Annotated in this window: 103 protein-coding genes, 1 pseudogene and 2 riboswitches (2 of these 106 cut by a window edge); of the genes and pseudogenes, 19 read left to right on the top strand and 85 right to left on the bottom strand. The window is 44.8% G+C overall.

Annotated features, from left to right (window positions below; translation table 11 throughout):
* From MHB46_RS01045 to MHB46_RS01015, 7 genes are all read right to left on the bottom strand, one after another.
* On the bottom strand, window positions 1-1,018 hold the 5' portion of the coding sequence (locus tag MHB46_RS01045) for a potassium/proton antiporter (RefSeq protein WP_023988873.1). Its footprint begins 449 nt before the window's first position; 1,018 of the gene's 1,467 nt are visible here — the first part of the coding sequence; it begins with the start codon at window positions 1,016-1,018; its stop codon lies off the left edge, out of view.
* Between the two features lie 199 nt (window positions 1,019-1,217).
* Window positions 1,218-2,606 carry a class II fumarate hydratase gene (fumC, locus tag MHB46_RS01040; protein ID WP_341161320.1) on the bottom strand — a complete coding sequence of 463 codons (1,389 nt, stop codon included), beginning with the start codon at window positions 2,604-2,606 and terminating at the stop codon, window positions 1,218-1,220.
* Between the two features lie 164 nt (window positions 2,607-2,770).
* Window positions 2,771-4,315, bottom strand: a complete 1,545-nt coding sequence (locus MHB46_RS01035; protein WP_254349604.1) for a 2-isopropylmalate synthase — start codon at window positions 4,313-4,315, stop codon at window positions 2,771-2,773.
* Between the two features lie 98 nt (window positions 4,316-4,413).
* A complete protein-coding gene (locus tag MHB46_RS01030) occupies window positions 4,414-5,115 on the bottom strand; it encodes a FadR/GntR family transcriptional regulator (protein ID WP_341161319.1) in 702 nt (233 codons plus the stop codon).
* A 154-nt stretch (window positions 5,116-5,269) separates the two neighbouring features.
* A complete protein-coding gene (locus MHB46_RS01025; protein WP_341161318.1) occupies window positions 5,270-6,289 on the bottom strand; it encodes an aldose 1-epimerase in 1,020 nt (339 codons plus the stop codon).
* A gap of 137 nt (window positions 6,290-6,426) precedes the next feature.
* On the bottom strand, window positions 6,427-7,230 hold the full coding sequence (locus tag MHB46_RS01020) for an MBL fold metallo-hydrolase (RefSeq protein WP_061828289.1): 804 nt from the start codon (window positions 7,228-7,230) through the stop codon (window positions 6,427-6,429).
* Window positions 7,231-7,356: 126 nt separating this feature from the next.
* Complete coding sequence (locus MHB46_RS01015) at window positions 7,357-7,653, bottom strand: hypothetical protein (RefSeq protein WP_061828288.1); 297 nt, start codon at window positions 7,651-7,653, stop codon at window positions 7,357-7,359.
* A gap of 162 nt (window positions 7,654-7,815) precedes the next feature.
* On the opposite strand from MHB46_RS01015, the gene MHB46_RS01010 reads away from it, so the two are divergent.
* A complete protein-coding gene (locus tag MHB46_RS01010) occupies window positions 7,816-9,048 on the top strand; it encodes an aminopeptidase (protein ID WP_341161317.1) in 1,233 nt (410 codons plus the stop codon).
* Window positions 9,049-9,487: 439 nt separating this feature from the next.
* On the opposite strand, the gene MHB46_RS01005 is transcribed toward MHB46_RS01010, so the two are convergent.
* The 10 genes from MHB46_RS01005 to MHB46_RS00960 form a co-directional block, all read right to left on the bottom strand.
* Entirely contained in the window at window positions 9,488-10,606 is a 1,119-nt protein-coding gene (locus MHB46_RS01005; RefSeq protein WP_061828286.1) for a glycerol dehydrogenase, read from the bottom strand.
* Between the two features lie 36 nt (window positions 10,607-10,642).
* A complete protein-coding gene (bioB, locus tag MHB46_RS01000; protein WP_341161316.1) occupies window positions 10,643-11,650 on the bottom strand; it encodes a biotin synthase BioB in 1,008 nt (335 codons plus the stop codon).
* 211 nt (window positions 11,651-11,861) lie between these two features.
* Window positions 11,862-13,163 (bottom strand): hemolysin family protein, encoded by a 1,302-nt coding sequence (locus MHB46_RS00995; RefSeq protein ID WP_341163672.1) that lies wholly within the window; start codon window positions 13,161-13,163, stop codon window positions 11,862-11,864.
* Between the two features lie 388 nt (window positions 13,164-13,551).
* Entirely contained in the window at window positions 13,552-14,004 is a 453-nt protein-coding gene (gene gerQ, locus MHB46_RS00990) for a spore coat protein GerQ (protein WP_341161315.1), read from the bottom strand.
* 56 nt (window positions 14,005-14,060) lie between these two features.
* Window positions 14,061-14,483 (bottom strand): cell wall hydrolase, encoded by a 423-nt coding sequence (locus MHB46_RS00985; protein ID WP_061828283.1) that lies wholly within the window; start codon window positions 14,481-14,483, stop codon window positions 14,061-14,063.
* A 120-nt stretch (window positions 14,484-14,603) separates the two neighbouring features.
* On the bottom strand, window positions 14,604-15,353 hold the full coding sequence (locus MHB46_RS00980; RefSeq protein ID WP_341161314.1) for an SDR family NAD(P)-dependent oxidoreductase: 750 nt from the start codon (window positions 15,351-15,353) through the stop codon (window positions 14,604-14,606).
* Between the two features lie 136 nt (window positions 15,354-15,489).
* The gene (locus MHB46_RS00975) at window positions 15,490-15,885 is read right to left on the bottom strand and encodes a DUF2500 domain-containing protein (RefSeq protein ID WP_013371386.1); all 396 of its coding nucleotides are present in this window, start codon (window positions 15,883-15,885) and stop codon (window positions 15,490-15,492) included.
* Window positions 15,886-16,074: 189 nt separating this feature from the next.
* The gene (locus MHB46_RS00970) at window positions 16,075-16,257 is read right to left on the bottom strand and encodes a hypothetical protein (protein WP_341161313.1); all 183 of its coding nucleotides are present in this window, start codon (window positions 16,255-16,257) and stop codon (window positions 16,075-16,077) included.
* A gap of 153 nt (window positions 16,258-16,410) precedes the next feature.
* Window positions 16,411-17,661 (bottom strand): WD40/YVTN/BNR-like repeat-containing protein, encoded by a 1,251-nt coding sequence (locus MHB46_RS00965; RefSeq protein WP_209942436.1) that lies wholly within the window; start codon window positions 17,659-17,661, stop codon window positions 16,411-16,413.
* Between the two features lie 163 nt (window positions 17,662-17,824).
* Entirely contained in the window at window positions 17,825-19,216 is a 1,392-nt protein-coding gene (locus tag MHB46_RS00960) for an amino acid permease (RefSeq protein ID WP_076295092.1), read from the bottom strand.
* A gap of 232 nt (window positions 19,217-19,448) precedes the next feature.
* Between MHB46_RS00960 and MHB46_RS00955 the strand changes: the two genes are divergently transcribed.
* Window positions 19,449-20,378 carry an L-lactate dehydrogenase gene (locus tag MHB46_RS00955; protein WP_029517496.1) on the top strand — a complete coding sequence of 310 codons (930 nt, stop codon included), beginning with the start codon at window positions 19,449-19,451 and terminating at the stop codon, window positions 20,376-20,378.
* A gap of 118 nt (window positions 20,379-20,496) precedes the next feature.
* Here MHB46_RS00955 and MHB46_RS00950 read toward each other — a convergent pair whose 3' ends face one another.
* On the bottom strand, window positions 20,497-21,600 hold the full coding sequence (locus MHB46_RS00950; protein ID WP_165176927.1) for a DUF3900 domain-containing protein: 1,104 nt from the start codon (window positions 21,598-21,600) through the stop codon (window positions 20,497-20,499).
* Window positions 21,601-21,986: 386 nt separating this feature from the next.
* On the opposite strand from MHB46_RS00950, the gene MHB46_RS00945 reads away from it, so the two are divergent.
* Window positions 21,987-23,204 carry an MFS transporter gene (locus MHB46_RS00945; RefSeq protein ID WP_341163671.1) on the top strand — a complete coding sequence of 406 codons (1,218 nt, stop codon included), beginning with the start codon at window positions 21,987-21,989 and terminating at the stop codon, window positions 23,202-23,204.
* A 164-nt stretch (window positions 23,205-23,368) separates the two neighbouring features.
* Here the strand turns inward: MHB46_RS00945 and MHB46_RS00940 are convergent.
* The 5 genes and pseudogenes from MHB46_RS00940 to MHB46_RS00920 all read right to left on the bottom strand — a co-directional run.
* Window positions 23,369-23,520, bottom strand: a pseudogene (locus MHB46_RS00940) (ABC transporter ATP-binding protein); the annotation flags it as partial.
* Window positions 23,521-23,798: 278 nt separating this feature from the next.
* Window positions 23,799-24,761 carry an alpha/beta fold hydrolase gene (locus MHB46_RS00935; protein ID WP_445667603.1) on the bottom strand — a complete coding sequence of 321 codons (963 nt, stop codon included), beginning with the start codon at window positions 24,759-24,761 and terminating at the stop codon, window positions 23,799-23,801.
* Window positions 24,762-24,990: 229 nt separating this feature from the next.
* Complete coding sequence (locus MHB46_RS00930; protein ID WP_341161311.1) at window positions 24,991-26,358, bottom strand: sensor histidine kinase; 1,368 nt, start codon at window positions 26,356-26,358, stop codon at window positions 24,991-24,993.
* Window positions 26,355-27,029: a response regulator transcription factor gene (locus MHB46_RS00925; protein WP_254325544.1), complete on the bottom strand. Its 675-nt coding sequence runs from the start codon at window positions 27,027-27,029 to the stop codon at window positions 26,355-26,357. Before MHB46_RS00925 ends, MHB46_RS00930 begins: the two co-directional genes overlap by 4 nt.
* An 89-nt stretch (window positions 27,030-27,118) precedes the next feature.
* Window positions 27,119-27,568: a hypothetical protein gene (locus MHB46_RS00920; RefSeq protein ID WP_341161310.1), complete on the bottom strand. Its 450-nt coding sequence runs from the start codon at window positions 27,566-27,568 to the stop codon at window positions 27,119-27,121.
* A gap of 766 nt (window positions 27,569-28,334) precedes the next feature.
* Between MHB46_RS00920 and MHB46_RS00915 the strand changes: the two genes are divergently transcribed.
* Entirely contained in the window at window positions 28,335-30,296 is a 1,962-nt protein-coding gene (locus tag MHB46_RS00915) for an endonuclease MutS2 (RefSeq protein WP_341161309.1), read from the top strand.
* 202 nt (window positions 30,297-30,498) lie between these two features.
* Here MHB46_RS00915 and MHB46_RS00910 read toward each other — a convergent pair whose 3' ends face one another.
* The 4 genes from MHB46_RS00910 to MHB46_RS00895 form a co-directional block, all read right to left on the bottom strand.
* Window positions 30,499-31,401, bottom strand: coding sequence for an ROK family protein (locus tag MHB46_RS00910; protein ID WP_341161308.1), 903 nt, complete (start codon window positions 31,399-31,401; stop codon window positions 30,499-30,501).
* A gap of 58 nt (window positions 31,402-31,459) precedes the next feature.
* The gene (locus MHB46_RS00905) at window positions 31,460-32,266 is read right to left on the bottom strand and encodes an HAD-IIB family hydrolase (RefSeq protein ID WP_341161307.1); all 807 of its coding nucleotides are present in this window, start codon (window positions 32,264-32,266) and stop codon (window positions 31,460-31,462) included.
* Window positions 32,267-32,533: 267 nt separating this feature from the next.
* Window positions 32,534-33,490 (bottom strand): tyrosine-type recombinase/integrase, encoded by a 957-nt coding sequence (locus MHB46_RS00900; protein ID WP_165176937.1) that lies wholly within the window; start codon window positions 33,488-33,490, stop codon window positions 32,534-32,536.
* A 316-nt stretch (window positions 33,491-33,806) separates the two neighbouring features.
* Complete coding sequence (locus MHB46_RS00895) at window positions 33,807-34,184, bottom strand: hypothetical protein (protein WP_341161306.1); 378 nt, start codon at window positions 34,182-34,184, stop codon at window positions 33,807-33,809.
* A gap of 200 nt (window positions 34,185-34,384) precedes the next feature.
* Here MHB46_RS00895 and aiiA point away from each other — a divergent pair, with 200 nt between their 5' ends.
* The 3 genes from aiiA (at window position 34,385) to MHB46_RS00880 (ending at window position 36,277) form a co-directional block, all read left to right on the top strand.
* The gene (gene aiiA / locus MHB46_RS00890) at window positions 34,385-35,140 is read left to right on the top strand and encodes a quorum-quenching N-acyl homoserine lactonase AiiA (protein ID WP_341161305.1); all 756 of its coding nucleotides are present in this window, start codon (window positions 34,385-34,387) and stop codon (window positions 35,138-35,140) included.
* 69 nt (window positions 35,141-35,209) lie between these two features.
* Window positions 35,210-35,344 (top strand): hypothetical protein, encoded by a 135-nt coding sequence (locus MHB46_RS00885; protein WP_341161304.1) that lies wholly within the window; start codon window positions 35,210-35,212, stop codon window positions 35,342-35,344.
* A gap of 765 nt (window positions 35,345-36,109) precedes the next feature.
* A complete protein-coding gene (locus MHB46_RS00880; protein ID WP_007432475.1) occupies window positions 36,110-36,277 on the top strand; it encodes a hypothetical protein in 168 nt (55 codons plus the stop codon).
* 116 nt (window positions 36,278-36,393) lie between these two features.
* Here MHB46_RS00880 and MHB46_RS00875 read toward each other — a convergent pair whose 3' ends face one another.
* The 11 genes from MHB46_RS00875 to MHB46_RS00825 form a co-directional block, all read right to left on the bottom strand.
* Window positions 36,394-37,440: a FecCD family ABC transporter permease gene (locus MHB46_RS00875; protein ID WP_061828269.1), complete on the bottom strand. Its 1,047-nt coding sequence runs from the start codon at window positions 37,438-37,440 to the stop codon at window positions 36,394-36,396.
* A gap of 1 nt (window position 37,441) precedes the next feature.
* Window positions 37,442-38,506 carry a FecCD family ABC transporter permease gene (locus tag MHB46_RS00870; protein WP_190299422.1) on the bottom strand — a complete coding sequence of 355 codons (1,065 nt, stop codon included), beginning with the start codon at window positions 38,504-38,506 and terminating at the stop codon, window positions 37,442-37,444.
* Between the two features lie 218 nt (window positions 38,507-38,724).
* Window positions 38,725-39,687 (bottom strand): ABC transporter substrate-binding protein, encoded by a 963-nt coding sequence (locus tag MHB46_RS00865; RefSeq protein WP_341163670.1) that lies wholly within the window; start codon window positions 39,685-39,687, stop codon window positions 38,725-38,727.
* A gap of 56 nt (window positions 39,688-39,743) precedes the next feature.
* Window positions 39,744-41,459, bottom strand: a complete 1,716-nt coding sequence (locus MHB46_RS00860) for an ABC transporter ATP-binding protein (RefSeq protein WP_025720642.1) — start codon at window positions 41,457-41,459, stop codon at window positions 39,744-39,746.
* Between the two features lie 37 nt (window positions 41,460-41,496).
* Window positions 41,497-42,504, bottom strand: a complete 1,008-nt coding sequence (locus tag MHB46_RS00855) for an ABC transporter substrate-binding protein (RefSeq protein WP_341161303.1) — start codon at window positions 42,502-42,504, stop codon at window positions 41,497-41,499.
* Between the two features lie 219 nt (window positions 42,505-42,723).
* Window positions 42,724-43,644, bottom strand: coding sequence for a ribose ABC transporter substrate-binding protein RbsB (gene rbsB / locus MHB46_RS00850; RefSeq protein WP_025720638.1), 921 nt, complete (start codon window positions 43,642-43,644; stop codon window positions 42,724-42,726).
* 34 nt (window positions 43,645-43,678) lie between these two features.
* Window positions 43,679-44,647 (bottom strand): ABC transporter permease subunit, encoded by a 969-nt coding sequence (locus MHB46_RS00845; RefSeq protein ID WP_341161302.1) that lies wholly within the window; start codon window positions 44,645-44,647, stop codon window positions 43,679-43,681.
* Between the two features lies 1 nt (window position 44,648).
* On the bottom strand, window positions 44,649-46,130 hold the full coding sequence (locus tag MHB46_RS00840; RefSeq protein ID WP_165176949.1) for a sugar ABC transporter ATP-binding protein: 1,482 nt from the start codon (window positions 46,128-46,130) through the stop codon (window positions 44,649-44,651).
* 30 nt (window positions 46,131-46,160) lie between these two features.
* A complete protein-coding gene (gene rbsD / locus MHB46_RS00835) occupies window positions 46,161-46,595 on the bottom strand; it encodes a D-ribose pyranase (protein ID WP_165176951.1) in 435 nt (144 codons plus the stop codon).
* Between the two features lies 1 nt (window position 46,596).
* Window positions 46,597-47,475 (bottom strand): ribokinase, encoded by an 879-nt coding sequence (gene rbsK, locus MHB46_RS00830; RefSeq protein ID WP_341163669.1) that lies wholly within the window; start codon window positions 47,473-47,475, stop codon window positions 46,597-46,599.
* Window positions 47,468-48,496 (bottom strand): LacI family DNA-binding transcriptional regulator, encoded by a 1,029-nt coding sequence (locus MHB46_RS00825; protein ID WP_165176955.1) that lies wholly within the window; start codon window positions 48,494-48,496, stop codon window positions 47,468-47,470. Before MHB46_RS00825 ends, rbsK begins: the two co-directional genes overlap by 8 nt.
* A 212-nt stretch (window positions 48,497-48,708) precedes the next feature.
* On the opposite strand from MHB46_RS00825, the gene MHB46_RS00820 reads away from it, so the two are divergent.
* Window positions 48,709-49,434, top strand: coding sequence for a DsbA family oxidoreductase (locus MHB46_RS00820; protein ID WP_341161301.1), 726 nt, complete (start codon window positions 48,709-48,711; stop codon window positions 49,432-49,434).
* 79 nt (window positions 49,435-49,513) lie between these two features.
* Here MHB46_RS00820 and MHB46_RS00815 read toward each other — a convergent pair whose 3' ends face one another.
* Together MHB46_RS00815 and MHB46_RS00810 are read right to left on the bottom strand one after the other, a co-directional pair.
* Window positions 49,514-50,302, bottom strand: coding sequence for an SDR family oxidoreductase (locus MHB46_RS00815; RefSeq protein ID WP_341161300.1), 789 nt, complete (start codon window positions 50,300-50,302; stop codon window positions 49,514-49,516).
* 238 nt (window positions 50,303-50,540) lie between these two features.
* Window positions 50,541-51,515 (bottom strand): copper amine oxidase N-terminal domain-containing protein, encoded by a 975-nt coding sequence (locus MHB46_RS00810; RefSeq protein ID WP_341161299.1) that lies wholly within the window; start codon window positions 51,513-51,515, stop codon window positions 50,541-50,543.
* Between the two features lie 250 nt (window positions 51,516-51,765).
* On the opposite strand from MHB46_RS00810, the gene MHB46_RS00805 reads away from it, so the two are divergent.
* On the top strand, window positions 51,766-52,683 hold the full coding sequence (locus MHB46_RS00805; RefSeq protein WP_025682690.1) for an AEC family transporter: 918 nt from the start codon (window positions 51,766-51,768) through the stop codon (window positions 52,681-52,683).
* A gap of 344 nt (window positions 52,684-53,027) precedes the next feature.
* Here the strand turns inward: MHB46_RS00805 and MHB46_RS00800 are convergent, their stop codons facing one another.
* The 7 genes from MHB46_RS00800 to MHB46_RS00770 all read right to left on the bottom strand — a co-directional run bounded on the left by MHB46_RS00800 (window position 53,028) and on the right by MHB46_RS00770 (window position 64,357).
* On the bottom strand, window positions 53,028-56,099 hold the full coding sequence (locus MHB46_RS00800; RefSeq protein ID WP_341161298.1) for a X2-like carbohydrate binding domain-containing protein: 3,072 nt from the start codon (window positions 56,097-56,099) through the stop codon (window positions 53,028-53,030).
* A 479-nt stretch (window positions 56,100-56,578) separates the two neighbouring features.
* Window positions 56,579-57,751: a M20 metallopeptidase family protein gene (locus tag MHB46_RS00795; RefSeq protein ID WP_341161297.1), complete on the bottom strand. Its 1,173-nt coding sequence runs from the start codon at window positions 57,749-57,751 to the stop codon at window positions 56,579-56,581.
* Window positions 57,752-57,865: 114 nt separating this feature from the next.
* The gene (locus tag MHB46_RS00790) at window positions 57,866-59,998 is read right to left on the bottom strand and encodes an ABC transporter ATP-binding protein (RefSeq protein WP_341161296.1); all 2,133 of its coding nucleotides are present in this window, start codon (window positions 59,996-59,998) and stop codon (window positions 57,866-57,868) included.
* A 45-nt stretch (window positions 59,999-60,043) separates the two neighbouring features.
* Window positions 60,044-60,940: an ABC transporter permease gene (locus MHB46_RS00785; RefSeq protein ID WP_341161295.1), complete on the bottom strand. Its 897-nt coding sequence runs from the start codon at window positions 60,938-60,940 to the stop codon at window positions 60,044-60,046.
* A 30-nt stretch (window positions 60,941-60,970) separates the two neighbouring features.
* Window positions 60,971-61,897 carry an ABC transporter permease gene (locus MHB46_RS00780; RefSeq protein ID WP_341161294.1) on the bottom strand — a complete coding sequence of 309 codons (927 nt, stop codon included), beginning with the start codon at window positions 61,895-61,897 and terminating at the stop codon, window positions 60,971-60,973.
* A 50-nt stretch (window positions 61,898-61,947) separates the two neighbouring features.
* Window positions 61,948-63,591 carry an ABC transporter substrate-binding protein gene (locus tag MHB46_RS00775; RefSeq protein ID WP_445667579.1) on the bottom strand — a complete coding sequence of 548 codons (1,644 nt, stop codon included), beginning with the start codon at window positions 63,589-63,591 and terminating at the stop codon, window positions 61,948-61,950.
* A gap of 256 nt (window positions 63,592-63,847) precedes the next feature.
* On the bottom strand, window positions 63,848-64,357 hold the full coding sequence (locus MHB46_RS00770) for a GNAT family N-acetyltransferase (RefSeq protein ID WP_341161293.1): 510 nt from the start codon (window positions 64,355-64,357) through the stop codon (window positions 63,848-63,850).
* A gap of 116 nt (window positions 64,358-64,473) precedes the next feature.
* Between MHB46_RS00770 and xerS the strand changes: the two genes are divergently transcribed.
* Complete coding sequence (gene xerS, locus MHB46_RS00765; RefSeq protein WP_069289662.1) at window positions 64,474-65,574, top strand: tyrosine recombinase XerS; 1,101 nt, start codon at window positions 64,474-64,476, stop codon at window positions 65,572-65,574.
* Window positions 65,575-65,578: 4 nt separating this feature from the next.
* Here xerS and mobB read toward each other — a convergent pair whose 3' ends face one another.
* The 11 genes from mobB to MHB46_RS00710 form a co-directional block, all read right to left on the bottom strand.
* Entirely contained in the window at window positions 65,579-66,127 is a 549-nt protein-coding gene (gene mobB / locus MHB46_RS00760) for a molybdopterin-guanine dinucleotide biosynthesis protein B (protein WP_341161292.1), read from the bottom strand.
* Window positions 66,124-67,401, bottom strand: coding sequence for a molybdopterin molybdotransferase MoeA (locus MHB46_RS00755; RefSeq protein WP_341161291.1), 1,278 nt, complete (start codon window positions 67,399-67,401; stop codon window positions 66,124-66,126). The genes mobB and MHB46_RS00755 overlap by 4 nt, the downstream gene beginning before the upstream one ends.
* A gap of 302 nt (window positions 67,402-67,703) precedes the next feature.
* Window positions 67,704-67,835, bottom strand: coding sequence for a hypothetical protein (locus MHB46_RS00750; protein WP_023988946.1), 132 nt, complete (start codon window positions 67,833-67,835; stop codon window positions 67,704-67,706).
* Complete coding sequence (locus tag MHB46_RS00745) at window positions 67,808-68,356, bottom strand: accessory gene regulator ArgB-like protein (protein ID WP_341161290.1); 549 nt, start codon at window positions 68,354-68,356, stop codon at window positions 67,808-67,810. The genes MHB46_RS00750 and MHB46_RS00745 overlap by 28 nt, the downstream gene beginning before the upstream one ends.
* Complete coding sequence (locus MHB46_RS00740; RefSeq protein WP_341161289.1) at window positions 68,307-69,020, bottom strand: hypothetical protein; 714 nt, start codon at window positions 69,018-69,020, stop codon at window positions 68,307-68,309. Before MHB46_RS00740 ends, MHB46_RS00745 begins: the two co-directional genes overlap by 50 nt.
* Window positions 69,021-69,114: 94 nt before the next feature.
* Window positions 69,115-69,522 (bottom strand): SRPBCC family protein, encoded by a 408-nt coding sequence (locus tag MHB46_RS00735; protein ID WP_341161288.1) that lies wholly within the window; start codon window positions 69,520-69,522, stop codon window positions 69,115-69,117.
* A 223-nt stretch (window positions 69,523-69,745) separates the two neighbouring features.
* Window positions 69,746-70,501: a DUF4247 domain-containing protein gene (locus MHB46_RS00730; RefSeq protein ID WP_341161287.1), complete on the bottom strand. Its 756-nt coding sequence runs from the start codon at window positions 70,499-70,501 to the stop codon at window positions 69,746-69,748.
* A gap of 13 nt (window positions 70,502-70,514) precedes the next feature.
* Complete coding sequence (locus tag MHB46_RS00725; protein ID WP_007432513.1) at window positions 70,515-71,021, bottom strand: DUF4178 domain-containing protein; 507 nt, start codon at window positions 71,019-71,021, stop codon at window positions 70,515-70,517.
* 24 nt (window positions 71,022-71,045) lie between these two features.
* Window positions 71,046-71,453: a DUF350 domain-containing protein gene (locus MHB46_RS00720; RefSeq protein WP_013310484.1), complete on the bottom strand. Its 408-nt coding sequence runs from the start codon at window positions 71,451-71,453 to the stop codon at window positions 71,046-71,048.
* Between the two features lie 130 nt (window positions 71,454-71,583).
* Window positions 71,584-72,252, bottom strand: coding sequence for a PspA/IM30 family protein (locus MHB46_RS00715; protein ID WP_013310486.1), 669 nt, complete (start codon window positions 72,250-72,252; stop codon window positions 71,584-71,586).
* A gap of 87 nt (window positions 72,253-72,339) precedes the next feature.
* Window positions 72,340-73,362: an NADH:flavin oxidoreductase/NADH oxidase gene (locus MHB46_RS00710; RefSeq protein ID WP_341161286.1), complete on the bottom strand. Its 1,023-nt coding sequence runs from the start codon at window positions 73,360-73,362 to the stop codon at window positions 72,340-72,342.
* Window positions 73,363-73,667: 305 nt separating this feature from the next.
* Between MHB46_RS00710 and MHB46_RS00705 the strand changes: the two genes are divergently transcribed.
* The gene (locus MHB46_RS00705) at window positions 73,668-74,477 is read left to right on the top strand and encodes a polysaccharide deacetylase family protein (RefSeq protein ID WP_341161285.1); all 810 of its coding nucleotides are present in this window, start codon (window positions 73,668-73,670) and stop codon (window positions 74,475-74,477) included.
* A gap of 198 nt (window positions 74,478-74,675) precedes the next feature.
* Here the strand turns inward: MHB46_RS00705 and MHB46_RS00700 are convergent, their stop codons facing one another.
* The 3 genes from MHB46_RS00700 to MHB46_RS00690 all read right to left on the bottom strand — a co-directional run bounded on the left by MHB46_RS00700 (window position 74,676) and on the right by MHB46_RS00690 (window position 77,927).
* Window positions 74,676-75,344 (bottom strand): 3D domain-containing protein, encoded by a 669-nt coding sequence (locus MHB46_RS00700; protein ID WP_341161284.1) that lies wholly within the window; start codon window positions 75,342-75,344, stop codon window positions 74,676-74,678.
* Between the two features lie 6 nt (window positions 75,345-75,350).
* A riboswitch (cyclic di-AMP (ydaO/yuaA leader) is annotated at window positions 75,351-75,519 on the bottom strand.
* 235 nt (window positions 75,520-75,754) lie between these two features.
* Window positions 75,755-76,477: an amino acid ABC transporter ATP-binding protein gene (locus MHB46_RS00695; RefSeq protein ID WP_061828246.1), complete on the bottom strand. Its 723-nt coding sequence runs from the start codon at window positions 76,475-76,477 to the stop codon at window positions 75,755-75,757.
* Window positions 76,464-77,927: an ABC transporter substrate-binding protein/permease gene (locus MHB46_RS00690; protein ID WP_341161283.1), complete on the bottom strand. Its 1,464-nt coding sequence runs from the start codon at window positions 77,925-77,927 to the stop codon at window positions 76,464-76,466. The genes MHB46_RS00695 and MHB46_RS00690 overlap by 14 nt, the downstream gene beginning before the upstream one ends.
* A gap of 148 nt (window positions 77,928-78,075) precedes the next feature.
* Here MHB46_RS00690 and MHB46_RS00685 point away from each other — a divergent pair, with 148 nt between their 5' ends.
* Together MHB46_RS00685 and MHB46_RS00680 are read left to right on the top strand one after the other, a co-directional pair.
* Entirely contained in the window at window positions 78,076-79,254 is a 1,179-nt protein-coding gene (locus tag MHB46_RS00685) for a M20 family metallopeptidase (protein ID WP_341161282.1), read from the top strand.
* Window positions 79,255-79,296: 42 nt separating this feature from the next.
* Window positions 79,297-80,367: a hypothetical protein gene (locus MHB46_RS00680; protein WP_341161281.1), complete on the top strand. Its 1,071-nt coding sequence runs from the start codon at window positions 79,297-79,299 to the stop codon at window positions 80,365-80,367.
* 87 nt (window positions 80,368-80,454) lie between these two features.
* Here MHB46_RS00680 and glgA read toward each other — a convergent pair whose 3' ends face one another.
* Both glgA and glgB read right to left on the bottom strand, forming a co-directional pair.
* A complete protein-coding gene (gene glgA / locus MHB46_RS00675; RefSeq protein WP_341161280.1) occupies window positions 80,455-81,897 on the bottom strand; it encodes a glycogen synthase GlgA in 1,443 nt (480 codons plus the stop codon).
* A 21-nt stretch (window positions 81,898-81,918) separates the two neighbouring features.
* The gene (glgB, locus tag MHB46_RS00670) at window positions 81,919-83,841 is read right to left on the bottom strand and encodes a 1,4-alpha-glucan branching protein GlgB (RefSeq protein ID WP_341161279.1); all 1,923 of its coding nucleotides are present in this window, start codon (window positions 83,839-83,841) and stop codon (window positions 81,919-81,921) included.
* Between the two features lie 236 nt (window positions 83,842-84,077).
* Here glgB and MHB46_RS00665 point away from each other — a divergent pair, with 236 nt between their 5' ends.
* The gene (locus tag MHB46_RS00665) at window positions 84,078-85,304 is read left to right on the top strand and encodes a glucose-1-phosphate adenylyltransferase (RefSeq protein ID WP_341161278.1); all 1,227 of its coding nucleotides are present in this window, start codon (window positions 84,078-84,080) and stop codon (window positions 85,302-85,304) included.
* An 84-nt stretch (window positions 85,305-85,388) separates the two neighbouring features.
* Here the strand turns inward: MHB46_RS00665 and MHB46_RS00660 are convergent, their stop codons facing one another.
* From MHB46_RS00660 to MHB46_RS00640, 5 genes are all read right to left on the bottom strand, one after another.
* Window positions 85,389-86,819 (bottom strand): sensor histidine kinase, encoded by a 1,431-nt coding sequence (locus tag MHB46_RS00660; protein ID WP_071641091.1) that lies wholly within the window; start codon window positions 86,817-86,819, stop codon window positions 85,389-85,391.
* Window positions 86,816-87,514, bottom strand: coding sequence for a response regulator transcription factor (locus tag MHB46_RS00655; RefSeq protein WP_007432526.1), 699 nt, complete (start codon window positions 87,512-87,514; stop codon window positions 86,816-86,818). The genes MHB46_RS00660 and MHB46_RS00655 overlap by 4 nt, the downstream gene beginning before the upstream one ends.
* Window position 87,515: 1 nt before the next feature.
* Window positions 87,516-88,850: a hypothetical protein gene (locus tag MHB46_RS00650; protein ID WP_165176996.1), complete on the bottom strand. Its 1,335-nt coding sequence runs from the start codon at window positions 88,848-88,850 to the stop codon at window positions 87,516-87,518.
* Window positions 88,847-89,572: a phosphonate ABC transporter ATP-binding protein gene (locus MHB46_RS00645; protein ID WP_341161277.1), complete on the bottom strand. Its 726-nt coding sequence runs from the start codon at window positions 89,570-89,572 to the stop codon at window positions 88,847-88,849. Before MHB46_RS00645 ends, MHB46_RS00650 begins: the two co-directional genes overlap by 4 nt.
* A gap of 82 nt (window positions 89,573-89,654) precedes the next feature.
* Window positions 89,655-90,812, bottom strand: a complete 1,158-nt coding sequence (locus tag MHB46_RS00640; protein WP_341161276.1) for an MFS transporter — start codon at window positions 90,810-90,812, stop codon at window positions 89,655-89,657.
* 437 nt (window positions 90,813-91,249) lie between these two features.
* On the opposite strand from MHB46_RS00640, the gene MHB46_RS00635 reads away from it, so the two are divergent.
* Both MHB46_RS00635 and MHB46_RS00630 read left to right on the top strand, forming a co-directional pair.
* Window positions 91,250-92,167: a hypothetical protein gene (locus tag MHB46_RS00635; RefSeq protein WP_023988964.1), complete on the top strand. Its 918-nt coding sequence runs from the start codon at window positions 91,250-91,252 to the stop codon at window positions 92,165-92,167.
* A 66-nt stretch (window positions 92,168-92,233) separates the two neighbouring features.
* Window positions 92,234-92,998: an HAD family hydrolase gene (locus MHB46_RS00630; protein WP_028541704.1), complete on the top strand. Its 765-nt coding sequence runs from the start codon at window positions 92,234-92,236 to the stop codon at window positions 92,996-92,998.
* Window positions 92,999-93,065: 67 nt separating this feature from the next.
* Here the strand turns inward: MHB46_RS00630 and MHB46_RS00625 are convergent, their stop codons facing one another.
* The 8 genes from MHB46_RS00625 to pdhA all read right to left on the bottom strand — a co-directional run bounded on the left by MHB46_RS00625 (window position 93,066) and on the right by pdhA (window position 104,457).
* Window positions 93,066-95,423: a type IA DNA topoisomerase gene (locus MHB46_RS00625; protein WP_338532472.1), complete on the bottom strand. Its 2,358-nt coding sequence runs from the start codon at window positions 95,421-95,423 to the stop codon at window positions 93,066-93,068.
* 528 nt (window positions 95,424-95,951) lie between these two features.
* Window positions 95,952-97,439: a glutamate synthase subunit beta gene (locus MHB46_RS00620; protein ID WP_341161275.1), complete on the bottom strand. Its 1,488-nt coding sequence runs from the start codon at window positions 97,437-97,439 to the stop codon at window positions 95,952-95,954.
* A gap of 237 nt (window positions 97,440-97,676) precedes the next feature.
* On the bottom strand, window positions 97,677-98,165 hold the full coding sequence (locus MHB46_RS00615; RefSeq protein ID WP_341161274.1) for a dihydrofolate reductase: 489 nt from the start codon (window positions 98,163-98,165) through the stop codon (window positions 97,677-97,679).
* Between the two features lie 17 nt (window positions 98,166-98,182).
* Window positions 98,183-98,977, bottom strand: a complete 795-nt coding sequence (gene thyA, locus MHB46_RS00610; RefSeq protein ID WP_341161273.1) for a thymidylate synthase — start codon at window positions 98,975-98,977, stop codon at window positions 98,183-98,185.
* 258 nt (window positions 98,978-99,235) lie between these two features.
* Complete coding sequence (gene lpdA / locus MHB46_RS00605) at window positions 99,236-100,657, bottom strand: dihydrolipoyl dehydrogenase (protein WP_061831492.1); 1,422 nt, start codon at window positions 100,655-100,657, stop codon at window positions 99,236-99,238.
* 3 nt (window positions 100,658-100,660) lie between these two features.
* Window positions 100,661-102,274, bottom strand: coding sequence for a 2-oxo acid dehydrogenase subunit E2 (locus MHB46_RS00600; protein ID WP_341161272.1), 1,614 nt, complete (start codon window positions 102,272-102,274; stop codon window positions 100,661-100,663).
* Window positions 102,275-102,308: 34 nt separating this feature from the next.
* Complete coding sequence (locus tag MHB46_RS00595) at window positions 102,309-103,289, bottom strand: alpha-ketoacid dehydrogenase subunit beta (protein ID WP_039271308.1); 981 nt, start codon at window positions 103,287-103,289, stop codon at window positions 102,309-102,311.
* 100 nt (window positions 103,290-103,389) lie between these two features.
* Window positions 103,390-104,457, bottom strand: a complete 1,068-nt coding sequence (gene pdhA, locus MHB46_RS00590) for a pyruvate dehydrogenase (acetyl-transferring) E1 component subunit alpha (protein WP_013310511.1) — start codon at window positions 104,455-104,457, stop codon at window positions 103,390-103,392.
* Between the two features lie 255 nt (window positions 104,458-104,712).
* Between pdhA and MHB46_RS00585 the strand changes: the two genes are divergently transcribed.
* On the top strand, window positions 104,713-105,447 hold the full coding sequence (locus tag MHB46_RS00585) for an alpha/beta hydrolase (protein ID WP_165177012.1): 735 nt from the start codon (window positions 104,713-104,715) through the stop codon (window positions 105,445-105,447).
* Between the two features lie 138 nt (window positions 105,448-105,585).
* Here the strand turns inward: MHB46_RS00585 and MHB46_RS00580 are convergent, their stop codons facing one another.
* Window positions 105,586-106,050 carry a low molecular weight protein-tyrosine-phosphatase gene (locus tag MHB46_RS00580; protein ID WP_341161271.1) on the bottom strand — a complete coding sequence of 155 codons (465 nt, stop codon included), beginning with the start codon at window positions 106,048-106,050 and terminating at the stop codon, window positions 105,586-105,588.
* Window positions 106,051-106,199: 149 nt separating this feature from the next.
* On the opposite strand from MHB46_RS00580, the gene MHB46_RS00575 reads away from it, so the two are divergent.
* Together MHB46_RS00575 and MHB46_RS00570 are read left to right on the top strand one after the other, a co-directional pair.
* A complete protein-coding gene (locus MHB46_RS00575) occupies window positions 106,200-106,841 on the top strand; it encodes a thiamine diphosphokinase (RefSeq protein ID WP_341161270.1) in 642 nt (213 codons plus the stop codon).
* 281 nt (window positions 106,842-107,122) lie between these two features.
* Window positions 107,123-107,620: a C40 family peptidase gene (locus MHB46_RS00570; RefSeq protein WP_069011717.1), complete on the top strand. Its 498-nt coding sequence runs from the start codon at window positions 107,123-107,125 to the stop codon at window positions 107,618-107,620.
* A gap of 66 nt (window positions 107,621-107,686) precedes the next feature.
* On the opposite strand, the gene MHB46_RS00565 is transcribed toward MHB46_RS00570, so the two are convergent.
* The 8 genes from MHB46_RS00565 to MHB46_RS00530 all read right to left on the bottom strand — a co-directional run.
* Window positions 107,687-108,379 (bottom strand): response regulator transcription factor, encoded by a 693-nt coding sequence (locus tag MHB46_RS00565; RefSeq protein ID WP_254328494.1) that lies wholly within the window; start codon window positions 108,377-108,379, stop codon window positions 107,687-107,689.
* Window positions 108,380-108,520: 141 nt separating this feature from the next.
* On the bottom strand, window positions 108,521-109,582 hold the full coding sequence (locus MHB46_RS00560) for a ThiF family adenylyltransferase (RefSeq protein ID WP_341161269.1): 1,062 nt from the start codon (window positions 109,580-109,582) through the stop codon (window positions 108,521-108,523).
* On the bottom strand, window positions 109,579-110,346 hold the full coding sequence (locus MHB46_RS00555; RefSeq protein WP_250261205.1) for a thiazole synthase: 768 nt from the start codon (window positions 110,344-110,346) through the stop codon (window positions 109,579-109,581). Before MHB46_RS00555 ends, MHB46_RS00560 begins: the two co-directional genes overlap by 4 nt.
* A 2-nt stretch (window positions 110,347-110,348) precedes the next feature.
* Window positions 110,349-110,552 carry a sulfur carrier protein ThiS gene (gene thiS / locus MHB46_RS00550; RefSeq protein ID WP_061831499.1) on the bottom strand — a complete coding sequence of 68 codons (204 nt, stop codon included), beginning with the start codon at window positions 110,550-110,552 and terminating at the stop codon, window positions 110,349-110,351.
* Window positions 110,549-111,697, bottom strand: coding sequence for a glycine oxidase ThiO (thiO, locus tag MHB46_RS00545; RefSeq protein ID WP_341161268.1), 1,149 nt, complete (start codon window positions 111,695-111,697; stop codon window positions 110,549-110,551). Before thiO ends, thiS begins: the two co-directional genes overlap by 4 nt.
* A 64-nt stretch (window positions 111,698-111,761) precedes the next feature.
* Window positions 111,762-112,355: a thiamine phosphate synthase gene (locus MHB46_RS00540; RefSeq protein ID WP_165177024.1), complete on the bottom strand. Its 594-nt coding sequence runs from the start codon at window positions 112,353-112,355 to the stop codon at window positions 111,762-111,764.
* 264 nt (window positions 112,356-112,619) lie between these two features.
* A riboswitch (TPP riboswitch) is annotated at window positions 112,620-112,728 on the bottom strand.
* A gap of 93 nt (window positions 112,729-112,821) precedes the next feature.
* A complete protein-coding gene (locus tag MHB46_RS00535; RefSeq protein ID WP_023988981.1) occupies window positions 112,822-114,375 on the bottom strand; it encodes an ABC-F family ATP-binding cassette domain-containing protein in 1,554 nt (517 codons plus the stop codon).
* Window positions 114,376-114,559: 184 nt separating this feature from the next.
* Window positions 114,560-115,343, bottom strand: partial view of a hypothetical protein gene (locus MHB46_RS00530; protein WP_341161267.1) — the 3' portion only. 206 nt of this gene lie beyond the right edge of the window; 784 of the gene's 990 nt are visible here — the last part of the coding sequence; the start codon falls outside the window, past its right edge; the stop codon is at window positions 114,560-114,562.

Genomic DNA, 115,343 nt, shown 5'->3' with positions numbered 1-115,343 from the left:
CCCCCCGCAGTCCTGCCCAGGATAACAGTGTCTTCTCGCGCACAGAGTACCTGGAAAAAAGCAAGCTTAGGAACACGCCTATTGGACGAGCCACGAGCATGAGGATGAAGGAGAGCGCCAAGCTTTGCCACGCAATGCCCAGCAATTGATCGGGAAAGACCAATAGGCCGAGCAGGACAAACATCATAATCTGCACCATCCAGGCGAAACCATTGTTAAAATGAATAATGGATCGCTTGTAGGTCAAGTCGGAATTTCCCAAGACAATGGCCATGACATAAACCGCCAGCAATCCGCTTGCCTCCAGTAACGATGCCGCCGCATACGTCAAGACTGCAAATGCCAGCGCCATTACAGGATACAAACCGGATGAATCAAAATTCATTTTATTAATCGCATATACACCTATACGTCCGAGTACAAAACCAACGACTAAACCAAAACCCATTTCCCATAAAAACAACAAGATATGTATCCAAATGGATTGCTCAGGGTGATGTATCAGCTCAATCAATGTTACCGTGAGAAATACAGCCATCGGGTCATTACTGCCGGATTCCGCTTCGAGCGTCGAGGTAATTCGTTTTTTGATGTTTTTACCTCCTAGAACGGAAAACACGGCTGCCGCATCGGTCGATCCGACAATAGCGCCAAACAGCATGGATTCCATCCAGCTTACGCCTAAAATAAACTTGGCGCATACGCCAATGACTACGGTCGTAATGATGACCCCTAACGTTGATAATGATAACGCAGGTCGAATAACTGGCTTAACGTCTGCAAACTTTGTCTGCATCCCGCCTTCAAACAAGATTACAATGAGCGCGAGAATGCCCACCAGCTGTGTGATAAAGGCATTATCAAAATAAATAAACTGACTGAGCACCATACCTACGGCAATAAACAAAACGAGCGCAGGCATACCGAAACGGCTGGAAAATTTGGTAGTCAGCACACCGACCAGCAGCAAGCTGGAAAGCAAAAGCACAATCAAATTTATAAGGGTTGTCTGTTCCATACGGCTTCTCCTATCTTGAAAATGGATGTTCAATTTTTCGCCTTCTATCTATATACCCTCAAATCACACAGAATACTAATCTTAAGTAAAAAAATATATGAGAAAACAAAAAATCCAGCTCATGGTCTGTGCTAAATCGCACTCGATGAGCTGGTTTGTATATTTTTTATAAGGCTTGAGCAGAGATAATCGTCGTGCTTTAGGCTTTAGGATGAATCATATGCGCAGGTACAACATATTGATCGAACTGTTCTTCAGTCAACAGTCCGCTGCGGAGTGCCGCTTCTTTTAAAGACAGTCCTTCTGCATGTGCAAGTTTGGCGATTTTAGCGGCATTTTCATATCCGATATGTGGATTCAATGCCGTCACCAGCATCAGCGAATTATTCAAATTGTGCTCAATTTTAACGAGATCAGGCTCGATGCCGATCGCACAGTTGTCATTAAAAGCAATCATGGAATCGGCCAGCAGATGAACAGATTGCAAAAAATTGTAGATGATTACTGGCTTAAACACGTTCAGTTCAAAATTACCCTGACTCGCAGCAAAGCCGATAGCTGCATCATTACCCATTACTTGCGTAACGACCATCGTCAGTGCTTCACTCTGAGTCGGATTCACCTTACCTGGCATGATGGAGCTACCTGGCTCGTTAGCAGGAATCGTGATTTCGCCCAAGCCGCTACGCGGACCACTTGCCAGCCAACGAACATCATTGGCGATTTTCATCAAATCGGCAGCGAGCGCTTTGATTGCTCCATGTACGGCCACCACTTCATCGTGGCTGGTCAGTGCATGAAATTTATTGGGTGCGGAAGTGAACGTTTTGCCAGTGAAACTGGAAATTTCCGCAGAGGTTCGGGAGCCGAACTCTGGATGAGCGTTAATTCCTGTCCCCACCGCGGTTCCGCCAATCGCCAGCTCCTTCATGTATTGCACCGTGTCGATGATAATTCGCTTGCTCTTGTCCAGCATGGCATACCAGCCGCTTATTTCCTGACCCAGCGTAAGCGGTGTCGCATCTTGTAAATGGGTTCGCCCAATTTTTATAATATCCTTGAATTGCTCTGACTTCTGTTGAAAAGTCTCTTTCAGCTTATCAATGGCAGGCAACAAACGGTCCTCCACTGCAATGACACCCGCTACATGAAGCGCCGTAGGAAACGTATCATTTGAGCTTTGCGACATGTTTACATCGTCATTGGGATGCAGCTTCGTATCTTTTCCCTGCTCTTGTAACCATTGGCTTCCCAGATGAGCAATCACTTCATTTACATTCATATTGGACTGCGTACCGCTTCCTGTCTGCCATACAACCAACGGGAAATGGTCATCAACCCGCCCTGCGAGAATTTCGTCCGCTGCATAAATAATGGCGTCCTGCTTCTCCTGTGATAGCTTACCCAGCTTATAGTTACTGATCGCCGCGCTTTTTTTAAGCACCGCAAACGCCTGTATGACCTCTAATGGCATTTTCTCCGAGCCAATCGGGAAATTTTCCTTGCTGCGCTGTGTTTGCGCTCCCCACAGACGGTCTGCCGGTACCTTGATTTCGCCCAACGTATCCTTTTCGATGCGGTAGTTCAACTCATTTCCTCCTCTTGGCCTATGTAATTCAGACAAAATATGGTGCTCTCTCTTGCCTATTATACATTAAATTTCAAATGTTATCATTTATTTTGCAAGCGCTTTTTTACGATGCGGCCAGAGGAGGCGAAAGGAAATTTCATTTACAAGCATGGCTACTAGGTTCAACTAATGGTGATATTGCTTTTGCCATGGACTTCTTTTCTGCCCAGTAGCTTGTTCAGCGCATCGATGTAAGCTTTGGCGCTAGCTTCCAAAATATCAGTACTTGTGCCTCTTCCCAGAGCTGTGTACTCACCTTGCCTCAAAATAGCGTGTACTTCCCCCAACGCATCTTTGCCATATGTTACAGATTGGATCGAATAATCCTCCAACTCCACCTCTTCACCACTGGCCTTGTCTATAGCATGGAAAATCGCATCTACAGAACCGTTACCCATTGCTACTTCATCAATTGCTGTCCCATCTTGTTTACTCAACCGAATGGATGCGACTGGAACCGACTGATTGCCATAAGACACCTGAATGGAATCCAGTGTGTACATTTGAGGTGAGGCATTGCGGCTTTCGTCCATCAGGACGTGCAAATCTTCATCTAGCACCTGTTTTTTCTTATCCGTCAAGGCCTTGAATTTGCGGAACGCCTCTTGCAGCTGTTCCTCCGTCAAAGCATCAAACCCCATGTCCGCCAGTTTTTCTTTAAATGCATGTCGACCCGAGTGCTTGCCCAACACAAGTTTACTCGTCTTCAGCCCAATACGCTCAGGGGACACGATCTCATACGTTGTACGCTCTTTAAGCATTCCGTCCTGGTGTATACCGGACTCGTGAGCAAACGCATTGGCTCCAACAATGGCCTTGTTTCCCGGTACCGACATCCCCGTACGTTTGCTCACCAGACGACTGGTGGCATACAGCTCCTCCAAAACCAGACTCGTTTGTGCACCATAAAGCTCGGTTCTGGTATCAAGGGCCAGTGCAACTTCCTCGATAGGTGTATTTCCGGCTCGCTCACCGATTCCATTGATGGTACCTTCAAATTGATCTACACCATTACGGATGGCCGCCAGCGTGTTAGCTGTTGCCATGCCAAGATCATCATGACAATGTGTACTAAGTTGTATTTTTTCGATACCGGGCACTTGTTGCTTTACAATTCTAAACATTTCACCGAACTGATCCGGCGAGGCATATCCCACCGTATCCGGTAAATTGACGACTGTCGCTCCAGCACGAATCGCCATATCCACGACTTCACAAATAAAGTCCAGCTCGGTACGACTGGCGTCCTCTGCTGAAAATTCTACCTTGCTGAAATACTTGCGTCCATAACGAATGGCAGCAGCAGCGGTCTCTAATACTTTCGCTTTATCCATTCGCAGCTTATGTTGGCGGTGAATGGGTGAGGTAGCCAGGAACAAATGAAGACAGGTATCCTCAGCTCCTCGTAGCGCCTCTCTGACTGCATCAATATCCTGTTCTTTCGAGCGTGCAAAACCAACCAGTGTTGCTTGTGTAACCTGTTTGGCAATCTCCTGCATGCTGATAATCTCACCAGGCGAGGTTGCTGGAAAGCCGGTCTCAATCCGATCTACGCCTAATTTTTGCAGCTGAAGAGCAATTTCCACCTTTTCTGTGCTGGTTAAGCTAACTCCTGGTGATTGCTCTCCATCTCTTAACGTTGTGTCCAACACCCATATTTTGCGCATACAGATACCACCTTTGGTTTGATTTTAGGAGATGCTCAAGTAAAAGGCTCAAAGATCATCATATTCATCTGATCATCTGATGTTTAAGGATAAAAAAATTATAAACTTCCCATATGCTTTTGCAGCTCCAGCTTGGTGCCGTCCAAATGTTGAATGCTATAAAGTTCGGCAGCCTTGCCATCCTGATCCCGGATTGCTTCATATATTTTTTCATGCTGCAGAGTAAAATGATTTTGCATCGCTGGATCGGTAATGAGATTGTTCAACGCCTTGCGGATGGCCTCTACAAAGCTGCCATATACGTCTGTAAGCACCTTATTGCGTGTAGCTCCGGCAACAGCCAAGTGAAAAGTGATATCCGCATCTAGGTACCCAGTCAAATCTCCAGCGGCCAAAGTTGCAGCACGACGGTCCAACGCCGCACGCATTAAGCGTAAATCCTCGTCATTACGACGTAATGCAGCCAATCTGGCAATCTCTAGTTCCAACACACTCCGCACTTCATAAACCTCAATAATTTCAGCACGGCTTAGACGGTAATCCAATGGCTCTTGAGAAGTCGTCGGTTGGCAGACAAAAGTTCCGTGTCCTTGCTTTTTCTCTAATAGACCGGCATGCACCAGAACGCTAACCGCTTCACGTACTGTAGATCGCCCGACTCCGAATAGCTTCATGAGCTCAGGCTCGGTTGGAATCTTAGTGCCCACATTCCATTCACCAGCAGCAATTTTTCGTTGCAGCTGTTCAGCCACTTCATCGGCGATTTGCTTGCGTTTGACGGCTTGAAAAGGAAAATTCATCTGATCATCTCCTGTTTCGTATCATACTACGACTGCTTGTCATTCTGCAACCTTTTTCGTCCTCCTTCCCCATTGGTCCTTACCTGTGCTTACATACCCAAATAAAGCCTGTACCGTTGGACACGATACAGGCCTATAAGGATAAATTTAAATGTTAGGATTTCGATTTATTAGGTGTAATACAATACAAACGGCTGGTTGCTTCAAAAATATGGCCTGGAGCCAGTGCAATCAATCCGATCTCCTCTGCTGGCAGGTCCAGACGATTCGGTGCATTGATCATGTTCATTTGCGGCTCAGGACAGATGAATTCCTTGTTCGCTTTGTTATTCCAGATCATCCAATGCTTATAAGCTGTGCCTACATCGTATACGAGGGTAGCACCTGTCTTACTGTGTGTCAGTTCCATGTAGTTGCGTCCATTTTGCGGAGCTGCCGTGTAATGATTATCCATAGAGGCAAAATAAGGACTAACTCCCGTCGTCTTCAGCAGTTCCTCTTCCGGAGATAAAGGCTGGAACTGACCTGTGGCCAACAACCGTTCCGTCAGCTCACGACGCTCACCGATTGTGACCTTAATCTTGTAATCCTCAGGCGAGCTATCGGGTACGAACGGAACGCGAATCGCTGTGTGAAAGGCAAATAAGTTGGGGATCGGTTGATCGCCCTCGTTATGGATCACATAACGCTGATGCAGACCAAATTCGTCCAGGCTGTACGTTAACTTCATGGTAAAGGTGAAGGGTAAATAGCGGAACATGGGATGTCCTTCCCTTACATGCTGATTCATTACCACATAGCTACCTTGCTCCCCAGAACCGTAGTCCTCAACCTCCCACCGAACAGTGTGTAAAAAGCCGTGCAGATGGTTGTGGGTCGCCTCTTCGTTTATCGGCAGCCCATATGTAACACCATTCCATAGGAATTTTCCATCCTCATACCGATTCGGAGGAAACAGGAAAGGAATTCCGTAAACGGACGGGCTTTGCTTAAAAGCCTCTATGCTCTCAGCATCTGGCTCACGCAGAAAAGAATATCCCGTTTCATTGTCACGAAAAGAAATCAGATTTGCGCCGTTTCCCGGCAGGGCAACTGCTTCATATCGTCCAAATTTAAGACGAATCGCCGGTATTCCATAATAAAGATCACCAATTGCAGCATGTTGTTGTGTCATCAAAAAATCCTCCTTGATGAAATGACGATGTTTAATGAAAGCGTTTAGCTTTTGGCTTGACTATACCATGCTGAGCAAAAAAATTCCACGTCCACACAAAAAACGATGCCCCGCAAGGCATCGTCCTTCACACATCACTACACATAACGGCCCTGTTTGGGTACAGCCATGTGCTCAAAATCTCCCGCCAGTCGCTCCAGCTGATCTGTCAGCTCAGCACCATGCATGTAATGACCATGTCCTGTGACTGCAATCTCAGGCTTTAACTTGGCCAGCATTTCCACCGATCGCTGCGCAGCTTGCCAATCTGTCGTAAAATACGCAGGAGGCCCATGTATTTCTTTTTCCTGTAAAATAACGGCCAGTGCCGATTCCTGTTTCACCGTAATAAAAGCGTCACCGGCCACCATTAACCTTCTTCGCTCATGAAAAAGCGATACATGACCAGGTGTATGTCCTGGCGTATGCAGCCACTTCCAACCAGGGGCACCGGGGACACTGCCATCTGGGGGCAGTGATGTGATGCGATCATCGAGATCTATAGCATCATTAGGGTATAAGAAGGAAATGCCCGACATTAAACCTCCCCCTACACTAGGGTCAGGTTTTTGATAATCCTTCATTCCCGTCAAATAAGGTAATTCCAAAGGATGTGCATAAACAGGTGTACCCCAATGCTGTACCAACTCAATAACCGATCCTACATGATCAAAATGACCATGTGTAAGCACAATAGCGATCGGAGGGCCAGTGAACCGTTCCTCTGCCAGGCGTATGATCGAGTCTGTAAATCCTGTCATCCCCGTATCCACCAGCACCCAGGAACGGCTTCCCGGCTCCCCAATAAAACACATATTTACAAACAGCGTCCGTAAGCTCAGGAGATCGGGAGCAGCCTCTTCATTTGCCGTCATTCCTTCGGTGAACAGATGATTTGCCAAAGCTTCACCCTCCTATTCACATGGAATTTCCTGTTAATATCGACCTTTAGGCTTCCCCCATGTCAGCAGATTATGCGGACACTGCTAAATATAATCCGCTTGTCACGAAAATAGACCATGTTTACATTACTCGGGTAATTTGCTCCATGCCGTATCTAGCAAATAGTCGAACAAATCATCGTTCTCTTCAATCCAGCTATCCATTTGCAGCATCTCTTCCTCCACCCGTGGCTCTCCCGCAAAATGGAGACTGTAATCCCATTCCTTTCCCCTTTTGCTGTGGAATGTAATTTCATATACAGAACTCTGTCCCTCTACTTTAAATACCACTTGGCCCAGATAAGCACCATTCTCATCTTTTGTCATTTGTGCCTGTTGAATATGTACTTCTTTCACTTCCTGAGGTGAATTTTGCTCTGTCATTCATCTATCCGCCCTTTCATTTTCACTAAATAGTACCAAAACTGATTTGTGAACCTTTTCGTTACATTGTACAATATATAAGCTATGTGTGGAATTTGCAAAAAAACTGTGCAAGTTACCCAAGCCTTGTTTAAGGCTTTTCGTGAAATGGAGGAAAGTTACATGTCAGATTTTCAACAAAAATTGCAAAAATATGCCGAGTTAGCCGTTCGGGTCGGCGCCAATGTCCATCCTGGGCAGACACTCATCGTTCATGCACCAATTTTGTCCGCCGAACTCGTGAGACTTATCGTCAAATCAGCGTATACTGCTGGGGCCAAGCTGGTTACAGTAAAATGGAGTGATGAGACTATTACTCGATTACAGTATGAACTAGCTCCTGATGAAGCTTTTAATATTGCTCCCAAATGGTACGCAGCCGAAATGACTGAAGAGGTCGAAAATGGCGCAGCTGTACTGCATGTCATTGCAGAAAATCCGGATTTGCTTCAGGGAATTCCGTCCAGCCGAATTACTGCTGCCCAGCGTGTGCGGTCACATGAATTACGTCAATATCGTGAGTATCAAATGGCCGACAAATTCAGTTGGTCTCTGATTGCTTATCCTTCAGCAGAGTGGGCTGCCAAAGTATTCCCTGATCTGCCAGCTTCAGAGCAAATGGATAAACTGTGGGATGCCATTTTCAGCACCGTGCGTGTGGATCTGGATAACCCTGTGGAGGCGTGGAAAGAGCATTTGAAAACCCTTTCCAGCAAAGCTGATATTTTAAATGCCAAACGCTATAAAAAGCTGCATTATCTGGCTCCAGGCACAGACCTCACCATCGAGTTGGCAAAAGATCATCTATGGGTAGCAGCCGAAAGCGTCAACCAACAGGGACATACTTTTGTAGCCAATATGCCTACCGAGGAAGTGTTTACAGCTCCGCTCAAAACGGGAGTGAACGGTAAGGTCAGCAGCACCAAGCCACTTAGCTACAGCGGAAATATCATCGACAACTTTTCATTGACTTTTGAAAATGGACGTATTGTCGATGTACAGGCAGAAACCGGTTTGGAAACTCTTCAGCATCTCGTAGAAATGGATGAAGGTTCACACTATCTGGGGGAGGTTGCTCTCGTACCTCACAAGTCACCTATCTCTGATAAAAATATTTTATTTTATAATACGTTGTTTGATGAAAATGCCTCTAACCACTTGGCCATCGGTAATGCTTATGCATTTAACCTTAAAGGCGGCAAGGATATGACTCAAGAGCAGTTGGCTGCCAACGGCCTGAATTCCAGCCTGACTCACGTCGACTTTATGATCGGTTCAGCTGAAATGGATATTAACGGCGTTACCGAGGACGGTACTGAGGAACCTATCTTCCGTAAAGGAAATTGGGCGATCTAACACGGCAAAAAAGGCTCCCACCGCTTTATGCGTGAGAGCCTTCTTGCTTCTTCCTATAGGCTATGTTAGATCTATTTTACAACGTGTTAATCCAAGAATTCGCTGCAATTCCAAAAACAATTTGTATCACGCTGATGATGAAAAAGATAATAAGGCAATTTACAACTCTTCGATTGGTGGTTTGATGCATGGATAAAGATGATTTCACGTAAAACATGCTGCCCAATATTCCTATACACACACCGAAAATCCCCGAAAATAGCAATCCTATAACCAAGCTGACCACGACAAAAGCCCAACTCCAGCCCGGAACTTTACTCACAGGAACATAAGGTTGATTGGACCCAAGATATACACCTTATAACATAAGTTGCAAGTTAAAAAATGGAAAAAAGGTCGCTGATCAGCGACCTTTGAATCTACTTTATTTCGTATGAAGTTAGCTTTTATGTCCAATTTTAGCCTTGTAGGCAAGTGAATATTGGTCAGCCGCTAAAATCGCATCAAGCACATCATCCGCTGTGACAGCAAATGGTAGATTGTGAGCAGTTTCGCCTTCTTTGGTAGCAGCCTGGGCTACCCTGTACAAATCCTCTCGGGAAGCTTCCTGTAGCTTAATGTCTTCCAGCGTGACAGGCAGATCGAGTTTTAGATAAAAGTCAATATACCGCTCCACCTCGGACAAAGGTCTTTTTTCCAAGGCAAGCTGGACTAAGGTGCCAAAAGCTACCTTCTGACCATGTGTCAGGTGATGAATGTCCCCTTCCAGAACGGTAAAACCATTGTGAATCGCATGTGCGCCTGCCAAACCGCCGCTTTCAAAGCCCAAACCGCTTAGCAACGTATTGGCTTCGACTACCGCTTCAAGCGCAGGTGTGACGACTTTGCGTTTTACGGATTCATAGGCCTGCAGACCATAATCGAAAAGAACTTCCTCACACTTGGACGCAATGGCTTCTGCCGCCAAGGTAGGCAAACCACCAGCCATTGTCGTTGCGCGAGCTTCAATGACCGCACGGACCTCAATCCACGTTGCCATGGCATCTGCAATGCCTGAGGAGAGGAACAAGGGCGGCGCTTGAGAAATGACTTTCGTGTCCACCAGGATCAGGCTCGGATTTTTACTGAAAAAGGTATACGTATCAAATGCACCCTCATCGGTGTACAAAACAGATAGTGCACTAGTAGGGGCATCTGTAGAAGCAGTCGTTGGAATAATCACAACTGAGGAACCGAGTAGTTCATTAACGGCTTTGGCCGTATCCAGCGTTTTACCACCACCTACACCAATGACAATATCGACCTGGGCGCTTCGTCCCTGATCCGCAATACGGTTGACTTCATTTTTCGATGCTTCCCCTTGAAACTCAATTTTAACCGCCGTAATATCAGCCTGTTCCAGACTTTTTACTACGCGGTCGGCTGCAATCTCCCAAACCAGCTTGTCCGCAATAACCAAGGCAGTATGACCTAATGGCTTAACATACTCACCTGTTTTATCAATCACATTTTTCCCTTGCACATATTTACCTGGACTAATAAATACTTTTTCGCTCATCGTTTAACTCTCCCTTCCAAGTTTGTACAATTTCTATTATACGGTTGAAAGGGCACACATCTCAATTTCGAAACCAAGATCTTCAATCATTTGATGATCAAATGTGACCTCTTGGCCTTCTGTCGTTAAATAATCTCCTACAAAAATTGAATTCGCTGCATACAGGCATAGCGGTTGTAACGAGCGTAAATTCAACTCTCTTCCACCTGCAACGCGTATTTCTTTGGATGGACAGATGAAGCGGAACAGTGCCAGCACCTTCAAAGCTTGGATAGGTGATATTCGCTTTGCTCCTTCCAACGGGGTTCCAGGGACTGGATTCAAAAAGTTAACCGGAATAGAGTCAGCATCTAACTCCCGTAAGGCATAAGCCATTTGTACGATTTCCACATTCGTTTCCCCCATCCCGATAATAACGCCAGAGCATGGAGACATTCCGTGAGATTGAGCCATTTTCACAGTTTCAACGCGTTGATCGTATGTATGTGTGGTTGTAATCGAAGGATAGTTGGCCTTACTTGTATTTAAATTATGATTGTATCGATGTACCCCAGCCTCTGCCAACCGCCGTGCCTGATCTCCCTTGAGAATCCCTAAGCAGGCGCAAATTTTGAGCGGCATCGTGCGATTAATTTCTTGTACTGCCTCAATCACCTGATCCAGCTCTCGATCTGTTGGACCTTTGCCGGAAGCTACGATGCAATACGTCCCTGCTCTCCGCGCTACTGCTTCCCTAGCTCCAGCCAACAGTGATTCCTTGTCCAGCATACTGTACTTGCTCACAGGCGCCGTGGATACGATAGATTGTGAGCAATAACCGCAATCCTCCGGGCACAGGCCACTTTTGGCATTGATGATCATGTTGAGCTTTACTTTTTTTTCATAAAAGTGATGTCGCACCTGAAATGCAGCTTGCATAATCGGTAATAATTCCTCATCGTCGGCTTCCAGTACCTCCATACCTTCTTCCAGCGATATACGGCTGCCTTGGATCGCTTTTTCAGCCAACAAGCCCCAATCTATAACCTCTTTTAGTAAATTCATACTTCTTGCCTCCCAAAATTTAATGATCATGTAAATGGATAAGATTTTCAACGTAGAGGAAGTTTCTTTGTTATTGTCAACCCATATGATTATAATTAGGTTGACAATAACACGAACATCATATCAATTCATGTCCTTTCTGTAAAGGAGGCAAATTAAAAAGCGACCCCACATCGTTCAAGGTCGCTCTCAAGATTTATTCCGTATTCCGTTATGAGACTCCTGCTTTTTCCACGATAATAGGCTGTTTTATCAGCCGAATACGTGAAATCCGCTTGTTTTCAACTTCTTCTACTGTGAACATACATCCCTCAAACAATACAGATTGGCCAGGCTGTGGGGGAATAACCTCGACATGTGAGTATAGCCAGCCCCCTACCGTATCATAATCCTCATGATCCAGATCCAGTCCAAAGCGATCGTTCACTTCATCAATTAATAACATGCCGTCAATGGAAAATTCCTCGTCATTAATCTGCTCACAACTCGGACGTTCCTGATCGAACTCATCCTGAATTTCACCAACGATTTCTTCCATAATATCTTCCAGTGTTACCATACCCGATGTACCGCCATATTCATCAATCAAAATGGCGATTTGCGTCTTGCTACGCTGCATGCGTTTGAGCAGATCACTAATTTGCGTAGATTCCGGGACAGCAAGAATCGGTCGAATCATCGTACGGGTATCCAGTGTGTTCGCCCGTAGAAGGTCCTTAATATGGATAAAGCCGATAATATGGTCCTTATCTTCGGCGCAGATTGGATAACGGGTTCTCATGCTTTCCGTCGCAATCGTGAGATTTTCTTCTGTGGACTCGTTACTGTATAAGCAGATCATCTCAGTTCGCGGAATCATGATTTCCCTGGCGGTCGTGTCGGTAAAATCAAATATATTATCAACAAGCGCCAATTCCGTATTATCAATTAGTCCGCTCTTATTGCTTTCTTTCATCAGAATGCGTATTTCATCTCCGGTATGCGCGGAATCGTCATTTTCAGATACCGGCTCCAGACGGAATAAACGCAGCAGGCTGTTCGCCATTCCATTTAACGCCCATATGAATGGATACATCAACTTGTAAAAACAAGTCATCAGCATGGCTGAATACAGCGTAATGGTCTCAGATTTACGAATAGCTATCGTTTTGGGCGCCAATTCACCCAACACAATATGCAGAATCGTAATAACAATAAATGCAATAACCACGGCAGTACCGTGCACATATACCGCTCCTAATCCAGCGGCTGTAAATACAGGTTCGATCAAATGTGCGATGGCCGGCTCTCCGATCCATCCTAGTCCCAACGATGCTAGTGTAATACCCAACTGGCAGGCAGACAAATAAGCGTCCAAGTTGTGTAACATATTGGCGGCGTACACGGCCTTTTTATTGCCCGCTTCCACCAATGTTTCAATACGGCTGCCTCTGACCTTCACCATGGCAAATTCCGCAGATACAAAAAAACCATTCAATAGTACTAATGCAAAAACAATAAATAAGTTAAACATACTCGGTAAAGGGTCACTCAATATGCTCCCCATCAGCCGTCATTACGGCAGACAGGCGCACCTCCTTCGGATAGTTTCATCATAGACAGAACGATAACACATCATAAGCAGCGTCAACTTCCCAACACATTCACTCCCTCCGGCTTCCAAAGCCATATTCCGCATAAATGATTAGATCATTCATCAGCTTATATTTAATTATATAACTATACTCTATACAGTCAAACCACAAGCAATGTCAGAAAAAACAGCTCCCCTATCATTTAGGTCATAAAGCTCTCGTTTTCGCTGCTTACCATCAAGAAAGCTACTATATTTGAGAAAGATTATAAACAAAATACATCCCCTGCCGTCTGGCAGAGGATGTAGACTCATATATATGAAGGCATCAGCGAACCGGGGCACCCGGATTCCCGATGACGCCGGGATATTGGTACAACAATGGCTCATCAAACGTTGCATAGTCCAGGTTTAGCATCAGCAGAATGGTCCGTTTGCCTGTCGCCGGATCACTAATAATAATGTGATCCCGACCTGCTGCTTCCAGAATGCCTTTGAATATTTTCGCATTCCATTCCCGGTTATTTTCATAGGTCATATAAAAGGTTCCCGTTTTGCCTAAGTTCAAGCGTAAAATATTTTCGATGTATGATTGCTCGTATTGCGGAGTCTGAACCTGCACTACGGTACCCGTTGGTGTCATAGGGCTGCCACTACTTACTTGAGGTGGAAAGCCAGTCATAGGCTGCATGGTTCCCATTGGAGCCATCCCTCTTGGCCATTCGGGATATCCGTTGCCGGAAGCATAAGATACGGGACGGTAAGCTTGCTGTGAAATCATGTAAATTCCTCCTAAAATGGTTTTAATTTAATTCTTCAAGCCATTCTGTAAAGTGTCTAATATACATTAGGACAATCCTGTACAGACGGGCTAAAAAAGCAGTGGGCTTTAAAACGTCCGGTATTGGTCTGGTCATACCAAGTGCCCGGACAGTTTCCTGCTGGTCTGAAAAACCATAATGCATTGGATGCCGGATGTAGCTTTTCTCCATTGATTACACGCTGGGCAAGTCGAATGTCCCGATCACGGGCTTTCTGATAAAAATACCCCTTCTGAGTGGCTTCAAAACCTCCGGGGCTTTGAAACACCATGTCATTCATGAGACGTATCCCCCGGAAATCTAGGCAATTGGATAAAATTCGGTTCACACCGACATTCCCAACCATGAGCATCCCCATCTCGCCTTCACCTTCAGCCTCAGCCCGCATCAGCCGGGCGAGGGTCCTTACATCTTCTGAGTTGGTCTTGATTACAGCCACCGCGTCCCCTCCTCGCTTCTCCATCACATACCCTATCGTATGGTACAAATGCCCAATGGGTGACAGTCCAGAAAAATAAAAAAATAGCCCCAAGACTGGGACTACTCATTCAGGCTTTTATTATGGCTCATAAATCATTTTACGCGTCATGCCACCATCTACTACCAGATTCGTGCCTGTTACAAAATCATTGCCGGGTTGTGTCAAATACAGACAGGCCCGTGCGATGTCCTTAGGGGTTCCTACTCGCCCAGACGGATGCTGTTGATGGTCTTCTGCACGCAGTTTCTCATAATCGCCGGTTTCAATCCACCCTGGACTGATGCAATTGACCTGAATCCCGTCCTTTCCTAGCGATATGGCCATCGCGTGTGTAAGGGCCCCAATCGCTCCTTTGGATGCCGCGTAGGCTTCTGTATCCGACTCTGACATGAAAGCTCGTGTAGAGGTCATATTGACCACAGAGCCACCTTCTACGTTTCGTTTCATCACCTTAGCTGCTTCCCTAGTGGCAATAAAACAGCTGCGTACGTTTGTATTCAGAATGTCATCCCATTCTGCTATCGTTAACTCATAAGGAAATTTCCATTTGGACACGCCAGCGTTGTTAATTAGCGTATGAATCGTACCGTATTCTTCTTCCGTGGCACGGATTAGCGCTACAATATCTTCTTCCTTCCGCACATCACAAGGAATAAAAATGGCCTGATAGCCCTCGTTCCGGGCCGCTGCAGCGGCTGCGGCACCTTCCTCCTCATTGTAGTCGGCAAATACAACATGGGCACCCTGAGCAGCGTAGGCAAAAGCGACCTCTCTCCCGATGCCATGCGCCGCTCCTGTTACAATAACAACTTGTCCCTCAAATGACACAAATCATTCCTCCTCTGAACTACACTGTTCTAGTATATATGTACCAAAATGTACTGTACAAGAAACATCTACAGCCCCCTACCCTGGCATCTCGCAGAAGGCTGTAAATGAATCCAAAAAATAATTAGACTGAATTCTACATTTTAACCTGTTCCAAGCTATAGCGATTAAGACGCTGAAACCCGATATACCTTGTACCCTGAAAAGTAAGCCGTCCCTCATCCCCTTCAGCGCATTGACCATATTCTTCCCCAGATACCTTAAACTCCATCCGGTCGCCACTTTCCACCTCGAAGGTTACGTAATAGAAAGTATAGGTACGAGTCCCTTGTTCCTCCTGCCGCCTCTGTTGGAGATGTGTCCTTCTGGCTGTAATTCGGGAACCGACCGTCAATACAGGCTGCCTTTTATTCCGACTCCATTCCATGACTTCCCTGCCTGCAGACAACACGACAATACCCAACACGACAACGAAAAATACGGGCAGTACCGTGCCCAGCCAATCGAACATCCATAATGACTCAAAACCCATGCACCGCACTCCTCTCCGCCAGGCATTTCACAGGGAAACTACCGGGCATCCTGACCTGACCTAAGCTTTCTATAACAGTATATGTATGTTCCTGCCCAAATTTGATAGCAACCCTTAAGAACGCCAAGAGCCCCCACGGAATTATCCGGGAGGGCTCAAGATATGGCGATATCAGAATGATGCATCGATTTACACATGTACAAGCTGGAGATAACGTTGTGTTTCATCCAGAACTTCATGATTTTCGTCTTCAGCGTAACGCTCTGCACACTGCTTGCAGTCCTCTTCAGTCGTGCAACCATAGGCATCCTGGCAAGTATAACAAAATTGAAGGTAGTATTGGGTTAACATTTGTTCCTGATTCGCTCTCATAATTATCACTCCTATCGTTGTTTACAGGTTTAGTATAACAGCGGCTTATTCGTTAGTTTGTGATTTTTTTCACATATAGTCGTATAAAATTTAAATTTTTTAAAAATAAAACGCCCTGGGAAAAACACCCCAGGGCAATCACCTTTATAGCGATTATAAAATTCTCCAGTTCGCACCGCCGTCCGTCGTTTTCAGCAGCAGTGACTTCTTGTCATCAAGGCGTTCCAAAAGAAGCCAACCCACCGAAGAAGAAGCGAAACGGAGCTTAACCGATCGTGGGTAGTCTTTTAGCTTCAAAGGTAGCACTTTGTTGCCTGTGAGACTTGTCCACGTCTTCCCCCCATCCATTGTACGGCTCATTCCGGTCTCGGTTATGATCCACCCTTCCTTTTCATTTAGAAACGTACGGCCAGGGATAATAGAATTAATGTTGCTACTCAGACCCAAAGGCACACCGTTCCATTGTGTCCCTGTATCGTTTGTAAACAGTCCGTTATATTTTATGGCCTTATCCCCATAGCAAAGAACCGGAATCCAGTACGAGGCACTGCTCCCTTTCAGAGACTGCTGGGCTTCTGCTTTGGCCTGAGGGCAGCCCTGTATTCTGTTAGCTACCGGAGTCCAGGTTTTCCCTTGATTCAAAGTCTTGTACAACTTAACACTGTTATCCAGATTGATCGCTACAAACCCCTGATTGTTGGAAGAAAAGCTCATCCCCGCCAGGCTGCCCCGATCGGGTAAACCTGAGCCTGATTTGTTGGATGTCATACCCGAACTTTGCGCAACTTTATTCCATGTGGCTCCTCCGTCAGTGGTGTGATACAACAGTTTTTGTTGATCCTGCTCATTCAGATTTACATATGCCATGATCCAGCCAGTAGTTGGATTTACATATTGAATCGAGCTCACATGGTCCCCGCTTGGAAGCGCTGAAACATCCCAGCTCTGTCCTCCATCTGCTGTTCTCAGAATGACGGTTGCTGTTTTGTCCAAATTTTGACGGACAACCCAACCGTGACGAGAATCAGTGAAACTGATGTCTTTTCCATATTCAAGCTTGTCTTGAAATTGGACGTTTTCGGAGGGGGAAATATTATTCCATGTCTTTCCGCCATCATGAGTATCATAAAGCCGGAGCTCATTATGGGTAACTCCCCAAACTAACCCTTTATTGTTATCAATTAAATGAAAATCCGCTATTCGCGTCTGTACTACATATTTGGCGTTAGGATCGCCCACCTTTGGAGTCACTGGTGGATTAATTGTAATCGTCTGACCCTGGTCATCAGGTTCCTCAATCGGAGGTTTAGTTAACGTATCTGGGGCTTCAGCAGAACAGGCAGTCAGTAGAATGCCCGTCAGCAGCAGTACTCCCCCCAAGAGCGCACGCCAGCGCAGTTTCATATAAAATCCTCCCTCGATGGCATGCTGTAATCACGTGCCAAAAGCTTATCTGAAACAGAATTATACCATAAACGCCTCTATGTGACACTTTTCGCGTAATGTCAAAAAAAACCGGACCCTTCACAAAAGTGCAGGATGCCGGCTTTTTTTATACTAGAATTTATTAAGATTTACGGTTCAACAAACTTTTGTGGTATCCATAGAAGAAATAGATCAACAATCCAAGCAGGAGCCACACAATGAATCCAATCCAGGTGCTAATATGAAGCTGAAGCATCAGACCGATGCAAACCAAAGCACTTAAAAGTGGGAGCAACGGAACCCACGGCACGGTAAAGCCTCTTTTCAAATCAGGGCGTTTCTTGCGCAGAACGATAACTCCTACCGATACCACAGCAAAAGCGAATAGGGTTCCAATACTCGTCAGATTGGTCAGTGCATGTAACGGGAACAATCCACTAGCCAATGCGATAATGCTGCCCACCAGCCAAGTGCTTCGAATTGGCGTTTGAGTTTTGGCATTTATTTTAGATAAAAAAACGGGTAAAAGGCCATCACGTGACATGGAGAAAATTAACCGCGTTTGACCATACAAGAGCACCAATAAAACGGTCGTCATCCCCGCAATCGCACCGACTGAAATCAATCCGGCTACGAAATCCTGATGAATAAAGCGGAGAGCAAACGCAACAGGATCACTTACCCCCAACTGCGTATAAGGTACCATTCCCGTTAGCACAACTGAAACCGCAATATACAGTACTGTGCAGATCGCTAGAGAAGAAATAATACCGATGGGCATATTCCGTTGCGGATTGCGAACCTCTTCGGCTGCAGTTGAGATGGCGTCGAAACCCAGATAAGCAAAAAATACGATTGCCGCAGCACTCAAAACACCAGAAAATCCATAAGGCAAAAATGGTGTCCAGTTGTCAGGCTTAACATAAAAGATACCGATCCCAATAAATAGCAATACAACTCCGACTTTAACACAAACCATTATTAAATTGAATCGGACCGTCTCCTTGGCTCCGAGACTCAGTAACAATGTGATGAGCATAATGATGCACACGGCTGGTAGATCAATAATGGTCCCCTTGGTCGAATCGAAGGCTGCGGTTAAAGCCAGCGGTAAATGTACATCAAATCCAGCCAGCAAGCCTTGAAAGTAAGCAGACCATCCACTACTCACAGAGGCGGCCGCCACTCCATATTCCAGAATTAGGTCCCACCCCAGTACCCAGGCCAAAATTTCTCCAAATACAATATAACTATACGCATAAGCGCTCCCAGCTGCGGGAACTGTAGATGAAAGCTCCGCATAGCACAGGGCAGCTAGTACGCAGGCAATACCTGCAATAACAAAGGAGAGCATCAATCCAGGACCTGCATTTTCTGCTGCTGCCTTGCCAGTAATAACAAAAATCCCGGTACCGATAATACATCCTACACCTAGCATGGTGAGATCAAAGGCACCCATTGTTCTCTTTAAGCGACCTGTAGATCCGCTTTCCTCATGCGGGAGCAGTCCTGTTTTTTTTCGAAATAAGTCCATATGCCGAATCCTCTTTCCATAATTTCATGCGTCAATATCGGTGCTGCAACGCTTTAGTGCATGTTCTTATCATTCGATTAATTATTAGCGAGCTCGCCTTTGAAGTCAAGGAAAAATGTCATATTTCTTTGCGGTGGGTTAGTATATAGGGTACACTGAGTTGGAAAGATAAATTTTTAAGTAATATCCCAAAATGAAAAGGTATACAACCCGAGAAGGAGATGAGGATTTTATGAGCTTAAAACCTTACAAACGAAGTAGAGTGGCTATTGTCGGCATGGGAGCGGTTGGCACAACAACCGGCTACACCCTGCTGCTGCGCCAACGCATGCAAGAACTTGTCTTTATTGATGTCAACGTCAAAAAGGCGAAGGGGGAAATGCTCGATATGAATCATGGGCTTCCTTTTCTCGGCGGTGTCAAAGTATGGGCGGGTGATTATGAAGACTGCCGTAATGCAGATATCATCATTGTTGCAGCGGGAGCTTCACAAAAGCCGGGAGAAACACGTATTGATCTTCTCAAGCGTAATGCCGAAATTTTTGAAAGTATTATTGATAATATCGTCAAGGTCAATACACATGGCATTTTGCTGATCGCAACCAATCCAGTGGACATTCTCTCCTACATCTCTTGGAAACGCAGTGGTTGGCCTTCAAGCAGAGTCATTGGATCAGGAACGTTGCTGGACAGCGCACGCTTCCGCTATTTGATCGGGAAGCAAAAGGGCATCGATCCACGAAGCATCCACGCCCACATTATTGGAGAACACGGTGACTCCGAGTTACCTGTATGGAGCACAGCCAACGTAGCTGGAACTCCGCTTGAACTGGGTGAAGAAACGAAAAATGAAATTTTTGAAAATACCAAGAATGCTGCCTATGAAATTATAGATGCTAAAGGCGCAACTTCTTATGCTATAGGGCTGGCTCTCGACCGAATCGTAGCCGCCATTCTCGGTGACGAGGGGTCGGTACTTAATGTGTCCACCTTGCTGGAAGATTATAACGGAGTATCTGACGTATATTTAGGTGTTCCAAGTATCGTAGATCACAATGGGGTACGTGAAATTTTGGATCTTCCGCTCAATGACGAGGAACGTGCCAGGTTGCTTCAATCTGCGGACAAGCTGAAAGATCAAATTAGCAAAGTTCATATGTAGATCAGGAACATAAAAGCTAAACAAAACTGGCCTCCACAGCGGTAATATCCGTTGAGAGGCCAGTTTTTTAGTCATTATAATGTAAAAGTTCAATTTGTCGTCTTGCTTTGCATTCGAATTACCAAGGTGGCGTATCGCCATCCACATCCTCATTTTCATGCTGGCGTTTCTCTTTTAGCCGCTCAGCCACCGTTTCAAACGATTCAGGTTGGAGCAGCTCAATCGGTGAAAATCCCTTTTCAAACGTAAATGCATCGCCTTCAATAATAAGTGCATATCTATCATGAAGTTTCGTGATATGCAGCTTGGCGCCAAAGTCGGACAGTAGCCCACGCACGGCCGTATCATCTAGTTTAAAACGAACTTCAATTTCTGGTTTCAGCTCGACAATATGCTGTGCAGCCTCTACGACCTGAAGGGGTTCCCATTTCCCTTGCAAATCCCGTTTTTCGCTAGCCGCCCACAATTCCAGATCACGCTCTTCCTGCTGTCTTTCCTCATTAGATGCATCCGGCCATTTGGTTTCTACATAGTTCTGAACGAAGCCCATGACATGCTCATTGACAATTTCGGGCATGGATTGCTCATAGGTCACAAATTTCAAAAAATCTTCAAAATACCGGGCATGCGAAGACTGGTGAATTTTAAGCTCCCACTCATCGTTCATCCCCTCCTCAAGCATGTAAGGATACATGATGGATTTCATATTACGGGCAGAAATAGCCATTTCGACCTCACTCACCAAACTGCTTTCAGTAATTCTGGCAATTTTAGGTTCAAAATCACATTTAAGCACAAAAATAAACGGATCATCCGAGTGTGTATTCAAGGTAGCCTGTACAATGATCAGCGCTCCGCCGCGTACTGCGCTTGTGTCCAGATACATCCGCACCAGATCGTCACAAGCATTTTTAAAATCTTCCTTATCCTCTGCTGCCCGCAGTCGGGCGAACATATTGAAATTCGGATTACTGCTCAATTCATGCTCCGGTTCGACGATAAAGCGGCCGATTTTGGTCGGTGCCTGCTCTGTGCTGGGATTTTTTTCAACCTTCCGTTTGCTAATACGAGTAAATTCCCCGTCCAGAAATTTTTTAACATCGCTTTCGTCATAATCGTAGTCGTCCATTGTAGCGTAATGCTTATAGGACTTACCACCCTGTCCTTCTTTTCCATCTACCTGAATTACAAAAAAAGATAAAAAATCCACTTGAAAGTTCATTTATGTTCCATTCGCTCCTTTTCAGGCATGTACGCGTAATTATATCACTATGATTTTAAAAGGTACATCGGATTCAGAGCCCTATTATTAGATAAGCAATTCAGTTAACATAATATATATTATGTTAATATTTTTTGATTAGATATTATTACCAACTCCCAAGTTTAAAGTGAGTACTTTTATCACTATTCTAATTCACGTCCTTAAGGATCATTGGCCTCTTTATTTCCATGCTCTACTTTCTTCTTGGTTTCAAAAAACATTTGACTAAACAATAGTTAATTTATTATATTATCTATTATTATATAGACAAAAATAAATTTTGTTTATATAAAAAGATATTGCAAGGGGTTCGCGCCTTGAAAACAGGAAAGGAGAGTTTGTTGTTGTTTAAAAATCCATATATAAGGACCATTATCGCCTCCAATGCGCTGCTAAATTTGGGCATTTGGGTGCGCAACTTTGCCATACTGTTGTATGTAACAGATTTGACTCATAATGATCCCGTCTACGTATCGCTCATTTCGGTTGCTGAATTCATGCCTATTTTTCTGTTCGCTATCATTGGAGGAACATTTGCGGACCGTTGGCGGCCCAAACGGACTATGATTAGTTGCGATTTGCTATCCGCGGCCTCTATTTTTATTGTCTTGTTGGCATTATGGTACGGGTCATGGCAAGTACTTTTGCTGTCTACTTTCTTTTCGGCCATTCTATCTCAATTTTCTCAGCCGTCTGCAATGAAGATATTTAAGCAGCATGTAGCACCAGACCAGCTTCAGGGAGTGATGGCCCTTTTTCAATCTCTCATGGCATTATTTATGGTTATAGGCCCTGTTATCGGTACATTTATTTATCAACACTTTGGAATTTTCATTTCAATGTCTATAACCGGAATATTGTTTCTCATCTCGGCGCTTGTCCTGACTCGTATTCCACAAGATGAACAAGCACTTGAGATAGATGATCAACCCACTCATTTCATTCAAGAGCTTAAAGAAGGAATACGTTATGTATGGAATAACCGCACACTTCGCACGCTTGGGGGAACATTTACCGTAATTGGGCTTGCGGTTGGACTTATTCAACCATTAATGGTTTTTGTCGCCATCGAGAACCTTGGACAAAACAAGGAATTCCTGCAATGGCCATTAATGGCGAACGGAGCGGCTATGCTGGTGGGAGGTGGCCTGATTATGGGGGTTGCCAAAAAAGTACAGCCGCAATTGCTGCTGGTGGCCGGACTTTTGGTCAGCACACTGACAACCTTTGGAGTCGGATGGTCGCACAATATTGTGCTGACAATGGCACTACAAGTTTTCAGCGGCTTATTTTATCCTTGCATTCATATCGGTATCAACACGATGATGATGAAAAATGCCGAAGCTGCTTTTATCGGCCGCGTCGGTGGTGCCCTCTCTCCCCTGTTCTCCGGGATGATGGTCGTCGGTATGAGTATCGGCGGAACACTCAAACACGAATCCTCCCTGAACACCGTATATACCGTGAGCGCCGGCTTATTTTTGGTCGGAGCGATGCTATTGTTACCATTGCTTCGTGACAGGCAGCCCGTACAAGCTGTCATAGCCGATGATTCTAAATAACAGCACAAGAAACCGCCCCTGGAGATATGATATGGCATCCTCCGGGGGCGGTTTCTTAATGTTTGTATCATGATTTCATACAGATTATGACTCTCTTCCTTCATGCTGTCTTTTCCACAATCGTGCATACAGGCCGTACTTTTTCCGCTACCCGAAGGCCCTACAACAAAATGCTCTCCGATTAGTTGGTAGGCTTTAATTACCCGAATACCATTTAAATACTCCTGTAGGCGATTCGCAGCATTGATTTTGGCAGCATATGATTGACGTCCAGCCGTCGCTGGATACGTGAAGTAAGCAATACCAACAAAGCAGCTTGTATGATTTAATTGAAAATTAAAAGAAATAGGGGGTTTGTGAACAAGAAAAAGACGAAAATTATCGTTAGGCGATGCCCCTGCCTGTTGTTGTCTCTACTTTTATAACTACGAGTGATTTCAGTCTTAACTCAAACAGCGCGCACCGATTCAGTACGGCACTCGCTGGCTGCATAGCTTTTTCATCTGTCTACTTGACAGGGATATGACCAAAGGACGTTTTTTTATATCACTTATACATTTGTAGAAAATAGTGAAGGTGCCTTTTTCAGTGCACTTATTTTATTTCTTTCATAAAGCTCCTGAAGTTTTCAGCGATTTCCTTTGATTTGGTATGGTGTAAATAATGTTCTCCTTCAAGTGTCATTACTTTTCCATGAACAGAATCTTTGACTTGCTCTTCATGTAGTGGTATCCATCTTTCCACATCTGTATTATTCGCTTGTATAAAGAAAATAAGGGGCAGATTTTTTGGGAATGTTAAATTTCTAGCTGCTTTAAAATTAGGATAAATATTTTCCATTTCGTTTGAGGTGCTGGAATTATACATGTTTTTGAGAGAAAGAATTCTCATTTGTTCTTTTGTTTCATCATCATAGGGTAGTCCAGCATATGGGTCACCAGTTAGTTTCATTACCAATCTGGCTAAACCTGATTTTTTGAGAAATTTAAACGTTTTTATTGGTAATTCAGCATCCATACCACCTTGCGTTGGAACACTGCTATCAATCCCGACAAAAGCACTCACTTCATTTTCATATTTGTTCACATAATCCAGTCCGTAAATGCCTGCAATGGAATGACCCATTAAAATATATCGATCAATTTTAAGACTCTGTAAAGCTTCATGAATTTCACTTACAATATTCTCTGTGTTTCGTTCCTTTTCGGTTAGATCACTTAATCCATAACCAAAAGGCTCAATAACGACGACTTTGTAAAATGGAGATAGCTCTTCTACTAGCGGCTTAAAATCAAGTGCTGGTGCTGCTGTTCCATAACCTGGTAGTAACACGACGGTCTCTTCGCCTTTTCCTTGAATCAAAACATTCATTTTTTTCCCATCTACAGTTACGAACTGACCATAGGATTGTATTTTTCCTTGCTCCGATTTGCTGCTGATAATATTAACTGTATAGACAACGGCTAGAAAAAGCACGATTGCTATAACTATTGTTCCTATTATTTTAAGCAAAATGCTTCGTACTTTATTTGTTCTCGTTCCATTCCTCATTTTCATTACCTCTCTTCGTTTCACGCTCAACTTCTCCTGTCCCCATTCTGTTTGTTGGGCTACCTTAACGAGCCGCTAATGAAAGCTTAACGAAAGAAGATGTACTCCCTATGACGACAATATGAACGGAGTATGAACAAGCAAAAAAATGCTACGTTGTCCAAGGAAGCTGCACATAATGCTGTATCATGGAAAATGCGGTTTAGATAATCCGAATGATACCCTATGAATCTAACTAATCTGGTGGCGTTGTGATTGGCAAGGTGACAATGACGGTCGTTCCTTGGCCGGGTTCACTTTCCACTCGAATGTCGCCTTGATGAAGCGATACGATCTGTTTAACGATGGCGAGTCCCATACCGCTACCGCCATATTTACGACTGTGGGAACGATCAGCTTTAAAAAACCGCTCGAATATACGCTTCTGGTCCTCAAGGGAAATACCAATGCCCGTATCGGATATTCGGACTGTTACGCTTTTGATATCTTGCTTGATGCTGACGTTAATAACGCTGCCATCCTTGGAAAATTTGATGCTATTACCGAGTATGTTCGTCCATACCTGGTTTAATTGATCTTGATCCGCCAATAGGCGAACGGTCTTCAAATTGAGCTCGAAACGGATGTTGCGAGCCGACCATTGCGGCTGGATCGCGACGATGACTCGTCTGATCTGTTCATCAAGGCTGAACGTGACCAGCCGCATCTGCTGTGACTGCGATTCAAGTAAACTCAGCTTTAGCAGGCTATCGCTCATCTTGGACATCCGATCTGCTTCCGAGATGATGATATCGAGATAACGGCTTCGCTCGTTATCTGCTATGTCTACTTGCTTGAGTGCTATAGCATAACCGGATATCGAGGTGAGCGGCGACTGAACTTCATGCGACACATTCGTGACGAACTCCCTACGCATCTGCTCAAGTTGCTGTAGATCATGCATCATTTCTTCAAAGCTGCGAGCCAAAGTACCTAGCTCACCCTTTTGCTTAATATTCAGCTTGACGTTGAAATCTCCAATTGCTATACGTCTGGTCGCTTTTGTCAGCTTTTTGATCGGTCTAACTAGGAATATAGAGGCAACCAAAATCAATAGGCTTCCTGTTACCAACGAATAGGTCAAAAAAGTAAATAACCATTTTTGGGCAAAAGAGGCGGAAGGATACATAAGCGGCTCCACAAACATCGCTTTCATTCCCATTTCCGTTTTCAACCTCAGTCCCAAGAGGTTCATTGAAACACTACTCGGATTAACTTGAACAACTTCTCCATCCAATACTTTCCTTACTTGATCCATCGTCACAGTAACAGGTTTTTGTCCGTTAAGCATTCCGTAAGACTGGAACTGCCCCGTTTCATCAAAAATTCGAATATAATAGGAATCGAGTTGTTTCATTCCACTTACGAATAAGTCCGCTTCACGTAACGGAATGGTTTCGTAAACCCGGACAATGTCCTGACCAAAGTTAAATAAGGTGGTTTGCAAATTTTCGTTCAAATTCTCTTCAAACACCCAAAATGTTACAAAAAAAGCAATGATCGTGCCCGCGAGGACGGAGACCAGAAATGTCAGGACAACACGTGTATATAAGGATCTGATCATTCGTAAACCTCAAGCCGGTAGCCAAGCCCACGCACCGTCTCGATACGAAAATCGGGTGTAGTCGCGAACCGTTCGCGCAGGCGTTTAATATGTACGTCTATCGTTCGATCATCTCCAGTATAATCGATCCCCCAAATTTGATCGATCAACTGCTCGCGCGTATACACTTGTCCAGGTGTTCCAGCGAGCTTATACAGCAATTCGAACTCCTTGAGCGGCAACGTCAGCGACTCCGTCCCTCTCATCACCTTATAGGTCTGCCGATCAAGGATGACGTTGCCGAACTGGATCGTCTGCGTGGTGCCAATCCGATAGCGTTTCAGCAGTGCTCTGACCCGAACTGTCAATTCCAGTGGATCAAACGGTTTCGTCAAATAATCATCTGTTCCAAGTTCGAAACCTTTCACTTTCTCCCATGTTTCGCCTCTCGCAGTCAGCATAAGTAAGGGAAGATCAGGATTGGCTCTTCTGAGCTCCTTGCATAACGTCCAACCATCCATTATCGGCATCATAATATCGAGCACGACAAGATCGACATGCGTTGTAGCGTAGACAGTCAGTGCTTCCTTGCCGTCTGCGGCTTCGGCTGTTGCGAATCCGTCGTTGCGTAGAAATAAACAGACGAGTTCGCGAATGTTCGCATCGTCGTCAGCAACCAGTATAGTAGGCATCCGTTTCCTCTTTCCCTGTTTTCCATTCCATATTGAAGTAACCATTATACTATAAATAAAATTGAATTACTCCTATTCTTCCTATAATTTTACAGTGTTATTCCTCCCGGTCTCTGCTGGCGAACAAAGCCAAATACCGTCGTGCCGAATAGCTCTTTAAAGCCATTTTTAAGCTTTTGTTCATTAACATGTACCATCTGTTGAGATGACAATTCCTGAGCAATAGCTCGCGTGTCAGGAGTAATCAACGCCTCCATACAAGCAAAAGATTGCTCCAGACGTATATCCAATTCCTGTAGCAATTCTCCCCATAGCAAAGGGTTAAAGCGCAGCTCCATGTGATTCATCGCCTTTCTTGCTGGCATCTCCGCGTGGATCTTCACATCATTCATGTAAATGAACTGTACATGTCTTCCATGTTCACGCTCTGAATGAAAGCCATCCACGGACCAAACGGCTGAATAGTCGATGTTCAGCGCTAGCTCTAAATAAGGCGTACCGAACCTTCTTGTAATCTGGACTGGATCATGAAATAGCATTTTACTGTGTGAAAGCTGAAGCCTTTACGTAAAAAATGTGTACGATGCACACCGCTTCCCCACTGTTCGGGTATATGATAAATATGCTCATGTTTCAATGGCGCTTGAGTGAGATCATTTTCATCATTTATAAGATTCGAATCGGCTATCTGGTTATAGTAATCATTAAATTAGACGGAGAATTTTGATATTAAGTATACATAATATATATTATGTAAATCTCATCCCCATTGCATCGAATTAAAGAAGTCGGCCTTGACTTCAACGCCTGTCCAATCGTATAGTATGGTTATATCTTCAATTAAGGGAGAGATTTTGATGTCGGTGAACGTTCTTAACTAAGCAATTGCATATTCAGGGAGTAACACCAGGCGCTTGAACCCTTCGGGTACAGGTTTGTTTGTTGCTGTGTTGTTATCCTGATATTAGTTAAGAACATGCGGATATCATAAATCGCCTTCGGGATTATCTTCATCCAGGCCTTATTCCGTGCTGTGTTCAGCGCGGTTTTTTGTTTTCAGATTTTGTAACTTCCCTTTTAACGTTTCCATTCGATCCAAATAGCTTAGCAAAGAGCTGTTGCGTAAATGAATTGGAAACACGGAACTCGGAACTACAAAAACTGTATAACAGGCTTATTTGTTGATAAATTCCCTCTTTCCTTAAGGGCGGAGAATGAACGTTTTGTTCATTCTCCGCCCTTTTTTATTTTAATAGCAAGTTTTCCAAAATCCTGACACTACACAACTAAAGGAGAGATTTATTCATGAACGAAACTACAATGCTGCGTTTGGAATATGATCAAATTAAAACAAGAGTTTCCGAATGTGCTTTTTCTTACCTAGGTAAGCATCACGCTGCTTCTATGTGCCCAATTACTGATATCCGTACCATTAAGATTCGTCTTGACGAAACCAACGAAGCGTTACAGATCATTCGCCACGGAGCAAGCGTCCCTGTTCCTTCGTTGGAAGGAATGGAGCATATTCTTCAACTGCTCGGAACCGGGTATATGTTCAGCGAGCGTGATTTTTCTCATATGGCTCAATTCATTCGAAGCTGCATTCAACTCATAAAATATATGCATTCCAAGGCGGACGCTGCTCCAACCGTCAGCGCTTATGCATCTTCCATGTATAGCATGGAGCCGCTTCTATCCGAAATCGAAAGATGTATTCATTCGGGACGTGTGACGGATATCGCCAGTAAAGAACTAGCTAAAATTCGCAAAAAAATTGCGGTTACTGAAGAACGTATCAAGAGAAAACTTGACTCTCTCACCAGCCGCCACCGATCCATTATGCAGGAAAATATGATTAGTCAGCGCAATGGCCGTTACGTGCTTCCAATCAAAAAAGAATTCCGTAAACAAGTGAAAGGCAATGTACTGGATGAATCGGGAAGTGGTCAGACGGTTTACGTTGAACCTGCCGAAATCACGAATCTGCAATTCGATCAGAGCGCAAACATGGCAGAAGAATCTAAAGAAGAAATGAAAGTGCTGGGAGACCTGACGGCAATGGCTGAGTCATACAACCGGGAACTAAGCATCAATACAGAGACTGTAGGTGTACTGGATTTTTTATTGGCAAAAGCCAAATACGCCATGACTCTGGATGCTGTCCCTGTCGAACTTAACCTTGACGGGATTATAGACATCCAAGGTGCACGTCACCCGTTGATGTCCAATACGATGGTGCCGCTTGATTTCTCAATTGGTGAAGGATATTCCTCACTCATCATCACCGGACCGAACACAGGCGGAAAAACGATGGCACTTAAAAGCGTCGGTCTATTAACACTAATGGTGCAATCTGGGCTACTGGTACCTGTTTTGCATGGCAGCCGAATGGCTGTATTCGAGGAAATTGTGGTAGACATTGGGGATGGACAAAGTATTGAACATGCTTTGAGCACCTTTTCTGCACACATCCGCAACATGATTAGCATTTTAGAAACAACAGGCAACTCTACTCTGATTCTGATTGATGAAATGGCATCCGGCACCGATCCGGGAGAAGGAGTAGGCCTCTCTATCGCGTTGCTAGAAGAATTCCATCGTCGCCGAGCGACAGTTGTGGCTACAACACACTTTAGCGAAATCAAGCATTTTGCTGAAAACACACCGGGATTTCAGAATGCTCGTATGGAGTTTGATACCGAAACACTACAACCTTTGTACCGACTTCGAATTGGTGAGGCTGGAGAAAGCTATGCATATGCAATTGCCTTGAAGCTGGGCATGTGGACACGTATTATCGAGCGTTCTGAGGCCATTTCTGCAGGCAGAGCGTCTCGGAATACACAGGAATCGTTTGTTATTCCCCCTTTTGTAGATGATGAAAAATCTGATGATGCAAATAAGCCTCTCCCTAAAAAAGCGGCTTTAGACGAGACAGTCACAAAACGGCGCAAACAAGAAATTCCTCTCAAAACCAAACCATTTGCCCTTGGCGATAGTGTTTATGTAGGCTACCTGGATCGAACTGGAATTGTATACAAAACCGAGGATGAACGGGGTAATGTCGGGATATTGATCCAAGGACAGAAGCTGAGCATTAACAAAAAGAGGCTCGTCCTTCACATCGCTGCTACTGAATTGTATCCTGACGACTATGATCTGGATATTGTTTTAGAAACCAAGGAAAACCGCAAAAAACGAAAACTGCTGGGACGCAAGCATGTCGAAGGAGTGATGATTGAATCTCCCCCGGAAAATGAAATATAGACGCATGCGTATATTCTCAATATAAAAAAAATAAGTTATTTTTATATTGTCAGTGAAACTTGAATCTGCAAGTGGACACTTGATAAGAGTGATTCACTTGCAGATTTCACCACACTAAAAACATAATATATATTATGTAAACTTTATGCTTCCCTATTAGACAGGACAAGATAAATCAGACATCGAAATATAACTTTTGTTATCATTCAAGATGATAGGTTTGTTTGTAGTTATATATAGCACCTAGCAAATTCGCTTCATTGCCTAATTTACTTTGCTCAATATCTGCACGCACAAAATTTAAGATCGAATCTAGATAAAGTTTCTCTAGTTCTTCTTTAATAGTAATAACCAGTAAAGGATTTGCAGATATGCCTCCCCCAATTACAAACTTTTCAGGATCAAGAATCGTTTGCAAATTAATAATTTGTGTTGCGATGTTCCTACAGTATTCTTGAAAAATCGCTTGGACCGTGTGATCTCCTTCTTCAATGAGCTTGAATACTTTTTCACCTGTTATAGAATCTGCAGGAAGCCCTTTAGCTTTGGCAACAGTTTTAGATAATACAGAACTACTCCCTTGCATACCAAGCAAATAATCAACATTGTCTGTATACTCATTGTTAGTTCTGATGAAGGAGAATTCCCCAGCCGATAAATGATGGCCTTTCAGCAATTTACCTTGAGAGATGATTCCACCGCCCATTCCGGTTCCAACTACCAGAACAACACCATCAGCGATTCCCTGTAATGAACCACACCATGCTTCTCCCAGAGCAGCGCATTTTCCATCATTTTCAATTGCTACGGGTAAATGAAACGCTTTCTTAAAAACTTCGATCATATTTATATCATTTATATATCTTAATGAACCGCCATGCACCATGTGACCGCTTTCCGAATCCACAATACCTGGCATGCTGACAGCTATACCTTCACATTCATCTATAAACTGATTATGAATTTGCTTCAAAGCTACAAGTAGATTCTCAAGTGAGTCCAATGGAGTTTTAACTTTCCCCTTACACATAAACTCACCTTGAAAATACAAACTAAATTTAATAAAAGAGCCACCAATATCAAAAACCAGTATTTTATTTTTCATGCTACGTATAGTCCTTTCATGATGCAATTTGGTGTCTTCTCAATAACGATAATTAACATTATTGCTTTTGTAAATCCATCATTTTTTTTATCGTTAATAAGACACCGTTTTCTTCGTTGGATTTAGTGATAAAACTGGCTGCATTTTTAGTGTTCTCACATGCGTTTTTCATAGCAAAACTATATTTTGCTATAATCATAAGTTCCACATCATTTTCACCATCTCCAAAAGAAAGGGTCTCATCCTCAGTAATCCCTAATATCTCTTGGAGTTTTCTTACCGTTTCCCCTTTATGGGTATGAAGTGCTGTAATATCCAGCCAATTTGCTTCAGAATCAACAATATAAATTTGATCCATTAGAGTCTTTTCAACATGTTTTCTTAATAAGGGACTTCTTCCAGCTGGATCATATACAGTTATTTTAAGAAAGCTACTGTTGATTTTATCAAATGAATCAATCTTAACCACTTCTTTATACGAGCCTTTCACAATTTTATAGTATTCGTCTTGAATATGAGAATGAACAAATGCTGCTTCCGTTGTACATGCTATGATAATAAAATCATTGGAAAAACTTTCGATATCTCTTATCGCTTGTAATGCTAGATTGTGTTCAATCGTAAACTCTTTGACGACGACTCCATCCTTTTTAATCCGCGTAGCACTGTCCCCTAAGATCCAGATCCCTTTTCCGTGCTCGCCAAACAATTCTTCTACTCGTTCACATTGTTTACCTGTACAGGCTACAAAAGAAATATTATTTTCTTGCATTTCTCCATACACCTGATTAAATAATTCGACATCGAAAGTGCCACTATTATTCAGAAAAGTACCATCCAGATCACTTACCACCAGTTTAAACATATATAAAATCCCCCAATATACACTAGAATCTGAGTTTAATTTCTAACAAGAGTGGATTAAAAGCTTATACATTTAACCTAGCTTATGAAACGCGTTCCAGGTCAAGTTCTAATGTGGGGTTCTCTCACAAGTTTACAACGTTCACAATATTGATGAGACAAAGTCGTTGATTCTATTTGCGAGTCGAGATATGACTCCTCATTAAAAGTTTACATAATAATTATTATGTAAACTCATTTTTATTTAATCTCAACTTTCATGCTATACTCACAATCCTGTTATTGGTATCTGAATATCCAGTTTATCCATTGCTTTTTCTTTTTCCCGATCAGTGACATGTGTATATACTGTGGTTGTCTGAATGGATGAATGCCCCAGTAGCTCCTGCACGGTACGCAGATCTGCTCCCTTACGTAATAGCATCGTCGCAAAGGTATGTCTTAGCTTATGGCTGGAATAAGCCTCCCGGCGTTCCATACTCTTATCTTGCTGGAATCGTTCGAACGTTTCTGTAGCGATCTGTTGAATGGTGCGCACTGCCAGACGGCGGCCTTTTTGGGATACGAACATCGCATCCTCTTTACCTCTCCACGGCGTCAATCTTTCCTCCAAAGCATGCTCTACAAAATCACACACGGCTTCCGGTACCGGGAGAGTACGCCACTTACGTCCTTTACCGAACACATCTAAGGTACGTCTTTCTCGGCTGTAATCCGAGACATTCAATGAATGAACCTCCCCCACCCGCAATCCCATGTAGACCATCAGCAGAAAAATCGCCATATTACGATTTGCATATTTCCCCTCCACCGCGAGCAAAAACGGATGAATATCCTTTTCATCCAGATAGACGGGCATACGATTCTTTTCAGTCTTTGCTTTTTTAATTCCCGCTGCCGGATTTGTGCTGCATAACTCAAATTCCTGTAGCGCTTTAAAAAAACTATTCACCGCTGCATGCTTCCGGTTCCGCGTACTATCTCCGGCGCCTCCCTCCCGCGCTTTGGACAAATACGACATAACATGAATCTTCTTCACCTGATCGAGTGGTTTTTCACGCAACGTCCGTAAAAACTGCTTCACATCCCCCATATAATTTTTTTGCGTATGTATCGTATATCCTGCATCCTTCATCCAGATCAAAAAAGCTTCCAGCTCCTCAGTATATATTTCATCAATTTCTTCAGTTGTATCGAGCTCCACATGTCTCATCTCTTTTTTCATCTCGCTTGCCTCCAATTCAGTTCATATTCCGAAATATACTGTAAAACGATCATTTTCGTCTGATTTTTATCGACAATCCAATCGACATCTTATGCAGGAGGGATTCTAAAAGTCGTTTTAAACCTAAACAGCGTATAATTTATATTATACGCTGTTTTTTTAGTGCTTTTCAAGGGCAAATAGAGCGTTTTTCCTCTTGTCCAGCCCGGTATCGCCTTCAAGCAGACATTTCAAAGCACTTAACGGGGTGGCATAGGGTCAGAGGGGATCGATCCCACAATGTAGACAAATTAAAACACGCTCAAGAAAAGTTCACCTAATGTAATTCATTCATATCTAAAACAAAACTAAATAGCCAATAGTCTTGCATGCGGCACCACTTCTCTACTTCATCCGCAAGCTGGGGGCGCTGCTCTCGATCGGTAGCAGTCAAAATCGCCATAGTGGCCAAAACATGAATATCATGTGCAGTTTCCAGCTTGCTATCCGGATCACCTTTCGGCGCGTGCACCATCTCCATTTGATAGCCTGCTAGCTGATTGTAATTTTCACCCACTTGCAGCAGTGGATCACCAAGAATTTCACCGATTTTCGAGATGATGACCGTGTGATCCAGCTTCTGGGCAAATTTCGAGCAGAGCGTAGAAACAGTCTTGTTCACAGGAAAAGCATGAACTGGCCTGCCTGACGGCAAATTTCTGCTGGACGTCTACATGCCTTATCATTTAAACTATTAAAAATTAATTTTCGAAAGAGTGAGATTACAACGACAGCATGAGGCTCCAGCACCTGGATCTTACAAACGAAAATACAAACATCACTTTCTGTCAGCCGAAACCCTGATTAATAACTACATAATAATTATTATGTAAACTAAGATTGGAGGATGATTGTATGATTAACAAATTGTACTGGTTACCGATCGGTCAGCTTGATATTGATCGCTCCTCACTCAACCATCATGCACAGCCCGGTGAACTGGTGCGCCTGCAAATCTGGTCGTATCTGCTGGAGACAGATCACGGTCCGATTCTCATTGATACCGGTATGCCGGATTCGTTTATCGACAATCCAAATTATTTTAAAAGTACACCGTTTGAAGGGCGCTTCATTCCCCATATGTCAGCCGATGATAGTATCGTGGCTGTACTGGATCGGATCGGCTATCAGCCGGACGATATCCATGCCATTGTAATCTCTCATATGCATATGGATCATGCCGGAGGCAATCCGCATTTTCCGAATACACCGATTTATGTGCAGCAGTCCGAAGCAGACGCTGCGATCGGTAATCTGGAATATGCGCCACCGGAATGCGTGCAGGCGGACTTGAATTACCAACTGCTTCAAGGGGATCATGAGCTGGTTCCAGGTTTGCAACTGTTCTATACTCCGGGTCATTCGCCGGGTCATCAGTCCGCGCTGGTCACAACAAAGGAATCGGGTCCGGTCATGCTGACGATTGATGTTGCCTACACGCAGGAGAATTACGCAAACGACGTGCCGTTTGACGGCTTTAACCGTGAACAGGCACGCCAGTCAATCGCCCGCATTCAGCAGATTGTGCAGGAGGTTAAGCCGAATCTGTTGTTCTTCGGTCATGATCCTGAGCAGGTAGCCGTTCAGCCGGTATATCCACAATACAAATAATGATGATAAAGCAGCTATTTCTCCACCACTGCGGATCTTTTCGGTCCTGGGGATAAAGAAATTGGTATTATGAATGCACACAAAATAGACGTATCCGGAGCCGTGCTTCATTCGGATCATGGCTTCCAGTATACGCCTACGGCGTACAACACACGACTTGAAAAGTTCGGCCTCAAAGGCAAGTGGTGCGGACTGGCAGAATAGTCGTAATTCGGCCAGATCCCCTCATGATCTCAATTTCTTCATCCGATTTTTAAATAATCATTATTGTATCTCCTCACTTCTAAAATGTTATATCCTCTTATTCTTTTCTTTTCATTAGGTAGTTGTAATGACTCCGACATTTAGAACTGCAAAATTTGGTTAACTGAGCTCGCTAATATGGAATAAACCAAAATGATTGCATTGAATACAACTTTGCAGTTCTAGTTGCTCCCCTCCATAGCTTTTAGCAAACTGATAAGTGATTCCATATACATTCGCTTTAACTGGTCGGGTTCATCTATAAATTCTGTATGTAAATGCTGATCTTCAGAACCTAGCTAACTTTTAAGCGCACAAATTGATTTTCTGCAAATACACAATTGATCCTTTGTATTAACTCGCTATTAAGCCCCTGCTTGTTCAGAACAGCCTGAGCAATATCCAATACGCTCCTTACTGACAAATATTTCAAATGGACTAATACACTTAATCCGTTTATATCAAAAAAACAATTATATACATGAAGTTAATTACGCCTAATCCCCTGTTATCGCTAGCATCAGGAAGTATATCTAAGAACTCATGGGGTGAGTCGCTGTCGACACAGCATGGATGATGAGAAAAAGCAATTTGCTGTCTCGCTCCGTTTTCCCTTGATCATCCAGCACGATATACTTAAAGAAGTCGAAAGGCAAACTTAAATTCAGCCTATGCTCATTTCAAAAATGTAGGTTTATTCATGACAAAGGGAGTGTTCATTTATTTATGAGTACCGAAATGCTGGAACGTCGAAGTGAAATTCTAAAACGAAACATCCATCAGTTGCTGGTTCAGGAAAATCAACACGGCGTGACACGTCAGGAAAATTACACGTTGCATAAAATGATCAGAGAGCTGCATCAAACCTCTCATGCCTTGAATACTTCCCGTTGAGATGAAAGGCTGCTAAATTAAATGAAACAAATAACCTTCAGCCCCACTTCCTTAGTGGTGTTGAAGGTTATTTGTTTGCGTAGCCTTTAATTGACAGGTGGTACTCTTTCGTGACGTTACCCTTTGGAGCGACTCAACAGGTATAAGAAGTATGGCGCACCAATGATGGCTACAATTAAACCTGTCGGGATTTCTTTCTGTAAAGGTAAGGATCGTGTGATCGTATCCGCTACAAGTACCAGGAGTGCTCCGACTAAAGCACAGGTTACCAGCAGCATTTTATGCTTCGGCCCCACCAGCTTTCTCGCCAAATGTGGAGCCACCAAACCGACAAAGCCGATACCGCCACTAACCGAAACACTAGAACTGGCCAATCCAACCGCAGCAGCGAGAAGGAGAATACGTTCCTTTTCGATAGCTGTACCCAACCCCGATGCCGTCTGATCTCCCAGATTAAGCACATTCATCACATTTGCTTTGTAGTATGCGAAAGGAAGCAATACAATCAGCCAAGGCAACAGAGCCATCACGAATTTCCAGTTTGAGCCCCAGATGCTTCCTGCTAACCAATTAGCTACAAACGTGTAACTTTCGGGTGTCAGCTTAAGAGTCATAATGATCATCGCAGCACTGATACCCGCCGCTACGCCAATTCCGCTCAGCAGTAGCCTTGTCGGAGAAATTCCTTCACCTTTCTTGTAAGAAAGCGCGTAGATGAGAATAGCAGCTGCTCCTGATCCAATCAGTGCAAGGGCGGGAAGTAAAAACAATGAATTCGTAGTTTGCATAGATGGAAAAAGCAATACAAACAGCATGACCATCAACCCGGCGCCTGCATTAATGCCTAGAATACCAGGGTCCGCTAGGCCGTTACGCGAAACCCCCTGCATGATGCAGCCAGAAACAGCGAGACCTGCACCGATAAGAAGGGAAATAACCATTCGTGGCAATCGGAATTCAAATAGGATTAATTCCTGCTGTGGAGTCCCTTGTCCAAACAAGGTTCTAAATAGCTCCATTGGCGAAAGCCGGATGGTTCCCGTATTCGCACTTATGGTGAACGCAGCAATGAGCAATACGAGCAGAATGACTACAACCATCCAATCATGTATTTTTTTACGATGACTAGCTTTGGCAATAGCCCCATTCGTAACGTTATTCATCTTACAGTGCCCTCCTTTCTTTACGTGCCAGATAAAGGAAGAACGGAACCCCAATTAAGGCAATAAGTACGCCCACCGGTGTTTCCTCAGGTGCGTTAATCATACGGGCTGCCAGATCGGCAAACACAATGAGTAAAGCTCCCATAATGGCCGAGCATGGAATAATCCAGCGATAATCGACGCCAACCAGCTTGCGGGTTATATGGGGAATAATCAATCCCACGAAACCTATAGAACCCACCAACGACACCGCTGCACCCGCCAAAATCAGAACAAGAATCATTCCGACTACCTTTACTACCCCAGTTCGCTGACCAAGGCTCAACGCAATTTCGTCTCCCAAACTGAGTAGCGTAATGGAGCGCGACAACATGAGAGCACCGATAAAAGCTGCCACAACCCAAGGCAAAACTATACCGAGCTGAACCCACTTGATTCCACTAAGCCCTCCGGCATACCAAAAGGCCAAATCCTGTCCAACATCAAAGTACAAACTGATCGCATCTCCTAAGGCAGACAGCAATGCCGTGACAGCTGCACCTGCCAATACAAGACGAACTGGCGTAAGACCTGATTTGGATATGGAGCTTGTACCATATACCATCACAACAGCCAGAGCTGCACCAACAAAGGAATACAACATTAACTGTAAAAAGGAAGAGCCAGGAAAAAGGGCAAAGCAAATCGCCATCGCCAAGCTGGCTCCCGAGTTCAGTCCAAGCAAGCCCGAGTCAGCAAGCGGATTTCGGGTCATTCCTTGCATAATTGCACCTGCAACAGCAAAGCAAACTCCGATTAAAACCCCACCCAGAATCCGAGGTAGACGGATTTCCCAAATAATCTGATGGTTTTGCAACTCGGGTTTAAAATGAAAAACGGCGTTCCATACCTCTTCCAGCCTAATTGAGGCTGCACCAAAAGATAGAGATAGCGCGATACCGAACGCTAAAAGTCCAAGCCCAACTGTCAGGATAAGCGAAGCCGCCCATGGTCGCGAGTGGAATTGAGTCGGCGACTGGTTATGATTACTTTGAGCGGGGCTATCCGATGATTCTGATAATTTCATAACTATTGTTCACCCTTACTGTTGAATAGTATGTAGCTATCACGAACTGTGTTGAAGATGATGTTGATAATGAGAATTATTATCATGCAATCTTTACTATTGTAAATTAATGTGGCAACGGCATCAATAGCAAATTTCGAGGAATGCCTAATGTTCTGCCCTATTGTGAACAAATAAAGCCCTTCGGCATAAATACCAAAGGGCTGCCAACGAAGCAATTACTTCTGTGTGGCGTTCTCTTTATTCCGCTGGACGATCATGTCTGCGATTTCTTCAGCTTGTCCTACAATGGCAATGGGATCGAAGTACCAATATTGATCCTCCTGGAGCTCAAAAACCTTACCTTGTCGGACCGCATTCAGTGATTTCCATATGCTGTCTCCTTCGTAACCTCTCAAATCCTTGTTAACCGTCAGAAAGATATAAGAGCCGGCATATTGATTAATGACTTCTTTTGACACCGATTTCCATTGAGTCTCACCTAATAACTCTTTTTGGACAAGCGGCGGAGGTGTCAAATTCAGACCTCTGTATACCGCCTGTCCTCCTCTGCCAAAATTATCACCATATACATAGTATTCTTTTTCCGAAGCTTCCATTACGGTGAACGTATCTTCAGGCTGAACAATTCCCTTTAGCTTGTCACGTGCGGCCTGCATCTGCTGATCGTATTGCGCAAGCCATGTTTTGGCTTCCTGTTCTTTTCCAAGCAGCTCACCAAAAGCTGTCAGTTCCTCATGCACATTCTTGTACGTTCCATAAGGAATGACTATGGTCGGAGCAACTTTACTATATTTTTCATATTCATGTGCATCTTTGGAACCAATCAGAATCATATCCGGCTGTAGAGCCAATACTTTTTCAATGGATACACTACCGCGGTCTCCAATGCTTGCAATGCCTTGTACAAGATCCTTTGAAAACGGATTATCCAGATAATATTTAACACTTCCCACAGGTTTAATTCCTAGTGCTAATAAATCATTCTGGTACATATCTACTACAATCCGCTGAGGGTGAACCGGTATTTTAATATCTCCATGAATCGTTTTGACTGTTTTCATTTCCTCTGACTTTTGTTCGCTAGATGTTTGATTCTGCTTTTCACCAGGTTGCTTTACATTTCCACCACAGGCGGTAAGAGCTAAAATGACTGACAGAAGCATCATTACAATCCACATTTTCTTTGTCAAACCTGTTCATTCCTCTCTCTATTTACGGTGTCATATTGGCCTATTTACGTTCCGTATTGAGCTTGGTGCAGGCGGCTATATGCCCCTTTTACTGCCAATAACTCTTCATGTCTGCCTTGCTCGGCAATCCCTTGATCTGCAACTACGATAATGCGGTCAGCATTTTTGATCGTTGCCAGACGATGCGCGATAACGAGTGTCGTACGGCCTTGGGATAGCTCTGTCAGCGCTTGCTGAATCGCGGCTTCTGTCTCTGTATCCAATGCTGAGGTTGCTTCATCTAAAATGAGAATTGGCGGATTTTTAAGGAACATCCGGGCAATAGACAAACGTTGCTTTTGACCACCGGAGAGCTTCACACCTCGCTCACCGATCATTGTATCCAGACCATCCGGATATGAGCGAACAAGGTCTTCAATCTGAGCTCGACGAGCAGCATCCCAGATTTCTTCTTCCGAAGCATCGAGCTTACCGTAAGCAATATTTTCACGAATCGTTCCATCAAAGAGGAATACATCCTGTTGTACGATACCAATCATGGATCGCAGCGATTCCAGCTTCATTTCACGGATATCCATTCCATCAATAGTAATGCTGCCTTCCTCGACATCGTAGAAGCGAGGCAACAAACTGCAAAGTGTCGTTTTACCTGCTCCTGAAGGACCCACAAGTGCTACGGTTTCACCCGCATGGATAGATAGGTCCACTTTGCGTAATACCTTATCTTTGTTTTCGTAACCAAACGTTACACCTGCAAATTGAATATCTCCATTAAGATGGCTAACCGCCTTGGCCCCAGGCAGATCTTCTACATCCGATTCACTTTCCAGCAAATCCAGGTATCGTCGGAAGCCGGCAATCCCTTTCGGATACGTTTCGATGACAGAATTAATTTGTTTAATCGGCCCCAGGAATACATTAGACAGCATTACAAATGCGATAAATTCCCCGTAGGTCATCTGTCCCTCGATAACAAACCATGTTCCACACACAAGTACAAACAATGAAACCAGCTTCATTAGTATAAAACTAATCGAGGAATTCCAGGCCATAATCCGGTACGCGATCAGCTTCGTTTTACGGAAACGCCCATTATTTTCAGCAAACCGTTCCATTTCATGTGCTTCGTTGGAGAACGCTTGAACAACACGAATCCCGCTTACATTATTTTCAATACGAGCGTTATAATCCGCAATATCAGAAAACATACGATGGAATGCAGCAGACATTTTACGGCTGAAATAAAGAGACAAGTAAATCATGAGGGGTACAATGATGAAAGTCAGTACAGCCAGCTTCCAGTTAATACCGAGCATGATACCAAAGGCTCCCCCCAGTGTCATCAACGCGATGAACAAATCTTCGGGTCCGTGGTGGGCAATTTCCCCAATATCCATCAGATCATTAGTCATACGTGAAACGAGATGCCCTGTTTTGTTATTGTCAAAAAACCGAAACGATTGCTTTTGTACCCGATCAAACAGCTTTTTACGCATGTCCGATTCGATGTTAATGCCCAGCTTGTGTCCCCAATAGGTGACCACGTAATTCAGTGCAGCACTTATGACATAAATACCGAGTAGAGCCAGACAGGCATATAAAATCCATTTCCAGTTCCCGCTGGGCAGCAAATCATCGACCACCCGGTTGACTGCAAGCGGAAAAGCCAACTCCAGCAGTGCAGCCAGCAAGGCACAAGAGAAATCAATGATGAACAAAGTCCGGTAAGGACGATAATATTCAAAAAATCGTCTAAGCATGGTTATGACTTCTCCTCTCTTATTTCAATTGAACTGATCACTTCGGATCAACGGAAAACATTTTAACAGCCTCATCGAGCGATTCGTCAACGGCTAGCGGTGAGTACGTAAACCACGGATCGGCTTTGATGAAATACACTTTGTGGTTTTTAACAGCCGGGAGATTTCTCCACAATGCACTTTGCTCAATTTGCTTAAGCATTCCGTCCTTGCTCGCTTCATCATAAACCAGCATAATAATTCGGTCTCCTGATAGTTCAGGTAACTTTTCCATTGAAATAACATCATAAACATAATTAAATCTCGGGTCCTTCGCCAGCTTCTGGCGTATGTACTCAGGGGGATTCAATTCCAGTGAACGGTAAATAACATGTCCTACATTCCGCGCTCCGTATACTCTTAACACATTCTTATCGTAGGCCATATAAATCGTAACCGTTTCATCTTTTTTGAATTTTCCAACCAGCTTCTTTCGACCTTCCTCAGCCTTTTTGTTGAAACTAGCGATCCACTGCTCGGCTTCCTTGTCCTTACCCAGCACGGCTGCGACATTCCGCAGTTGCTCAAATACATCGCCTTCTCCAAACGAAACGACTACGGTTGGAGCAATTTTCTCTAGCTGCTCCTTCACTTCGGGCGTGGTATATTCTGTTGTGATGATCAGGTCCGGTTGTAACTCCAGCACCTTTTCTACATTTGTCGGGTTCCCAATATCCGCCACTCCGTCAATCTTACCTTTTAAATAGTCGCCTTCTAACAAATGGGAAGCAGCACCTGCAGGCTTAACTCCCAAGGCCAGCATAGCATCCAAATATTGTGTCGTGACAACTCGCTGTGGATTTGCAGGGATACTGATCTTATTGCCAGTGGCATCAGTATATTCGCGCATAACAACCGTTTGGGACTGCCCGGAAGGATCATTAGTGCTGGTCTTGTCGTTTGTCTGGTTGTTGCTAGCTGCGTTTCCACATGCACTCAATACAACCATCAAAAGAACCACAAGACAAAGCGTGGATTCCCATTTTAATCTGTACCTTTGTTGCACAATATACGTCCTCCTTAGATATATACAATTCATAATATGATAGTGATTCTCATTATCATATAATTGTTATTCTATCTTTTACCGTCTCTTCTTACAATACAAAAATAAAAAACTTCCATTTATGTGTATGTATCGTCATCATAGAATAGCCAAAAAAAGAACTGATGCGCATTACAGCATCAGTCCGAATAGCTTAATATGTTGGGGCAAGCGCCCTTTTTATTTCGATTGATCCACTAACTCCAGCTTAGCGGGAATTGATGTTTTCACGGTTTTACCTTGAAGTACATCCTTGGCTGCCTGCACCGCCAATTGACCAATAAGCTCGGGTTGCTGAGCTACGGTGGCTGTCAGTTTCCCTTCCTTAATTGATTTAAGCGCATCCTCGTTACCGTCAAAACCGATGACTGGAATGTTTTTACCTGAGCTTTGGATTGCTTCGATCGCACCCAAAGCCATTTCATCATTGTGGGCAAATACTGCCTGAACGTCCGGGTTGCCTTGCAGCAGATTTTCCATCACGTTCAAACCTTTGGTCCGATCAAAATCGGCCGATTGTTTGGCAATGACTTTCAGATCCTTATCTGCTACTTCATGAAATCCTTTTCCGCGTTCACGGGTAGCGGATGCTCCTGGAACACCTTCCAGCTCAATCACCTTGGCACCTTTTCCAACTTGATCAATCACATATCTGGCAGCCATTCGTCCTCCCTCTACGTTGTCTGAAGCGACGAGTGCTTTTACATCGCCTTTGTCAGCAGAACGATCCAGTGTAATAACCGGAATGTTCAATGCATTCGCTGATTGTACCACAGTAGAGATGGCCGACGAATCTGTCGGATTAATAAGTAACGCGTTTACTCCCTGTTGAATCAGATCATCCACGTCATTACTTTGTTTCGCCGAATCATTTTGTGCATCCACAACAATGACCTGCATTCCTTGTTTTTTGGCCTCTGCCACAACTCCGTCTTTGAGAGATACGAAGAATGGATTATTCAGTGTTGAGATCGACAAGCCGATTTTGATGTCCTTCAGGTTCGCGGCCGCTTTAGGTTTCGCCCATTCGGGCGGTTCCAAGGAACACCCTGTCATGAGCAGGAGCAGCAATGCAGTCATGATTAATGTAAGCTTTTTCATATTTATGTGTCTCCTTCTACGCAGATTAGGTGTATTATGCGGATTTTTTACGGTCAATCAATACAGCAATAGCGATGACTATCCCTTTTACGACCATTTGATAAAATGAGTTAACCCCCAGCAAGTTCAAGCCATTGTTTAGTGTACCGATGATAAGCACACCAATTAACGTACCTACGATTCGTCCGCGTCCTCCCGAGAGACTTGTTCCACCTAATACGACAGCCGCAATGGCGTCCAATTCATAAGAAGTACCTGCTGTCGGTTGCGCCGAGTTCAAACGTGAAGTCAAGATAGCTCCCGCCAATGCAGAGAGCATTCCAGCCAGAGAGTAAATCCAAATTTTTACACGTGGTACTTTAATACCAGATACAATCGAAGCCTTCTCGTTACCACCAATGGCATACGTTTTACGTCCGAATGGTGTTTTATGCAAAATGATCCATAGGACAGCAAAGGTAATGAGCATCGTAATCGCTGGAACCGGAATACCGAACTGATAGCCACGACCGAACAATTGAAATACCAGACTGTCCCCGAGTCCTGTAATAGGGTTACCATTGGTATAAACGAGTGTCAATCCTCTGAAAATGGTCATGGTTGCTAGTGTAGCGATGAACGGAGCCATTTTACCCTTCGTAATCATCAAGCCGTTGACCATCCCCATCACGCCACCCAATGCACAGCCGATGATAATCGCCAAAATAGGATCGAACCCGGCCAGCATCATATTTGCGACAAACGCACTGGATAGTGCTAATATGGAGCCGACTGACAAATCTATTCCGCCTGTGAGAATAACGAAGGTCATACCGAACGCAATCAACGCATTAATGGATACCTGGCGCAATAAATTCAAAATATTAAGCGGTTCCAAAAAGCTGGGATTTAAGACCGATACGATAATCACCAAAATAATGAGTCCCAACAACGGGCCAAGCTTCTGTGTGATTTGTGACATTTGAAAGCCTTTGCTGCTTTTTGATCCATTCATAGTTGTCATATTACTGTCCTCCTGTAGCTAGCGTCATAATATTTTCTTGTGTGGCTTCTTCCCTGCTCAGCTCTCCGCTGATCTTTCCCTCGTGCACCACGACTATACGATCGCTCATGCCGAGTACCTCAGGGAGTTCCGAGGATACCATGATAATCGCGACTCCACGTTCGGTCAGCTCGTTCATCAACTGGTAGATTTCCCGCTTGGCTCCCACATCTACACCTCTCGTCGGTTCGTCAAGAATGAGTACATTTGGACCAATACCTACCCATTTGGCAATAACCACCTTTTGCTGATTACCACCTGACAAACTGCGAACCGTTGTTTCACCCGATTGGGTTTTAATTTGTAAGCGCTTAATTAAAGTGTTAACAAAATCCAACTCTTTTTTACCTGAAATAAATCCTTTTGAGGTAAAGCTGAAGAGATTTGGCAGCACCATATTTTCCCGAATGGAAAAATCCAGAACCAAGCCCTCATCTTTTCGGTCTTCTGTAATGAAGCCAATCCCTAGTTTCACCGCGTCATCCGGCTTGCGAATAGTCACCTTTTTTCCACGTACATGGATCTCACCACGATCCAAAGCATCCAGTCCAAATAACGCTCGCATGATCTCGGTCCGTCCCGAGCCCATCAAGCCTGAAAAACCTACAATTTCACCAGATCGTACAGTGAAATTCACATCTTCAAATAACCCTTTATGCGAAGCATTTTTGACCTCCAGCACCACTTCTCCCAAAGCTGGCGTTCTTACCGGATAGCGTTCAGTCAGCTCTCTACCTACCATTTTCCGTACAACTTCATCAAAATTTGTATCGGGAATCGCCTGAGTATCCACCGTTTTCCCGTCACGCATGATGGTAATCCGATCACAGATCGCGAATATCTCCTCCATCCGATGTGAAATATACACAATCGAAACACCATCTTTTTTCAAGGAAGTAATAACCTCGAACAGCTTCTGAATTTCCCGTTCGGTTAAGGCGGCTGTCGGCTCATCCATCACGATAACTTTAGCATCCGTCATGAGTGCTTTGGCTATTTCAATCATCTGCTGTTGACCCACTGAACACTCGCCTGCTTCACCGTTTAATGGAAGGTTTACCGAAAGCTTGCTGAATTGCTCATTTGCTAACGCTTTCATTTTAGAGCTGTCTAGTAAGCCCCACTTGGATGTCATTTCCTTGCCGATAAACAGATTTTCCAGCACGGTCATCTCCGGCCACACATTTAGTTCCTGGTGAATAAAAGCAATTCCTTTTTGCTCCGCTTCTTTGGGGTCGGCAAAATAGGTTTCCTGGCCGTCAATGATGATCGTTCCCTCATCTCGCCGATGCAGTCCGATTAAAATATTCATCAGCGTTGATTTTCCTGCACCATTTTCACCCATGAGGGCATGTACTTCTCCTTCACGAAGATCAAAGTCAACACCACTCAGTACCTGATTGGTTCCAAAGGCTTTGTGAATTCCTTTCATTTGAATCTGCATGCTGTACCCTCCTTTTTATTCAACATTGATTTATCCAAAATGAACTCCTGCCTGCAAAATACAATTGGCAAATGGCTTAGCCTCTCCTGTACGAATGACCGCCTTCGCATAACGGGTCAGCTCCTTGAATTGTTCATGAGAGCAAAACTCAATGACGGCAGCCTGCGTATTAATCTGTGGATGTTCTAATTGCTCCCCTGCAAAGTTGCGCATAATATACTGCAATGCTTGTTCATTTTCTTGTTTGATTTCTTCGGCCAGCGTTATTTTTTCGATCACCATATCTGCTGCAATGACATCAACGACGTCCTGAAAGGATGGAACACCCAGCTTAAGGGCCAAATCAATTTTGGTAACGCCTTCAGGAACAGGTAAGCCGGCATCAGCCACGACAATATAGTCTGTGTGGCCGAGATCCGACAGTATTTTGGATATATGACTGTTTAGGATTCCATGTTTCTTCATATTATATTTGCTCCTCCACTTCACGACGGGTTGGCATTCCACCTTGGGCTCCAAATTTGGTTACGGACAATGACGCAGCACGATTAGCAAATTTCACACTGTCTGCCAGCGAATTTCCTTCAGCCAATGCCACTGCAAAAGCAGCGTTAAACGTATCTCCTGCACCTGTTGTATCAACGGCCTCTACTTTATAAGTAGGAACCACGACTTCCTGTTCTCCGTCGAAGAATCGTACACCGTTGCTGCCCTCAGTCACAAACAGCTTGTTGGGATATTTACGCAACGCTTCTTGCAGGCTCATATCCTTAAACATAATGGCAGCTTCATGCTCGTTTGGCGTAATGTAGGTCGCATTCGCAATTACGCTTTCTTCCACTTCACGAGCCGGGGCTGGATTCAGCAACAAGGGTATCTGGTATTTCGCACAAATCTCGCTTACGTAAACAACCGTTTCTGTTGGTATTTCCTGTTGAATTAGCACAATATCCGAACTTCGGATGACGTCAAGCGCTTCTTCCACATAGGCGGGTGTCACTTCATTATTTGCTGCTTTTACCACGACAATACTGTTATCACCTTCAGCTAATACAATATGCGCTGTACCGCTTTCCATATGTGTAACCGGTTTCACATAACCAGTATGAACATGATTTTCTTCAAAATTTCGTAAAATCTGTTCTCCAAAATGGTCATCCCCTACACGTCCAATCATCGTAACGTCTGCTCCGAGTCGTGCTGCGGCTACTGCCTGATTGGCTCCTTTACCTCCAGGTAAGGTTGTAAAGCTTTCACCCAATACCGTTTCACCAGCACCGGGACGTTTGGACGAAGTAACTACGAGATCCATAGAACTGCTTCCGATAATCGAAATTTTAGCCATCATAATCCACCTTTCTCGTCGTTTCCCGTTCTATAAATTTGACGGGCAATTGTATGCTTGAATAGGTAAGTACTTTCGAATGAAGATTAGGTACGCTTGACTTCGTTACTTGCGACTGCTCAATCAACTGAATGAGTAGTCCTGCTGCTTCCCAGCCCATTTCATAAGCAGGTTGTCGGATCGTTGACAAAGGCGGGAATAACAAACTGCTTAATGGTATATCATCAAACCCGATAATTTGAACATCATCTGGGATTTTCTTTCCTAATCTATGTGCCTCATGCATCACCGCTGTAGCCACGATATCGTTACTTGCGATAACTCCGTCCGTATCCGGGTACTTGCTAAACAGCTCTTTGGCCCACGACTCGGCCTCCTTGAACGAAAAGGAAGTTGTCTCGACCACATGGTAAGCAATTCCGGATTGCTGAAGCTCTTCAACCGCCCCGCGAAAACGGTCTTGTGCTGGACGAATATGTGCAGGGCCCTGCATGACTGTAATTTGTTTGCTGCCGCGGGCAACCATTTCTTGAGCAGCCAAGCAACCGCCATGGGCTCCATCCGCATATACGGAGAGGCTATCACTGGAAGTTCGATCGAGAAAAACGACCGGGATCTTCAGTTTGGCGTAACAGTCGGCATCGGGATCATTGGTAGAAGAAATAACACCAACGACATTATTTTGAACAAAAGTATCCATGTAATCCAATTCTTTTTGGCGATCTTCATCACTATTACCGAAAATAATCCGAAAATCATTTTCCTGCATTCGATCCTCCACCCCACGAGCTAACAAGGGAAAGTAAGGGTTCGTAATATCCGGCAGCAGCAGGCCGATTAATCTGGATTTCTTTTTATACAAAGAACGTGCAACTTCATTGGGCTTGTAATTTAACTGCCTCACAGCAGCCTCTACCTTTCGCCGTGTATCCTCATGTACATATCCAGTTTCATTAATAACTCTGGATACGGTCGCTACGGAAACACCTGCAAAGCTGGCGACTTCTTTAATTGTTGTCATAGTGTAGGTTCAACTCCAATGTGTAACCGGTTACACATATAAAATATCATAGCATTAATTTTTTGACAAGCATTAATTATTTGCACGTTGAATGCTTTAGCTTTATAATTCTTATTGTAACTAATGAAGTTCCACCTTTATACACATTCTAAAGTGGGAAACACTACTCCCGGTTACTCAATAAAATACGTATACATGGAGGCTTTTTCCTGATGAATATTGAAGTATGGTCTGATTATATGTGCCCATTCTGTTATATTGGCAAACGCCGTTTGGAGCAAGTATTACAGCAATTTCCACATCGCAATGAGGTGCAATTGACATTCAAGAGTTTTGAATTGAACCCGGATGCTGTGAGAGATAGCGGTAAAACGATCAATGAAGAACTATCCGCTAAATATGGGGTCAGTCTGCAAGAGGCTCAGGCTATGAATGATCGAATGAACGAAAACGCACGCTCTGCGGGTCTTGATTATAATATTCATGCCATGGTGCCGACGAACTCTCTTGATGCTCACCGCTTAACACTTTGGGCTCAAACACAAGGCAAAATGCTGGGGCTGAGCGAGCGTTTATTCCAGGCTGTATTCATCGAAGGCAAGCATACAGGGGATCATGAAGTGCTGGTAGCGCTGGCTACTGAGGTTGGTTTGGATCAAAAGGAAGCGGCTGCTATATTAGCCAGTGATCGTTTTACCGACGAAGTTAGAGCTGATGAATCCGAAGGCGCTGAGTTAGGTGTTCAGGGTGTGCCATTCTTTGTATTTGATCGAAAATTTGCTGTTTCTGGTGCCCAGCCGGAGGAAGTATTCCATGATGCGCTTCAAAAAGCATGGGATGAACGCTCACCTTTCACCATGATAAGCGGCAGCTCGTCCAAACAAGATGCAGGTGGTATATGTACCGATGAGGGTTGTGAGCTTCCAGGTCGTGAATGAAGATTATCTATTCCCTAAATAAATTTTAAAAAAGCGTGCCAGCACCCAATTAAACCTGAGGCTGGCACGCATCTTTATTTTATAACGATTTAATCATTCCGCCATCCACAAGGATGGTGCTCCCTGTCAAATAGGATGAAGCTGAAGACGCCAGAAAAGCAACAACTTTACCGAACTCTTCAGGCTCTCCATACCGCCCCAATGGAATGCCCTCTTCTGCTTGTTTACGAACCTGATCTGTCGTTTGCTGGGTTTTCTCAGCTCGATGCTCGTCCAAGCTACGCACGCGATCGGTTGCAATTCTCCCCGGTGCTACAGTATGTACCAGAATATTATGAGGAGCTAATTCCAGAGACAATGTTTTCGCCAATCCAGCGACTCCCGTACGTAGCGTATTTGAAATGATTAACCCCGGAATTGGCTGCTTAACTGAGGAAGAAGCAATATTTAAAATCCTACCGCTTTGTTGTTTTTTCATATATGGTAACACCTCACGGATCAACCGGATATGACTAAGTAAATTTTGTTCAAAGGCCTGCATCCACACTTCATCTGTAAAATCATCAAAGGTACCGGCAGGAGGCCCACCCGCATTGTTAACCAAAATATCAACGGTGCCAAACAAATCAGCTGTACGACGGATGGCCTGGGAGATATGTTCTGGTTTTGTTACATCGCAAACTACATATTCAACGCGGCCACTCGCTGTTTCCAGTAATTCCGCCTGCGTCCGCTGAAGCTCTGCTTCGTTCCGTCCTGAAATGACGACATTCGCACCCTCGCGTGCCAGCTCCCGTGCGCTTGCCTTGCCGAGTCCTTTACTGGAACCTGCAACAAAGGCTATTTTTCCCGTTAATCCTAAATCCATCTATAACACTTCCTTTTCTCAGTGTTCTCTATTTAATTGTACACATGACCAGCACATAATGCGAATAGCTTGGTAGTATCATGAAGGCTATCTATCTTCTCACCATTAAAAAGAATACGAAATCATTAATTGCAAGGTAAAACAAAAAGGCCTGACATTTAGTCAGGGGCCCTTTTTGCTTTACAAAATTTTGTTTGTTTACAACACGTTATGATGTTGATGTAGTAGTAGTTGTTGGCTACTCGTATACAACAACGGACTGGCTCTCAGGCTCCCATTTAACATTTGTCCCCAAGGCCTCTCCGATTACCCTTACAGGTACCATTGTCGTCCCATCCACTATGGATGCTGGCTGCTCGATAGAATACGGCTGACCGTTAATATATGCTTTCGGACTGTTAACAAATAATTTGACGGACACGCCGTTACGGGTGACAGTAACAGCCTTTTCTTTCGGATCCCAGGAAACCTTTGCATCCAAAGCTTCGGAAGCTGTTCTAAACGGAACAAGTGTGGTCCCCTTGCGGTTAATCGGTTTGGCATCGTATTCTTCACCATTCACGAACAGCTTCATACCCGACGGCCGTCCAGCCTTCTTCGAGAATTCACCGAGCTTTTTGTAGCTGTCCAGGTCGGACACATTAGCCAGTACCGCCTCCTCCTGCATGTATACGGCATCTGTCACATTTCCGTTTTCAGCCAGTAGCTCAGCTGCCTCAGTCAGTGCTTTACCAGAATTCCGGATCAATTCAAGTTCAGCAACCTGCTCTGGAGTCAAACGGTCCGGGTATTTCGTAAGCAGCAGATTCGCAATAACCGCTCCTGCCGGCTTATCCTTCGTATTTTCTACCGCGTGAAGCAGACCCTTGTAACCGTTGCGTCCCTTGTGACCATTATGGTCTTTGGACTCCTCGTACGTATCATCCGTTACTGCAACAGGTTCGGTTTTTCTGATTTCTGCGTGTTTTTCTTTTTTACTGTTTTCATCCTTTTTGCCGGATGCTTTGTCCTTTTGTTTTTTGGACTGATCATTGTCTGAGTCATGGGGATTGATTAGCTCTTCCCCGCTCTTTTCATTCGCGTCTTTAACAGACGTCTTTGCTTCCTGTTTGTTCTCCTGATCATTTCCGCGTCCCTGCTTGGCCTCAGCGGTTCCCGCTGCCAATCCCAAGACCAGTATACACGCTAATAAAGCTGTCCAAGTGTTTCTCATGATGCGATTCCTCCTTATAGTAAAAACCGGGCTCAAATGTCCCTAGATGTATTAACGGCTTCTCTAAGCTGATTTTTTATCTTTTCTTATCTAATGTGTGAGACACCAATATAGCCGCAGTCCAGATTCCCAAAACCACTATAAAATTTTATTATACGCCTAACCTATTTACACAGTATAATGAGAATTACACATGCATTTTTAAGTATCAGCCTTTACATTCGCATAATAGAAAGAAGATGAAACAGACATGTTCGGCACCATTCTTTTGGACGTTGTTTTACCTATTTTTGTACTTATCGGTTTTGGTTGTATCATGCAATATTTTTTTCGACTGGATTTGTATACCTTAGCTAAAATCAATTTTTACTATATCACCCCCGCAGTTGTGTTTACAGGTCTTTATAACTCGGAAATTTCTTTAATGCTCATGGGTGAGGTTTCACTTTTTTATGCCTTGTACATAGCTATTCTGTACGTAATCAGCACTACCGTCGCCAGATCTCTGAAATATAGCCCCGGAATGCGTGGAGCTTTTACAAACAGTGTAATGCTAGATAATTCAGGAAATTATGGTCTGCCAATCAATCAGTTGGTGTTCAAAGGTGACCCTTTGGCCATTTCCGTTCAAGCTCTGATTATGACCTTTCAAAGCTTTGTCACATTTACATACGGCACTTTTGTTGTGCAAAACGGCAAGGCCAATACTCGAAAAATATTAATTAATTTTTTGAAAATGCCTGTTCCCTATGCGCTTGCGCTAGGTTTGCTCCTAAATCTGCTGCATAGTCCATTGCCTAATTTACTGGCTGAACCTTTGAATTATATTAGTCAGTCGATGGTTGCTGTAGCTCTGCTTACTTTGGGAGCACAAATTGTGCAATATCCCTTTCGTTTGCGCCGGACAGCCGTGTACATCAGTATGGTACTACGCCTGATTGCTGGTCCAATAGTCGGTTTTATGCTCGTCTTGCTGCTGGGTCTTAAGGGGATTCCCGCTCAAGCCTTGCTCATTGCATCGGGTATGCCTACCGGTGTTAATACCAGTATTTTAGCGGAAGAATATAAAAATGAACCCGATTTTGCCGCACAAACAGTATTACTTTCTACGATTGTGAATGTCATTACGATGACACTGTTAATTTCAGCATCTCGGCATCTTGTTTGAGGTGTATGATAAATATAAAAAATGGATTAAAGACGCTTTTTGTCTAAGGACAGGAGCGTTTCTTTTTCAAGATAAAGGGAACATATGTTCGTGTTAGTGTTTCTTTTTTCTACTTAAAGTGGTGTGTTTGTTTTGTGGAGATCGTATGCGAGAAAGAGTTTTTTTCTATTATGAATTTTTCATATAGTGAAATAATTATATTATATAATTTGAATCTCTATTAGTAGCTGTTTTCAACTTGTCGTTGCTTTTTCCCCAAAAAAAGAATGCGGGACAACAGGTCGTCAAAAATAAAGCCAGCTCACTCATTAGAGTGGCTGACTTAGGATTATCCTTATTAAGGTTTAGGGCTCAATTCCCCATTGCTTGCTTCCAGACAGGTAAGCGGTTATTTTAGCAGAATCTTGTAAACTGTTTGCTGTGGGATTAAATGAATAATCATCGGTTTGTGTGTAACTGCTCCAGTCCTCTTTGGATATCCGGGTTTGCAACTCCACACTTTGACCGGGTTCTAAAGAACCCGCAGCCGATTTAAACCCGATTTCTGCATAAGAATCTGCCCCTGGCTTCGCATTGGATAATGTTTTGAAGCTAGCAATCACATTCCCTGTACCGACGCTCGACCAATCCGTGAAGAAATTTTGTGCTTTCTCCCCGTTAATGGTGTAATAATAACGCAATGTCACGTCTGCTAGGGAAATTGATGAGGTTCCCGTATTGGTTATTTTAAATTTGGAACTGATTGTATTGCTTGTGGCGGATACATTCCCATTGAAGGTTTGCACCTTCAGAACGCCCTCGCCTGTTCCCGGCTCACTTGGCGTATCCCCTTTCACCGTAATTGTAAACAACGCATCATTGCCTGTACTAAAATGGAAGTTTAGTGCTGTCTCTCCTTTAGGAAGTTTAGATAAATACTTGTTGGTAAGAACGACTGTTTCTTCACTAAGCGTATAATCTTCACCTTTGTTCAACACCACACTCCCCTGCTTGATAGCTTCTAACGTATTGCCGTTAAGTGTTAGCTTGACAGTAATATCCGTATTGCTGTTATTCACTCCATAGGTTGCAGTCGTTGGTGTAATACTTGCTTGCCCGGTAGATGGCTGATCACCACCCACACGATCTGCCACCAGAATGCCACGGCCATTCGTTCCCAGATAAGCACGTCCATAAACCCGAGGGTCCCCAATAATTTTGGTCACTCGAGCATATTGATGCTTGTCATCATTAATGCGCGCCCAGTTTGCGCCAGCATCGTCCGAACGGTAAAATCCACGTGTACCATCAATTTTACCAACGATAAATACCGCTGCATTCGTACGGTTCGGCGCTGCCTTACCAAAGCCTACAAAATCCGCTTCCTGCACATTATCGAGTTTGGTGAATGTAACACCTGAATCCTTGGAATGCCATAAGCCGTATGGTCCTCCATCCTCGGAGCCTCCGGCGAACCACACATCTCCTTCTGCTCCTCGTACAGCATCAATATCAGCATTGCCTGCTGTCGGTAAGCCAGTTGCCGCTGATGGCGTAAAGGATACGCCTCCATTGGTGCTCACATATATTTTCCCGGAGGCAAATGCGTAATATTTATTAGGGTTCACTCGGTCAGAGGCGATCTTTGCATTCGCTGGAATCCCTGTGCTTGCTGTCCATGAGTTGCCGCCAGTTTTGGAGTAGAACACACCTTTGTCTGATGTACTCCACAGCAAGCCATTACCATCTGCTGCTACGGCGATGCTGCCTCCTCCTGCTGTACCGGAAGGCTCGCTATTTGCTTTATACCAGTTGGCTCCTCCATCATTGGAAAAACCGATGGATTTGGCATTTGGATCTTTTTTATAATCCGCTTTACCTACTCGGGCCATAAAAGAAGGATTCAGCTCGGCATAATCAATGCTTTCGCTGCTTGTAAAGGTCGGATTATCCAGCATTTTAGCTGGAGCCTTGAATAAATCGTCGTGTCTGAATCCAGAGACATCACCTACTGCGCTCACCAAAGGCGCGCCGGTTGGAGGGCTCACCAAATCCAAAATCGCCGTTTCCTCTACCCCTTTAGCGGCTACTGAAATATCCAGCTTTCCTCCTTTATCCCAATTGGTCAGGTTTTTAGAGCCATAAATCGTAGCTCCGGTGCCGTACAACATATGGTCTGAATTAAATGGATCTATCTCCAAATCTCCAATCATCCACCCCAGCTTGGGCGATACTTCCGGTGGAGCAGGGTTGGCATTGAAAGTCAGCCAAGGCGCACCGCTTATATCCAGATTGTATTTCAGCTTGCGAGACGGATAACCATCGAATTCCCAAATAGGACTCCAAGTTGCCCCACTATCAGTGCTGCGATAAATCGTTTCATCCGGCCACCAGGCATTCAAGGTAGCAACCATAAGTGTACCTGGCTTCTGGACATCCACCGTCAGTCCACCATATCCAAAATGATTGTCCGCGCTGCTGCTACCAATAGGGCTAATGTTAGTCCACTGCCCGCTTGCTGTATTCAATTTCCACAGTTCACCCTTTGTTCCGTCATATGGACCAGCTCCATCGCTATAAGAAATATACAAGTTGCCGTCCGCTGATAACACACCGTGATGTGGCAAATAGCCTGTAGGCTGTCCCGCTATAGCAGACCAGGTTGTCCCGCCATCTGTACTGCGATAGACACTTTGCTTTTTATCTGCAACACCTACATAGATCGTCTGCGTTGCTTTACTGGAAGAGCCTGTTTTTTTGTCAAAGGTGATCCATGATAAACCGACAATGTCGCTGGTATATTCATTGGAAGGGTCTTGTACATACGTCCCTGGATTCGGGAAACTGCTTACTTTACTCCAAGTTGCTCCGAAATCAGAGCTTTTCCATAGTCCATTACCACTTCGAGCTCCAAAGAACAAAATATTATTCTTATTTGGATCAATCGTCAGACGTTCACCCATTGAACGCCCCGGCATATTGCCCCCCACCTTAAAAGGAAGCTTGGTTGTCTGCCACGTATTGCCCCTGTCGGTGGAACGCATAATTTGCCCGTTTTGTTTATCCCATGAATTAGTATACGTGCCTGTAGCTATATATACGCGATTCGGATCAATAGGATCAGTCGCCAGTGCATCGACTCCATTTTTGTTCCAATCCTCCCAGCCCACAGAATCCGTCAGCGGAATCCAGCTCTCATTGGCAGCATTCCAGCGGTAAGCTCCTCCAATATCTGTACGGGCATAGATCAGGTCTTTTTCCGTTTCATTAAAAATAATGCCAGGTATAAAACCACCACCTCCACCCGTAACGACACTTTTCCAACTGTAATCGTCACTTGGAGTAGCATGAGCCGGTGCTATCATTCCTGTCCAGGAAGCACCCGCTACCACAAGCGCCAAACAAGCAATTCTCAACCTGTTTTTTGCCTTAGTCAATGAATTCAACCTCCTTCTTCATTATCATTTGAATATGCAAGTCATTTTGAGATCAAAGTAATCAGCCGATTCTGAATACGTTCCTATCGTTATCGTTGCTTCTCACAATATGACAAGTGTATTCTTGGCTCACCCCCATTCAACCAATATATACAGTGCAATACTCGTTTTGTTAGCGCTTACATCGGTGTCTTGCTCAATAGATTCGTCATCTTTTTCTCATTTCCTTGTGCGAAAAATCAAGATAATGCAACATTATCTCCTGCTCCGCAGCTTATAATAGGAGGCTTGGACTTACCTCAGAGTTAACACCTTTTATTTATTTCTATTATGAATTTTTCATATAATGAATTAATTACTTCATTTTCATTCTTTATGGGTGTCAAAATACTTTGATTTGCAACAAAAAACCGCGCTATGCGCGGTTCCAGCTCACATTGCTTCCGTTAATACTGTCGTCAGTCATAAACATATGCCTATTATTGCAAGTATTCAAGCGCCAGAGCTAAAAAGATATGTCCTGAGACGAGCAATGCCCGCTCATCAAAATCAAAGTGAGGATGGTGATGAGCAAAATGCGTTCCTTCATCCTCATTACGGGCACCCACATGAATGAAGGCTCCCGGTCGCTGCTCCAAATAATAAGCAAAATCCTCTGCTCCCATGACCGGCTTCAAATCCAAAAAGGCGTCTGCTCCATACAGTCTGCCGATGAGCTCGCGTACACGTTCCGTTTCGGCTTCGGCATTCACCAAAGAAGGATAGCCATTCAGATAGTCAATTTCGTATCCGGCATGATAAGCCTCAGTCAACCCCTTGACGATACTGCGAATTTCATTCTCGACTTCCTTACGCACTTCCTTATTAAACGTACGTACAGTGCCTTCAATTTTGGCCTTATCTGCAATCACATTAAAGGCAGTTCCAGCTTGGAATACCCCAATCGTTAACACTGCTGATTCAATAGGGTCCACCCTGCGACTAACCACCTGCTGCAACCCGTTCACAATTTGACTGCCGATAACAATAGAGTCCACCGTCTGATGCGGTCGTGCGCCATGCCCGCCTTTGCCGTTGATCTGGATCGTAAACGCGTCGACAGCCGCCATCGCAGGCCCACTCTTTAATCCAATTTTACCAAACGGAATTTCAGATGCGAGGTGAATACCATATACCGCCTCTACCCCATCCAGACAGCCATCCTCAATCATAAACTTGGCTCCGCCAGGCGGTTTTTCTTCCGCATGTTGAAAAATAAACACAAGCTTTCCCTTCAGCGCCTCACGGTTATGGCTCAACACGCGTGCCACTCCAAGTAACGCAGCCGTATGACCATCATGTCCGCAGGCATGCATAACACCCGGAACAGTCGATTTATAAGGCACATCCTTTTCATCCTGAATGGGAAGCGCATCAAAATCAGCACGAAATGCAATCGTTCTACCTGGCTGACCGCCTTCTAAAAACCCGAGCACACCGTTTCCACCCACATTCGTTCTTACCTCAATACCAAAAGAGCGCAATTGATCGGCGATAAATGCAGACGTATTCGTTTCTTCAAAAGACAGCTCGGGATGCTGATGTAGATGTCTTCTCCACGCAATCAGCTCTTGTTCACCATCTTTTAATTCCTGAACCCATTTTTCTAGCATAATACCCTCTTTTCCTATTGAATTTATATTCTTCTATCCTTATCTTACCATGAACGGCCTGTAGAATGTAGCTCTCTTATCATGCCGATAGCAGATCAAAGGAGGGGCTTGAACCTAGGCCGGGTAATGACAAGCGGCATAATGTCCTGTGCTAATCGCTGTCAGCTCAGGCGATTCCTCACGGCAGTGCGAGGTCGCTAGTGGACAGCGGGTATGAAAACGACAGCCGGATGGAGGCTTCGCAGGCGAAGGAATTTCACCTTGTACCGTAATTAACTCCCGGCGGTTTTTCGGATTTGGGTTAGGTATCGAGGCAACAAGCCCCCGGGTATACGGATGGGCAGGATGCCTGAACAACTCGTCACTTGGCGCAATTTCTACAAGTTTCCCCAAGTACATAACCCCTATCCGATCTGAAATATGGCGGACAATATGCAATCCGTGTGCAATAAACAAATAGGTTGTATCCAGCTTACGCTGTAAGGCCTGAAGCAGATTGACAATTTGCGCCTGAACGGAAACATCCAAAGCCGACACTGCCTCATCCGCTAAAATAAACTGCGGTTGCAGAGCAATGGCACGAGCTATCCCGATTCGCTGCCGCTGTCCTCCCGAAAATTCATGCGGAAACCGCGTAACCAGCGAAGGTGATAATCCAACAGCGCTCAGGAGTTCTTCCACCCGTTCCTGCTTTGCCTTGCCATACAACCCTTCATGAACCGCAAGCGGCTCCCCTATGATATCTCCCACATTCCACCGTGGATCAAGTGATCCGTAGGGGTCTTGAAAAATCATCTGCATATCACGGCGAACGGATCGCAACTCAGAATTTCCTAAACGTGTCAGCTCCCGATCCTGGAACCATACCTGCCCGGAGGTCGGACGTTCCAGCTGCATCAGCATCCGGCCTAAAGTAGACTTACCACTGCCGGATTCTCCGACCAAACCAAAGGTTTCGCCCTTTCGAATTGAAAACGATACATCATCCACCGCCCGGATCGCAGCACCAGTCCGACCGAAAAAGCTTTTTTTCACCGGATAATACTTGCGAAGTCCATTCACCCGAAACAAGTCCTGCTTGTTCTGGACAGTTTCCGTGATAGTCTCATTGGATTTAGGCGAGTTCTTTACCTGTACGCCATGAATGCTCACCTTAGCCCCATCAACAGCAGATACGTTCGTCACTTCTTCCTTTACCTCGGTTGCCTTTGCAACAGCATCTGCTGTGATCTGCCCTTTCACAGATAGCTTTGTAATACGCCAATCACTGGACGTAGCCAATTGCTCCGAATGCCAGCAAGCCACCTCTCGTTCATCCTTGGCTGCCAGCGGTGGCGCTTCGTTTTTGCATTGATCCGTCGCATGCGGACAACGCGGATGAAACAAGCAGCCTGAAGGCAATGCACTCAAGCTGGGAATATCCCCCGGGATCGAAAACAGCTTGCTGCTGCGATCTGTATCCAGTGTTGCCACCGAACGAAGCAATCCTCTAGTGTAAGGATGCAACGGTAGCTCGAACAGTTCTTTCGTTGCGGCCTGCTCCACGACTCGACCGGCATACATCACAACAATTCGATCCGCAACCTCTGCGGCAATACCCAAATCATGCGTAATCAACAGAATCGACATGTTGAATTCCGCCTTTAATTCCTGAAGCAATTGCAAAATTTGTGACTGAATCGTTACATCCAGCGCCGTCGTTGGTTCATCCGCAATCAGCAGCTCAGGGCCACATGAGAGCGCCATCGCAATCATCGCCCGTTGCAGCATCCCGCCGGACAACTCTCCAGGGTACTGCTTCATACGAATTTCCGGTTCAGAAATCCCTACCCTGTTCAGCAAATGAACCGCATGAGCCCATGCTTGCTTTCGTGTCTTCCGGTCATGCTCCATGATGATTTCTATCAGCTGATACCCGATGGTGTACACCGGATCAAACGCTGACATCGGCTCCTGAAATACCATCGCCATCTTTTTGCCGCGAAGTGAGCGTAATTCCTGCTGCGACAAAACGGTCAAATCTATGCCCTGCAACCGTATTTGTCCATGAGCAATTCGTCCGTTCTCATAATCAATTAGCCGCATAATCGCCTTGGAGGTAATCGTTTTTCCGCTGCCGGATTCACCAACGAGGCAGACCGTTTCTCCCGCCCTGATCGTCAGTGATACGTTGTCGAGTGCTTGCAGCAAACCTTTTTTAGTGTGAAAATCGACCGACAAATGTTCAATCTCCAGCAATAATGACAAACGAACTCCCTCCTTCTATAGTTCTTAAGAATAGGCTTCCTGATGCTAGTTTGCGTTCTTTTTCGGGTCCAACTGGTCTCTCAGCTTGTCGCCCAAAATATTGACTGACAACACAAACAACGTAATGGCTAGGCCAGGAAAGGTACATATCCACCAAGCTACTGTCAAATATCCTCGTCCTTGAGACAATACTGTTCCCCAATCTGGAATTTCCTTTACCGTGCCAAGTCCCAGAAAGCTTAATCCCGATCCGGCCAAAATAGCGCTACCGATGCCAAGCGTCGCCATCACGAGCAAAGGGGACAAGGAATTAGGAAGCACATGACTCCAAAAGATGCCGAAAGGTGTAACTCCGATGGAACGCGAAGCAGTGACGTAAGAACGTCCTTTTATACTCATAATTTGACCGCGCATAACTCTTGCATAACCGGGGACAGCAGATATGGCTACCGCCAGTACAATATTGAACAAACTTGGGCCAAGAGCCGCCGCAATCGCCAAAGCGAGCAGAACGCCAGGAATAGTCATCAAAATATCAATAAATCGCATCAGTATCGAATCCACTGTACCGCCAATGTAACCTGAGAGCGCACCAATAATTCCACCCACCAGACCGCCGACGAGTACCGACATAAAGCCAATAAACAGAGAATCCCGACTTCCGTGAACAACCAGACTGAATACATCCCGCCCAAAATAGTCCGTTCCGAACCAGTGAGTAGCACTTGGGCCTTGTAAAATATGGTCGCTTAACATTTCTGTGGGTGCATAAGAAGCAATCCATTGTGGAAACGCCGCACAGGCGATTACGAACACAATAATTAGTCCCGCCGCATATACGAACCCATCCGACACTCCACCGAACCGCAACTTTCCAGTTTGCCGAGCTACCCGCAGCTTTCTTTCTTTCCAAATTGTTTTGGCAGCCATTGTTTCTCTCAACCGTTTTCCTCCTCCCTGAATCCTTCCGGCTTACGCCGAGCGTCTAACCCTTGGATCAATAAACGTATACGATATATCCACCAGCAGATTTACGATCACATACATGATGGCAGAGAACAATACAACTCCCTGCACAACGGGCAAGTCTTTAGCCATAATTGCATCCGCAATTAAACGCCCAATGCCTTGCCGTGAAAATACCGTCTCACTCACAACTGCTCCGGCCAGCATTTCTCCCATCAGCATCCCGATCATCGTTATCGCTGGAATCAACGCATTGCGTAGCGCATGGCGATACATAATAACCTTCTCAGACAAACCCTTGGAACGGAGCGTTACGATGAACTGCTCATTAATGACCTCCAGCATACTGTTGCGCACCATTCTGACAATGAACCCTGCACCGACAATGCCCAAAGTGAGAGACGGAAGCACAAGGGTTTTCCAACCATCCGAGCCCATAGCAGGCAGCCATCCCAAGTGAATGGAGAAAATAAGCAACAGCAGAATGCCTGACCAGAATGTGGGCATAGAAATGCCGAACAATCCAACGATTCGTGCGATGATATCAATCGGCTTATCCCGATGAATAGCTGACAGCACTCCAAGCAGGACACCGATAATGACCGAAATAGCAGAACCGGCAAGCGTCAGCGCCAGTGTAGGCGGGAGATTGACCCATATTTTAGGCAGCACCGGATCAGCATTGAGCAGTGATTTTCCAAAATCACCTTGTAGCAGATTTCCGAAATAGTTCAAAAACTGAACATGAAAAGGCTGATCCACTCCCAGCTTATGACGCAAATTGGCGATCAGCTCTGGCGTGGCCGTTGAAGGGTCAAGAATCGAATCCACCGGGTCCCCCGGAAGCAGATACAAAATGCTGAATACCAAAATACAGGAACCCAGAATGACCAACAAAGAAGTAACCATTCTTACTGCAACAGCTCTGATCATAGCCCACACTCCTTCCCGTCTGAATGGTCCCCAGATACTATTTAGCAATACTATTTTTGAATACGCACATCGTTAAAGAGCGGATAACCCACTACATCGAATTTGAGACCCTGCACAGACTTGGCGGCTCCAACCGTATAAGGGAAAACATAAATAGGAATGATGACGGCCTGATCGCGGATTAGCTGTTGCACCTTTTTGTAAATCTCCTCCCGATTGGCATCATCCTTTTCAATAGCTCCCTGCTCCAACAGCTTGTCGACTTCTGGATTGGAGAAGTTAGGCAGTGTAGGCCGCTGATTTGGTGCCGCTGTGTGGTAAAAAGCATATAATGCGTTCGGGTCCACATTGACCTGGCTATTTCCGTAGAAATCATAGTTTCCGTTCGAATATACAACTGTTGCAATATCCTTGGTAATTTCAATCTTCACATCAACACCGATTTTCTTCAGCTGCTGTTGAATAATGGCTGCAATGTCGTTCCGTTTTTCACGGTTCGGAGTGCCGTCTACATAATGTAGCGTCAGGCGTTGTCCATCCTTCACCCGGAAACCATCAGTACCCTTAACCCACCCCAACTCATCCAGTAACTGATTGGCCTTGTTAAGATCAGGCTGCAAGCCGTTTTCCAGTGATTTATCATATCCAAAAATACCCGGAGTGAGTGCCGACCAAGCCTGTTCATAAGTTCCTAGATACAGCGTTTTGACGATCTTCCCCACATCAATACCATATTGTAATGCCTGCCTCGCCTTTAATTCATTCCACGGTGTCTTCTTTTGGTTAATGAACAGCGTATATGGCAGTCCTAGGGTATTGACCTGCAACAATTGAAAATTAGGGTCACTCTTCAACGTTAAAATGTTTTGCGGTGGGACGGTTTCAGCGGCCAAAGCCTGCCCACTCTGCACACTGCCGATCCGGGTCGCCTCCTCCGGAACAATTTTAAAGGTCACGCTGTCCAAATACGGCGCTCCCTGATTCTCAATAGTTTCCGGTGCCCATTTGTAATCCGGGTTACGTTCGATTTTGATTTCTGCATTTTCGTCCCATTTTACAAACTTAAAGGGGCCTGTACCCACAGGATGCTTACCGAATTGATCTCCATATTTTTTAACTCCTGCCGGAGAAACAATGGCTACAGCCGGAACACTTAAATTGCTCAAAAATGCTTGCGATGGTCGTTTCAGATTCAATTTAATCGTGTATTCGTCAATCACCTGTGAGGACTCATAGGGAGCTAGCAAGTTAGCGGCATTACCTACTACGGCTTGCGGATCAATAATCCGATCATAGCTAAATTTAACGGCTTCCGCATTGAACGGAGTTCCGTCATGGAACTTAATGTCCTTGCGCAGCTTGAATGTATAGCTTTTGCCATCCTCGGAAACGCTCCATTCGGTTGCCAGCCAAGGCTTAATCGTATTATCCGGCAGCTTTACCACCAAATTATCGAATATCGCACGATATACCCGAGATGCTACTGCCAATCCACTCTTATGTGGGTCCAGTGAATCCGGCGATGTTGCCAGGGCATAGGTAAGATCTCCGCCTTCTGTAGCTTGCCCGTCTGCTGCTGCATTTGCATCGGTATTCGTAGAATTGGCTCCGCTATTACCCGAGCATGCTGATAAGACTAGCACCATCGACAGGGTTAAAGCTGCCATTTTTGCAAATCCACTTGTTCGTTTCACGAAAAACACTCTCCGATCTGATGGATGATGTTATGATTACATTGCATTTTGGGAGCCGATGTTCCATTGTTGATAATTCCAATCTGATATATATGAATTATGTTAATAACTGTATACCTGCGTTTTTCTAGTGTCAATGCAGGTTCTAATTGGAATGATCTATAGATGGATAGAAGACTTGAATTGACAACAAAAAAGAGCCGACAGGATACTCTCCCCGACTCTTTTTCATTACTGATTTTCTATTTCGAATTTTTCAGGTATTGAAAAACTGACTTATATTCCCTCTTACCGGATGTGTTTGTTCCCTGTACTCACCTTTCGTATAGCTTCCGATCACCTTACGCCAAAATGATTGTGCCGGCCTATTGGTGCTCATTTGGGTCACCTTCCAACGTCCGTTAAAACGTCCAAACAGCTCATGAGCCGCCCAAGTCCCAACCCCATTATGCCGATAAGGACGAAGTACAAAGAACTCAGCCATGTAGTAGTCAGCTTCTCGATTGCTGGACATTCGGTCAACGAGTGCAAAGCCCACAGGAATATCCTGTCTCCAAATCAGAAAAGGTAGCTTCTGTTCACCGCTCGTCCAATATTGATACAAGTCTGGATAAGCCGGGAATGTACCCTTCTCAGTGACATCAATTCGAAGATAGGCTGTAAAATCGTATAAATAAAATTGCATGAGCTGTACAATAATGTCCTTTTGCGACTCCGGTACACTCTTAATAGACAGCTTCTGTTCCGATTTGATATTATACCCCATACTTTCACCTCTCTTGGCGGTTCAATCTGTTCTTTAACTTCGAATTACATCCCATCCAGTGCTGTGCAAAATATGCTAAAATACATATATATTATGACCGGACGAGGTGGAACCCAATGAATATACAAAAGATCATCGACCGGCGCAAACTAGATGAAAAAATGCCGGGATTACCATGGTACGTGCAGCAATTTATGGATTACAAGCTGCCCGACCTGTCCCCTTCCACATTACTAGAATATGTGCGGGATTACGAAGCTTTCTTTTCATGGCTTCGCTCGGAAGGCTTGTCTACTGGAGAAACAAATGCCCAAGTTACACTGGAAGAATTGGAGACACTTCATATGGACAGTATTACAGGCTTTCGATTATTCCTGTCTACTAAGCGCGAAGGCTCCAACTCACGTATTACCATTTCACGTAAGCTATCGTCCCTGCGTTCGCTTTTTCATTATTTGAGTCAGATCGCTGAGGATGAAAATTTTTATCCATTGCTCAAACGCAACATTATGGCTAAGGTCGAAATCAAGCGTATACATAAACCCAAGGATACGGCGGCCAAGCTTAAAGGTAAAATACTAGAAGAGGAAGAACTGCTTGAATTCATCGGTTATATTTATGAAGGCTATGGTCAGGATTTGGCCGATAACAAGCAGGCGTTATACTCCTATGAACTAAATAAGGAACGGGATGCCTGCATCGCCAGCCTCATTTTAAACTCAGGCCTGCGCGTATCTGAAATCGTCAATCTGAATCTGGATGATTTAGACATAAACAATAAATTATTATATGTGTACCGCAAAGGCAATAACGACGAAACCTTTAAAACGCCGGTGTATTTCCGCGAGCAATCCAAAGATGATCTCATACTTTATTTGTCCCTGAGACATACCCGTTACCGCGCCCCCAAAAAAGAAAAAGCTCTCTTTGTCGCACGTCCTAACGGCAGTACAGAAGGCAAACGGATGACCAAAAGAGCGATTCAGGCAATGATCATCAAGTACGCCAAGCGTTTCGGCAAGCCTTACCTTACCGTGCATAAGCTTCGTCATTCCTTTGCTACTGATTATTATTTACAAAATGATATTTACAAAACAAAGGAACAACTGGGGCACGCTTCGACAGAAACAACAGAAGTGTATGCCCACCTGACTGACAAAACCATGTCCCAGGCGATCGAACGGCGGGTAGAGACTCTAACCGACTCAGCCGATTGATGTCTCACCCCTGCTTATTCCTCATTCCTTCTATCTGCTTTTGAATCTGTTCGAGTAGCCAGCGGCCTGCGGGTGCGTTGGCCTCGGCAGGAAATATCTGTATCATTTCATCTGAGTAGTGACCTTGAGCCCAATCCATTTGATGCTCCCAAACCGCTATCCCCTGCACATTTGTCAGCTTATCGGTAAGCTGAGCATCCGATTGTTCCCGCACCATGACCAGCTTTGGATAATCCTCCTGCTTGAAGCCTTCCAGCAACACACAATCATAGGCCTGAAAATGCCGGATCAGACTGGTGACAGGCTGACTATGCTCCTCTAAAATGGCTGTTCTTCCAGCCGAAACAATAGCTACGCCTTCAGCACCCGCCTGTCGGTGCTTGTACGTATCTGTACCCTCATGATCCATTTCAAATTCATGTCCATCATGCTTGATCACTGCTACGCGTAGACCTGACTTCTGCACATAACGAATCAACCCTCCGAGAAAGGTCGTTTTCCCCGTATTTTTGAATCCGACGATTTGACATACAAATGGATGTTTCGTATTCACGTTACCTGTCCACCTTGTAATACCAGTACTCGCACCTCTTCACCTTCGCGTAATCCTTCTGTTGTAGGAGGAATTACGATCAGACAGTCGCTGTCCTTAATGGTCACCATGACACTAGATTCATCTGCTCTCGCAGGAATCGCGTATACTTGCCCACCACGTATCTCCAAAGAGCTGCGTACAAAGCGTGTATAATTGTTTACCTTCGTATAATTTGCGCCTAACTTCGCCGTCCAGGTTTGTAAATATGGATGTGCCGAAGATAACATCATTTGGATCGTCGGCCGTACAAACAGCTCACAGCCTACAAAGCACGCACCGGGGTTGCCTGAAAGCGCAAATAACAGCTTGCCGTCAATCACTGCGGCTGTGGTCACACTTCCTGGACGCATCGTAACCTTGTTGAACAGCATATTCACATCTTCCTGTCGTACCAGGTCACCCATAATATCAAAATCCCCCACCGATACTCCTCCACTCGTGACCACGATATCATAGGCAGCTATCGCTTCACGTACAGAGGTACGGGCAAGGCTCAAATCATCATGAATGGCTTGTAAAATGAACGGCTCTCCTCCTGCCTCTCTAATTTGAGAAGCCAACATATATGTATTACTGTTTCGAATTTTCCCTGGTTGTAACGGCTCATCCACTGCAAGTAATTCCGATCCTGTAGAAAAAACGGCCACCCTGGGCTTTCTGTAAACAGGTACCTGATGTACTCCAAAAGTAGCCAGTACCGAGATGTGCCCTGCTCCCAGGCAGGTTCCCTTACTAAGCAAAAGCTGACCTTCCTGAATCTCATGACCAATCTGTGTTACATTTTTGCCAATCTCCATACGCTTCTTCAAGCCGACATATGTTTGTCCGTTTTCCTCACGCAGCTGTGTTGCTTCCAGCATGACAACTGTGTCCGCCCCTTCAGGTAATTGCGCTCCTGTCATGATACGGGCAGCCATTCCAGTCTCCACCCGCTTGTCCGATACGGTGCCACATGGAATTTCATCAATCACATGTAACCAGATTTCCTGACCGGACGAGCAGACTTCGGTGTCCGAGCCAAGGATCGCATAACCGTCCATACCTGAGCGACGAAAACGGGGATACGGGTGTGGTGCGGTCAAATCCATTGCCAAAGAACGTCCATGCGCCTGCTCCAGCTCTACGTCTTCCCTTTCACCCTGTTTAACATAGCTAGCTATCCTGCTTTGCGCCTCTTCCACCTGAACTGCTTTACGCTGGAATTTTTCTGCGTTTAATGATGTATGATTCATAATCTCACTCCGTTCTTCTAAAATGCCCTCTTTCTGTTATAACGCTAAAACCGTTATCTGGCAAATCGGGGGGGAGTCTAAGTATGTATGGCAATAAAAATAACCCGTGAATTCCACGGGTCATTTCACATAACTTTTTAAGTGCATCAAGCTTATTATGAGAAATAGAGCAAGTGAAGCTTCGAATCGTACCAGGCCTTCAAATGCGCTAGACTCGATCTCACAGCTGAAAAGCTTCCTTACAAGCCTGTGCGGTTACCCCGATCGTATAAGAATAATGTCTAGAGTAACGCGGTACATAATCAGTTCTTTTCTTTTTTCTTGAGTTCTGCCGGTATCGGTTTAGCGCCAAATACTGTTTTTTCGTTTTTGGTAGATTCGTTAGCGTATTTTCCCAGTCTTAAATTTAAAGCTCTCGCCAATTTCTTATCCATTTTCGTTCACCTCCTTTCCATAAAGGAAGAATACTGAATGCTTGAATAGCTAAAGCTAAGCATATTATGTGGGATTGTACTAAAAAATTCACCGCACAAATCAATACACATACCGTTTTATAATATTTGTGGTTATTGGTCTTATGAATATAAATAAAATGATTGGGCGCATAAACTAAAAACACTAATACTGAACAAGCATTAATAATCAAAATCGTTGATAAATTTAAAGAGACGAGAGGTATAGTTACACATATTGCCGTTGTAAAACAGACACAAAATGTAAGATTACTGAAGTGTGCCCCTCCTGAAAATTTTCTTACAAACATGATAGTTACTAGAGCTAATAACGCCCCCCAAAAATGCCCAGTCATCCAAGCAATAATCGCAACCATTAGTATCGACGATACTTCGGTAATTTTTATACCAAGCGCATATTCCATCACTTCTACACTTGTTGGACCATCAGGATCAGCTTTTTTTATTTCCGTTGCGATGTACCGTGATAGCGCTTCTAGCATCCTCATAATCTCCTCTCTCTGAAAAGAAATACGACACGCCGAAAGTAAGCAATGAAATGGATAGCAATCCTATGGTGTTTGAACTATAGAGCATATACAAAGTAATAAAAATGGTGACAGCTGATATTATAGCACCTAGAATCAACAGCTTATTTAGGGATGATAAGTAATTTTCAACTCTTAAAAAATCATGTGGAGGCTGAATTATAAACGAGAAACCAAAGTTATATTTTCCCATTATATAAGAAATTAAACACGCAATAATAATAGAAGATAACTGAATAACGTAAATAGAAGAGCCAGAAGTATCATTAATAGCACCTGGTTCTGCTACTCCAAAAAAATACGCAAACAGAAATACAAAAAGTTGTAAATTAATGTAGGCCGTTAGACCAGAACCAGCAGAAAAAGCTGCTAGATGGGTTTTGATCCCTAAACCAAATCTAAAAAAGATAACCATTAACAAATACTGAAGCGGCAAATCTAATTTAGGCAAGCCTATAACTTTCCTCATTAGAAAGGAAAACAAAGCTATGCCAATTGCATAGAATAATATTTTTGTGCGATATTCCCTCACGGGAAGCATATAAAGCTTTAAGACCAAAATAACGGCGGCCAAAGCATCGAATACACCAAGTGATATATATATAAAAGCAGATAACACAGATACACCATCCTCTTATTTCGCCTGTTGTAATTGTATATTTTACTAATAGATGTGGCAATGAAATAATCTAGTAAACTGGTAATATTTGTTTTTATGTAAGGTAAATATTTATTTTTGTCGTCAAAAAATATAGAAAACCTGCATGCGTTAAGTAAAGACGCGTGCCATTACCGCGAGGTTTAAGCTCAACGGTGACCACTGTTTCAGCTCCCTTGGTGCCGCCTTCGCCAGTAACCCAAGTCAGCTCGATAAGTCTGTTTTGCTCAAGTCTTAGAAATCTTCCGTAATGTGGATGACGCTTCCCCTCAAAATGCGTTTCGAAAAAGAAGGTCGTGTTCACTTCAGCCTCCATTAATACTGATCCTGGGGCAGCAAACCAACTGTCAAACCGCTTTGTCCACGCCTGATACAGAACATTCGGAGAACACTCCATTTTTCGTTCCACCATTAGATTAAATGGTCTTTGTGAAAGATCTGGCCAAGAAATAGATAGTACCATTTAATTTTCAATCCTTCAATCAAACAGAGTTTTGATTAACTCTACATTATTATATCCATAAAGGTGTAGGTTGCGGCTGCTTTCCCTTATCTGTCCAATTCAACTTGAATGGCTGTGCCGCTAGATGATCACCAACGTCATCTCTAAAAATAAAAAAAGGAACTGTGCATCAGTACCACAGTTCCGCAAATCTTTTGTTTTCCAAATAAATTGACGTTACCCATCATCGTCGACTTCGTCGGCTGATTTTACCTGAACCGCTACGTGTTTTGGGCTTACTATAAGATTTACGCGGCGAATCAAATATGCTGGAACCGCCGCTGTCGCTCCGGTCACGTGAAATCGAGCCTCTGCTCGGTGAACTGCTGGACCCTCTGTCGAACAAACTTCCGCTTGATCCAACGCTAGAATCCGAGTTCTTTCCTCTACGGGTAACCGAACCTTTCCGCTCCACCGTAATCGGAGGAATCGCCTTTTTCTCCTGCACCGTAGGAGCACGATATTGGCCCTGAGAAGGTCGGTATACATCTCTGCTGGAGTAGCCCCGATAGGAGCCTGAACCACGCAACGAATCAAACAGAGCATCCAGCACAGTTGCGGTTAAGTATCCTTTTAGAAAGCTTGAACTGTAATTTTGTTCGACATACTTTTTACTGTCAATTTCAATGAGTGTATCTTCCTTCTTAGCTGGATCTTGCTGCAAATGGTACCACTCATCGCTATATACCAGAAACATCCGCTCATTGCTCTGCGGTGACATTTGTTCCGGTGTACGCTGTTCTTTCAATTCCTCCGCTACTTCCGGGACTGTCTTGCCAGCTGCCCGGTATACATACGAGGTCGAGTTTCCGCTGCCACTAACCGATTCCAGCGGATACGTATCTTTTACATTTGGCGCGCCGCAGCCGCTTAACACGGATACGAACAAGCTCAGCGCCACCATGACCTTTAATGCATACTGCCAGGTGCGTTTGCTCATGTGTAACCCTCTCCTAGCTTGCCCGAATAACCTTGACGTCTCCGGTAATCACTTCTTCTCCTTCATAAAGCATAAAGCGACCGTCCTGCCACTCTACCCGCAACAGATGGTAATCATCAGACTGGTACTGCCAAACATGCTGCTCTCCACCCTGTCGGAAAGGAGCACGGCCCATGACGGTAACATGCCCAGAATACTGCTCCTCCAAATGGTACGTTGTATCATCCAGCTCTAAAATGGTCGGCACTTCCTCGGGGTTGTCAAGTCTGCCGTCGATGGCCTGATATAGTCCGAATTGCAGTGTTTCCCGTTCCTCAATATGAAGATAACTGACTTGATTACCATCCTGAAGCGTCAAAACAACGGCATTCCGGGCACGATTATGTACACGACCTACCACTTCATAGGTAACAAGCGACACTTCACAGATATCACCTGGATTTAAGTGAAGCATGCTTTTCTCTGCTTTTGGCGGCTCCGGCTTAGCAAATAGATTTGAAATTCGTTTCCACACACCCATGGTTATATTCCTGCCTTTCTTAGCCTAGAAGCATGCTGTAATGATCAAGGCGCCAACCAGATGCAGTGCTCCTGAAAACAGACCGAAACCAATTTTACCTTCCTGTGTACCTTTATCCAGATCAAACTGAGCCCAGTACCGCAACAGCAGACGTACAATAACTTCCAAAACAAGCAGGATGACAAAGGCGATCACAGAATACACAAGCGCTTCGAGCAAATTATTAGCTGTAGCGATAGACCCTGACAAAATATAGCCTTGTGCAACCAGCTTCATAATCATTCGTACCGTTACGGCCATATTTCCAGCTTTCACTTCGGCAAAATCCTTATACTTCGTAAATAAAGAGTCGACATACATTAATGCGAAAATCAAAATAGCCCCCGCACCAGTCCATACAAGCATTGCTTTCATCGTTTCTAAAAAATGCATTTCATACCATCCTCCACATCTTCTTGACCTTCATATAATGTTTTACGCCTCCAGGCAGGGAAAAGCGAAGGAGAAAACGTTTCTCCTTCGCTTCCTGAGAATCACACTTGGTGGCACTGCTAAAATGTTCTTATTTATTTTCGTATTGCTTCAACAAAGCGGCAAGCTCATCGTCCACGGCGCTTTTCTTATCCAGCTCTTTGAACTCCTCATCCAACGATTTTTCCTTAGAGGACATTTCGTTGCTCGCTTCGGCACGTGCTTCTGCTTGCAGCATTTTTTCTTCCATACGCTTCAATCCGGCAGTTGCCGTATCAGAGCTAAAACCGTTCATAGCTTTGTTAATTTCGGTTTGCGCTTTAGCTGCATTATAACGGGCAACCAGTGTTTCGCGCTTGTTTTTCATTTCTGTCAGCTGTCTGCGCATTTCATCCAGCTTGCCACGTAGATTATCGGCTGCAGCTTTATTCTGTTCGTAACCAGCTTTGAACTCGTTCATTTTTTGTTCAGCAGATTTCTTTTCTTCCAGCGCACGACGCGCCAGATCTACATTTTGCGCTTTTGCAGCGGTATGTGCCTGTTCTTCGCGTTTCTTTACCAAAGCAGCCTGTTCTTCGTATTGCTGTTTGAATCTCTTTTCAATAGCAATTTGAGCGGCTACCGCTTTCTCTGCATCTTCCAGGTCCTCTTGCATATCACGAATGTATTGATCCGTCATTTTAATTGGATCTTCTGCCTTGTCGATAATGGCGTTAATGTTGGACATCGTAAGATCTCTTAATCGTTTGAAAATAGACATGTGAAGTTCCTCCTAGAGTTGAATGCTTAAATTTTAAGCTCTGTACACATGTTTACGCAAGCTTTGCAAAGAGGGTTTCAAAAATATCTAAAAGCCGCGCAAGTAAGGCTCCGGGATGTCGGCCTGTACTTTTAGCTCCCGCGATGCATGCAGCGCCCAATAGGGATCACGCAGCATGGCACGGCCTATTGCTACCAAATCAGCTTCTTTTTGCTGAACAACCCGACGGGCGTCCTCATAATCATCCAGTAAGCCAACAGCAATCACAGGTACATTCAGCTTTTCACGGATGGTATGAGCCAAATCCACCTGATAGCCGGCACGAGCAGACGGGCCTCCGCCAGAACCAATCGGACCCTCACCACCAGAAGAGATATGGAAAATGTCCACACCTGCATCACGATATCGTTCCCCTACGCCTGTTATGTATTCCACATTATATCCATCCTCGACGTATTCTTTAGCAGATATCCGCATAAGCACAGGCATATCAGCAGGAAGAACCTCTTTAACAGCATGTATGACCTCAACACCGAACAGTGACAAATCCTGCCCATATTCATCTTCTCTGGTATTTGTTAAAGGCGAATGAAATTGATGGATCAGATAGCCGTGAGCGCCATGTATCTCGACCGTGTCAAAACCGGCTTCCACCGCGCGGCGCGCGCCTTCTTTGTATGCCTGAACCAGTTCCCTGACTTCAGCTGTCTTTAAGGCGCGGGGCTCTTTAAAGCGTTCGCTAAAAGGAATGGAGGACGGACCCACAGGTTGCTCAGCATCTTCAGCCTTGCGTCCAGCGTGGCCTAGTTGAATGCCAATTTTGGCACCATACTTGTGGACTTCCTCTACAATCTTACGATATGCAGGAATATGTTCGTCACACCAAATACCCAAATCACGATCCGTAATACGTCCATCTGGATGAACCGCTGTCATTTCCACAATAATAAGTCCAGTGCCTCCTACTGCCCGGCTCACATAATGGACATGATGCCAATCCGTTGGATTTCCGTCCTTGGCCTCCACGCTGTATTGGCACATCGGGGGCATGACAATCCGATTTTTTAAAGAAAGCCCCTTTAATTGATAAGGAGTAAACAAGTCGGTCACTTTTATCCATCCTTCCTTCAATTCCATGTCTGTATAATTATGAATTGCATCCCCATTATACACCAGCTGTCACGGTATACCGAATTCGTTGTAAGGCTAAAACTTGAGAAAATGCTCCTGTTTTCGGTCATGTTTAAGAGAATATGTACGTTTAGCTCCATCATCTTCATTGATAATCGTTTCATCGTGGACTTTTTTCCAGTCGTTTATGAGCCGAACTTGGTTACCAGCATATTTTTAATAGGACAGGTACATAATAGTCGAGAGCACCACTAGGTACCACTGCACGGAAAGGGGGGATACATATGCCGTACAGGGGAGTGTTGCCATGCTTGGCACTGTTACTAGCATTTTCAAGTTTACCCGTTCACGCGGATGCGCCTCCCAACATCGGAACGCCCCATCCCAAGGAAGCAGCTATTGCTTCTTCTGTACAACAACAGAGCACAGATCGTGCTACTCCTACATTAGCAATGCTGCGTAAAAAACATGCGGACATTTTTAAAATGTGCGGCCCACACACCCGCCAAATTGCCCTAACCTTTGATGATGTGCCCGATTCTAGGTATACGCCGCAGGTTTTGGACGTATTACACGCCAATGGCATCAAAGCCACCTTTTTCATCGTCGGTCACCGTGCGGAAAAGCATCCGGGGATCATACGCCGTATTATCCGTGAAGGCCATGCTATAGGAAACCATTCCTATACTCATCCGGATTTTAGGAAGGCCACACCAGAACGCTTTCGCAACCAGATTATAAAAACAGAACGTATTTTACAAGCCAGCGCAGGTTTTCGCCCCAAGTTGATTCGTCCACCCTACGGTGAAATCACGGAGCCTCAAATCCAATGGGCACGTCGTCATGGCTATATGATTGTCAATTGGAATGTAGACTCTCTCGACTGGAAGGGACTAAGTAAAACACAAATTCAGCGCAATGTGATCCCAGCTACCGGGCCTGGCTCTATTATTTTAATGCACGCAGGTGGAGGTCAAAGTTCCAACTTGCAAGGCACTGTCCAAGCTCTGCCGGGTCTAATTCACTCTCTAAAAGCTAAGGGCTACAAATTTGTGACAGTCCCCCGGCTACTCCATACCTCGGAACGGAAATAACAATATGTTTATGATTGAGCTACAAGCTAAAGCAACGTAAAAAGGCTGTCTTACCAGCAGAAGTTTTCTGCTCATCAAGACAGCCTTTTTTTACGGATAGGACCTAATAAGAGTCCGACCTAGTTATATGCGGTAGTGTACAGGTATTAAGTTTACATAATATATATTATGTTTAATTAAACTTATATACGTACAATGTTATTTATCAATAACGTACAGCTTCACATTTTGAAATCCAAAGTCGTTCACAAATGATTTGTTACCAGGAATAAAGATATCAATCCGTTTTCCTGTAATGGCGCTGCCCTGATCGCGAGCGACAGCTACAAAAGAATGATCCGGCAAACCTGGGTGGGAATAGCCTGTAACCAGCACTTTCGTGCCCATCGGAATGACGTTCGGGTCTACCGCAATTGTACCTAGTTTAAGCGGATTGCCGTAGTAGTCCACTGCTCCCCATTTACCATTCTCATCAGCTGCAGCAGAATACGCAGAAGCCTTAACGTCAACTATTTTGCTATAGTTGAATGTTTTACCCCATGCTTCAATCGTTGGCCCCTCATTTGCTGGTGCTTTCTCCGTAAGAAGCTGCGGCTTCGAATCCGAAGCTGCCTTCACACTTTTTTCGTCAGGCACCTTAATTTGCAGACCTGCATATATATTGTTGGAGGCAATGTTTGGGTTCGCCTTCGTTAGCTCGTCTACCGATACTCCATAACGTTGAGCAAGTAAAAAGAAGGTATCGCCCTCTTTGGCAGTGTGAAGCGAAGCAGCATCCGCTACTCCAGCTGTCTGTGCCAGCCCTGCAATAGCTGCGGCAAGCACCGCAAATTTCATCGTTTTACCAATATGTTTTAGATGTTTCAAAGATATGTACCTCCTCTGTTATGCCTGCGAAGTTAGCTGTCGGATTCGGACTCAGGAGAAGCCCTATGCTTGTGCAATTCACCCCTAGGCATATTCCACATCGTCTTATGACGTATCGGAATGACTGCCGTTGTTACGTCCCCCGCACTTCCCATAGTTTGGGCCCAGCATTCAGCGGTTGTCATAACCACATGCTGTCCCGGTAAGTTTTGGCTTACTGCATAATATCACAATTTTGTAACCTTATCCGCATGAAAATGTTGGGAACCTTGAACATCATACTATACTCGTTACAATTTTGTCATCAAGAAATCGATATTTGTTACGAAAGTATGGGGAAATGGTGACAAAAAGGAAAAAAGCCCTCCGTCAAACGGAGGGCTTTTTTTATAGATTATATCAGCACTTCCTTACAATACTTTGGCAAGAAAATCACGGGTGCGATCATGGCTTGGAGTGCCAAATACCTGCTCTGGTGTACCTTGCTCTACAATTTGACCGTTATCCATAAAGATAATTCGATCGCCCACCTCGCGGGCAAAACCCATTTCATGCGTCACGATTACCATTGTCATGCCGCCTTCGGCGAGCTTCTTCATTACATCCAGAACCTCTCCAACCATTTCAGGGTCCAATGCAGAAGTCGGCTCATCGAACAGCATTACGTGCGGCTGCATGGCCAAAGCACGCGCAATCGCAATACGTTGCTTCTGTCCTCCGGATAGCTGGTTCGGATAGGTATTCTTCTTATCCTCAAGCCCTACGGTACGCAAGAGTTCTAGCGAAATTTTTTCCGCTTCCTTCCCTGACTGTCTTCTAACCTGTGTTGGGGCAAGTGTCAGGTTCTGCAACACTGTTTTATGCGGGAAAAGATTAAAATGCTGGAACACCATCCCCATCTTCTCCCGGGTTACATTAATATTATGGCCACGAGCTGTAATCGGCTCGCCCTCAAATAAAATCTCCCCGTCTGTAGGCTGTTCCAACAGATTCATACAACGCAAAAACGTACTCTTCCCCGAACCACTGGGACCGATGATGACGACGACTTCACCTTTGGCTATATCTATATCAATGCCTTTTAAAATCTCATTCTTACCGAACGATTTACGCAGTTGTTTAACGGTGATCACTGGCTCTCAACTTCCTTTCCCATAAACCCAGCAGCTTAGACAAGCTGAATGTCATTACAAAATAAATAGCGGCTGCTATTACGAACGGACTTAATCCTTCGTAGGTGATGTTCTTAATGACCTGGGCCTGATACATAATATCCACCATCCCAATGGTCGAAATAATGGATGATTCTTTAATGATCGTAATAAACTCATTACCGATAGCAGGCAAAATAGATTTAAACGCTTGCGGCAAAATGACATGACGCATAGCTTTACCGCGTCCCATACCCAACGAACGAGCAGCCTCCATCTGTCCACGGTCTACTGCCTGGATACCTGCCCGGAAAATTTCAGCCAGATATGCTGAACTATTCAGAGACAATGTGATTATACCAGACTGGAGTGGGGTAAAATTGACACCCAGCGTCAAAGCAACCCCGTAGTGAATGATCATGAGTTGCACCAGCATAGGTGTGCCACGCAGGATCTCCACATAAGTGGTACCTAACCACTCAATGATGCGTATACCGCTCATCCGCAGCAAGGATACGATCAGACCAATGATAAATCCAAACAGTACTCCGAGTGCAGACAGCAACAGAGTGTAGCCGATACCCGTAGCGTAAAAACTGCGGTATTTCCAAAAAATATCTACGATGTTATTAGAAGAAACCTGTCGATCTGCAGAGAGCGCGCTCGCTTCTGTGGAAAACTTCTCAATCGACCCGTCCGCTTTCAGGCGAGCCAACGTTTTATTTACAGAGGCAAGCAATTCTGCGTTCCCCTTGCGTATACCTACAGCTGTTTCTGCTCCGGCATCCTCAGGCACGGCCTTGGCAAGTGTTACGGTACCATCTAACGTGTATCCTTTAGCAACCGTATCTTCGATCACAACAGCGTTGATACGCTGGGTCCGCAGCTGGAGTACCAGATCGGATATTTTGTCCAGTGAGGTTACAGTGGCATTGGGTACTTTTTGAGCAATTTCTTCCTGAATACTCCCTTTTTGTGCGCCAATCTTCTCGCCTTTCAAAGCATCCATCGTAGGATATTTGTCTTTATCCTCTGGACGTACCATAATGACTTGCTTGGAGCGATAATATACATCTGAAAAATCAATGCTCTTTCTCCGCTCATCCGTCGGTGTCATACCGGACAGTACCAAGTCTACACGACCACTTTGCAAAGCAGGCAGCAAAGAGTCAAAACTCATGTCCTCAGGGACCATCTCCGCATCCAAATCTTTGGCGATTTCCTTGGCGATTTCCACATCGAACCCAACAATGGTATCCTTACCGTTAATGACTTTATGAAACTCATACGGCGGAAAGTCGGCACTCATGCCCACTACAAGTTTTTTCTGTGGCTTTGCTTCCGTTCCGTATGCAGTGAGCATGGGAAGACCAGTCAACAGCAAGATAACCGCCGACAAAACCAGGGCGGTAAAACGATATGCCTTTTTCAATCTTTTTTTCTCTCCTTAAATTCTTTATAATAAATAAGATTGTGTCATTATAAATGAATATGCATGATTATGCAATGAATGTTATAGTACAATTTCAGCATACCTAACGCAGTACCTACATTACAGTTTATATAAAGGAGTTTTCAGCATGGATTTTAAGCAGACCATTCAAAAGACAATTGAGCAGCATGCCCCACGGTTTAAGGACATTTCGTTATATATTGGCGCAAATCCTGAACTTGGAAACGAGGAATTTCTGGCCGCTACCCGTTTAAAAGAAGAACTGGTTTTTCACGGTTTTGAGGTCCAGGCACCGGTATTGGGCATAGAAACAGCCTTTATTGCAACTTACAAATCCGCAAAACCCGGACCGGTTGTCGCTTTTCTGGCAGAATATGACGCTCTGAAAGGTCTAGGACACGCCTGTGGGCACCATCTGATATGTATGATGAGTACCGGTGCTGCCGTCGGCCTCAAGTCGATCATCGACGAAACTGGTGGAGAAGTACGGGTATATGGCACACCTGCCGAAGAAACACGCGGTGCAAAGGTCCCGATGGCCGCTGCCGGGTTGTTTGATGATTGCGACATAGCGCTTATGACGCATCCTTATGACCGTTACGAAAAATCAGGCAAATCACTGGCGATTGATGCGGTACAATTCGAATTTTTTGGTCAATCTGCTCACGCGGCTGCCAGCCCGCACGAAGGCATTAACGCGCTGGACGCTGTGATTCAAACGTTCAATGGCATCAATGCGTTCCGTCAACAAGTAAAAAGTACAGTGCGTATCCATGGGATCATTAACCAGGGTGGGCAAGCAGCCAACATTATTCCTGATTACGCCTCAGCCCAATTTTATGTGAGAGCCGCTACTCGTCAAGAACTGAACCCGCTGACTAGCCGTGTTATTCAAATTGCTGAAGGAGCTGCTTTACAGGCCGGGTGTCGTTTGGAGACCTCCAATTATGAGACTTCTTATGATGAAATGGTCACGAACCGTGTACTTTCCGATGCGTTTACCGCAAATTTGGTGCAGGCTGGCATTTCACAAGAAGATATAACGGAAGGCGAAGATCACGGCTCCATGGATATCGGAAATGTATCGCTTCATTGCCCTGCTATCCATCCTTACATTCAAGTTATTGACGAGAAGCATGCCTTGCATACACCAGAATTCCGCGATTTGGCGATGCAGGACCGGGCCATGGAAGGAATGCTGCTGGCTGCGAGAACTTTGGCATGGACTGCTTGCGATGTAATCACGAATCCTGAACTGCTAGGCCAGATAAAAAAAGAATTCGCTCTGCTGAATAACGAACGCTAAATCTTAATTCCGTGTTCTTTCAGAAAGGAGTAGTCAGCCATCATGGATAGTATGAGCAGCTTTTGGACGTTGTTTATTGTGGTGGACCTCATCATTTTTTGGTTTATATTCCGTGCAATACGCAGGAACCGGGGAAACAGAAAAACACGGCGCCGGAATGCTTTTTTCCTCAGTTCCCCTTCTCCTTCGTCCCTTACACAGGAGCGTCATCCAGAGATTACAGAGCTGATGCAGCTACTGGAGCAATCCATTCCCGCCTCCTATGCTCATAGCGTAAGGGGTCGTGTAATGGAAGCCCACCCAGAGCTGACGAAGCAAGAATATGATTGGCGCTGGCATGAGCTAAAACGATATTTTATGCTATGCGCGATTATGAATAGAGTGCCTATGTTCAGTAGTGATGTGGATGAATTATGGCACGAAATGTTGATGTTTACCCGCGAATATCAGCAATTCTCGGAAGCTTTTTTTGGTCGTATGCTTCACCATGCGCCCCATTCAGGCGGCTCTAAGCCGATGCCTGGGGAGCGGGCTTGGTTTGACTGGTTGTATGTGGAATGCTTTGGCTGGAACCGCTATAGCGCCAGTTTGTGGGGTACTTTTTTTAATCATCCATTACCAGACGACGAGCTTTCGCGCTATTACAAACTCGCAACTTCGGCGCAGCCAGCAGGTGACCGCTGGAATACGCAGGAGAATATAGCCATTTCACAGCAGGCCCAACAAGCGGTTCATAAGATTGTACAACATCTGCGCGAGCGGGTGAATAAAGCGGTGGATGATCCTGAGGGTAAGCAATTGCCTAAGGTCAACTATTTACAGGTCGACTATTTGTTATTAGCTGTTGTGTGGTATTCATGGTATCAACCTGAACAATTTGACGTACACATGCACCCGGATGCTACAGGTAATGCCGTATTAGCTAGCTCATCCGGCTGTAGCTCGGCAAGCGGCTGCTCGAACTGGGATACACATCACTCGCACCATCATTCCTCCCATGACAGTTCTCATCATGGAGGCTCTTCTCACCATGATTTAGGCGATTCTGGTAGTCATTCTTCGTGTAGCAGCGGCTCTTCATGTGGAAGCAGCGGTGGTGGCGGAGGCGACTGATCATAGCAAAAAAGGGAATTCCTCAGCCAAACACTGGCTAAAGGGATTCCCTTTTTCATTAACATGACTATAGTGTTCCTACTCTGTTCAGTCCGTCTTTGTTAGCAAATGGTAAATATCCATATACGCTTGAGCTGAAACATCCCAACTATATTCTCCTGCAAAAGCCGTCTGTGTAAGTTTCGACCAATGCTCAGATTGGCGATAAAAATGAACAGCACGACGAATAGTGTTCAGCATATCATGTGCATTGTAGTTCGTGAAACTAAATCCGTTTCCTTCCCCTGTGGACTCATTGTAAGCCTGCACAGTATCGTTAAGACCCCCTGTTTCTCGCACAATAGGGATACTTCCATAACGAAGCGCCAGCAGTTGGCTGATCCCGCAAGGCTCAAACCTTGATGGCATAAGATACATATCACTTGCCGCATATATTTTTCGTGACAGAGGTTCGCTAAAAGCGAGCTGCGCCGACATTTTCAGTGGATAGCGTCCCGCTGCCTCACGAAACCAATGCTCAAAAGCCGGATCCCCTGTTCCCAGCACAACAAACTGGATATCATCATAATACAGGATTTCGTCAAGCACTCTCGTTACCAGATCTAGCCCCTTCATATCTACAAGCCGGGTTACCATGGCAATCATAGGTACGTCTGGCCGCACCGGCAGACCCAGCTCCTTCTGCAGGCCAATTTTGTTTTCCTTTTTCTTTGTCAGACTCGTGCGGTACTTCGTATAAATACGATTGTCCGTGGCAGGATTGTAGCTTTTGGTGTCAATTCCGTTCACAATCCCCGTTAAGCGACCCTGATCTCCCAATTTACGAAGCAGACCCTCCAGCCCGTATCCGTAAAATTCCGTTTGAATCTCCTCTGCATAGGTTGGACTCACGGTCGTGACATGATCCGAGTACGTAAGCCCACCTTTCATAAAATTCAGTCTGCCATGATACTCCACGCCCTCGGGGGTGAAATAGCTCCCATCCATGTTGAGCAACTCAGTTAAGACCTCATACGGAAAATCCCCCTGATACAGCAGATTATGTATCGTAAACACCGTGCGAATATCGCTGTAGAAGGGCAAATGTCGATAATCGGCATTCAGAAGCAGCGGAACCATAGCTGTATGCCAATCATGACAATGCAAAATATCCGGCCGAAAGTTCAGTTCAGGCAGCATTTCTAAAATCGCCCGGTTAAAAAAGGAAAAACGTTCGCCATCATCCATATAACCGTAAATACCGTCACGACCGAAGTAATACTCATTGTCTATAAAATAAACCTTGATTCCGTCTAATGTCAGTTCCTCTATTCCGCAATATTGATTACGCCAGCCTACGGCTACTTGCTTCACCGCTACCGGACGCAGAGACTTTTTATAAGTATCGGGAATCCCCGCATATTTAGGTAAAATGATTCGGACGTCGCACCCCGCCTGACGAAGTGCCTTCGGCAGTGCGCCAATGACATCAGCCAACCCGCCTGTTTTAATAAATGGATGTGCTTCTGCTGCCGCAAACAAAATGTTCATATGTGCTTCCTCCTTATGTGTTTAATCTGCTTTTTTAGACCTCCGAGGCGCTTTCTTGAGTATAACGATGCTTAGGGGTGGTATGGTCACCTCCAAGCTGTGAAGCTGTCCGTGGCAAGCAATGGAGGCGGTCCGTATCACTCCGGTATTTAGCTGGCCATTTCCCCCAAAGTCCTTATGATCACTGTTCAGCAGTTCGATATAACTCCCGGCCTTTTCCAGCCCAATTCGGTAGTTCTCTCTGGGCACGGGCTGAAAGTTAATTAGCACGACCAGTGTATCTCCCGGCTTTTTACCTTTACGTAAATACGTAATTACGCTCTGCCCACGGTCCTCCGCTTCAATCCACTGATATCCATCCCACGAATGATCCAGTTCCCATAACGCCTTTTCCTGAATATACAAATGATTCAGCGCTTTCGTATAACCGTGCAGCGAACGGTGACTGTCATAATCCAGCAGAAACCAGTCAAGCTGCTCTTCATCCTTCCATTCGATGAATTGGCCGAATTCCCCTCCCATAAATAAGAGCTTTTTGCCCGGTGAGGTGATTTGGTAACCGAGAAGCGCTCGAAGCCCGGCAAATTTTTGCTCATAGCTACCTGGCATTTTATCAAGCAGCGACTTCTTACCATGAACAACCTCATCGTGCGACAACGGCAGTGTAAAATTCTCGCTGTACGCATAAGCTATGGGGAATGTCAGCAAATTATGGCGCTCTGGCCTCTGATCGAAATCCGTTTCGATATAATCAAGCGTATCGTTCATCCAGCCCATATTCCATTTGTAATTAAAACCGAGTCCTCCATCGCTTACCGGGGAAGTCACCATCGGCCAGGCACTGGACTCCTCTGCCATCATCAGAGCATACGGATAATAGCGGAATACTGTTTCATTCAGTTGTTGAAGGAAGGCAATAGCCTCCTCATTTTCAATGCCTCCTTTAGAGTTAAAACGATATTGACCGTCCTGCTTTTCAAAATCCAGTCGTAGCATACTTGTCACAGCATCTACGCGCAGGCCGTCAATATGGTACACATCCATCCAGAATAGCGCATTAGATATCAGGAAAGAACGCACCTCCGGCTTGCTGTAATCAAACGTCAGCGTTCCCCAGCCGGGCTTTTCCGCAATCAGCGGATCCGCGTATTCGAACAGGGGCGATCCGTCAAACAGCCTTAATCCATGAGCATCTTTTGCAAAATGGGCTGGCACCCAATCCATCAGCACTCCGATTCCCGCCTGATGGCAACGATCCACCAAATACATAAAATCATGCGGCTCTCCATAACGGCTTGTGAGTGCAAAATATCCGGTAAGCTGGTAGCCCCAGGAAAGATCATACGGATGCTCACTCAGCGGCATCAGCTCAATATGTGTATACCCCATATCGGTCACATAAGGCACAAGAAGCTCAGCTATTTCCCTGTATGTATAAAACGTACCATCTTCTTTTTGCTTCCAAGTGCCCAGATGAAGCTCATATATGTGCAGAGGTTTTCCATAAGGTGCTCTACGTTTTCGGCGCCAAATCGCATCGTTCCAAGCATAACCATCTATAGAAGCTACCACAGAAGCCGTTGCTGGCCTCACTTCAGCACGTACCGCGTAAGGGTCTGCTTTCAGAAATCGTTCACCGTTTGCACCCGTAATGTCGTATTTGTAAAAAGTTCCTTGGGATATCCCCGGAAAAAAACGACTCCAAAAACCGGATTTGGGAACCCTATATAAGGAATCCTGTTCCCCATTCCAGTTGTTGCGATCTGTAGCAAGCCCGACATGGAGAGCATGAGGAGCCCAGACCGTAAAGCGGACGCCCTGTTCTCCGTTCTCCACAGTAAGGTGGGAACCCAAAGATCGGTAGCTGTGATAAAGCGTTCCTTCATGAAACAAATAAATATCTTCCGATGAAATAGCCTGTTGCGGAAGAGTTTGGTCTGTCATCACGTCACCACCCTTATATGTTTTGTAAGTAAAAATGTATGAATCGGTAATGCAGTCGCTTTTGGGTCAAAGCTGACCTGAGTTATTACCCCATTCTAGCCACATTGAACAGAAAAATGACTAGGAAAAAAATAAACCTTAGTTTTGGGGGAATCTTATATACCTTATGGTTTCAAGAGTACCCCATACCGTTTATGTATGTACTACACTGACAACTAAACCGGGAGGGAAACGAAATGTTTAATAAAGAATGCATTGCCATGCTGCTGGCAGGCGGAGAGGGACGCCGTCTTGCTCCCCTTACTTCAACGATTGCAAAACCCGCCGTACCTTTTGGCGGTCATTACCGGATCATCGATTTTCCTCTCAGTAACTGCGTAAATTCAGACATTGATACTGTAGGTGTCTTGACGCAATATGAGGCAGAATCCTTGCACGAACATATCGGGGATGGAACACCATGGGGTCTTACGAAAACAGATGATAAGGGAATTACCCTACTTCCATCTTATAACACAGGTAACGCTGAATACTTAGGAACGGCAGATGCTATTCATAAGAATATCGAATATATTGACAGCCAAAATCCGGAGCATGTGCTTATTTTATCCGGTGATCATATCTACTATATGAATTATCGTGAAATGCTGAACCACCATAAGGAAAAAGGAGCTGCGGCTACCATTTCTGTCATGGAGGTACCTTGGGATGAAGCACACCGTTTTGGTGTTATGAGTGCCGATGAAGATCTGCGTGTCACAGAATTTGCAGAGAAGCCGGAGAAACCGGAAAGTAATTTGGCTTCCATGGGGATTTACCTTTTCAAATGGGATTACTTAAGAAATTACCTGTTAGAAGACGCACAAGATGCTCAATCCAGTCATGATTTTGGTAAAGATATCATACCTAAAATGTTGGCGGACCAAGAATCCTTGTACGTTTATGAATTCCAGGGCTATTGGAAGGACGTAGGTACCGTTAAAAGCCTATGGGATTCACACATGGATTTGTTAGAGGATGATTGTGCTATCGACCTTCAACGCAAGGACTGGCCGATGTATACACGTGAACGCCGCACAAGGTTGAGCGCACAAAAGGTACCTAACCGTCAAACACAACCATTGGGTAGCTTGTTGCATGATTCCTGCCAAGTAGAGGGCCGAATAGAACGCTCCGTTGTATTTAGTGGTGTCGAGGTAGGTAAAGGTTCAGCCATTAAAGAAAGTATCGTTATGCCTGACACACGCATTGGACGTAACGTCCATATTGAACATGCGATTATCGGTGAAGGTGCTGTGATTCGCGATGGTGCTGTCATTAAAGGTAATCCGGGCGAAATTATGGTTATCGGACCCAATGAAGTGGTATTTGGTAAAATGGCGGTACGACCGCAAACTACGCGTATGCTGAAAGAAGCTTACGAGCGCAATACACGCTTGCGTGCCGAAGGTTTTACTTCATAACGTTACCCCCAAATTAAAAACAGCCAGCCCTTCCGATTTGAGAGGACTGGCTGTTTTTCTAGTTAAATCTATACAATGGGCCTTTTAAATCAGCCCTTCAGTAAGTTGTGATGGTTCCACGGACTGCTCTGCTTGCAGAGCAGGTAATGAAACCGTAATGGTAGTTCCAGCCCCCAGTTCACTTCTAATGAGCATCTGACCATGATGACGCTCGATAAACTGTTGCGAGATTGCCAATCCCAGTCCAGTACCACCGTTTTGGTGGTCTACCTGGAAAAAGCGGTCTCTAACTCTGGCAAGATTTTCAGCACTAATTCCAATCCCTGTATCTTGTACGGATATCTCGATATTGCCATCAATCCGTTGTAGAGACAGGAAAATAATTGAGCTTTCATGCGAAAACTTGATAGCATTGTCCACAATGTTCAAAAACACCTGTTTTAGACGGTTACCGTCTCCATGGACGAGATATGCCGTTTCCTCCGAATCCAGCTGAAGTTTTATCTGCTTCATTTCTGCTTTGGCCCATACGTTCAGCATAATTTCCTGCAAAAGCTCCCGTAGATCCACAGTTCCCATCACAAGCTTCATGGCATTCTGCTCCAGCTTGGAAAAATCGAGGATTTCCTCCACCAAGCCAATCAGTCGATCCGTCTCTTTAGAAATAATCTTCATCCCGATTTTCGTCTCTTCCGGGTCATAACCGCCAGAATTTAACGTTTCACTCCAACCCTTAATAGATGTAAGCGGAGTACGCAATTCATGAGATATGGATGATATAAAATCATCCTTGATTTGATTTGTTCTGACAATTTCCTGTGCCATATAGTTCAGAGTCGAAGCCAGTTCACCCAACTCATAGCGATAATCGCCTTCAATGCGTGCATCAAACCTCCCCTGAGCCATCTGAGCAGATACATCGCGTATATTATTAATTGGTCTAACAATGGAATTCGCGAGCCCTGTACTGACCACAAATACAATAACCAGTACAGCTGCCATGATGCCAAGAGAAAACAGCGTAATCGTAAACAACTTATCATTTACCAATTCCAGCGAAGTCGTATACCGAATAACATACACCTGGTCTCCGACGATATTGTCCAGTTTTTGAGATACCGCCATCACCTGCTGCCCCGTACTCGGTTGCTTTCCGATCCATTTGCCTGTATCTCCAGCTAATGCTTGTGTGACATCACTTGTTTGCACACTTAGATCTGCTGCAAAATTCGTCGAGTTATCAATTACATTTCCCTGTTCATCGAGCAATTGCAGTTCAGTGAAGGGCAGAGAAAATGTATTTAACAAATACGATTGCAAAGACTGTTCCGGCTCTTTGAATTTGGGTGCAAATTCACTTACCGATTCGATACGGCTTTCGATATGTTTGTAAATGGAGTCGTAATAGTACGACCGGAGTGCAAACATAAAAATGACTTCTACTAACAGAAGCGCCAAGAACACTACGAAAAAATAGTGAAGCACAATCTGTCGGCGAATCCCCTTTTTGATCATTGAGACTGACCTTTCCATTTATATCCATGTCCCCACACTGTTTGTAAAAAAGCTGGCTCAGATGGATTGTTTTCAATTTTCTGCCGCAGACGTCGGATATTCACATCTACAATTTTCGGATCGCCCATATATTCCTTGCCCCATACGTGATCAAGTAGAACATCTCGGCTGAGCGGCGTGTTTTCTTTTTCCAGAAAAAATTGAATCAGAGAAAACTCAGTCGGTGTCAGCTCGATCAGCTGCCCGTTCTTCTTAAATTGCTTAGCAATCAAATCTAGCGTGAACGGTCCAGACTGGAAGGACACTTTGGCTGCTGTTTCACGATGTACATTCACCCGACGCAATAACGATTGAATACGTGCAATCAGCTCCGTCGGGCTAAAAGGTTTACTCACATGGTCATCGGCCCCTACAGACAAGGCATACACCTTATCCTGCTCCTGTACCTTCGCTGTGAGAAAAATAATGCCGATGCGCTCATTCGTTTCCCGAATTCTCCGACAGACCTCAAAACCATCCATACCAGGTACCATTACGTCAAGCAGTGCAATATCAATATCCCGCACCGTGTTCAAAATATTCAGAGCCTCATGCCCTTCCGACGCCTCCAGCACCTCAAAACCGTTACGTTTCAAGTTAATGACAATAAAACTGCGAATGGATTCCTCGTCTTCCATGATTAAAACTTTACTCACTCTACTCTACCTGCCTTTCCCCCATCTTGTTTTTTATGGTTTTACGCGGTTCCAGCTCACTGGATCGCTTAATGCCAATGACCTGCGCATTCGTTCGCCACAGTTGGCTATACCCTTCGTTGTTTCGCTCCCATTGTGACAACGAGAAAAATTTAATTTCCGCAATCGTTTTGTCTGTATCATCCAAAATGAAGCGCAAATAGCTGTCCTTCTTCGAAACTTTCGGATCAATCGTCACCTTGCCATGCAGCTCTTTCGGTAATCTGAAGTAGACCTGTTCATTAGAATCACGATACTGCTGCTGCTTAAAAATCGTCCCTTTCGCTCCGTCCCACTGATAGAACGACACAAAATATGGAACCTCATCCAGCGGCTTATTACTCCAACCTTTTGGCTTCTCCAAATTACCAAATTCCAGAATACCGTCACCATCCACATCACCACTGGCGATGGTCGCATCCTTGAAGGTGACATCCATAAGATTAAGCTTCCTGAGCTTGCCGTGATCCATCACAATGACATTGGAGACGGTAGTGGTCTGGGCAATTTTGGTGTCTATAACAATCCCCTGCCTACCCTCGGCTACCTTGCCAGCAACGACATTATAGACACCTAAGACCTGACTGTCCAAATCCAACGATCCGATTTCCTTAAAGGTTCCCCCACTGAATTGAAATGTTTTAACTGTAAAGAATTCATTACGTCGCAGCGTGATAATCGTCAAATCATTCAAATTATCCCCGTTCAAGTCCATCTTGTTATGGTTAAAATCATCTACGACGAAGTCCGTATAACCTGTAGCATATATTTTCTCCAGAGTTCCTCCAGTATAGGAATACACGATGAGCCCCTTCTGATCCCCGCCATCGCCACTATCTCCGCTGGAAAAACCCGCTACAATATCGAGTGTTCCATCATTCGTTAAATCCACGAGCTTAAATGACTCCAGCACAGTGCCTTCCCCATCAAACGTCAGCTTCTTTACCCACGTTCCGCCCTGATCTTCAAACAAGGCACCATGTATTTTTACGCTCTCATCTGGCGTTTCATAAAAGAGCACTGCTTCGTCTGTGCCATCATTGTTCAGATCACCCGTCCGAATTGGCGTCGGGTCATCTGGGTCATTCGGCCTTAAAGGCTGTACCGCCCCTAGTTGCGTATTCACTGCACCATTCAACTGCTGTTTCTCGTCAGACATCGTCGGTGTCTCCATCAGCGAAATGGGATCGCTAATAACATTACAGCCGCTTAAAAATCCAGCAAGGAGCAGCAAGGAACAGCAGCCAGCCACCATTCTCAACAGCATTATATTCACTTCTCTTGCCGTCCCCTTCACAATTTGTTCTTTTCTGCTTGTGTCAATCGTCTTCCCTGAATATCAAACACCAATTCACCATCATTCAACCCCCATATACGGGAAGCAAAGCGTTCAGCCATTTCCAGCGGCAGTACAGTCATGATCGTCACCCGCTCGTCAGAACACAGCTTGCGAAAAGTCTCCAATACATGCGCAGCCGAAGCTGGATCAAGTCCATTTACAGGTTCATCAGCTAAAATAACTTTAGCTCCGTGCACGAGAGCACGCGCAGTCGCTACCCGCTGCCGCTCGCCACCACTGAGCTTGTCGCATTTATCATGCGCCTGATCCAGCAGACCCAGATCCTCCAGTACGTCCATCGCTCCCATATAATCGTCGGAACGCACCATACCGGTCACCATTCTCCACATTGGAGTTTGACCGGATCTGCCAATGAGCACATTTTTAAGAGCGGTTCGATTCATATTTAGATGCGGGTTTTGCTCCAGGTATGCCCATTCCCGCTTTATTTTCATCTTGCCCGTCCACCCGGATTTCAGCACATCATTGCCACCTACAATTAAACTGCCTTCATCCCATGGCTCTTGTAAAGCAAGACAGCGAAGCAGCGTTGTTTTGCCGCTTCCACTTGGCCCCACTATGGCAATGAATTCGCCCTGATGAATTTCAGCATCAATTCCTCGAAGTAGCTGGGTCCGTTCAGGCCCCACTTGCTTGGTCAGCTTCCGAATTTTAATCATCTAAGTGATTCCCCTTTGCGCACCATCAATACTGTTTATATTTTATAGTAAATGTGAAACAAATACCATGCAAACCGCAGTTTTAAACCGCCGTTACTCTTTTTCTGGAAAGCAGACCTAACAATCCGAAAACAACGTAACTACCTCCAAGGACAAGAAACATGCTGCCTTGAGTTCCAAAGTCCAGCAACCCTCCGCTAATATTAGGTCCGATCACACTTCCCAGATTAAAATGAAAGGATGCCAGTACATTCGCGGCTGCTAAAAATGATTTGGGCAGCAGATCAGCGGCATAGGCCAAACCGAGGGAGAAAAAGGAGCCTACTAAACCACCTGCTAGGGTCAGCAATATCAAAGTGAACATAAAATGATTGCCGCTCCAAGGTAGCAACATAAAGGTCATTCCCCCTGCTATACCTACGCTCATTAGCACCTTTTTACGTCCCCAACGGTCACTCAATATCCCTAGCGGTAGCTGCAGCACTAACCCTCCCAAACTGACGAACGGCAGCAAGGCGGCGATTTCATCAGTATGAAAGCCAATACGTAGGCCATAGACTGGAAAGTTACTGTTCAGGCTCGCTTCCATATAGCCGTATAGAAATGCTGGCAAAAGAGCGTACCATGCCCAGCTGTAACTGCGACGAAATCTTTGAGTGGGACGTGCCTCGGACTCCAGCTTCTCCGGTCTGGAGTCCGGCAGCTTAATTAACACCAACAGCAAAACAAGCAAGCATAATAAGGCCAACGCAGCGAATGGAACCAGCATTCCATAATCGAGTAGCCATAATCCCAATGGTCCTAATGCAAAACCCAGACCGTATGACATACCATAAAAGGAAATGTTGCGGCCTCGCTTCTCTGCTGGAGTCACCAGCAATATCCATAGCTGCGCAGAGTAGTGCAATGCACTGTCACCAATACCTACTAGCAGACGCAGTATGAACCATATCCGAATATCAGGGATTAGCGGGAATAGCAGCAGTGTAACGAGCACTAGCACAAGCCCTCCGGCCATCAGCTTTTTGAACCCCAACAAGCCCAATGTCCGTTCTGCCACCAACGTCATTGCGAATGAACCAATATACAGGGCAGCCGCATTCATTCCGTTTAGTGAAGATGAAACTCCCATTTGTTCCAACGAGATAGACAGAATAGGTAATAATAAACCTTGGCATAATCCAGCAACAATAATAACAGCAATTAAAATAAAATAATGAACCCGTAACGACGACGACATCCTAGCTCCTCCTGATCGAACAAATAAAATAATTAAAATTAATGTTAAGAAATGATTTGCATTTGATTCCATAATCAATAATAATTCTTATCACTATGTATTCCATACCGTCCTGCAAAACCGACAAACACATACAAATTCAGGTGTAATTAGTGTATTAAAGAATAGAAGAAAAAAATCGCCATCTGAGATGACGATTTTACGGAAAGAGCTTGTCTGGTATGTATCCGACTCCTTTGGTTAAGGAGCCTCGTATGTTCAATCCGAACCCATTCACGTCACAACGCACTATTTCATATTATAGTGGACAATCCCTGGCAGAACAAGCCATAATAAATAAATGAGCAATTATTAAAATGCTCATGTTTTGCTTATGGACGGGCTTAATTACGTTCACCGCTCTGGGCTAGAAGACAGAATAGGAGGCATTGGGTTCCATGAGTTATCAAATTAAAATAGACACTTCTCCAATTTATGAATTGCTCGGCAGCTTCATGGCCTATGTGACTAAAAAGTGGGTCCAAGATATGGACTTGGGCCATGAATGGATCGACAAGGTGGATGCACGACTACAACATGAAGTTCGTACTGAGCTTGCTACAGCTCAGGATTGCCCTTTTAGCGATTATGACGCACTCTATGCCTGGGCGTTACTTCGACCGGAATCGGATGAAATATCTGATTATATCTCTTATTTGGACCACGGTCCGGATAAAGATATGTTTGAGCTGCTCGTTCCGCATATCCCTTTTTTAACCTTTGAAGAATCTTTACGCATTCGTAAGGTATACGCACCACTCCTCAAATTGTGGGATCGTGATTATTTTCGGGCCTTGGAAGGCGAACTACGTGTGTTGGCAGAAGAAGACGCTGCGGAAAAGCGCATGCTACTGAGTAAAATGGAACCGGAAGCACTGGTTGAGTATGCGACAGCTGGACTAGTCGTGCCACACATGGAAGACCTGGATACAGTAGTCCTATTTCCGGTTGTCCATAATCGCCCGATTAATTCATACTGTTTTTATACCCGCACACTGCTGATCCAGTATCCAGTAGATATTCCCGAGGAGAGCGAGGAAGAACCGCCTACGCTTCTGCTACGGCTCACTCGTGCGGTCAATGATCCGCAGCGGCTGCGAATTCTGCGTTATGTAGCTCAAGGTCCTAAGTCTCTCGAAGATATGCGCCATGATTTGAGCCGTTTGGAAGATACACTCATGTCTGATATGATGATTTTACGAGTGGCTGGTCTGCTCCGTATTCACATCGGACGTTATCATAAGGAAAAATTCAGCATCCGTCCCGATGGCGCGGCTGATTTACAGGTGTTTTTGGAATCCTATATTGGATTGTAATTTGAATTGTACTTTTAGTTATAACCAAAGCAGCGTTAAAGCTTTGGCTTGGAAGGAGTATGCATCATGTCGTATCCGAAGCAGCACATTTTATTTGATCTTGATGACACCTTAGTCCACTGCAACAAGTATTTTGACCTTATCCTCAACCACTTTTTTGATTTGCTTCAGGAATGGTTTGCAACTCATAACCTAACGAAAAATACGATTCGTGAAAAACAAATCGAAATTGATGTGGCCGGAGTTCATCAAGTGGGCTTTGCCAGCGAGCATTTTCCACAATCTCTGATAGATACGTACCAATTTTTCTCGGAACAATTCGGACGCCGTCTCGATTTTCGGGAAGAGCAGGAGCTTCGCTCTCTTGGCCGAAGTGTGTACGAACAGGAAATCGAACCGTATCCAGGCATGGTCGAAACGTTGAACTCCCTCCAAAAAGCAGGGCATTCCCTCCATCTTTATACTGGGGGTGAGCAGATCATTCAAGAAAGAAAGATTGAACAAATGAAACTGGCTACCTACTTTAATGAGCGCATCTACATTCGCCAGCATAAAAATGTCGAAGCACTGGAAGAAATCATCCAGATGAATCGCTTGGACCGAAGCATCACCTGGATGATCGGGAATTCTCTGCGCACTGATGTATCTCCAGCCCTTGCCGCAGGTATTCATGCTGTCTATCTCAAGCAGCCAAAGGAATGGATTTACAATATGGTTGAATTGCAAAAAAACGTGAACTCCGTGATGTATACGATACAGAAGCTAACGGAAGTACCACGGGTTATCCACGAAAGCATACAATTGCATCAACAAAAAAGGACCCTCGGATAGGGTCCCTTTTTTGTTTTTAATGTTATTCAACCTTTGATTCAGCCAAAATAGTGGTCTAAACCCTGTCTCAGGATTCCTCTCGAACGCTAAGTTGTCCTGTACCTGGTTCATTCAGAACAATTCGCGCTTTGACGGTCGATCCATCTTTACGCTTAAAAGACAACAATTGCGTCTGTCCCTTCGTCAACAGAGATTTGAGCATCGTTCCGGTAATCTGCTTTCCAGCATATTCCTTCCAGACGACAAAGCCACAGCCCTGCTTGTAGTGGCTGCACCCATACCCTTTGCGGCCTTCTATAATGCTTCCGCCGCAATTAGAGCGTGGGCAGCTACCCAAAGCTTGCCTTTGGCTCACCGAAAAGCCTGAGGCTCCATCGGAGGAGCTGCGTGCAGCGGAACCCGCTGTTCCCGCAGCACGACTTGCTGGTGCTGCTGCCTGCTCCAGCGTTGCGCTTCCAGCGCTGCCACCGCGTCCTGATGTAGCACGCCCTCCCCCTTTGGCGGCGGTGCCTCCACTCGCGCGTACATTACGTGCGCCTTCTTTTCCAGCTGCACGTTTCCCCCTTGCTTCCTCGCCAAAGGCATTTGCCGGAGCCGGTGGCTGCTGCCTCACCTTGTCAATGATGGACAACGTAAATCTTTTAACGTTATCCATAAACTTCTCTTGAGCCGCCTCTCCTTTGGAAATTTGGTGTAGACGACGTTCCCATTGACCAGTCATCTCCGGCGAGGCTAATAGATCAACCCCGGCATGACGGATCAGGTCAATAGCCATCTTTCCCTTTTCCGTAATAAGAATCTTTTTGCCCTTCATTTCAATATAGCCAACCTTTTTCAATCGTTCAATTGTGGCGGCCCGCGTCGCAGGTGTGCCTAAACCGGCGTCCTTCATGACCTCACGCAATTCCTCATTCTCCATCTGTTTGCCCGCGCTTTCCATCGCCTTAAGCAATGTACCCTCCGTGTAGCTTTTAGGGGGCTGAGTCGCCTTTTCTTTCATCTCGGCCCGAACACAATCCACGGGACGCCCCGCATCAATCTCAAACTTCTTATCCGTCCACTCGTCCGTTTCCTCTTCATCCTCTTTTTTCGGTGATTTGCTCTTTTTACCTTTATCCTGATCAGCCTTACTCAAAACCACTTTCCATCCCAAGGAAAGAAGCTCTTTGATATTTGTTTTAAACAGATGCTTGTCCACCTGTGTCATTACGGTATGCATTTTGTATTCAGCAGGTGGGAAAAAATGTGACAAAAACCTGCGAATAACCAGGTCATATACATTTTGCTCCTCCTTGCTTAACGTTCCTGGCCTTTTTAACGTCGGCAGAATAGCATGGTGATCCTCAACACGAGATGGATTGCAGACAGATTTATTTTGTTTATGGACCAAATTGGGGTTGGCTTGTTGTACCAGATCAGCATAAGGACCTGTCCCCAGCATCCGTAGTGCCTTGTGCATGCCGTCTATATTTTGCTCTGTCACATAGTTAGAATTGGTACGCGGATAGGAAATGACCTTGTGTCGCTCATAAAGCGCTTGTGCCACATCCAGTGTTTTTTTGGCCGAATAACCGTACTTGGCATTCGCCTCGCGTTGAAGCAGCGTTAAATCGTACAATTTAAAAGGATACTCTTTTGTCTGCTTGGTATCATATTTGGTGATTTCACCTGTTTTTCCGCGAACGGCCGCAGCGATCGCCTCAGCTTCCTCTGGCTTCGTCAACCGATCCCCCTGCCACGCACCTTTGTACTTGATCTGTTCTTGCTTAAATTCAGCCCACACATCATAGAAGGTTTGAGACTGAAATGCCTCAATTTCCTTTTCCCGGTCATGAATCAGTGCCAGCACGGGAGTCTGCACCCGTCCTACTGACAGCAGTGTATTATGTCGTGTTGTGAACGCTCTGGAAGCATTCATTCCGATCAGCCAGTCCGCTTCACTTCGTGCCCTCGCAGCTTGAGTCAGAAATTCAAACTCCGAAGCATCTCGCAATCGTTCAAAGCCTGTCGCAATACTTTCCGCTGTCAAATCTGAAATCCACAGCCGCTTAACTGGCTGATGCAACTTCAATTGCTGCTGAATCAACGCAAAAATATATTGCCCTTCCCGTCCAGCATCACAAGCATTTACGATGGCATTGCAGCGTTTAGCCAGTTCACCAATCATTTTCAGCTGATCTTTTGTTTTCGGATTCGGTACAATTTTGAACTGCTCAGGGATAATAGGAAGATCCTTAATATTCCATCGCTTGTACTTCTCATCGTATGCATCCGGCTCAGCCAAACCCAACAAATGTCCGATCGCCCAGGTTACAATGTATTTCTCACCTTCCAAATAAGTACGGTTATTTTTAGCCCGCGGCTCCATAACAGCGGCAATCGTCCGTCCCATATCTGGTTTCTCAGCAATAATCAACGTCTTCATTCATACTCCATTCCTTCCTGACGGCCTTCTGTTTCTCCTCCATGAATCATACATATACATGGAACGTTAATGAAAACACAGGTATCCCGGCCTCATGCAAAAGGAGCCTTCTCGCGACGAAAGCTCCTTTGTAAATTCATTTAGTCTAACGTTTCAACAATATACGTGTATTATACCATAGATACCACGGTTCTCTCAGGTCATGATTTTATACAGTCAACAAAAGTTATGTACATGTTAATTTATATTACATAATCATCGACTTTTATCTAATTTTCTTGTGAAATAATCCTTTTTTCTATAAAAAAATCTACACTAAACACCACTTTTTATGTTATGATCAATTTAGATAAGAAATATATGGTGATAAGATTAAATTTAAGTTATATTATATAACATATATTTCACAATGTTTCACAGCTCAATAATCATTTATTCATTTTTCGCTTCTGGCAGACTCAGCTTGAAATACAATAAAGCCCCATCCGAAGATGGAGCTTTGACTGATCCGTAACATGAAATTTATAATTACACCAAAACGGTAGCGCCCATGAGGTATTTATCAACTTCTCGTGCAGCTTCTCGACCTTCATTAATAGCCCACACGACAAGACTTTGTCCGCGACGCATATCACCTGCAGCAAAAACCTTATCCACATTAGTAACATATTTTCCATAACGTGCTTTAACGTTGGAACGACGATCCGTCTCCAAACCGATTTGCTCTACAATCGTTTGCTCAGGACCATCAAATCCAATGGCAATAAGAGCGATTTGTGCAGGGAATACGCGCTCCGTACCTGGAATCGGTTGATAGATTTTGCGCCCCGTTTCATCAACAATCCGTTGAATTTGAATGGTGTGCAGCTCTTTCAGATTACCGTTCTCATCACCTACAAATTTGGTCGTCATGATGGAGAACTCACGTGGATCTTCTCCGAACAACGCCTTCGCTTCTTCCTGTGCATAATCAAGAGAATACACGTTTGGAAATTGTGGCCAAGGATTGGCAATCGGGTCACGCTCCATAGGCGCTTTGGTGTGTGTGCCAAATTGAGTGACACTCCGACAACCATGACGCAAAGAAGTAGCTACACAGTCCGAACCCGTATCACCGCCACCGATTACAATAACGTCCTTACCTTGGGAAGACAAATAGTTGCCATCTTCCAGATTTGAGTCCAAGTAACTTTTGATGGTACCATTCAGATAATCCATCGCATAATGAACACCCTTCAAATCGCTACCTTCAATGTTGAATTCTCTTGGCTTCGTAGAACCACCGCATAGGACAACAGCATCATATTCAGCAATCAACTGATCGGTAGGGATATCTTTGCCGATTTCCGTGTTTGTGATGAATTGAATACCTTCAGCCTCCAGCAAATCCACACGCCGCTGAACAACCTTCTTATCCAATTTCATGGACGGTATGCCATACATCAATAATCCACCCACACGATCTGCACGCTCATACACAGTCACGCTGTGCCCTGCTTTGTTAAGCTGTGCAGCTGCAGCCAAACCTGCCGGACCCGAACCGACAACAGCCACTCGTTTGCCTGTACGCTTTTCTGGCAGATTAGGGACAACCCAGCCTTCCTCAAAACCCTTTTCGATAATAGCTTCCTCAATGGTTTTAATTGTAACAGACTGTCCGATCAGGCCGACTGTACACGAACCTTCACATGGTGCAGGACAGACACGACCTGTAAATTCCGGGAAGTTATTTGTTTTGTGCAGCCGCTCTAGCGCTTCCTTCCACAAACCACGATATACGAGATTGTTCCATTCCGGAATGAGATTATGAACCGGGCAGCCTAAAGTTGCTCCCATGATATCCATCCCCGTATGACAATAAGGAGTTCCGCAGTCCATACAACGCGCCCCTTGGGTACGCAGCTCTTCTTCAGACATATGCTTATGGAATTCTTCCCAATCCTTTATACGCTCTGCCGGGTCCCGGTCTGTAGGAAGCTGTCGTGTGTATTCCATAAATCCAGTTGGTGTAGACATGTTACGTTCCCCCATCTCTTCGCTTATGAACCCCGATCATCCATTCAGAATTTAAGTCAAATTCGAATTTGTCTGCTTGTATTATGAAAGGGTCTGTTCTCGTTGAATTTGATTTATTGTATCACAATACAGCGTAAAAGTAATGAAAACTTATGCAACTTTTTGCATCAACACCAAAAGGATTTTTTATATGGTTTATTAATTTTTCAAATGAGTGGGGTCGGATACAGTCTATTCTTATTCCGTTTTCTCGTAAACAACAAAACGGTACTCATATGGATTTCTGTCATCCTTGATACCCGGAGTCTCACTAACTATATTCCAACCGTTCCAATCCAGCTCGGGGAACGTTGTGTCGCCTTCATAAGTCTCCTCAATCCGAGTCACAATCAGCCGATCGGCATGTGGCCAAAACAGTGCATAAATTTCTGCTCCTCCAATGACCATTAGCTCCTCCTGCTTTGCTAATTGGAGCCCTTCTTCCAGTGAATGAATCACTTCCGCACCTTCCACCCGATAACACTGATCTCGAGTTAAGACGACGTTACGTCGGTTTGGCAGGCTTTTTCCTCCAAAGGATTCCCACGTCTTGCGCCCCATGAGTACCGTTTTATTAATCGTCTGCTCTTTGAAAAAGGCCATGTCTCTAGGGAGGTGCCAGGGAAGTTTGTTATCCCGGCCAATCACACCATTTTGTGCCATAGCCCATATCATTGAAATGCCCATTTTTCCACCTCCTCTAATCAGATGGCGACAGGCGCCTTAATTCCTGGATGATACTCGTAATTTTCAAAAGCAAAATCGTCATAGGTATAATCAAAAATCGAATCCGGTTTGCGCAGAATTTTTAACTGAGGCAACGGATAAGGATCACGTTCCAGCTGTGTATGCACTTGTTGCATATGATTTGAATAAATATGCACATCGCCGCCTGACCATATAAATTCGCCGGGCTCCAAACCACACTGCTGTGCAACCATATGCGTAAGCAATGCATAACTCGCGATGTTGAACGGCAGCCCTAGAAAGGTATCCACAGAACGCATTGTTAGCATACAGGAAAGCTTTCCTCCAGCTACATAGAACTGAAATACAAAGTGACATGGCGGCAACTTCATGGATTCGATTTCCGCCACATTCCAAGCACTGACGATGTGTCGACGTGAGTCTGGATTGTTTTTAATAGCCTCTATGACATTCGCAATTTGATCAATATGTTGCCCGTTTGTTGTTTCCCACGAGCGCCATTGCGATCCATATACAGGCCCCAGATTCCCCTGCTCGTCCGCCCACTCATCCCAAATGGTAACTCCGTTCTCCTTGAGATAAGAAATGTTGGTATCTCCCCGCAAAAACCATAACAGCTCATGAATAACGGATTTCAAATGAACTCTTTTGGTGGTCACCAAGGGGAAGCCCTTGGCCAGATCAAAACGGAGTTGTCTTCCGAAAACAGATAGTGTACCCGTTCCTGTACGATCCTCTTTTTTTACTCCATTCTCTAAAATATCCTCCAGCAGTTCCAAATAGTTGCGCACGTTATTCCTCTCCTTTGAGCATGAATAAAAACCTGGCTGGCATCGCCAGATTCTAATCTTTAAAATTCTTTTTCTGCACCAATATCTATATTTAGTTTATCATGTACGGTGCTTCGTTGACCATGTACTGTGTGAATTTTCATAGTAGTCCTGAAAATCCTAAAGTTTGAAAAAAAAGAGACAAAGAACGCAGATATAGCGCTCCTTGCCTCTCTTTGTCATGTATGAAAACCAAAAACGAGATAATGAAAAATGGTATTAGCGACGTGGTGCCAATGCATGGATCGGATGACCCAGCACGACTTCCGCTGCTTCCATAACGATTTCGCCCAATGTAGGGTGAGCATGAATAGTCAAGGAGATATCTTCGAGTGTAGCACCCATTTCAATCGCCAGACCCAGCTCAGCAATAAGGTTGGAGGCTTCCAGACCTACGATTTGCGTACCCAGTACCAGACCTGTGTCAGCGTCAGCTACGATTTTCACAAAACCTTCAGCAGCGTTCAGGGAAACCGCACGACCGTTTGCTCCATAAGAGAACTTGCCAACTTTGACATTGTAGCCTTTTTCTTTGGCTTCTGTCTCTGTGTAGCCTACGCTGGAGCATTCTGGATCTGTGAAAACGACAGCTGGCATACATTTGTAATCTACTACAGACGGCTCGCCTGCGATTGCTTCAGCAGCCACTTTACCTTCGTAAGAAGCTTTGTGTGCCAGAGCAAGACCAGCTACGATATCGCCGATTGCAAAGATGTGAGGAATGCTAGTACGTCCTTGGTGATCAACTTTCACCATTCCGCGCTCATCCAGTTCTACGCCGATCAGATCCAGACCCAGTTCACCGTCTGTGTTTGGACGACGTCCAACAGTTACAAGCAGATAATCAGCAGTTACTTCTTTGCTTTCGCCGTTAACGGAGAATTTCACCGTTACGTCTTTATCTGTTTGCTCTGCACTTTCCGCTTTAGCGCCAGTGAAGATTTCGATGCCAGTTTTCTTCATGCTTTTCGCAACGATCGAAGTCATATCTTTGTCGAAACCAGGAAGCACTGTATCCATACCTTCAATGATCGTTACTTTGGAACCGAATTTGGAGTACATTTGTCCAAGCTCTGCACCAATGTATCCACCACCGATTACGATCAGGCTTTTTGGAATTTCAGGCAGGTTCAATGCTTCTGTAGAAGACAGAATGCGTCCGCCAAATGGGAATGGTTTCAGTTCGATTGGACGGGAGCCTGTTGCGATAATTGCATTTTTAAAACGGTAACGTGGTGATTCATGTTCGTTGAATACACGCGCTTCGTTTTCGTTGATGAACATGCACTCGCCATTGAAAACTTCAACTTTGTTGCCTTTGAGCAAGCCGCTTACGCCGCCTGTCATTTTTTTAACAACACCGTTTTTGAATTCTTGTGTTTTAGCAAAGTCTACTTTTACATTTTCAGCCGTAATACCGAAGGACTCGCCATGTTTAGCTGCTTCGTATTGGTGAGCTGCAGAGATCAAAGCTTTGGATGGAATACATCCACGATTCAGACAGACACCGCCCAGCTCAGATTTGTCAACGATCAATACGCTTTGTCCCAATTGTGCGGCACGGATGGCAGCTACATAGCCGCCAGGACCCGCACCGATAACCAATGTGTCAATATCCAGAGAAGCGTCTCCTACTACCATTGATTACACCTCCATAACAAGCAACTCAGGGTTAGCGAGCAGCTGTTTGATATAGTTCATGAAATTTTGAGCAGTTGCACCGTCAATAATACGGTGGTCAAAGCTCAAGGAAAGAGCCATTACTGGAGCGGCTACAATTTCACCGTTTTTCACGACTGCTTTTTCACTGATGCGGCCAGTACCCAAAATCGCAACTTCAGGGAAGTTAATGATTGGAGTAAAGAACATACCGCCTGCAGAACCGATGTTAGTGATGGAAATTGTACTTCCTCTCATTTCGTTCGCAGCCAATTTTCCATCACGACCGCGCACAGCCAGATCACGAATGGAATCAGCAATCATCCAGATACTCTTACGATCAGCATCTTTGATAACAGGAACGATCAAGCCGTTGTCTGTATCTGTAGCGATACCGATGTTGTAGTATTTTTTGTAGACAATTTCGTTTGCTTCTTCGTCGATTGTGGCATTCAGAGCCGGGAATTGACGGGAAGCAGCAACCAAAGCTTTTACGATGAATGGCAGGTATGTTACTTTTGTGCCTTTCTTCTCAGCAATTGGTTTGATACGAGTACGGAAAGCAACCAGTTCAGTTACATCTACTTCATCCATAATCGTAACGTGCGGAGCCGTATAAGCCGATTTAACCATAGCATTGGAAATAGCCTTGCGGATACCTTTAAATGGTACGCGCTCTTCCTCAGCACGTGGATCTGCTGCTGGTGCGGATGCTGCTGCAGCTTTCGCTTCTTTCTTAGCAGGCTCTTGTGCTTTTGCAGCTTCTTTCGCTACTGGTGCAGCCGCTTGGCCTCCACCATTTTTGAAAGCTTCTACATCTTCTTTGGTGATTTTACCATTTTTGCCGGAGCCACTCACTTGAGCGATGTTTACACCTTGCTCACGAGCAAATTTGCGGACGCTAGGTGTAGCTAGTACATCTTTGTTAGAAGCAGCAGGAGTTGCAGCTGGTTTAGTGTTAGCTCCGCCTTGTGCAGCATCCTGTTCTTGTTTAGCAGCAGCTGGTGCTTCTTCTTGTTCAGGAAGTTCACCCTCTGCAGCGATTACAGCTACGACTTGACCTACGTTAAAGATGTCGCCGTCTTTGGCAAATACCTCTTGTACTGTGCCATTGACCGGACAAGGAACTTCAACTACAGCCTTATCGTTTTGTACTTCCATGATGATATCTTCATCTGTTACTTTGTCGCCGGCCTTGATGTGCATCTTGATGATTTCGCCTTCGTGAAGACCTTCACCCAGCTCTGGGAATTTATATTCAAATCTAGCTGTACCTGCAGCTCCGCTTTGTGCAGCAGCACTTGGCTCAGGGCTAGCAGCTGGTGCTTCTGGTGCTTCTTCTTGTTCAGGAAGTTCACCTTCTGCATCAATTACAGCTACGACTTGACCTACGTTAAAGATGTCACCGTCTTTGGCAAATACTTCTTGTACTGTACCATTAACCGGACAAGGAACTTCAACTACAGCCTTATCGTTTTGTACTTCCATGATGATATCTTCATCCGTTACTTTGTCGCCGGGCTTGATGTGCATCTTGATGATTTCGCCTTCGTGAAGACCTTCACCTAGCTCCGGGAATTTATATTCAAATTTAGCCACGTTTAAAACCTCCCAAATTTACGGTGTGCTTTAATTAAAATTCCAATACTTTATTAACCGCATCAATGATACGTGTTGGCGTTGGCAACCAAGTATCTTCAATTTGAGCAAAAGGATAAACGGTATCCGGGCCTGCTACACGCAGAACAGGTGCTTCCAGATGCAGGATTGCTTTTTCGTTAATTTGTGCAATAACTTCAGCAGCTACACCGGAGCTCTTTTGCGCTTCTTGAACCACGATAGCACGGTTGGTTTTTTGAATAGAAGCAACAACGGTATCAATGTCAATCGGGCTAATGGTACGCAAATCAATGATTTCCACTTTGATACCTTTTGTTTTTTCCAGCTCATCAGCAGCTTTAACCGAAGTGTGCACCATCATACCGTAAGTAATGATCGTCACATCGGAACCTTCACGAACTACATTAGCTTTGCCCAGTTCAACTGTGTAATCATTCTCAGGAACTTCAGCGCGGAATGCATGATACAAGTTCAAATGCTCCATGAAAAATACTGGATCATTGTCGCGAATAGACGCGATCATAAGACCTTTTGCATCGTAAGGGTTGGAAGGAACAACAACCTTGATACCAGGTGTTTGAGCCAGAAGACCTTCCAAGGAATCTGTATGCAGCTCGGCTGCCTTAACACCGCCACCAAAAGGTGTACGGAATACGATTGGAGAATTGTAACGTCCACCGGAACGGTAGCGCATACGGGATGCTTGAATTGCCATTTGATCGAGTGCTTCAAAGATAAAGCCTACGAACTGGATTTCAGCTACAGGGCGGAAGCCTTGGATACCCAGACCCACAGCAAGACCCCCGATTGCGGATTCCGCCAGCGGAGTATCGAATACACGTTCTTCGCCAAATTCTTTTTGCAGACCTTCTGTAGCGCGGAATACGCCGCCTACATGACCTACGTCTTCACCGAAAAGCAGGACGTTAGGGTCGCGTTTCAACTCTACGCGCAGTGCGTCACGAATCGCTTCTTTCATGTTCATTTGTGCCATTTGCTTCATTTCCTCCTTAAACATTGACAGATCAATTTCAGTTCAGGTCAATCGAAAAGCAGACCGGATCGGGTTACCGCCCGGTCTCTTTCAAGTTCAATTATTTAAAATCAGCTTTTTGTTCTTCCAAGTGCTTAGGCGTTGTTTCGAACATGCTATCGATCAGGCCAGGAATTGTCATTTTCTCTGTTTTCTCGGCTTTTTTGATCTCTTCGTTCACTTTTGCCTTAGCTTCTTCTTTTACGCGAGCTGTATCTTCTTCAGTCCAAAGACCTTTTTTCTCTAGGTATTTCGCAAAGCGGGCAATTGGATCTTTCGCATTCCATTCGCCTTCTTCTTCTTTAGAACGATATTTTGTTGCATCATCAGAAAGGGAATGCGGACGGAAACGGTACGTTACGGCTTCAATCAATGTAGCACCTTCGCCATTACGTCCACGCTCTGCAGCTTCTTGAACGGCTTTAATAACTGCAAGCACGTCCATGCCGTCAATTTTCACGCCTTTAATACCAGCAGCTACTGCTTTATGAGCGATAGAAAGAGCAGCCGTTTGTTTTGAAAATGGAGTCGTGATCGCGTAACCATTATTTTGCACAAAGAAAATAACTGGCAACTTGTATACACCAGCATAGTTCAGGCCTTCGTAGAAATCACCTTCGGAAGAACCGCCGTCACCTGTATATGTAATGGCGACTTGTTTTTGCTTTTTCAGTTTGTAACCCATAGCAATACCCATAGCATGCAAAATTTGCGCGCCAATGATGATTTGCGGCATCAGTACATTAACACCGTCCGGAACTTGGCCGCCGTGTTGATGACCACGGGAATACAAGAAAGCTTGGTATAATGGCAGGCCATGCCAAACGATTTGCGGAATATCGCGGTAGCCTGGAGCAATAAAGTCTTCTTTTTGGAGCGCATATTCGCTACCGATCATGGTTGCTTCTTGTCCGGATACCGGAGCGTAGAAACCGAGACGTCCTTGACGGCCTAAGTTAACGGCACGGTCATCCCAAGTACGTGTAAATACCATTCGATACATAATTTCTTTCAATTGATCATCTGTAAGTTTAGGCAACATATCTTTATTGATAATTTCACCATCCGGAGAAAGTACGGACAGCGCCTCAACTTCCTCTGTGTAAACTTCATAAGGAACCTTGCTCATTTTCTTCACCTCAACAAAAAAATTTGAATATCAAGTTCCGCTGTTATAGGATTATTATACACCTGTTATATCGCTCGCGTCAAAGATTTAGTTATTTTTTTTGAGTTTACCACATTTTTGTGTGTGTAACAGGGTATGTTTTTTACTATAACAGCTTAGTACATGATTGAAATTTTAAACATCTATTGCAATCAGGGTAATCTTAACTTATTGTGATCCCGAATGCAAAATAATACCCAAGAAAGGTGACGAAAAATGACGGATTCTCGGTATTTAAAACGAACCATCCTTAAAGACGAAGTAAACAGCCGCTTTCTTAGCGAGACCAGAACTCTCCGGATATATTTGCCGCCCGGCTATAATGAAATATTGAGCTACCCGGTCGTATACTGTCAGGACGGAGAAGAATTTTTCAATTTTGGCCGCATTGCAACTCACGCCAACCGCCTCATTCTAGATGAGGGCGTCGAACCCTTCATTATTGTAGGTGTGGAAGTGAATACCAAAATCAGAACTCAGGAGTACGCTCCCTTTGGCAATCGTTTTGAGGCGTATACCGCCTGTTTTGCAGAAGAGATTATTCCCTATGTGGAGCAAAAGTATCCTATAAGAAAAGATGCAGCGTCCCGCATTTTGGCGGGGGATTCACTGGGAGGCAGTGTGTCTCTGCATTTGGCTTTGATGTATCCTCAGCTGTTCAACCGCATTATCAGCCTCTCAGGTGCTTACTATGAAGCTTCGCAGGAAATCATCGCCCGTGAGAAAGATCTGTCTCATTTGCGGGTGTGGATGACGGTTGGCCTTCAGGAAGATGCATTTGAGAGTGATACTGGCATTTACAACTTTGTAGAGCTTAACCGTCAATGTGCAGATTTGCTGCGGGAACGGAACGCTGAAGTTTCTTACCGTGAAAAGGATGGCAAACATTTGTGGGGCTTTTGGCAAAACGAGTTGCCTGACGCGCTAATGTATTTTTTGGATCGCGCCTGAGTAAAAATTCTTCTATAGGGAATGGAGCATTGACCTACTAGGTCATTAAGCTCCTTCCTCATTTTTAATGCAATTTGGTTGCGCTTTCAAAAAAGTATAACGGAAAACGGCAATTATTGCCGTCATCTGTCGTTCACATTATAGCTTTTCTTCTATGATCTTGTCCAGCAAGGCGTCGCAGCCTGCGTCCATTAATCGATAGGTCTCTTCAAAATTCCCTGTAAAATATGGATCGGGTACTTCTCTTAATTTTTCTTGAGGAAGCAAATCCATAAATTTTAGAATATCAGCCTCCGCTCCACCTGCAATCTTTCGCATGTTTCGTTCATTAGAGTCATCCATGCACACAATATAATCAAACGCATCAAAATCACGGCCCGTTATTTGCCGCGCCTGTATGCCTTGTTCGCTGATTCCATGCAGTTTAAGTTGCTTTAATGTTCCCTCATGCGGGGGATTTCCGATGTGCCAGTCGCCTGTCCCGGCCGAGTCCACCCCGATTTCTTCGCCCAATCCCCGTTCCTGCGCTTTATGTCTCAGTATTGCCTCCCCCATCGGAGAGCGGCAAATATTGCCCAAACACACAAACAAAACGTTAATCATTTCGTTCTCCTTCCTATTACCCGTTACACTTCCTTTTTTTCTGTTTCATTGTAGCCATGTCCTCCAAAATTGTGCAAGCCATATTTAACGCGGTATACTTAAAAACGATGGTATATAAAGGATCGTATCAGAAAGAAAGGATGTTGATTATGACAAAAAAACGAGCGATTGTATTTTCAGGCGGTCGTCTTAATGAAGAAGATTTACATCAAATACAACCCGATGATTTTATTATAGGTGCAGATAAAGGTGCTCTTTTCCTGATCGAGCACGGTATTACACCACATATCTCTGTAGGAGATTTTGATTCGATCACACTAGAGGAAAAAGAAAAGGTAGAATCAGCAAGCCAACGTATGATTGCGTGCGATCCAGTACTTAAAGACTTAACAGATACTGAGCTTGCTTTGGAAATCGCTATGGACGAACAGGCAGATCATGTACTGCTGCTTGGTGTGACTGGCACCCGTATGGACCACACATTGGCTAATGTTCAAATATTGGTACGCGCAATGCAGCATCATATTAGCTGCGCTATTATGGACGCACATAATTATATTGAGCTCACCGGATCAACGCTTGAGATCCAGCCTATGGGTTATACATATACATCGCTGCTTCCTATGACTGCCGAAGTAACAGGCATACAACTGGAAGGATTTATGTATCCGCTACATAATGCCACCCTCAAAATGGGACAATCACGTGCTGTCAGTAATAAGCTAACGGCTCCAAAAGGTACGATTTCCGTCAAAAGCGGTCTACTACTCGTTATTCAAAGCAAGGATTAATTATGACATTGTTGTAACCATTGTATAAATTGTTTTTTTCACTCAAAGCCCTTGATTAATAAGGGTTTTTCCGATTGTAGAGATCTATGAATCGATATATTTTTAACAAATTGTAATTTTTAATCGTTTTTTAATAATCACTGTGTAAGTCTTGTCCCTCAAGCATTTGAGAGTTCTTTTCCAACTATTAGGCGGCTTCAAAACTGTTATACTCAACGCTGTCAGTTAGTTAGCAACTCAGCAAAATATTGCACAAATCAATTTCTGGAGGTACTTACAACATGAATATGCAGAAAATCATAAAAAAGGTAATTATCGCAGGAGTCGCAGCCACTATCGGCTTTGGTACTTTTGCAATTGAGGGAACAAATACGGCACAGGCTGCCACTACTACTTCTGTTGGCCAAAAAGTAATTAACTACGGTGAAAAATATATGGGCACTCCCTATAAGTTTGGAGCTTCCACAAGCACGACCCGCAATTTTGACTGTTCTTCTTTCATGAAGCACATATTCAAGAAATACGGAGTGAATTTGCCGCGTACTTCTGTTCAACAGTCCAAAGTTGGACATGCCGTATCCAAGTCCAATTTGAAAAAAGGGGACTTAGTGTTCTTTTCAAGCGGTAGCCGTGCCACGGGTCGCAACATTACCCACGTAGCAGTCTATATGGGCGGGGGTAAAATTCTACACACTTACGGCGGACCTGGCGTGACTATCTCCGATTTGAACTCTGGCAACTGGAAAAGAACATACATTAAAGCACGCCGCGTGCTGTAGTTTGAAACTCATTATGAAATATGCGAGCCGGGACGAAAAGTTCCGGCTTATTTTATATGCCTTATGCTATTCTGATACGGTTGGTGTTCTGAGTGAATAGCCAATCCCACGTTCCGTACGGATCATTTTAAACTTATATCCTTTATCTACTTTAACCCTCAAATGTCTGATATAGACGTCTACTACGTTCGTATCAACGATATAATCATGTTTCCAAACATCCTTCAGAATTTGCTGTCTGCTACAAACTTGGTTAAGATGTATCGCCAGATGAAGCAAAAGATCAAATTCTTTCGGAGTTAATTCCAGCTTTTGCCCCCCTCTGCTCACCATTCTGCTTGCATTATCTATATGTAAGTCACCCGCCTCGATTGCCCTTTTCACATCACGTTCAATACCAAAAATCCGCAATAAATTAGCCACCCTAGCCTGAAAAACTCTAGGATAAAAGGGCAGAACGATCACATCATGTGCTCCTTGTTCAAAGCAGGAAACAATATGGTCCTCCTCATCTGATGAAGTCATTGCAAATAGCGGGACATGAGGATGGTATTGCTGCAATGTGCGAAGCAAACCATGTGAATCCGTCGGTTCATCTTCTATATTGAGCAGTAGCAAATCCACAGGATTATGGGCTACATAAGAGCTTGCATCTGTCGTATTGCTAACATGAACCACCTGATAACCTGCCTGTTCCAATGGATGAACAAATACGGGAGACGCTTCATTTACATCCACAAGTAAAATTAACGGGCTCATCTTTTCACCCACCTGGTTTGGACATAGCATTACATATTGGATACGAACAAGTTTGTTATAAGCCATTAAAGCATATTAATATTATTGTAACAAAAAAGCAGAAAATCATTCTCCAAAAGAATGGCTTTCTGCTTTCATGGTTTAACCCAAATAGCGATGATACAGACTTCTTGCTTTTGCCACGTCCTTAGTCCCATGAATCAACGCTCTGCCATCTGCAAAAACAACCAAACGATGCTCGCCTGTACTATAGGAAACCAAAAACGGATTCCGCTCTACTTTTCCTTCTCCCAAAGAAGCAAATCTATCTGCTGTTTCTGCAAGATTCAAATGTATCGGGTTTGCTGGTCTAATTTGAACGGTATCCCTACCGCACAAAACATCTGTCTTCTGCCGATGAGAGGCCGACAAATAGGGATACGTCGGTTGGCTGCCGCAAGAAAGACAGTTCTCCTTTTTAAGACTATCTACTGCTATCGTAACATACTCATTGTTCCACAAATCAAACGAAAGCAGCTTTCCTCTCAAATCTTCTGGATATCCACCAAGAAGTTTGAAAGCTTCCGTAGTTTGGTTAGCCGTGACCATCTGTACGGCCTGCGGAATAATCCCGGCGGTATCACAGGTTTCTCCACCAAACGGTACAGTTTCCAGCAGACAGTGAAAACAAGGCGTTTGACCCGGTAAGATGGTATAGGTTACACCATAGCTGCCCACACACCCCCCATAAATCCAAGGTATCCGATGCTTGAGTGCCATGTCGTTCATAAGAAGTCGGGTATCGAAATTATCGGTTGCATCCATCATGAGATCTACCCCCAAGATCAACTCTTCCAGTTCTTCCACCCCAACATCCAGTACATGTGCATGTATAACCGTTTCCGAATTAATATCCTTTAATCTTCGCTGAGCAGCTACTGCTTTGGGATATCTTTGCGCAGCATCACTTTCCTGAAAAAGCTGCTGGCGCTGCAAATTGCTCCATTCCACATAATCCCGGTCTACGAGGCTCACTGTACCTACGCCCCCGCGAACGAGCGTTTCCGCAATACCTGTACCTAACGCTCCGGCACCTATGATTAGTACGTGGGAAGAAGCAAGCCGGCGTTGTCCTGTCGGTCCAAAGGGCGCGAATCTTTCCTGTCTGGAATAACGGTCACTTGGATGTGTTTCTCCTGCACCGGATTTGTCAGTTACCTTCATACCTGAACCATACCTTCTGTCGGACTGCTTGCTGAAGCGTAACGTTTTACAGGAATCATCCCCGCCTCAAAACCATACCTTCCAGCACGAACAGCCAGTTTCATAGCCTCGGCCATTTTTACTGGGTCCTTCGCTCCTGATACGGCTGTGTTCAACAAAACAGCATCTGCCCCTAACTGCATCGCCATTGCCGCGTCACCGGGTGAGCGAATACCCGCATCGACAATAACCGGAACCTCCGCCTGTTCAATAATTAGCCCTAATGAAAACGGATTGAGCAAACCATGTCCTGTACCAATCGGTGAAGCTCCAGGCATAACGGCGTGTACTCCAAGCTCTTGTAGCCTCTTTGCTAGAATCACATCGTCCGATATGTAGGGCAGCACGATAAAGCCTTCTTCCAACAGCTTATCACTAGCTTTCAACGTTTCAAAAGGGTCAGGGAGCAGTGTCTTGCTATCCCCAATGACTTCCACCTTAATCATATCGCACAGGCCGGAGGCTTTTGCCAATTTGGCAATACGAATCGCCTCCTCTGCTGTTGTAGCCCCTGCTGTGTTGGGAAGAAGTGTATACCGGCTCAAATCCAGCATATCGAGAAAATGCTGCTTATCCCGTTCCTCCAAGTTCAATCTCCGTACAGCAAACGTCAATATTTCCGTCTCAGCAGCCTCTACGGCTTGGGATTGGATATCCAGATCAGAGAATTTTCCTGTTCCCAACAACAACCTCGAGGTAAAAGATGCTTTTCCAATGGTTAACATAATCAACCGCCTCCCACAAAATGTACAATCTCTAGGCAATCTCCATCCTTCAGTACCGCTTCATCATGATCTTCACGGCTCAATATATGCCGATTCAGCTCCACCACTACGGTTTTCACCTTTACATCAAGCTCATGTAGCAATTGATTCACATGAGTGATTCGATTAGAAAAGGTCATGCTCTGGCCGTTAATCGTCAGCTTCATAAGCTTTTCTCCTTGAGGAGCTCAGAAGAAAAACTACTTATCCCAAGTTCTGCTGCACCAGCCCCATTAAGCATAGCTGCCATCGCACGCCCGGTAGCATCACTCAGCAGGACACCGTTGCGATAATGCCCGACTGCAGCATATACGCCCTCGACCCCAGGAACAGTGCCTATAAAAGGGTGACCTGATGCAGCCTGCGGACGTAAGCCCGCCCAAGTGCGTATAAAAGAAGCTTCACGGACGCGCGGCAGCCAGGCAGAGGCACGTGCCAGCAAGCCCTCCAAGCCTCCTACGGTCACTTGTTCGTCATATTGATGCGGAAGGCTCGTTGCCCCAATCCAAAGCTCGTTATTCTGTTTAGGCACGAGGTAAATATCATCAGCATAAATGGTGTATTCTAATGGGTGATCCTTCAAGGAGACCGCTACCGCTTCGCCCTTGACCGGATAAAGTGGATATTCAAACCCAACCTGCGCCAGTAATTTCATGCTATCCAAGCCTCCAGCAATAATGACCTGATCGCAGGAAAAAAAGCCGCTATCTGTTCGGACACCGCAAACTCGACCATCCTGTATGACCAGTTGCTCTGCCCGTGTACCAGACCATACCGTTGCTCCCAGCACCGCAGCAGCACCTGCATAAGCACGACAAAGCTGGACAGGAGCCACTTGTGTCTCCTTTGAACGATATATTGCTCCGATCGCTTGTTCATCCAAACCTGGAATTCGTCGGGCCAATTCCCTCGCATCCCACCAGATAGGACAATCATCCTCTCGCGTTTTAGCAGCTTTCCAGCGTTTTTGGCCTTCAGTTTCCGTACGGAAAGGGGTCACAAATCCTTCTGTACGGAATTCCACCGAAATACCCGACAAACGCTCCAGATCACAGACAAGCTCAGGGAATGCATCTCGACTTCTGCGAGCAAATCGTGCCAGCTCAGAGTCGGTGAACTCTTCACTTTCCGCTGCCAGCATTCCAACCGCTGCTCCTGAGGCTCCCTCACCCGGGATCAATCGTTCCAGCATGATCGTACTTCTTCCCTCCTTGGCCACATGATAAGCAATGGAACTGCCGATGACACCTCCACCTATGACCAAGCATTCAGCATGTCCTATCGCTCTTGCCTCTGTGTGTATCTTTAGCATTTGTTCCGTGTCTCCTCTCCATAAACCATTCTGCTTTCAGCTTGCCTCTACTCTCGTTTTCTCGCTACAAGCTGTGAACTACAAGATCTGCCATTCGCCTATATTCCATCGCAGCTGCAACGGGCGACTCAGCCTCCCATATACCAGACATCACCGCAATTCCGCTTGCTCCGGCCATATAAAGCTCCGGGATATGGTGCGGTTGTATGCCGCCCAGCGCGATCACCGGAATGTTCGACAGCCTGCAAATATGTTCAAGCTGAGCTAAACCCCGCGGTACAATACCGGGCTTACAATGGGTCTCATATACGTGACCATAAAGTACATAGTCTGCTCCTGCCTGCTCGGCGGTCTGTGCCTCCTCCAAGGAATGCACAGACACTCCACAGCGTGTACTCTTTGAAAGTAGGCCTTTCACATCCACAACAGGTAATCCATTAGCTGGTAGCTGGACGGTTCCAACCAAAGTAAGTAAAGCTACATCCACACGATCATTTACTACAATTTGTTGCAAAGGAACTTCCTGCTCCACCATGCTGCGAGTCAAAGAAAGCAATGCAGAGGCACCATTCTGTTTTAAACGTGCGTGTACATAATGAACATACGGACAAATCATAGCAGCCACTCGGGCGGCTTGTGCAATAGTGCCCTTTTCCATCGAAATTGCGTGTAATTCGATTTTGTCTTCACCTCACATTGGATTAAAGGATTTAAGCTTAGCAGCCACGTCTACCAGCAGTAATGAAAGGGGATTGTATGTGAATCCGTCTACGGAAGCTCGAACAACTTAAAATGAACGAAACGCAAAAAAACCACTTCCCCAAGGAAGTGGTTTAACGAACGTCCAATAATCGAACGGACCATGATATCCGTATACGTGTATCGTCCCACGCACAAACAAAATAAAGATGGTGTTGCCTTGTTTGTACGGCGCTCACTTCCCTACGCTGGCATAACCCAGATCAGGTGCAAAGGGTCCGAAATCCATTTATTCCGTCTCAGCCGCATGGGCGGCTCCCCTAGTGTGACTATTTTATTGTATAAGCTATAGATAGCTTAGCATATTTTCCTAATTCTGCAAACCCCACTTCGTGTGAAATATGCAGAACTGGATTTAACTGATTTTAGTTAACTTTACTTGACCACTCTTCCACATTCCACGTTTTGGTTACCCAATCCTCGTAAAAGTCCGGTTCGTGAGATACAAGCAATACCGTCCCTTTGTATTCCTTCAAGGCACGTTTCAGCTCATCCTTTGCTTTAACATCCAAGTGGTTGGTAGGCTCATCGAACAATACCCAGTTGCTTTCACGCATTAACAGTTTGCAAAGACGGACTTTAGCCTGTTCTCCACCACTAAGCGCAGATAGCGGACGTGTGATATGCTCATTTTTCAAACCGCAGCGCGCCAAATGCGCTCGTACTTCATGCTGGTTCAAATGCGGAAATTCATTCCACACGTCGTCAATCGGTGTAATTTTCTCTGCCTTTACTTCCTGCTCAAAATAAGCGGGCTGCAAAAAATCACCTTGATAGGTTTTTCCACTGATTGGCGGAATTTTTCCCAATATGGTTTTGAGCAATGTCGATTTACCGACACCGTTGTAGCCAACAATTGCAATTTTTTCGCCACGTTCAATCGTCATGGACATTTTAGGCAAAAGGGCATGTGTATAACCAATCTCAAAATCAATACCCTCAAATACCGTCTTTCCGCTTGCACGTGCCTCTTTGAATTGAAAGGTTGGTTTTGCGGCTTCTTCAGGCTTATCAATACGTTCGATCCGATCAAGCTGCTTTTCACGGCTCTTTGCTCGGCCTGAGGTAGAAGCACGCGCTTTATTACGCTGAATAAAATCTTCCTGTTTCTTAATAAAGTCCTGTTGCTTCTCATAAGCATCAATATGCTGAGCTTTGTTCAGATCCGCCATTTCAAGAAACTTTTCATAGTTAGCTGAATAACGGGTCATCTTGGCAAATTCAAGATGGTAAATAACATTAACGACCTGGTTCATAAACTCAGTATCATGTGAAATAAGAATAAAAGCATAGGGATAATCCTTCAAATAGCGCGTAAGCCATTCAATATGCTCTACATCCAAATAGTTGGTAGGCTCATCCAAGAGCAGGACATTCGGTTTTTCCAACAGCAACTTAGCAAGAAGCACCTTTGTCCGTTGCCCGCCACTAAGTGCAGATACATCCCGATCCAGTCCTATGGCCGACAGACCTAGTCCATTCGCCATTTCTTCAACCTTCACATCAATGAGGTAAAAATCCCCCATATCCAGTTGCTCCTGAATTTCACCCATCTGTTCCAGCAACACTTCCAACTCTTCAGGAGAAGCATCCCCCATTTTGTCAGTAATCTGCATCATTTCCTTTTCCAATTCCAACAAAGGAAGAAAAGCGTCTTTTAATACATCACGTACCGTTTTGCCCGGTGTCAGCTTGGTGTGCTGATCCAGATAACCGTAACGTACACGTGGAGTCCATTCCACTTTACCCTCATCCTTAAGCAATTTTCCAGTGAGAATGTTCATGAGTGTCGATTTACCAACACCATTAGCTCCTACCAAACCTACACGTTCCCCCGCAAGCAATCGAAAGGAAACATTTTTAAATAATGCGCGGTCCCCAAAGTTGTGGGATACATTTTCTACAGTCAATAAACTCATAAGCTGTTTTTGGCTCCTTATTGTCATCGGCGTTGCCGACTGTTCTTATTTCATATGCATTTCGTTTCTTTCAAAGCTTTATTGTAGCACATTCTGCAACCATATCGGAATATTGAAAACAGTGAATTTTAAGGTTTTTTGGTATGGATCTGCCTAAAAAAACAAAAACCACCCATGAGGGTGATTATTTTAAGCCGTTATAACATTTGTACTCAAAGTATCCCGCAGCTGCTGCAGACTTCTCATTCGTAAAACGTTCACTAGCTTTAAAGGGAGCTGGACATGAATCTCTATAAAAATACTTCATTCCAGTATCTAGTTCTATGCCACCGATAATGTCTTGCTTTCTGACGACTCTCCCACCACCAAATCCATAGTTATTGTAATACCTGTCTCCGACCGGAATGCCCTGGATAAACGCGATCAGACCCACATCATCTACCGTGTTGTACCACTCCTCTTGCGGAATGATCGGTAGTGTGAATGTATAGGATATGCCGTTACGTGCAGCTTTTTCGTTATGGACATTAATCATTCGCGCCAGGTCCTCTTGGACGCTGCCAACAATGGTGGAACGACGTATTTGTTCAAAAGTTTCTGAATTATTCAGTAAAGATATAGGAGTCTGATCCTGAAGTTCCTTTTGAAAGCCCTCCACCCACCTGTGATTCCGCGCATCGTATGCGTGTACATAATTATCCAAGGTGAACCCCACACTGTTGCCTACTGAATCAACATAGGCATATGGCTTTTTTTCGCTCCATTTGTGTCCAATAGCAGCTTGTCCATGCTCGTCTGTATAGACTTCTGAAGTGAACGCATAATAACCGTCATAATCCAGAATTACAATGACTGGTATGTAATCCAATAATGCACGTTGTGCTACTATATCCTCATCAATGCCTATATTAAGAAAAAGGGTGTGCAGGAACGTGTGCAGCGCTGCTTCTTTATCTACACGAAAAAAC

This window comes from Paenibacillus sp. FSL H7-0703 (genome assembly GCF_038003485.1).
Lineage (GTDB): Bacteria > Bacillota > Bacilli > Paenibacillales > Paenibacillaceae > Paenibacillus > Paenibacillus polymyxa_B.
The sequence above is the reverse complement of the archived record's forward strand: the minus strand, read 5'-3'. Positions and strand labels throughout refer to the sequence as shown.

Bases quoted from the DNA above. Each gene is read 5' to 3' on its own strand.
- MHB46_RS00905 (WP_341161307.1), bottom strand. From the start codon at position 32,266: ATGTTTAAACTGGTGGTAAGTGATCTGGATGGTACTTTTCTGAATAAT.
- MHB46_RS00870 (WP_190299422.1), bottom strand. From the start codon at position 38,506: ATGAAATTATCAGAATCATCGGATAGCCCCGCTCAAAGTAATCATAAC.
- glgB (WP_341161279.1), bottom strand. From the start codon at position 83,841: ATGACAGACCAAACTCTTCCGCAACAGGCTATTTCATCGGAAGATATT.
- MHB46_RS00565 (WP_254328494.1), bottom strand. From the start codon at position 108,379: ATGAGCCCGTTAATTTTACTTGTGGATGTAAATGAAGCGTCTCCCGTA.
- MHB46_RS00845 (WP_341161302.1), bottom strand. From the start codon at position 44,647: ATGACAACTATGAATGGATCAAAAAGCAGCAAAGGCTTTCAAATGTCA.
- thiO (WP_341161268.1), bottom strand. From the start codon at position 111,697: ATGCTAAAGATACACACAGAGGCAAGAGCGATAGGACATGCTGAATGC.
- MHB46_RS00580 (WP_341161271.1), bottom strand. From the start codon at position 106,050: ATGATTAACGTTTTGTTTGTGTGTTTGGGCAATATTTGCCGCTCTCCG.
- MHB46_RS00880 (WP_007432475.1), top strand. From the start codon at position 36,110: ATGAGTACCGAAATGCTGGAACGTCGAAGTGAAATTCTAAAACGAAAC.
- rbsB (WP_025720638.1), bottom strand. From the start codon at position 43,644: ATGAAAAAGCTTACATTAATCATGACTGCATTGCTGCTCCTGCTCATG.
- MHB46_RS00915 (WP_341161309.1), top strand. From the start codon at position 28,335: ATGAACGAAACTACAATGCTGCGTTTGGAATATGATCAAATTAAAACA.
- MHB46_RS01010 (WP_341161317.1), top strand. From the start codon at position 7,816: ATGTCAGATTTTCAACAAAAATTGCAAAAATATGCCGAGTTAGCCGTT.
- MHB46_RS00685 (WP_341161282.1), top strand. From the start codon at position 78,076: ATGGATTTTAAGCAGACCATTCAAAAGACAATTGAGCAGCATGCCCCA.
- MHB46_RS00780 (WP_341161294.1), bottom strand. From the start codon at position 61,897: ATGATCAGAGCTGTTGCAGTAAGAATGGTTACTTCTTTGTTGGTCATT.
- MHB46_RS00560 (WP_341161269.1), bottom strand. From the start codon at position 109,582: ATGAAGGTAACTGACAAATCCGGTGCAGGAGAAACACATCCAAGTGAC.
- MHB46_RS00840 (WP_165176949.1), bottom strand. From the start codon at position 46,130: ATGCAGATTCAAATGAAAGGAATTCACAAAGCCTTTGGAACCAATCAG.
- MHB46_RS00535 (WP_023988981.1), bottom strand. From the start codon at position 114,375: ATGAGTTTATTGACTGTAGAAAATGTATCCCACAACTTTGGGGACCGC.
- MHB46_RS00620 (WP_341161275.1), bottom strand. From the start codon at position 97,439: ATGTCTACACCAACTGGATTTATGGAATACACACGACAGCTTCCTACA.
- glgA (WP_341161280.1), bottom strand. From the start codon at position 81,897: ATGAACATTTTGTTTGCGGCAGCAGAAGCACATCCATTTATTAAAACA.
- MHB46_RS01025 (WP_341161318.1), bottom strand. From the start codon at position 6,289: ATGACACAACAACATGCTGCAATTGGTGATCTTTATTATGGAATACCG.
- bioB (WP_341161316.1), bottom strand. From the start codon at position 11,650: ATGAATTTACTAAAAGAGGTTATAGATTGGGGCTTGTTGGCTGAAAAA.
- MHB46_RS00935 (WP_445667603.1), bottom strand. From the start codon at position 24,761: ATGAAAATGAGGAATGGAACGAGAACAAATAAAGTACGAAGCATTTTG.
- MHB46_RS01030 (WP_341161319.1), bottom strand. From the start codon at position 5,115: ATGAATTTTCCTTTTCAAGCCGTCAAACGCAAGCAAATCGCCGATGAA.
- MHB46_RS00540 (WP_165177024.1), bottom strand. From the start codon at position 112,355: ATGGAAAAGGGCACTATTGCACAAGCCGCCCGAGTGGCTGCTATGATT.
- MHB46_RS00995 (WP_341163672.1), bottom strand. From the start codon at position 13,163: ATGTTTAACTTATTTATTGTTTTTGCATTAGTACTATTGAATGGTTTT.
- MHB46_RS00750 (WP_023988946.1), bottom strand. From the start codon at position 67,835: ATGGATAAGAAATTGGCGAGAGCTTTAAATTTAAGACTGGGAAAATAC.
- MHB46_RS00965 (WP_209942436.1), bottom strand. From the start codon at position 17,661: ATGAAACTGCGCTGGCGTGCGCTCTTGGGGGGAGTACTGCTGCTGACG.
- MHB46_RS00615 (WP_341161274.1), bottom strand. From the start codon at position 98,165: ATGGGCATTTCAATGATATGGGCTATGGCACAAAATGGTGTGATTGGC.
- MHB46_RS00825 (WP_165176955.1), bottom strand. From the start codon at position 48,496: ATGACAACAATTAAAGAAGTCGCCAGCTTTGCAGGTGTTTCCGTAGCG.
- MHB46_RS00755 (WP_341161291.1), bottom strand. From the start codon at position 67,401: ATGAATCATACATCATTAAACGCAGAAAAATTCCAGCGTAAAGCAGTT.
- MHB46_RS00715 (WP_013310486.1), bottom strand. From the start codon at position 72,252: ATGTCTATTTTCAAACGATTAAGAGATCTTACGATGTCCAACATTAAC.
- MHB46_RS00665 (WP_341161278.1), top strand. From the start codon at position 84,078: ATGTTTAATAAAGAATGCATTGCCATGCTGCTGGCAGGCGGAGAGGGA.
- aiiA (WP_341161305.1), top strand. From the start codon at position 34,385: ATGATTAACAAATTGTACTGGTTACCGATCGGTCAGCTTGATATTGAT.
- MHB46_RS00955 (WP_029517496.1), top strand. From the start codon at position 19,449: ATGAGCTTAAAACCTTACAAACGAAGTAGAGTGGCTATTGTCGGCATG.
- rbsK (WP_341163669.1), bottom strand. From the start codon at position 47,475: ATGGCTAAAATTTCGATTATCGGAAGCAGTTCTATGGATCTCGTAGTT.
- MHB46_RS00640 (WP_341161276.1), bottom strand. From the start codon at position 90,812: ATGTCGTCGTCGTTACGGGTTCATTATTTTATTTTAATTGCTGTTATT.
- MHB46_RS00680 (WP_341161281.1), top strand. From the start codon at position 79,297: ATGGATAGTATGAGCAGCTTTTGGACGTTGTTTATTGTGGTGGACCTC.
- MHB46_RS00925 (WP_254325544.1), bottom strand. From the start codon at position 27,029: ATGCCTACTATACTGGTTGCTGACGACGATGCGAACATTCGCGAACTC.
- MHB46_RS00805 (WP_025682690.1), top strand. From the start codon at position 51,766: ATGTTCGGCACCATTCTTTTGGACGTTGTTTTACCTATTTTTGTACTT.
- gerQ (WP_341161315.1), bottom strand. From the start codon at position 14,004: ATGATTTCACAGCAAGCTTACCGTCCCGTATCTTATGCTTCCGGCAAC.
- MHB46_RS00585 (WP_165177012.1), top strand. From the start codon at position 104,713: ATGACGGATTCTCGGTATTTAAAACGAACCATCCTTAAAGACGAAGTA.
- MHB46_RS00950 (WP_165176927.1), bottom strand. From the start codon at position 21,600: ATGAACTTTCAAGTGGATTTTTTATCTTTTTTTGTAATTCAGGTAGAT.
- MHB46_RS00725 (WP_007432513.1), bottom strand. From the start codon at position 71,021: ATGGGTGTGTGGAAACGAATTTCAAATCTATTTGCTAAGCCGGAGCCG.
- MHB46_RS00660 (WP_071641091.1), bottom strand. From the start codon at position 86,819: ATGATCAAAAAGGGGATTCGCCGACAGATTGTGCTTCACTATTTTTTC.
- xerS (WP_069289662.1), top strand. From the start codon at position 64,474: ATGAATATACAAAAGATCATCGACCGGCGCAAACTAGATGAAAAAATG.
- MHB46_RS00865 (WP_341163670.1), bottom strand. From the start codon at position 39,687: ATGTGGATTGTAATGATGCTTCTGTCAGTCATTTTAGCTCTTACCGCC.
- MHB46_RS00575 (WP_341161270.1), top strand. From the start codon at position 106,200: ATGACAAAAAAACGAGCGATTGTATTTTCAGGCGGTCGTCTTAATGAA.
- MHB46_RS00810 (WP_341161299.1), bottom strand. From the start codon at position 51,515: ATGAGAAACACTTGGACAGCTTTATTAGCGTGTATACTGGTCTTGGGA.
- MHB46_RS00885 (WP_341161304.1), top strand. From the start codon at position 35,210: ATGAATGCACACAAAATAGACGTATCCGGAGCCGTGCTTCATTCGGAT.
- MHB46_RS00860 (WP_025720642.1), bottom strand. From the start codon at position 41,459: ATGCTTAGACGATTTTTTGAATATTATCGTCCTTACCGGACTTTGTTC.
- MHB46_RS00795 (WP_341161297.1), bottom strand. From the start codon at position 57,751: ATGCTAGAAAAATGGGTTCAGGAATTAAAAGATGGTGAACAAGAGCTG.
- MHB46_RS00630 (WP_028541704.1), top strand. From the start codon at position 92,234: ATGTCGTATCCGAAGCAGCACATTTTATTTGATCTTGATGACACCTTA.
- MHB46_RS00930 (WP_341161311.1), bottom strand. From the start codon at position 26,358: ATGATCAGATCCTTATATACACGTGTTGTCCTGACATTTCTGGTCTCC.
- pdhA (WP_013310511.1), bottom strand. From the start codon at position 104,457: ATGAGCAAGGTTCCTTATGAAGTTTACACAGAGGAAGTTGAGGCGCTG.
- MHB46_RS01005 (WP_061828286.1), bottom strand. From the start codon at position 10,606: ATGAGCGAAAAAGTATTTATTAGTCCAGGTAAATATGTGCAAGGGAAA.
- MHB46_RS01015 (WP_061828288.1), bottom strand. From the start codon at position 7,653: ATGACAGAGCAAAATTCACCTCAGGAAGTGAAAGAAGTACATATTCAA.
- MHB46_RS00970 (WP_341161313.1), bottom strand. From the start codon at position 16,257: ATGAGAGCGAATCAGGAACAAATGTTAACCCAATACTACCTTCAATTT.
- MHB46_RS00555 (WP_250261205.1), bottom strand. From the start codon at position 110,346: ATGTTAACCATTGGAAAAGCATCTTTTACCTCGAGGTTGTTGTTGGGA.
- MHB46_RS00900 (WP_165176937.1), bottom strand. From the start codon at position 33,490: ATGAAAAAAGAGATGAGACATGTGGAGCTCGATACAACTGAAGAAATT.
- MHB46_RS00960 (WP_076295092.1), bottom strand. From the start codon at position 19,216: ATGGACTTATTTCGAAAAAAAACAGGACTGCTCCCGCATGAGGAAAGC.
- MHB46_RS00815 (WP_341161300.1), bottom strand. From the start codon at position 50,302: ATGGATTTAGGATTAACGGGAAAAATAGCCTTTGTTGCAGGTTCCAGT.
- MHB46_RS00910 (WP_341161308.1), bottom strand. From the start codon at position 31,401: ATGAAAAATAAAATACTGGTTTTTGATATTGGTGGCTCTTTTATTAAA.
- MHB46_RS00635 (WP_023988964.1), top strand. From the start codon at position 91,250: ATGAGTTATCAAATTAAAATAGACACTTCTCCAATTTATGAATTGCTC.
- MHB46_RS00570 (WP_069011717.1), top strand. From the start codon at position 107,123: ATGAATATGCAGAAAATCATAAAAAAGGTAATTATCGCAGGAGTCGCA.
- MHB46_RS00730 (WP_341161287.1), bottom strand. From the start codon at position 70,501: ATGAGCAAACGCACCTGGCAGTATGCATTAAAGGTCATGGTGGCGCTG.
- MHB46_RS00875 (WP_061828269.1), bottom strand. From the start codon at position 37,440: ATGAATAACGTTACGAATGGGGCTATTGCCAAAGCTAGTCATCGTAAA.
- MHB46_RS00705 (WP_341161285.1), top strand. From the start codon at position 73,668: ATGCCGTACAGGGGAGTGTTGCCATGCTTGGCACTGTTACTAGCATTT.
- MHB46_RS00645 (WP_341161277.1), bottom strand. From the start codon at position 89,572: ATGATTAAAATTCGGAAGCTGACCAAGCAAGTGGGGCCTGAACGGACC.
- MHB46_RS00735 (WP_341161288.1), bottom strand. From the start codon at position 69,522: ATGGTACTATCTATTTCTTGGCCAGATCTTTCACAAAGACCATTTAAT.
- MHB46_RS01035 (WP_254349604.1), bottom strand. From the start codon at position 4,315: ATGCGCAAAATATGGGTGTTGGACACAACGTTAAGAGATGGAGAGCAA.
- rbsD (WP_165176951.1), bottom strand. From the start codon at position 46,595: ATGAAGAAACATGGAATCCTAAACAGTCATATATCCAAAATACTGTCG.
- lpdA (WP_061831492.1), bottom strand. From the start codon at position 100,657: ATGGTAGTAGGAGACGCTTCTCTGGATATTGACACATTGGTTATCGGT.
- thiS (WP_061831499.1), bottom strand. From the start codon at position 110,552: ATGAAGCTGACGATTAACGGCCAGAGCATGACCTTTTCTAATCGAATC.
- MHB46_RS00720 (WP_013310484.1), bottom strand. From the start codon at position 71,453: ATGCATTTTTTAGAAACGATGAAAGCAATGCTTGTATGGACTGGTGCG.
- MHB46_RS00920 (WP_341161310.1), bottom strand. From the start codon at position 27,568: ATGCTATTTCATGATCCAGTCCAGATTACAAGAAGGTTCGGTACGCCT.
- MHB46_RS00625 (WP_338532472.1), bottom strand. From the start codon at position 95,423: ATGAAGACGTTGATTATTGCTGAGAAACCAGATATGGGACGGACGATT.
- MHB46_RS00820 (WP_341161301.1), top strand. From the start codon at position 48,709: ATGAATATTGAAGTATGGTCTGATTATATGTGCCCATTCTGTTATATT.
- MHB46_RS00770 (WP_341161293.1), bottom strand. From the start codon at position 64,357: ATGGGGTATAATATCAAATCGGAACAGAAGCTGTCTATTAAGAGTGTA.
- MHB46_RS00975 (WP_013371386.1), bottom strand. From the start codon at position 15,885: ATGGGTTTTGAGTCATTATGGATGTTCGATTGGCTGGGCACGGTACTG.
- MHB46_RS00595 (WP_039271308.1), bottom strand. From the start codon at position 103,289: ATGGCACAAATGAACATGAAAGAAGCGATTCGTGACGCACTGCGCGTA.
- MHB46_RS00745 (WP_341161290.1), bottom strand. From the start codon at position 68,356: ATGCTAGAAGCGCTATCACGGTACATCGCAACGGAAATAAAAAAAGCT.